This window comes from Mycolicibacterium neoaurum ATCC 25795, assembly GCF_000691525.1.
GTDB lineage: Bacteria > Actinomycetota > Actinomycetes > Mycobacteriales > Mycobacteriaceae > Mycobacterium > Mycobacterium neoaurum.
This window is the reverse complement of record NZ_JMDW01000002.1, coordinates 1-115,343: the sequence shown is the minus strand read 5'-3', so window position 1 is coordinate 115,343 and position 115,343 is coordinate 1. Positions and strand designations below refer to the sequence as shown.

Below are 115,343 nucleotides of genomic sequence, written 5' to 3'. Positions count from 1 at the left end.
CGCGGCGCTCATCGGGTCCGCTCCGGGCGCCCGGTGTCTTCGGCGGTGTGGGCCAACGCGGTGTCCAACGGGTCGGGTCTGCGCGGTTCCCTGGTTGGCGGCACCAAGTCCGCCCGGTCGGGCTCGCCCCGGAAACGGTGCCACAGGCGGCGACCGACCAGCAGTGCCAGGATCAGCCCTCCGGTCAGGGTGATGAAGAACAGCACCTTGCCGTAGGCGTTGGAATGCACCGACAACCGCACCGGGTCGCCGAGTGCCATACCGTCGGCGGTGGTCAGGGCGACGTCCACGGCGAAGCGCTGGGTGAAGTGCACCTCGATGGGCACCCGCACCGGCAGGAAACCCGGCGGCAGTTCTATCTCCCCGGGATCGGTCACCGTCATCCCCGGCGGCGCGTCGATGCGCAGCCGAACCCGGATCGGGACGGGCAGATCGTTGCGCAGCGCCAGCGGCAGCGGACTGCGCTCGGTGGCCAGCGTGTAGGAGCCACCGGGGTTGACCACGGTGACCGCGCCGAACAGGTCCGCCACGGTACGGCTGACCGTCGAAAGACGTTGCTGGGCGGCACCGTTGCGCGATTGCGCCGGTATCGACTGGCTCACGGCGCGCAACATGTCCTCACGTAGGGGAGCGGTGTACTGGTTTCCGGTCAGGCCGGTGCGTTCGTCGACGGTCAACGCCGCGGTCAGCCCCCACAGCCTGCCGGTAACCGCGCCGATCCCGGAGGTCACCCCATTGTCGAAGGTGCCCGCGGCATCCCCGGACCATGACGGGGGAGCGCTGGAATCGAATGGTGCCAGCGCGGGTGTCTCCTGGAGCACCACCGGTAGCGGTCGCGGGACGGCCAGACCGGCCCTGATGGCGGTGGCGACCGCGGTCAGCACGCTCTGGGCCTCCTCGGGGTTGAGGTCCCATGTCAACGGCGGAACGACGAGCTGGGATCGTCCCTGCGCCTCGGGTCGCAGGCCACGCCACTGCAGCGCGCCGAGCGCGTCCTGCAGGCGGGCCGCCCGTGAGTCGTGGTCCAGCGGGATGTCCAGTCCGGTGTCCAGATAGGTCGGTGTGCGGGGGGTGGCCCCGACTCCGGCCAGCGCGGCGCCCAGCGCGGGATCGAACGGTGCGACCACCACCTGCTGGGCGTAGCGCTGCGGTGAGATGTCGGTCGGGCCGCTGTCTTCCGGGGTCAGGGCACCGGCCGAGACCGCGACGGTCGGGTTCTGTCCGGCCAGCAATGACACCGCACCGTCGGTCAGCGGGCCGTCGCCGATCAGGGTCGCCCCGCGCACCGAACGCACGCCGAGGATCTGGTCGACGATATCGGCGGCCGCACCGGTGGCGACGGTGTTCAGTCCGCGATCGCCGACCCGATGCAGCGCGTCCAGGTCGGCCTGTGCGTAAACCGTCGGCGTGACGCACAGACGCTGGGCCAGCGCCTTGAGCCGGTTGAGCCAACCGACGGCCGCGTCCTGGCCGGTACCGGGACGTGTCGGGGCGTTGAGACCTCCGGCCGGATCGTCGCTGACGACGTAACCGGCCGTCATCGCGTTGACGGTGATCAGCAGGTCGGGATCGACGGCCAGACAGACCGCCGCGCGGACGGCACCGTCGGCGTCGACCGGTGCGCTGGTGGCGAAATCGGCCGCCGAGAGCAGGGTGTCCAGCCGTCCGCCCGGCGCAAGGGAGGTGGCCAGGTCGTCGTCGAGCAGCCGCACGGGTGTGGTGCCGCCGGGGATGCCTGCGGCCAGCCGGGGTCGGTCGGCCAGTGGCCACAGCACGGTCGTGGCCACCGGCCGTGAGGTATCCGGGGCGACCACCGCCGACAGACCCTGGCTTCCCGGGTCGTCACCGCTGACGGGGTCGGGCGGTACGCCCAGCACCGGCAGCAGCAGACGCGCATCGTCGAGGCGGGCCGGGGCGCCGTAGTCGGGGGTGCCGTTGACGTTGACCAGCAGGGGATAGACGCCGGGCTGGTCGATCTGCAAGGTCGGTTCCCCGGCTCCGCGGACCGGATAGGACAGCGTGAACGGGACCTGCTGTCCGCGTTGCAGCTCGCCGGAGACCGTGATGAACGGCCCGACCGGGGTGTACTGATCGAGATTGCCCGTCAGGTTCGTCCGCAGCCCCGCCGATCCGGTGACCGCGGCGGCGTGCTCGAGGCGGACGACGACATCACGGACCGGCCGATCGCCGGTGTTGCGGACGGTTCCGGCAACGGTGACCACCGAACCGCTGGTGGTGGTGACGGTGTCGGGGCTGACGCGGTCGATGTGCAACTGCAGGAACGTCGTCTCGCCGGGCTGGGCGGCCGCCGGAACAGGGCCGGCGAACAGCAGGACGAGGAGTGCGGCGACGAGGACGCGAAGGAGCACCCTCGCCTGTCTCATTGGCCGGGTCCGCAACCGTTCGCCCGCCGCGGTGGCGACTCCTCCGGGCGACGGTTGCGGGTGTGCGAATGGGTCTGGGGGCGGCGCCTAGGAGCGCTGGGTGGCAGCGGCGGCAGGGCGTCCTCACCGTCGCTGTGCAGCTTGTCGATGAGCTCGCCGGCGACCACCGCCAGACGTCGTTCGTCGGCGTAGGCCAGCCTGGCGGGCAGATCACGCAGCGGGACCCAGGCCACCTCGGTGACCTCCATGTCCTCGTCGGAGAGGTCGCCGCCGAGGAAACGCATCAGGTAATGGTGCACGGTCTTGTGGACGCGCCGGCCCTCGGTCACGAACCAGTAGTCGATGCTGCCCAGTGCGGCCAACACGCTGCCCTGGATCCCGGTCTCCTCGGCGACCTCACGGATTGCGGTCTGCTCGGCGGTCTCACCGACCTCGATATGCCCCTTCGGCAGTGACCACAACATCCGACCGCGTCGGTCGACCCGGCCGATCAACGCCGCCACCTGCGTCTCTTTGGGGCCGTCGATACCGTCGATGACCAGCCCGCCCGCCGAGGTCTCGTGCACGGTGCGCAGCCGGTCGGGGGCTCTGCGGTCGGGACGGGGCCTGCGATTCTGGCCGGGTTTGGCCTGTTTGGGTTCCCCGTTGGCGGTCGGTGCCGCCGCGCCGTTGCTCGTGGTCGAGCCCGGTTGCACATCACCAGCGGGCGGACCGGCAGCCCGGCGACCGCGGCGACGCCCTCGGCGCCGTCGCGGTTTGGCCTGCTCGCCGTCCGACACCCAAGCGATGATAGTTGCCGTCGGTTCACCTGATCGCCACACGCGCCTGTCGTGGCCGGGCTGTCGCCGGGTCGTTACCACCCCGGTGGCGTCACTAGACTCCCCGAACGTGCCGGACCACCAGACCCCAGAGACCACCGATGTCGAACTGTTGGCGGGGGCATCGGTGGCGCTGAGCCGGTACGGACCGGTGTTCACGGAGTTGGGTGCGCTGTTCGCCGAGGCCGGCCACCAGCTGTACCTGGTCGGCGGGAGCGTGCGCGATGCGCTGCTGGGCCGGTTGGGCAATGACCTCGATTTCACCACCGACGCGCAGCCCAAGCAGATGCAGAAGCTGCTGCGCGGTTGGGCCGACGCCCTCTGGGAGACCGGGATCGAATTCGGCACCCTCGGTGTCGGCAAGGCCGGATATCGGATGGAGATCACCACCTTCCGGGCCGACAGCTATGACCAGGTTTCGCGTAACCCTGAGGTGCGCTTCGGTGATCGTCTGGAAGATGACCTGGTTCGTCGCGATTTCACGGTCAACGCGATGGCGGTGCGCATCCACCCCGATGCCCCTGGCGGGCTCGCGGAGTTCTGCGATCCGCTCGGCGGGATCGCTGCACTGCGTGAGCGGATACTCGACACTCCCGCCGAGCCGCGAGTGTCCTTCGGTGATGATCCGCTGCGGATGCTGCGCGCCGCGCGTTTCGTGTCCCAGCTGCGCTTCGCGGTGGCGCCGCGGGTGCTCGAGGCGCTCATCGAGATGGCACCCCAGTTGGGCCGGATCACCGCCGAGCGAGTCGCCGCCGAGCTGGACAAGCTGATCACCGGCGCCGATCCGGTCGCCGGTATCGACCTGATGGTGCAGACCGGGTTGGGCGATGTGGTGTTACCCGAGGTCGGCGAGATGCGGATGGCCATCGATGAGCATCACCAGCACAAGGATGTTTACTGGCACTCGCTGACGGTGCTGCAGCAGGCCATCGATCTGGAAGCCGACGGGCCGGATCTGGTGTTGCGGTGGGCCGCGCTGCTGCACGACATCGGCAAGCCGGCGACCCGTAGGCACGAGTCCGATGGTGGGGTGAGCTTCCATCACCACGAGGTGGTCGGGGCAAAGATGACGCGCAAGCGGATGCGGGCGCTGAAGTACTCCAAGCAAATGGTCGACGACGTCTCGCAATTGGTTTACCTGCATCTGCGTTTCCACGGCTACGGCGACGGCAAGTGGACCGACTCCGCGGTGCGTCGCTATGTCACCGATGCCGGGCCCCTGTTGGACCGGTTGCACAAGTTGGTCCGCGCGGACTGCACCACCCGCAACAAACGCCGTGCCGCGCGGTTACGCGCCAATTACGACGATCTCGAAGCTCGGATCGCCGAGATCGCGGCCAAGGAGGATCTGGGTCGGGTGCGGCCCGATCTCGACGGCAACGAGATCATGGCGATCCTGGACATCCCGGCCGGTCCGCTGGTCGGCAAGGCGTGGAAGTACCTGAAGGACCTACGACTGGAACGTGGTCCGCTGGAGCATGACGAGGCGGTCGCCGAGCTCAAAAAATGGTGGAACGCCCAGCAGTCCTGATGCGTCTGAGGAGGTATGGACTACTGCCTCTCCGATGGCGCCGGCGGCGCGGACATCTGGTCGGCCGACCCGACGGTCGATCTCGACGGTGACGGGGTGCTCGACGCCTTCGGGCTCGATCTGGACGGGGACGGACACGTCGACGACGCATTGGCGGATCTGGACGGTCCGCCGGGCGACGGGCTGGCCGATCACGCCGTGCACAACCGGGACGGTCCGGCGCCGGCCTACTTCACCGACGACGGCTCGGGCACCTGGGCGGTCGCGGTCGACAGAGCGGGGCAGCTGCGCTGGTTCGGTCTGGACGGCGCGGAGACCTTCGGCGGGCCCGTGGTCGATTTCGACGGGGACGGTTCGCCGGGGGAGCGGTTGGTCGATGTCGACGCCGACGGGCTCGCCGACCGGGTGCTCGGTTCCGGGTTCGCCTATGCCGACCGCGACGGTGATGGCCGCTGGGACGTGCGGTTCACCGATACCGATGGGGACGGGACGGCCGATGCGGTCAGCGATCTGTCGTGAGGCCCAGTAGTTCGGCGGCTTCGGTCTCATACGCGTGTTCGGCCCATTCCCCGGGTGTGGCGTCGAATCGGGTGTCGCGCACCGTCGGATCCGCGCCGACGTCGAGGAGGCGCTGGATCAGCGTCAGGTCACCGGACCAGGCGGCGTGGTGCAGCGCGGTCGCCCCGTCGGCGTCCCGCTGATTCGGGTCGTCGGGCAGCTCGCGGGTGACGGGCTGCGCCCCGCTGGTGTCGATGCCGTTGCGGGCCAGCAGTGCCAGCCGGTCAGCGAACCCGTTGTCGGCGGCCCAGGAGATCTGGCGTTGCCACATCTGCTGCCGCGTCTCCATCGCCTCGCCGAGGCGGCGCTCCCACGGACTCGGACCGGCGTCGGCAAGCCCGTGCTCGAACAGCAGGTGCAGGTGTGCATCGTCGGGCCGGAACATCCGGTTGTAGAGCGTCTGTTGGTCCGCCGGGTGGGCGCCGCGGCGCAGCAGCAGGGCGGCCAGGTCGTCGGCGGCCGGGTGGCGTGGCTGGCGTCGCGGCCCCTGCTCACCCTCGCCGAATACGCCCGTCAACACCGTGAAGGGTGTCGACATCCCCCGCCACAGATACCCGGCATCGGGGTCGGCGCCGGCGTCGAGCAGCAATTCGGCGGCGGCGATGCTGTCCCCACCGGGAACCCGGGCGTAGGCCAGGTACATCAGCGGTGTCCAGCCGAAGGGCCCACCGGCGGTCGATGCCAGGGCAGGGTCGTGCCGAAGCTGGACGGACAGTGTGCGGACATCGTTTGCGGCTGCGGCAGCCCACGGGTGGTCGATGACCAGTTCCGGGCGGTCACCGAGCAGCTCGGCGGCCGCCTCGCGGCGCGGTGGCGCATCGGTTCCGTCGTAACGCAGGCAGGCCAGCGCGCAGAACCGGTCGCCGGGATCGGCGGTGGACTCGTCGAAGCGGGACGGGTCGGTGCCCAGCTCGGTGACCGCGTCGAGGTAGCGCACCAGCGCGGGCCACCCGCTGAACCCGTACCGCCGGGCGGTGGCGTCCTTACCGCCGTCGCCGGCCTCCGCGAGCAGTGCGTCGAGCGAGGGGTTGTCAGGCAGCGAGCTGGCCATATCGGATCCCTTTCCCGTTGACTCTGCGGGGTGGGCGGTGCCTCCTCGCACTTTTGCACCGTGAGTGCAGAGTCGGCGCCTGCCGGCTACCCGCGGCCCTTGCCCGGCGGCCCGGCGAAGGCTTGGGCGATGGTCAGCCATTTCTGGGCATCGGCTCCGGTCGCCACGATATCGAGATCGCTCGGCGCTCGGCGTTGGGTGACCAGCATGCAGAAGTCCTCGGCGCTGCCGGTCACGGTCTGGGCGGCGTCCTCGGGTCCCCAGGACCACAGCTGCCCGTCCGGAGCGCGTAGTTCCACGTGAAACATTTCGGCCGGCGGGGTCAGTCCGTGTACAGAGAACGCGAAATCTCTTGTGCGATAACCGATATGAGCAATCGAGCGGAGACGGTCGGTGCCGGGCCTGCGGATTCCCAACGCGTCGGCGACATCGAGGCCGTGGGCCCAGGTCTCCATCAGCCGCGCGGTGGCCATCGACGTCGGGCTCATCGGCGGGCCGAACCAGGGCAGCTTTCGGCCGTCGGGGACGCCCAGCAGCGCATCGTGCAACCGGGTACGGTCGGCCCGCCAATTGGCCAGCAACTCGGCCGGGGGAGTGGCCGCCAGTCGCTCGGCGCCGGCATCGACGAAACCGAGCGGGTCCTTACCGGCCTCGGCGAGCACGGCGCCGAACGCGACCTCGTCGGTCGCCGACGCCCAAGCCACCCGGTCGGTCCACCACAGGTGGGCGATCTGGTGGGCGATGGTCCACCCCGGGGCGGGGGTGGCGGTGCGCCACTGCTGGTCGGACAACTCGGCAACCATGCTGTCGAGTTCGGCGCTCTCGGCGCGCAGATCTGCCACCACCGGCCCGGCATCAGCCATGGCTGAACTCTAGACCGGCCGGGTCCGCCTGCCGAGGCGGGCGTGTGCGGCCAAACCCACCAGGTAGAGCGCGGACCCGAGGAGCACCAGGGGAACCGACCGGCCGTCGGTCGGGATGAGCGCCGCCGCCAATGCGATCGCCGCGACGAAGGTCACCCAGAACAGCGCGTCCTGCACCGTGAACACATGGCCGCGCAACGCATCGTCGACGTCGATCTGCATCGCGCTGTCCGCGCACAACTTCACCACCTGCCCGGCGGCGCCGAGGACGAACCCGCAGGCGATCATCACGGGCATGTACAGCCAGGCGGCCAGCAGCTGAATGAGCGTCGCGAGCACCAGGGCACCGTTGGCCGTGCGGTAACGACCCCACCGCCCGACCGCGGCGGGCGTCAGCACGGTGGCCAGAAACGATCCGGTACCCGTCGCGGCGACGAACAGTACCGCGGTGCCGAGGCCGAGACCGGCGACCTCCTGATCGCCGCTATGGCGCACCATCACCAACACCAGCAGGGTGTTGATCCCGAACACCATCCGGTGGGCGGCCAACCCGCTCAGGGTCGCCGCGACGGTGGGCACGGCGGCGACGGTCCTGGCGCCGTGCACCCACCCGGTGGACACCGCATAGGCCACCGAACCGTGCACCGCGCGGGCGCTGTCGTCCGGACCAAGGGCGCGCGGAGCGAACCGCACCGACAGCACCAGGGCCAACGCCACCGGGATGGCGGCCAAGAAGATCACCGCCGCGGCGCCACCATCATCGGCACCGAGCAACCAGCGCGGCAACAACATGAAGTTGGCGCCGAGGAAGGTCGCCAGCGCGCCCGTCGCGGTGGCCACCGAATTCATGGTCAACACGTGATCGCGGGGCACCACGTGCGGTAGCGCCGCGGAAAGCCCGGACGAGACGAACCGGGTGAACCCGTTGACGATCAGCGCACCGGCCAACAGCGTCAGATCACCCGAGCTGACGGCCAAGGCCGCGCCGACGGCGAGCATCAGCAGCAGCCGTCCGGCATTGGCGCCGATGAGCACGGTTCGGCGGTCCCAGCGGTCCAACAGTGCCCCGGCGAACGGCCCGAGTGCTGAGTAGGGCAGGAACAGCACCGCGAACGCTCCGGCGATGGCCCACGGATGTGCGGCGCGCTCCGGGTTGAACAGCAATGCGCCGGCCAGTCCGGCCTGGAACAACCCGTCCCCGAACTGGCTGACCGCCCGCAATTCGAGCAGCCGCCGGAATTCGGGCAGCCCGCGCACCGTGTGCCATGTGCCCCCGGGAGTGCCGGTGTCAGTCATCAGATCGGGTCCTGTCCGGGCCGGCGAGTTATGACCCCGATCCACCCTACAAATATCTCGGCGAGCCGGTGAGCATGGCGCCGTGCTGGTGACATGATTGACCGATGGCGCATCCCGACGAACCGGAGGATTACCCGACGCCGACGGCACCGCGGGTGCGGGCGGGGACGCTGCTGCTGGCCGAAACCGACCTGCTGGAACCGACATTCCGTCGCACCGTCATCTACATCGTCGAACACAACGAGGGCGGCACGCTGGGTGTGGTGCTTAACAGGCCGAGCGAGACCGCGGTCTACAACGTCCTGCCGCAGTGGGCCGGGCTGGCGATCAAACCCAAGACGATGTTCGTCGGTGGCCCGGTGAAGCGGGATTCGGCGTTGTGCCTGGCCACCGTCCGGGTCGGCGTCGACATCACCGGGGTGCCCGGACTGCGCCACGTCCAGGGTCGGGTCTGCATGGTCGATCTGGACTCCGATCCGGAGGACATCGCGGCGGTGGTCGAGGGTGTGCGGATCTTCGCCGGGTACTCGGGCTGGACCGTCGGGCAGCTCGAGGGTGAGATCGAGCGCGACGACTGGATCGTGCTTTCGGCGTTGCCCTCGGATGTGCTCGCCGAACCGCGGGTCGATCTCTGGTCCCGGGTGCTGCGTCGTCAACCGCTACCGCTGGCGATGCTCGCGACCCACCCGATCGACCTGAGCCGGAACTGAGCTGACGGCGCTCAGCACGAGAGCGTGCACGAGGCGCACGAACCGCCGCAACCCCCACCGGCGTCGCGGGCAGCGGCCTGGGCGGCCTCCTTGCGGGCCACCACTTTGGCGCCCTGCCAGCAACCCGCGGCGACCGTCCCGATCGCTCCGATGACACACACGGGCAGCAACAGCATGGCCATGGTCGGCGCGGCGAGCGCCACCGCACCACCGGCCGCGAGCATCGCCGCGGCGGCGAACTGTGTCGGCGCCACTGCACGCAACACCTGACGAACGGGATCGTCGGCGAAGGGTTGCTTCAAGGACCACACAGCCGCGCCGGCGGTGGCGACGGCCACGACCAGGCAGAGGACCGCGGCAACAAGCATGGCTTCAGGATACGAGGCGGAGACGCTTCGGTGTTAGTTGGGGACGACCGGCCCGGTCCCGAGGCTTACCGGGATGGCGGCGGGCGCGACCGCGACGGGCGCGGGGACAACCGGTGCCGCGGCCGCGGGTGCCGCGGCAGCACCGGGAGCGGGGGCTGCGGGTGCGGGTGCGGAGACCCGGAAGCCATTGATGATCGCGTCGGTGGCGTCCGCGGCGGCCACGGATTGCGATTCGGATGTGGTGACCGACAGCGATACCAGGTAGCGATCGGCTCCCGAGGTCGCGATGATGTGGCGTCGCGAGGTGTTCAGGGTCATGTTGTTCTCGCGGTAGGTGCCCTCGATGATCGACGTCGGCACACCGGCCACCTCGGCGATCGATCCACCGGTTGCCCGCCACGCCGTGAGCTGTTGGCTGTCGACGAAGCCGTGCCGGATCGCTTCGCGCTGGTCGAAGTTCCCGACGAGCTTGTACACGACCACCTGGGCGTTGTTGCTGTACAGCCCGTCGCCGCCGACCCGGTCGGCGATGACGGCGAAGGCATCGGGGACGTTGGGATCGGGCACCTGGGTCCAGCCGGTCGGCCGGGGCAGCACGATGTTCAGCGCGGTGAACCCGGCAGGGGTCTGGGGCTCCAGCGTCACGTTCTGGCTGGTCAGGTAGTCACGGATGGTGCCGGCCGGATTCGGCGTCAGCGGCACCGATACCGGTCGCGGGGTGGCCGCGGTGCTGGTCGCCGCGCCGAGCTGCGGGGCGGCACCAGGCACACCTGGGGCTGCCGGAACAGCGGGGACGGCGGCCGGGGCGACCGGGCTGCCCGCCGCGATCGGCTGGGCGGGAGCGGCAGCAGCCGGGATCAGCGGTGCGGCTTGCGGCGCGACGGTGACGGTCTGGGTGACGGTGACCGGGGCGGGCGGCACGGGATGAGGGGGCAGCGGCTCGGCGCTCGCGGGGGTGGCCAGGCTCACCGCGCCGGCGAGGCCGGCTGCGGTCCCGGCGATGACAATCCGCCAGCGGCGCGCGTGCTCGTTCATCCTGACGTCGGTCCTTCCGGGTCGTTCGGTGCGTGGCGGGAATTGGATTCCGGCGGGTCAGGGGCCGACTGTAACCATGTCGGCGGGGCATCCGACAGCGTCGGGACCGAGCTGCAACCGGGTTCTGACCACCCTGCAACGCAACCTTTATCAACCCGTGGCCGAAGGGCACGCGAGCGGCGCTTATACCCTGTTCGACGTGACAGATCCCTCCGTCGACCCTGCCGACGCACCGCAGCACCGCTACTCCGCCGCGCTGGCCGGTGATATCGAGCTGGCCTGGCAACAGCGCTGGCAGCGTCTGGGCACCTTCCACGTGCCCAACCCGGTGGGATCGCTGGCACCCACCGATGGGTCGGCCGTTCCGGCGGACAAGATGTTCGTCCAGGACATGTTTCCCTACCCATCCGGGGACGGCCTGCATGTCGGGCACCCGCTCGGCTATATCGCCACCGACGTCTACGCCCGCTACTTCCGGATGACCGGCCGAAATGTCCTGCACGCCTTAGGTTTTGATGCCTTCGGACTGCCCGCCGAGCAGTATGCGGTGCAGACCGGCACGCATCCGCGCACCCGTACCGAGGCCAATATCGTCAACTTCCGCCGCCAGCTGGGCCGCCTCGGCCTGGGCCACGACTCGCGGCGCAGCTTCTCCACCACCGATGTGGACTTCTACAAGTGGACGCAGTGGATCTTCCTGCAGATCTACAACGCCTGGTTCGACCCCGAGCTCAAGCGTGCGCGCCGCATCGAGGAGCTGGTCGACGAGTTCGCCGACGGCACCCGGGCGCTGCCCGATGGTCGGGCCTGGGCGGACCTGACCAAAGCCGAGCGCGCCGATGTCATCGACGGCTACCGACTGGTCTACCGCGCCGACTCGGTGGTCAACTGGTGCCCGGGGTTGGGCACGGTGCTGGCCAACGAAGAGGTCACCTCCGACGGACGCAGCGACCGCGGCAACTTCCCGGTGTTCCGGAAGCGGCTGCGGCAGTGGATGATGCGCATCACCGCCTACTCCGATCGGCTGCTCGACGACCTGGATGTGCTGGACTGGCCAGACAAGGTCAAGGCCATGCAGCGCAACTGGATCGGCCGCTCCGTCGGAGCCCAGGTCCGGTTCGGCACGGCCGCCGGTGCCATCGAGGTGTTCACCACCCGGCCCGACACCCTCTACGGCGCGACGTACATGGTGCTGGCTCCCGAACACGAGCTGGTCGACGCGCTGACCGCCGCCGCCTGGCCGGACGGCACCGACGAGCGTTGGACCTACGGCGGCGCAACCCCGGCCGAGGCCATCGCGGCCTACCGGTCCGATATCGCGGCCAAGTCCGACCTGGAGCGCCAGGAGAACAAGACCAAGACCGGTGTGTTCACCGGGTCGTATGCCACCAATCCGGTGAACGGTCAACAGGTTCCGGTCTTCATCGCCGATTACGTGCTGGCCGGCTACGGCACCGGTGCGATCATGGCGGTGCCCAGTGGTGATCAGCGCGACTGGGAGTTCGCGAACGCGTTCGGGCTGCCCATCATCGAGGTTGTCTCGGGTGGCGATATCGCCGAGGCGGCCTACAGCGGCGACGGTGTGATGGTGAACTCCGGTGAGTTGGACGGGTTGACGGTCGCGGCGGCAAAGGAGGCGATCATCGCCCGGCTCGAAGCCGACGGCACCGGCCGGGCGCGGGTCGAGTACAAGCTGCGGGATTGGCTGTTCGCGCGGCAGCGGTACTGGGGTGAACCGTTCCCCATCGTCTACGACGCCGATGGCCGGGCCCACCCGCTACCGGAATCGGCTCTGCCTGTTGAACTTCCGGATATCCAGGATTACGCGCCGGTGATGTTCGACCCCGACGATGCCGACAGTGAACCCTCGCCCCCGCTGGGCAAGGCCACCGAATGGGTGCACGTCGACCTCGATCTCGGCGACGGGTTGCAGGCCTATACTCGCGACACCAATGTCATGCCGCAGTGGGCGGGCAGCTCGTGGTACGAGCTGCGCTATGCCGACCCGCACAACTCGGAAGCGTTCTGCGCCAAGGAGAACGAGGCCTACTGGATGGGACCGCGGCCCGAGATCCACGGGCCACAGGATCCCGGCGGGGTGGACCTGTACGTCGGTGGTGTCGAGCATGCGGTGCTGCATCTGCTGTACTCCCGGTTCTGGCACAAGGTGCTGTTCGATCTCGGCCACGTCAGTTCGTCCGAGCCATACCGTCGCCTGGTCAACCAGGGCTATATCCAGGCGTTCGCCTATACCGATGCCCGCGGTTCCTATGTACCCGCGGCCGAGGTCGTCGAACGTGACGGCAAGTTCTTCTACCCGGCCCCCGAGGGGGAGATCGAGGTCAACCAGGAGTTCGGCAAGATCGGCAAATCGCTGAAGAACTCGGTGTCCCCGGACGAGATCTGCGACGAGTACGGCGCCGACACCTTGCGCGTCTACGAGATGTCGATGGGACCGCTGGAGGCCTCGCGGCCGTGGGCGACCAAGGATGTCGTCGGGGCGCACCGGTTCCTGCAGCGGGTGTGGCGGGCCGTCATCGACGAGACCACCGGTGCGGTGCGGGTCACTGACGAGCAGGTCGGCGATGAGACCCTGCGCGCGCTGCACAGGACCATCGCCGGTGTGGCCGATGACTATGCGGCACTGCGCAACAACACGGCGGCAGCCAAGCTGATCGAGTACACCAACCACATCACCAAGGCGGCGGTGACGGCGCGGGCGGCCATCGAGCCGCTGGTGTTGATGGTCGCCCCGTTGGCCCCGCACCTGGCCGAGGAATTGTGGCGGAGATTGGGCCACGACGCATCGCTGGCGCACGGACCGTTCCCCGAAGCCGACGAGCGTTATCTGGTCGACGACACCATCGAATTGCCGGTCCAGGTCAACGGCAAGGTGCGCGGCAAGATCACGGTTGCCGCCGATGCGGACAGGGCGGCCTTGGAAGCGGCCGCGCGCGCCGACGAGAAGGTGCTGGCCTTCCTCGACGGGGCCACGCCCAAGAAGGTCGTCGTGGTTCCCGGCAAGCTGGTCAACCTGGTCGTCTGAGCGACCCCGACCAACGGTGGGGTTCGGCCCCCACCGTTGGTCTAGTTTCCGGCCCAGCTGCCGACGTATGGCGCTTCGTGCATACCGGAGTGCGGATACTGGATGACAGGGCCGCAGCGTGGCGGCGGAGATCCCGTCTGTGAGAACGCTTTACCGAATTGGCGGCCCGGTTTGGAGCGCGCAATGTCGGACAACCGGATCGTCGTCTACAAGGGGCCCGGCCAGGTGGCCGTGGAAACCCTGCCCTATCCCAAGCTCGAGGTGCCCGCCGAGGTGGCGAGCGCGATGGGAATGAGCCGCAAGGCCGACCACGCGGTCATCCTCAAGTGCGTGTCGACCAACATCTGTGGTTCCGATCAGCACATGGTCCGTGGCCGGACCACCGCCCCCGTCGGCCAGACCCTCGGTCACGAGATCACCGGTGAGATCGTCGAGAAGGGTTCCGACGTACAGTTTCTCGAAGTCGGGGATATCTGCTCGGTGCCCTTCAACATCGCGTGCGGACGATGCCGGAACTGCCGCGAGGGACAGACCGGCATCTGTCTGAACGTCAACCCGGCACGGGCCGGATCGGCATATGGTTACGTCGACATGGGTGGCTGGCTCGGCGGCCAGGCCGATTACGTGATGGTGCCGTTCGCGGATTTCAACCTGCTGAAGTTCCCCGATCGCGATGCCGCGCTTGCCAAGATTCGCGATCTGACCATGCTCTCGGACATTTTTCCGACCGGTTATCACGGCGCCAAGACCGCCGGTGTCACCACCGGGTCGACGGTCTACGTCGCCGGTGCGGGCCCGGTCGGGCTGGCCGCCGCGTACTCGGCGCATCTGCTGGGTGCGGCGGTGGTGATCGTCGGTGACCTCAACGCGGACCGGCTGGCCCAGGCCCGGTCGTTCGGTTGCGAGACCGTCGACATCAGCGCCGATGCGACCCTCGAGGAGCAGATCGCCGAGATCCTGCACACCGACGAGGTCGACTGCGCGGTGGACGCGGTGGGGTTCGAGGCGAGCGGGCACGGCCATGATGCCGGTGAGCAGCCCGCCGCCGTGCTGAACTCCATCATGAACGTGACCAGGGCCGGTGGATCGCTGGGCATCCCCGGTCTGTACGTGACCGGTGATCCGGGCGGCACCGATGATGACGCCAAGCACGGCACGCTGAAGGTGCGGCTGGGCCTCGGCTGGGCCAAGAGCCACAGCTTCTACACCGGCCAGTGCCCGGTGCTTAAGTACAACCGCGGCCTGATGATGAGCATCCTGCACGACAAGGCGCATATCGCCGATGCGGTGAACGCGACGGTGATCGGTCTGGAGGACGCGCCCGATGGCTATGCCGCGTTCGATTCGGGGGTCGCGCAGAAGTTCGTGCTCGATCCGCACGGGATGGTGCCGGCCTAGCGGGTGTTGATTTCGGCGCGCTCACGCTCGCTCACCGAGCGCGGGCGCGCCGAAATCACGGGTTCGGGCGGACCGTGAGCTCGTGGATGTGCCCGTCCCGTGGCGCGTTGACCGCCTGGGCGACCAGCAGTCCCACCGTGGCGGGACGCAGGAAGCGGTCTGGGTCGTAGGTCTTGCCCTCGTAGGCCACCAGGTCGCGCTGCATCTCCGAATCGGTGCGCCCGGGGAACACCGAGGTGACCCGCAGCGCCGGCTCGTCGGTCCGCAACGAGTCGGCGAACGCGCGGAGCGCGAACTTGCTCGCCGAATAGGACGCCATGTTGGCCGAGACCTTCTGTCCGGCACCGGAGTTGATGAACACGACGTGCCCGCCCGCGGCCCGCAGCGCCGGAAGCAGAGCCAGGGTCAGGGCGACCGCACCGGTGACGTTGATCTCGAAGCTCGCCCGCCACTGCTCGGCGGTGGACTCGGCGACCGGTCCGGGGTAGAGCACGCCGGCGTTGTGCACCAGCACGTCGAGCTCGGCGAGCACCTCGGCGGCGGACTCGATGGACTCCTGATCGGTCAGGTCCAAGGGCCAGGTGGGAGCCCCGAGCCGCTCGGCGACGGCGTCCAGCCGGGTCGACGGCCGGCCGGCGAGCAGCAGGGTGTGCGTCGGAGCGAGGGCATCGGCGATGGCCGATCCGATCCCGCCGCCGGCGCCGGTGATCAGAGCTGTGGGCACAGGAGAAAACAGTACCGACCCTGCACGCCGGGCCGCGGCGTCGCATTATTGATGCGATGCCACCGGACCCAAGCTTCGCCCCCACTCAGCTCGCCGCGCGAGCGGCCTATCTGCTGCGCGGAAACGACCTCGGTGTGATGACCACCGCGGCCCCTCTGCTCTACCCGCACATGTGGAGCTGGGATGCGGCCTTCGTGGCCATCGGACTGGCCCCGCTGAGCGTCGAACGCGCCGTCGTGGAACTGGACACCCTGCTCTCGGCCCAGTGGGGCAACGGGATGATCCCGCATATCGTGTTCGCCAACGGCGTCGACGGGTACTTCCCGGGTCCGGCGCGCTGGGCGACCTCGGCGCTGGCCGTCCACGCCCCGCGTACCCGGCACACCTCAGGGATCACCCAGCCGCCGGTGCACGCCATCGCGGTGCAACGCATCCTGGACCGCGCCAAGGCACGCGGCCGCTCGACCCGGGCGGTGGCCGAGTCTTTCCTGGACCGGCGGTGGGGTGATCTGGTGCGGTGGCACCGGTGGCTGGCCGAGGCGCGCGACCCGGATCAGCGGGGCCGGATCACGCTCTATCACGGGTGGGAGTCCGGCATGGACAACTCACCGCGCTGGGACAGTTCGTATGCCAACGTGATTCCCGGGGACGTGCCGGAGTATCAGCGCGAGGACAACAAGATCAACACCGATGCCACCCAGCGTCCGTCCGATACCGAGTACGACCGTTACCTGTGGCTGCTGGAGGAGATGAAGGCCGTCCGCTACGACGACGATCTGCTGGCCAAGACGATGAGCTTCGCCGTGGAGGACGTCTTCGTCTCGGCGATCTTCTCGGTGGCCTGCCGGGTCCTGGCCGAGATCGGCGAGGACCATCGGCGTTCTCCGGCGGATATCCGCGACCTCTATTCCTGGGCCGATCGCTTCCGCGCCGGCGTCGTCGAAACCACCGAAGGAAGAACCGGTGCCGCAAGGGATTTCGACGTACGTGCCGGCTCCTGGGTAGCCACCGAGACGATTGCTCAGTTCGCCCCGCTGCTGTGCGGCGGACTTCCGCACGACAAGGAACGTGCGTTGCTGCGACTGCTGGACGGTCCGCGCTTCAGCAGCCACCCGGACCTGCGGTACTCGCTGATCCCGTCCACCTCACCGGTTTCCCGGGACTTCCGCGCGCGGGAGTATTGGCGCGGACCCGTCTGGCCGGTGACGACGTGGTTGTTCTCATGGTGTTTCGCCCGCCGCGGTTGGGCCGAGCGCGCGTTGACGCTTCGCCAGGAGGGACTTCGGCAGGCCAGCGACGGCACCTTCGCCGAGTATTACGAGCCGTTCACCGGTGAGCCGCTGGGCAGCATGCAGCAGTCCTGGACCGCCGCCGCAGTGCTGGACTGGCTGGGCTGAGTCAGGTCGGGGACTGGTCGGCCAGGCGGTCCAGTGAGCCCAACGCCGCTGTCAGCGTTGCCTTGTCCTCGGCGCTGAGCCCCGCGAGCAGGCCGCCCAGAAAGGCGCGCCGCGCCTCGAGGGCCTCTCGGTGCTGTACCAGTCCGCGCGGGGTCACCTCGACCAGGACGGCCCGCAGGTCGGACGGGTCACGCGAACGCTTGACCAGACCCAGCTTCTCCAGCCGCCGGATCGCCACGGTGGTGGTGGGTGTACGAACCCGTTCGTGGGCGGCCAGTTCCGTCATCCGGATCGGACCACTTTCCAGCAAGGTCAACAAGATCGAGAGCTGTGCGAGGGTCAGGTCGGCACCGGGCGCGTTCCCCGCGCCGCGATTATCGCCACGGCGCAGCACCGAGAACAGCTTGGAGAGCACACGTTGGAGCTCCCCTGCCAGTTCCTCGGTCTGCGGTTCGGTCTCGACCATAATTTCGCCAGTCTAACCTGTCCGCCTCGGACGGGCGGTAATGCGCGAGATTCGGTTTCGGGTCACAGCACCTGGTCAAGGAACCGGCGCAACCGGTCGGTTTCGGCGCTCGCGAAGATCTGCTCGGGCGGGCCGGACTCGACGACCTTGCCCTCGTCCATGAACACCACGGAGTCGGCTGCCGAACGCGCAAAACCCATCTCGTGGGTCACCACCACCATCGTCATGCCGGTGGACCCCAGATCGGCGATCAGCTCCAGTATCCCCTTCACCAGTTCGGGATCCAGCGCCGAGGTCGCCTCGTCGAAGAACATCACCTGGGGCGACATCGCCAACGCGCGGGCAATGGCGACTCGCTGCTGCTGACCACCGGACAGCGTGGACGGACGGACGTCGGCCTTGTGCCGCAACCCGACCCGGTCCAACTGGGTGAGTGCGAGCTCGCGCGCCTCGTCGGTGGACATCCCTTTGAGTCGGCGCGGTGCCATCGCGACGTTCTCGACCACGGTGCGGTGCGGGAACAGGTTGAACTGCTGGAAGACCATGCCGATGCGTTGGCGGAGCTTGTCGGGATTGTCGGTGAGCACCGATGTGCCGTCGAGCAGGATGTCACCGCGGTCGGGCTCGTAGAGCCGGTTCAGGGTGCGCAGCAACGTCGACTTGCCCGATCCGGAGGGGCCGATGACGGCGGTGGTGGTGCCGGCCGGTACCGCGAGGTCGATACCGCGCAACACCTGGTTCGGACCAAACGACAGGTGAATATCCCTGGCGGCCAGCGATACTGCCTGAAGCTGCGCGCTTGCCATCAGATCATCTCCTGCTGGATGGGGGCGGGCTGCTTACCGGTACGCAACCGGGCGTCGATCACGTTGACCAGGTGGGTCAGCGGAATCGTCAATGCGAGATAGAACAGCCCGGCCGCCACCAGCGGTGAGAGATTACCGGTCTGCGCGTTGAGGTCTCGGCCCACCTGGAACAGTTCGCGCTGGTTGGCGACCAGGCCCAGGAAGTACACCAGCGAAGAGGCCTTCAGCAGTGAGATGAACTGGTTGACCAGTGCAGGCAGCACCCGTCGGATGCCCTGCGGGATGATCACCAGCTTCATGGACTCCGAATAACTGAAACCCAGTGCGCGCGACGCTTCCATCTGTCCGGTCTCGACGCTCTGGATTCCCGAGCGGAAGATTTCACCGACATAGGCCGCCGACATCAGCCCGAGGGCGGCGATACCGAGGGGATAGGGGTTGTTGCCCGTCAGCTCCCCGACGATGGGCCCGATACCGAGACCGATGATGAGGATGATCACCACCTCGGGCAGCCCGCGGAAGATATCGGTGTACACCCGGGCGGGCCAGCGCAGCAGGCGAGACCGGGAGATGCCCGCCACCGCCAACAACAATCCGAGCACGACCCCGATCACGGCCGCGCCCGCGGTGAGCAACAGGGTGTTCGGCAGGCCGGTCTTGAACAGATCGGGGATGGCCTGGCGGTACAGATCCCAGTCCAGGAAGGTGTCGGCCAGTTGTCCGAGAACGGATTTCCGTGCCGTCGGCGTGGCCGGTTCGGCCGGTGCCCGCTCGGCGGCGATCTGTGCGAAGTCGGGTAGTTGCGGTTCGGGGGCGGCCTTGGATCCGGGTTTCCATCCCGGTGGTAGGGCGCGGGGCACCCAGTCGGTGTACAACCGGGCCCACGTCCCGTCGGCGATGACGGCGTCGAGTCCCGCGTTGAGGGCGTCGATCAGCGGCCGGTTCTCCTTGGCGACCGCATACGCGACGAAATTGTCCAGACTGAAGGTGTTCTCGATGATCGTCGCCGGATCGCCCGGCTGCACGGTCCCGACAGCCTGCTGCGAAGGTGCCACCCAAGCGTCGATCTGGCGGGTCTTGAGGCTGCCGTAGACGGTGTTGTAGTCGGGGAACTTCACCGGGTCCAGGCCGAGCGTGTCGACGACGTAGGCCTCCTGCACGGTGCCCTGGACCACGCCGATGCGCTGCCCGGGTCCGAGCTGGGAGAAGCTCGTGATCGACGAACCGGCCGGCACGACGAGGGAGAAATAGCCGAAGTCGTAGCCATTGGTGAATCCGACGGTGTTGCGTCGGGCGTCGGTGGTGGTGATCGATGACGAGCCCACGTCGAAGCGGCCGGAAGCCACCTGTGCCAACAGACCGGAGAAGTCGGTTCCGACGAAGTTCACCCGCAGGCCCAACTTCTCGGCGACGGCGCGCAACACCTCGTTGTCGAAACCGGTGAACTGTCCGGTCGCGTTGATACAGATGCTGGGCGGCGCGTCGGAGAGCGTCCCGACCGTCAACACGCCCGGTGTGCCGAGACCCAATGCATTGACGTCGATGCGATCGAGCGGTTCGACACCGGGGGTGGTGTATTTGTCGGCGCCGGGCCCCTGCGCGGCGGCGGCCAGATTGGTCGGCAGTGCGCTGGCACTGTCGACACCTGGTGGCGCGCATTGGTCGGCGCCCGCGGGAGCGGCCATCCCGACCGCGCACACCAGAAACGCGAGCACCAGCGCGAGCACCAGGTGCCCGGTCCGGCGGAGCATCGAGGTCATGGGAGCCCAACGTAGCCGCTGCGCCCGCGTGGGCGAAGTCTTCAACTCATTCCGACAGCAATCGAAGCGACCGGGACCGATCAGCCCTGTGCGCGCTGATCTCGCCACCGCACCAGCGCTTCGGCGAGGCCCAGGTCGTAATCGGGTCCGTTGACGCCGATGGTCAGCAGGGTGACGCCCAGCCCGACGAGCGCCTCGGCTCCGGCCAGCGCCGCCTCGACGCTCTTCTCCGGAACCCCGGAGGACCGCTCGATGGCGCCGGGATCACGGCCCACGTCGGCGCAGTGGGAGTCCAGCACCTCGGCCAGACCGGGGTAGGTGTCGGCATCGGTGAAGCCATGCCAGATGTGCGCGTGCTCGGCGACCAGACGCAGCGTCTTGCGCTTACCCTGACCGCCGATCAGGATCGGGATCTCGCGCACCGGTGCGGGGTTCAGCTTGGCCAGCCGGGACCGGATCCGGGGGAGGTCTGCGGCAAGGTCGTCCAGCCGGCTACCCGCGGTGCCGAACTCGTAGCCGTACTCGTCATAATCCTTCTGCTTCCAGCCGGATCCGATGCCCAGGATCAGCCTGCCGTCGGAGATGTTGTCGACGGTGCGCGCCATATCGGCCAGCAGCTCGGGGTTGCGATAGGAGTTGCAGGTGACCAAGGCGCCGATCTCGATGCGGGAGGTCTGTTCAGCCCAGGCGGCGAGCATCGTCCAGCACTCGTAATGCGCACCGTCGGGATCGCCGTACAGCGGGAAGAAGTGGTCCCAGTTGAAGGCGACGTCGACGCCCATGTCCTCGGCGCGCCGCACCGCGTCGCGGATATGGCCGTACCCGGGCGAGTGCTGGGGTTGTAGCTGCACGGCGATGCGCACGGGGCGCTCGGTGGAAGTCATGGTCAATCAATACCCCGTGCGCGGTGATTACACGCCGATACTGCCGCCGTCTCGCCAGACCGCCACCACCGAGGGCTTGGCGGTGCCGTTGCCGCCCTCGGGCCACCGCGACAGCGGGTCGTCGATGCTGTTGTCGTCGTTCTCGCCCGGGTGCTGCACACACACGGTGACCAGGTCGTCGGTGATGACCGGCCCGCAGGTCTCGGCCCCCAGCGGCACGGTCAGGAATTGCTTGGTCAGTCCGCGGCTCGGCCCGTCCAGGGAGACCGCGAAAAGTCCGTCGTTGGAGTCCAGTGCGTTGCCGTCGGTGGACACCCACAGGTTGCCGTGGCTGTCGAAGGCCAGGTTGTCCGGGCAGGAGATCGGGCTGACCTTGGTCTTGTCGAAGCCACCGAAGTAGCTGTCGGCCGCCTCCGGGTCACCGCAGACCAACAACAGCTCCCAGGTGAAGTCGGTCCCGGTGTGGTTGTCGGTGATCTCCAGCACCTGGCCGTTCTTGTTGTCGTTGCGCGGGTTGGCGGCGTCCGGTCCGGCCTTGCCGTCGGCGCCCCGGTTGCTGTTGTTGGTCAGTGCGACGTAGACCTTGCCGCTCCTGGGGTTGGCCTCGAAGTCTTCGGGCCGATCCATCTTGGTGGCCCCGGCCTTGTCCCCGGCGAAGCGGGTGAAGACTGCGACCTCCTCGGCCGACATGCCGTCGACCAGAGATTGGGCCGTCCCGCCCGGCCCGGACCGCAACAGCGGAATCCAGGAACCGGTGCCTGCGAACTTCCCGGCGGCCGGCAGGGCGCCGGAGCCGTCGATCTGGTCGGCCGGGATATCGCTGGACAGCTTCGCGACGTACAGCGTGCCCTCGTCCAGGATGGTCATGTTGTGCGCCATGTTGCCTGGCTGAATCTTCTTGGCGGAGACGAACTTGTACATGTAGTCGAACCGCTCGTCGTCGCCGGTGTACGCGACGACGGTGCCGTCGTCGGCGACGTGGATGGTGGCGGCCTCGTGCTTGAAGCGACCCAGCGCGGTGTGCTTGATCGGTGCCGACGCCGGATCCCACGGATTGAGTTCGACGACGTAGCCGAAGCGGTGCAATTCGTTGGGAGTCTTGGTGATGTCGAAGCGCGGGTCGAAGGTCTCCCACTTGCGTTCGGTCGGTTCGGATTCGACGCCGTAGCGCTTCAATCGGTCGGCGGTCACACCGGTCGGCGCCGGTGCCCCGGCGGGCGCGCCGAAGTAGGAGTTGAAGTTCTCCTCACCGGAAAGCACCGTGCCCCAGGGTGTCACACCGCCAGAGCAGTTGTTGACGGTGCCCAGCACCTCGCGGCCGCTGGCGTCCGCGGCGGTCTTGAGCAGGTCGGTGCCCGCGGCGGGCCCGACAATGGTGAACGGGGTGTCGGCCGTGATCCGGCGGTTGTAGCGACCGAGTACCGGACGCAGACCGTCGGCGGTGCGCTGCACCTCGACCACCGAAAGGCCGTGTGCGGCAATGCCTATCTCGAACTGTTCGCGGGTCGGGTTGTCGGCGTCATAGCCCGGGTGCATGAACTGCTCGGTGGTGTACTCGTGGTTGGTCACCAGCAGGAATCGGTCGTTGCTTCCCTCGATGGGCAGCAGGCCGGCGAAGTCGTTGTTGAATCCGAACTGCTGACGCTGCGCGGCCGCGCTCTGCCGGTTCACGTCGAAGACGGGTGCGCCGGGCAGCACCGGATCACCCCAGCTGATCACTACCGACTGACGGTAACCGTCGGGGATCACCACGGCGTCCTCGCTGTTGGGGGCCACCGGGGTGAAGTTCATCCCGGCCGGTACCGGCGGCTCCGCGGGTGCGGCCGATGACGATGTCGCCGCCGTGTCGGATCCGCTGCTCGAGCAGGCGGCCAGTGCCGAGCCTGCGCCGACCGCCAGTACGGCCATACCGGCGGTTTTGAGCGCCGACCTGCGCGATACCGCGGCCAGCACCTCGCCGAAATACTCGTTGTCGCTGGTGTTCGGCACCGGCTTGGAGCAGGCATCGCCGCAACGGTAGCGGCAGGTGACATGTTGACGCGACGACCGACCGTCATGTGCGACAAAAAGGTTCAGCGGTATGAGCGCCATGGCGTGCGAGGATCCTTCCACCCGAAAGACCGCTCGTGGGCTGGACGAACGGTTCGCGGCAGAAAGCTACGGCAGCCGGGCTAGCAATCGGCAAGCAGCAGGTTAACGGAAGTCAACAACTCTTACCGCGCCAGCACACCGCGCAGGATCTCGATCAGCTTGACCGGTTGGTCGCCCTGCACGGAGTGCCCGGCGTCGGCGACGATGTGGGTCTGCAAGAAGCCGGGGGCGTTGGCGGCGAACGCCTCGGCGTCCTCGTCATTGACGAAATGGGAGTTGGCTCCGCGCACCAGGGTGGTCGGCATGGTGATCGATGCGACATCGTCCCAGAGACCCTGGAAGGAGGCGGGCATGCCGGCACTGTCGTCCCCGGCGGGCCGGCGCATGGTGTCGTAACGCCATGTCCAGGTGCCATCCTCGAGACGCTTGGCATTGTGAAAGACGCCCCGGCGCAGGGATATCCGGTCGCGGTGTGGGGCGGCGGCGATGGTGACGTCGAGCATCGCCTGAAACGACGGGAAGGTGCGCTCACCCTGCACCAGTGCCACCGCGCCGAGCTGCGCCTTGGACATCTGCTCGTGGCGCTCGGGGGCCGAGGGCGTGACGTCGACCAGGACCAGTTCCTTGACCAACGCGGGCTCGGTGGCCGCGATGCGCAGCGCGGTCAGTCCGCCCAGCGACATTCCGACCACCAAGCGCGCATCGGGCGCGTGCTCACGCAGCACCGGCGCGATGATGTCGGCGTTGATCTTGGGTCCGTAGTCACCATCGGTGCGCCAGGCCGAGCGCCCGTGCCCGGGCAGGTCGATGGCCAGGGCGGGCAACCCGAGTCCGAGAACGACGGTGTCCCAGGTGTGGGCGTTCTGACCGCCTCCGTGCAGGAAGACCACCTGCGGGCTTTCGTGACCCCACTTGATGGCGCTGATATCACCGAGGTCCAGCCGGCCGGCGCTGGGCAGCGGCCCGGCGACCCCGGCCTGTTCGGCGTTCTCGGGCAGCAGGGCGAACTCGTCGAGTTCCAGGAGGTCATCGTCGGAGAACATGAACCGACTGTATAGAAGTGGGTGGACCACTCATCCGAAGACGTGTTGTGGGGGCGGCGGGTCGGCGAAGATCGCCGGGACGACGAAGGTGTGTAGATAGCGGCGAGCGGTGTCGGCCGTCTTCGATCCCGGGACGATGCCGAGTAGCAGTGTCAATGCGGTCGTCATCAGAAACGTGGCGATATCGCCGGGCGCCAGCCCGGGGCGGAACACGTCGTCGGAATGCTCGGTGACCGCGTCGACGAGTTGTTCGATCTGCTCGGGTAGTCCGCTGGCATGAGCCACCAGGTAGGCCATGGTGCCCTCATCGGTCTGCTCGGACATGGTGCTGAGCAACGGGTCGTTGATCAGCTCGGTGGACACGATGACCAGACTCTCCACCAGAAGCGTTGCGATATCGGCATTCTCGGGTAAGCGCGCCAGGATGGCCCGCTGGTGATACTCGGTGCGGCGATGCACGAGCGCCTCCAACAGCTTCTGCCGATTGGGGAAATGCTGATACATGGCGGCGCGCGAGTATCCGGCCCGGCGGGCGATGAGTTCCATCGTGGAGGCCTGGAAACCGCGATCGAGAATGAGCTCCTCCGCGGCGTCCATTAGTACCGTGCGCGCCTCGTCGGCGCTCATGCCGCCCCCTACGGGTCTGCCCCGGGGGCGGCGTGCGGGTGTGGCGGACACCCGCCGAGATTAGCGCGAGCAATATATAGACAGCTAAACCCTGGTGTCTATATATTACGCCTGGCTGGTGCGGATACCGGAGATGAGGGGGATGGGACGTGGGAGTTCATCGGGGTCTGTTCGGCGCGGCGGGCTGGTTGTCGGCGGCCGCGGTGGCGGTGATCATGCTCGTGCCGGCTCCGGACGCGGCGGCCTCACCGGACTCGGAAATCGGTCGATCGAACACGGTTGAGAGTTCCGCGCAACGTGGTGCCTCTGGTGAGACTGCCGAGGGCAGCGAGAACGCCGACCCCGCCGATCGCGGGCCGGTGGAAGGGCAACGCACGGATGACTCCGACTCCGAGTCCGCCGATGACGGCGACGTTCGCGTCGGTAGAGCCGGTGATGACCCGCTCGAGCCGGTGTCCGCGACGCGTGAGTCACCACGGCGAACGGTCATCACCGAGACCGCAGACCGAGATCTGATCGCGCAGGACCGCAGTGACAAGGGAGGCGATGCCGCCAAACACCGCGCCGACGATAAGGACGGCGACGTCCGCGAAATCGACGACCGGAAGAGCACAGCGGTCGTCACTTCCGCATCCGGCGATCTGACGGCACCGGCGGCCGTCGCAGACGCCGGGTCGGCGACCCCCGCGGACGCGGTGATAACAGCGCCCCCGACGGGTGCACCGCCGCTGGTCAACGTGATCGGTTCGATGGTGCTCAATCTGCTGATGGGTGCCATCCATCTGATCGACGGGCCACCGACACTGCCACCCGGATCCACCGTCACCGTCCGAACGTCCACACTCGACGTACCCGTCGCCGGCGGCCGAACCGTGCAAGCCGACTGGTACTTCCCCAAGGATGCCGACCAGTCCACGCGCCTGATCTACCTGCAGCACGGGTTCATGGCCAGCGGTCCCATGTACAGCTACACCGCCGCCCGGATCGCCGAACGGACCAACAGCATCGTGGTCGCGCCCTCGCTGTCGTCGAACTTCTTCGATCCGGCAGCTGCGTGGGTGGGTGGTGACCCGATGCACCGGGCTGTGGCCGAACTCTTCGTCGGCGATCGAGAAGCGTTGGTGCAGAGCGCACGTGCCGCAGCCGGGTATCAGATCGTGCTGCCGCAGACGTTCGCCTTCGTCGGTCATTCCGCGGGCGGCACCCTTGTCACCGCGGCTGCCGGTTACCTGGCCCGAAAGGACGAACTCGATGATCTGGTCGGTCTGGTGCTCTTGGACGGTGTGGAACCGGCGAGTTCCCGGGCGGTCTCTAATGCATTGAGCGCGTTGACCGGAGAGCACGAGCGACCGATCTATCTCGTCTCGTCGCCACGCTACTTCTGGAGCCGGGGTGGCGACATGGCCGACAAGCTGCAGGCGGCTCGCCCCGACCGATTCAATGGCGTCTCCCTGGTCGGTGGCCTGCACACCGACTACTCCCAGAGCGGAAATATGTTGCTGCAGTTCGCCCAGTACGTCATCACCGGCTTCTCGGCCGAACACAATGTCCAGGCGGCGGCCGATATCTCCATCGGCTGGCTCGACGACCTGTTCGACGGCACCCGCGACGGGCTCTATGGTGCCCCCGGCCAGAGCTTCGAGATCGCCACACGAGCCGGTACGGCCGAGGCGGTGGTGTTTCCACTGGGACCGGATCAGGGATCACCGCTGCAACGCCTTGTCGATGGATTCTTCGCGATCATCTTCGACTGGGCGGGACGAAATGTGTTCGTGTACGAGCCGATGCCGGTCTGAGTTGATCAATGCACTGCGCCCACCGCGCGGGATGTGGTCCCGGCGGTGGGCGCAGTTGTCAGAGCGGGAGGATCAGCCCTCGATGAAGGCTTCCAGCTGGGCGCGGGCGACGTCGTCGGCCAGCTGCTTGGGCGGGCTCTTCATCAGGTAGGCCGAGGCGGGCATGATCGGGCCACCGAGGCCGCGATCCTTGGCGATCTTGGCCGCGCGCACGGCGTCGATGATGATGCCCGCGGAGTTGGGGGAGTCCCAGACCTCGAGCTTGTACTCCAGGTTCAGCGGCACATCACCGAACGCGCGACCCTCGAGGCGGACGTAGGCCCACTTGCGGTCGTCGAGCCAGGCGACGTAATCCGACGGTCCGATGTGGACGTTCTTGTCGTAAACCTTATCCGCCAGCGAGCCGTTGAGGTTGCTGGTGACGGCCTGGGTCTTGGAGACCTTCTTGGACTCCAGGCGCTCACGCTCGAGCATGTTCTTGAAGTCCATGTTGCCGCCGACGTTGAGCTGGTAGGTGCGGTCCAGCGTGACACCGCGATCCTCGAACAGCTTGGCCATCACGCGGTGGGTGATGGTGGCACCGACCTGGCTCTTGATGTCGTCGCCGACGATCGGCACACCGGCGTCTTCGAATTTCTTGGCCCACACCGGGTCCGAGGCGATGAACACCGGAAGCGCGTTGACGAAGGCGACTTTCGCGTCGATGGCGCACTGGGCGTAGAACTTGTCGGCCTCTTCGGAACCGACGGGCAGGTAGGAGACCAGGACGTCTACCTTGTTGTCCTTGAGCACCTTGACGACGTCGACGGGCTCGGCATCGGAGACCTCGATGGTCTCGGAGTAGTACTTGCCGATGCCGTCGAGGGTCGGGCCGCGCTGGACGATGATGTCGGTCGGCGGAACGTCAGCGATCTTGATGGTGTTGTTCTCCGACGCCGAGATCGCCTCTGACAGATCGAAGCCCACCTTCTTGGCATCGACGTCGAATGCGGCGACGAACTTCACGTCGCGCACATGGTACGGGCCGAACTTGACGTGCATCAGGCCTGGTACGGAAGCGTTCTCATCGGCGTCGCGGTAGTACTGCACACCCTGGACCAGAGAGGATGCGCAGTTGCCGACTCCGACAATCGCGACCCTGACCTCGTTGGGCGCGGTGGTCTCGGACATGGGTGTTCTCCTTCTCCTGCTGAAATTCCGGTGCTGGTTACGGCTGCGGTTCGGGTGGGCTCTGTGCGACGCGTTCGGCCGCGATCAACTCGTTGAGCCATTTCACTTCGCGTTCACTGGACTCCAGGCCCAGCTGGTGAAGCTGCTTGGTGTAGCGGTCCAGTGAGGTGCTGGCCCGTGCGATCGCCTCGCGGAGACCTTCGCGGCGTTCTTCGACCTGTCGCCGCCGGCCCTCCAGGATGCGCATGCGTGCTTCGGCCGGAGTCCGGTTGAAGAACGCCAGGTGGACGCCGAACCCGTCGTCGGTGTAGTTCTGCGGTCCGGTGTCGGCGACCAATTCGGTGAAGCGCTTCTTTCCCGCATCGGTCAGCTGGTAAACGCGGCGAGCTCGCCGCATCTTCGGGGTGCCGTCGGGTGCCGCGTCCTCGACGATGAGGCCATCGGCCTGCATGCGCCGAAGTGCCGGATACAGCGACCCGTAGGAGAACGCCCGGAACGCGCCCAACAGACCCGTCAGGCGCTTGCGAAGTTCGTACCCGTGCATCGGCGACTCCAGCAGGAGGCCCAGAACGGCGAGCTCCAGCATCGAATCACCTCCCCAGACGGCCGACCGCTACGACGGATCGACACCTCGGCGAAGTGTATCGCGCCGATATAACCAACGCCACTGGGACATCACGACGACGCGATCACCGGGGATCGGCTGGGTGTCTTGCGGGTGAATTACCCGGCGCCGCGAGCCCTAGGAGCTCGGGTAGTTGATGCGCTTGACGGTGGCATCGCCGTTGAACTCGATATACCCGCTGTTACCGAAGTTCGGTGTGACGTAAATGCTGATTTCGATGCTCTCCGGCGGCGCCGTCATATCGGTGTTGGGACCGATGCTGACATGGAGGGACTTCACCTCGGCCGGATCGATGCCGAGGGTCTGCGGGGCGCCGCGGATGAGGCCGACGAACTTCGGTACGTCGAATGCCGCCAGGTCCACCACCCGCGCGTCGCTGCCGGTGCTGGTCTCGGACGGGTCATCCCACCCGCCGCGGTAGCTGTAGCTGAGCACCCTGCGTGGTTCGTTGGGATCGGGGCGTTCCAGCGACGCGTAGTCGTCGAAGATCGTCAGGTCGTAGCCCTTGGTGTCGCCGAACTTCTGACGCATCTGTTCGAACAGGCCGTTCAGCCCACCGAGCGACTGCAGCTGGCGCGGCGCGGTGAGCACTGTCGCCGGGATGCCGTCGGACTTCGCGCCGGGGTCGGTCTGGAAACTGAACGGTGACGAGGTGTTCCCGTACAGCCCCCAGCCCACCGCGATGCCGAAGATCACCAACACCGCCGCGGCCGCGGCGCGGATACCCCAGCCCGCTCCTGCACCCATCGCCCGAGCGGTTCGTTCGGGTTTCAGGTCGGGCAGTTTCACCGGTGAGCTACCGGTCTGCAGATCGCTCACCAGCGATTGCAGCTCGCCGAGGGTCGCGGCGGTGGTGGCGGTGGCCACCCGCTGACGGTGTTCCTCCATGGACAGCTGTCCCTCGGCCATCGCAGTGTCGAGCACCTTGCAGGTGTCGTCACGGTCGGAGTCCCTGGCCCGGGTTCCCGCAGTCTGTCGTGTTGCCACGAGAGGATCGTAGGACTCAGCTGGGCTTTTCGATACGGAGCACCGTGCCGGCCGGGTCGAGGTAGATATAGCCGTTGGTGCCGCCGTCGGTGGACACCCGGACCAGCAGCTCGAGCCCGCCGGGGCCACCGTCGGGACCGCTGACGTGGTCCACGTCGAGGTAGGTGTCCATCACATCGGTGGGAGCGATGCCCAGCGTCGCCGGGGCGGCGTTCCACGCGGCGACCGCCGCGGGGACGTCGAAGGCCGCCAGATCGGTCAGGTCGTCGCCATCGGAACGCGCTCTGCTCGACGGTTCGCCCCAGCCGCCCTGAAATGTGTAGAGCAGCCGCTTCTCGCCGGTGGGGTCGGGAACCGCCAGATACGCCCGACCCGGATTGAAGGCCAACTCGTAGCCCATGGTGCTACCGAACCGTGTGCGGATCTCCTCCAGCAGTCCGGTCATGCCCTCAACGGTGTTCATATACCGCGGCAGGTTCAGCACCAGCGGGGGCGGCTCGTCGACGGCAGGCACGGCACCGGTGGTCACCGGCGGCGGGATCAGCACCTCGGGGGTGGCGGCCAGAGGATGGTCCTCGGGCGGGGCGTCGTCGCGGGAACCGGAGAACACCAGCGTGCCGAGGACCCCCAGTCCGACGACGGCGGCAGCGCCGGCGATGACAAGGTTCCTGGTCCGGTGCGGTCGCCGGCGTTCCTGCTCGGCGCGGGGCCCGGCGTTGTGTTGCAGGTCGGCGGTCAGATCGTCCAGGTCGCCGAGCGTGGTGGCGGCCATGGCGGCTGCGATGCGCTCCTGGTGCTCGACCATGGAGAGCTGGCCTTCGCTGTGTGCTGCGTCGAGCAGCGCGCAAGTGGCATCGCGGTCGCTGTCCTTCGCGCGTGTTCGCCCTGTGAATCGTGCCGCCACGACAGGAGATAGTAGAAGTTCGGGCGCCGTTGCGCTGCCGTCACGCCTCGGTAGCTGGGGGGCCGACGTACTCTGGTGATCGTGCGATTGCAGCGACAGGTGGTGGATTACGCCCTCCGGCGTCGATCCCTGCTGGCCGAGGTGTACTCCGGGCGTACCGGTGTCACCGAGGTGTGCGACGCCAACCCCTATCTTCTGCGGGCCGCCAAGTACCACGGCAAGCAAAGCTCGGTGACGTGCCCGATCTGCCGGAAGGAACAGCTGACGCTGGTCTCATGGGTGTTCGGTGAGCACCTTGGTGCGGTATCGGGTTCGGCACGCACCGCCGAGGAATTGGTCCTGCTCGCGACACGCTACGACGAGTTCGCGGTTCACGTGGTGGAGGTTTGCCGCACTTGCAGTTGGAATCATCTGGTGAAGTCATACGTGCTCGGTTCGCCGCGGCCCAAGGACGGGACGCAGCGGCCGAAGGGCACTCGGACGGCGCGCTCCGGCGCGCGTACGGCCAGTGAATAGCGAAGGGCGCCACAGCAATCCGACGGGGGGTGCCGATTCTGGGCGGCCCGTCGGTGCCGGGCGACCCCCGAATCCGACTCCGCCCGACGCGCGCCGTCAGCCGCCCGAACCCCAGCACGCCCGCCCGCGCGCCGGCGGCGGCATCCCCGATGACCGCAAAACCGCGCTGATCCCCCCGGTGCGCGCGGACGTGGCACCGCATCTGCGGGATCCGATCGATGTGGTCAAGGCCGCACTCGACGGCGCCCCGCCGCGTAAACCACCCCCTCCGGTCGGTACGGGCGGGCCCGGCGGCCCAGGTGGGCCGTCCGGGCGCCGTCGCCCCGGGTCTCGCCGATTCGAGTGGAAATGGGTGCGCCGGGCGGTCTATGCCGCGCTGGTGGTCTTCCTGGTTCTTCCTGCGGTGACCTTCGGGATGGCCTACATGATCGTCGAGGTCCCCAAGCCCGGCGATATCCGGACAGCGCAGGTGTCGACCATCCTGGCCAGCGACGGCAGCGAGATCGCCAAGATCGTTCCACCGGAAGGCAACCGGGTGGACGTGAAGATCGACCAGATCCCGGTCCACGTTCGTGACGCGGTGATGGCAGCCGAGGATCGCGACTTCTACTCCAACCCGGGCTTCTCGTTCACCGGGTTCGCGCGTGCCTTCCTGAACAACCTGTTCGGCGGTGGCGGTGGTCTGCAGGGTGGTTCGACGATCACCCAGCAGTACGTCAAGAACGCGCTGGTCGGTGACGAGCGCTCGGGTGTCGGCGGCCTGGTTCGCAAGGCCAAGGAGCTCGTCATCTCCACCAAGATGGCGGGCGAGTGGTCCAAGGATCAGGTGCTCGAGTCCTACCTCAACATCATTTATTTCGGGCGTGGTGCCTACGGCGTCTCGGCGGCCGCTCAGGCCTATTTCGGCAAGCCCGTCGAACAGCTCAACGTCGCCGAGGGTGCGCTGCTAGCGGCGCTGATCCAGCGGCCTTCGACGCTGGATCCGGCCGTGGATCCCGAGGGTGCCGCCGCCCGCTGGAACTGGGTGCTCGACGGCATGGTCGAGATCGGCGCGCTGTCGCAGGCCGATCGCAATGCCCAGGTCTTCCCAGCTACGGTGCCACCGGATTTCGCCAGCCAGGCCAACCAGACCACCGGCCCCAATGGTCTTATCGAGCGGCAGGTCACCAAGGAACTGCTCGACCTGTTCGATATCAACGAGCAGACCCTCAACACCGAGGGTCTGAAGATCACCACCACGATCGACCCGCAGGCACAGAAGGCCGCCGAGGAGGCGGTCGCCAAGACACTCGACGGCCAGGACCCGGACATGCGGTCGGCGGTGGTGTCCATCGATCCCAAGACCGGTGGAGTGAAGGCCTACTACGGCGGTTCGGACGCCAACGGCTTCGACTTCGCCCAGGCCGGTCTGCCCACCGGCTCGTCCTTCAAGGTATTCGCCCTGGTGGCCGCGCTGGAGCAGGGCATCGGATTGGGCTACAACATCGACAGCTCACCGCTGGAGCTCAACGGCATCAAGATCACCAACGTCGAGGGTGGCGGTTGCGGTAACTGCAATATCGCCGAGGCACTCAAGCGCTCGCTGAACACCAGCTACTACCGTCTGATGCTCAAGTTGCAGAACGGTCCGCAGGATGTGGCCGATGCCGCCCACCAGGCCGGTATCGCCGAGAGCTTCCCCGGTGTCGACCACACCCTGAGCGAGGATGGCCAGGGCGGACCGCCCAACAACGGTGTCGTCCTGGGTCAGTACCAGAGCCGCGTCATCGACATGGCCTCGGCATACGCCACGCTGGCCGCCTCCGGGGTCTACCACCGGCCGCACTTCGTGCAGAAGGTCGAGGACTCCTCGGGCAATGTGCTCTTCGATGCGTCCCAGCAAGGCGACGACGGTGAGCAGCGCATCCCGGCCGACGTCGCCGACAATGTGACCGCCGCCATGCAGCCGATCGCCGCTTATTCCAACGGCCACAACCTCGCCGGTGGCCGCGCGTCGGCGGCCAAGACCGGGACCAACCAGCTCGGTGACACCGGTGCCAACCGGGACGCCTGGATGGTCGGTTACACCCCGTCGCTGTCCACCGCCGTCTGGGTCGGCACCACCGGCGGCGACAAACCGCTCGTGAACCAGTGGGGTGGGCCGGTTTACGGATCGGGTCTGCCGTCCGATATCTGGAAGGCGACCATGGACGGTGCGCTGGAGGGCACCGACAACGAGACCTTCCCGAAGCCCACCGAGATCGGCGGATATGCCGGACCGCCCGTGGCCGCGCCGGCCCCGCCGCCACCCCCGGACACCCCGGTCCCGCCGGTGCCATCGGAGACGGTGATTCAGCCGACGCTGGAGATCGCACCCGGTCTGACGATCCCGTGGGGACCGCCGACCACCGTGCCGATCGGCCCGCCGCCGCCCGGTGATCCCAACGCTCCCGCGCCGCCGCCCGGTCAGCCACTGCCCCCGGGACCGCCGGGCGCTCCGCCCCCGTGACGGCTGGGGACGTGACGCCGGAGCCGGAGGGGACGGTATCGCCGGCACCGCTGGCCGGGACTGTATCGCCAGCACCGCTGGCAGAAGACCTGCGCAGCGCCGACAACCGCGACCTGCCCAGCCGCAACGACGTCCTCGCCGGTGCGCTGGTCGGTCCCGTCGGCGGCCCGGTCGGCAGGCACGCGCTGATCGGGCGGACCCGGTTCCTCACCCCGCTGCGCGTGATGCTGCTGATCGCCCTGGTGTTTCTGGCGCTCGGTTATTCGACCAAGGCCGCCTGCCTGCAGTCCACCGATACCGGGACCGCCGCGCAGCGGGTCGCCAACTGGGAGAACCAGCGCGCCTACTACGAGCTGTGCTACTCCGACACCGTCCCGCTTTACACCGCAGAACTGTTGAACCAGGGCAAGTTTCCCTACAAGTCGAGCTGGATAGAAAAGGACGGCGACGGTAAGCCGCACGTCGTCTACGACGGCAGTGAGCCCGTCCGGTACATGGAGTATCCGGTGCTCACCGGGATCTATCAGTACCTGTCGATGACACTGGCCAAGACCTATTCGGCGTTGACGACGGTCGTCTCGGTACCACTGGTGGCCGAAGTGGTGATGTTCTTCAACATTTCGGCCTTCGGGCTGGCACTGGCCTGGCTGTTGACGGTGTGGGCGACCGCGATGTTGGCCGGGCGCCGTATCTGGGATGCGGCGCTGGTGGCCGCCTCTCCGCTGTTGATCTTCCAGATCTTCACCAACTTCGACGCCCTCGCGGTGGCGTGCGCGACGGCCGCGATGCTGGCGTGGGCACGGCGGAAACCGCTGTTGGCCGGCGTCCTGATCGGTACCGGTGTGGCGCTGAAGCTGTATCCGGCGTTGCTGCTCGGCCCGCTGCTGGTGCTGTGCCTGCGGACCGGGCGGATGCGCGAGTTCGCCAAGACCGCAGGCGCCGCGGCGCTGACCTGGGCTCTGGTCAATCTGCCTGTGCTGCTGCTCTTTCCGCGAGGATGGTCGGAGTTCTTCCGGCTCAACTCGCGCCGCGGTGACGATATGGACTCCATCTACAACGTGGTGAAGTCGTTCACCGGCTGGCAGGGCTTCGACCCGGGCCTCGGGTTCTGGGAGCCCCCGACGGTCACCAACACCGTCTCGGCAGTGCTGTTCCTGTTGTGCTGCGCCGCCATTGCCTACCTGGCGCTCACCGCGGCCCGCCGCCCACGGTTCGCCCAGCTGGCCTTCCTGGTGGTGGCGGCCTTCCTGTTGACCAACAAGGTCTGGAGTCCGCAGTTCTCGCTATGGCTGGTGCCGCTGGCGGTATTGGCCCTGCCGCATCGACGAATCCTGTTGGCATGGATGACCATCGACGCGCTGGTCTGGGTGCCGCGGATGCTCTATCTCTACGGCGAGCAGAACCGCGGCCTGCCCGAGCAGTGGTTCACCACCACGGTGCTGCTGCGCGATATCGCGGTGGTGGCACTGGTGGTTCTGGTGGTGCGTCAGATCCGCCGCCCGGAATCCGATCTCGTGCGTCGTCACGGTGTCGACGATCCATCCGGCGGCGTGTTCGACCGGGCGCCCGACGATCCGCCGCGCTGGCTGCCGTCGTGGCTGCGACCCGCGGTCGCCTCTGCGCCCACGGCGCCCGTTGACTCTGCGCCCACGGCGACAAAGGTCGAGTAACCCCCGCCCTCACCGCAGAGTCAACCTCTGCATGGCGCCGACGCGTGACTGGCTCGCGATTTCGCAGATCACGGCCCGTTCCTGTACCTTGGAGCGGTTGCCGACGCAGGCGACCCTCCTGCCACGGACACGCCGTGGCCGCAACGACCATAGGAGGTGATGGGTTCCTTATGCGTCCATACGAAATCATGGTCATCCTCGACCCCACTCTCGACGAGCGCACCGTAGCTCCCTCGCTGGAGACGTTCCTGAACGTCATCCGCAAGGACGGCGGCAGCGTCGACAAGGTTGATATCTGGGGCCGCCGCCGGCTGGCCTACGAGATCGCCAAGCATGCCGAGGGCATTTATGCGGTGGTCGATGTCAAGGCCGAGCCCGCGACCGTTTCCGAGCTGGACCGCCAGCTCAACCTGAACGAGTCCGTGCTGCGCACCAAGGTGATGCGGACCGACAAGCACTAGTCCGTGCGACACCGTGTGCACGTCGGTGCAGTTCCGTAGGCTCGCCTCCGACTGCTCTCGTACACATACTCCGCTTTGACTAGACGCCCAGGAGGACCTCGTGGCTGGTGACACTGTCATCACTGTTATCGGAAACCTGACTGCCGATCCGGAACTGCGTTTCACGCCGTCCGGTGCCGCCGTCGCGAACTTCACCGTGGCTTCCACGCCGCGGACGTTCGACCGCCAGACCAATGAGTGGAAGGACGGCGAAGCGCTGTTCCTTCGCTGCAACATCTGGCGCGAGGCTGCCGAGAACGTGGCCGAGAGCCTCACCCGCGGATCGCGGGTCATCGTGTCGGGTCGGCTCAAGCAGCGGTCCTTCGAAACCCGTGAGGGTGAGAAGCGCACCGTCGTCGAGCTCGAGGTCGACGAGATCGGTCCCTCGCTGCGCTACGCCACGGCCAAGGTCAACAAGGCCAGCCGTGGTGGTGGCGGCGGTGGATTCGGCGGCGGAAACAGCGGTGGTGCGCCACGCGGCGGCGGTTCCGATCAGCAGCCCAAGGACGACCCGTGGGGCAGTGCGCCCGCGGCCGGTTCCTACAGCGGCGCCGACGACGAACCGCCCTTCTGACAACGATTTACATCATTTGAGAAAGAGATAGATCCATGGCCAAGTCCAGCAACAAGCGGCGGCCGGCACCCGAGAAGCCGGTCAAGACCCGCAAGTGCGTGTTCTGCTCCAAGAAGGGCAAGAACCAGAACATCGATTACAAGGACACCGCGCTGCTGCGCACCTACATCAGCGAGCGCGGCAAGATCCGTGCCCGCCGGGTGACCGGCAACTGCGTGCAGCATCAGCGCGACGTCGCTGTTGCCGTCAAGAATGCCCGCGAGGTGGCTCTGCTGCCGTTCGGTTCGTCGACGCGGTAGGGGAGAGACACACCATGAAGCTCATTCTCACCGCTGAGGTCGAGCACCTCGGAATCGCCGGCGACGCCGTCGAGGTCAAGGACGGCTACGGCCGCAACTACCTGCTGCCGCGCGGCTTGGCCATCGTTGCCAGCCGCGGTGCCGAGCGCCAGGCGGAGGAAATCCGTCGCGCCCGCGAGATCAAGGAAGTTCGCGGCGTCGAACACGCGAACGAACTGAAGACCGCGCTCGAGGGTCTGGGTACCGTCACCCTGCCCGTGAAGGCCTCCGCCGACACCGGCAAGCTGTTCGGCTCGGTCACCCCGGCTTCGGTCGTCGCCGCCATCAAGAAGGCCGGCGGCCCGAACCTGGACAAGCGCACCGTCGAGCTGCCCAAGGCCCACATCAAGGCCACCGGCACCCACCAGATCGGTGTGAAGCTGCACCCCGGCGTCACCGCCGCGGTCCAGCTCGACGTCACCGCTGGATAGCTCAAGCAGTCACCCGATGCCCGGGTGGGAAGCCCTTGCTTCCCACCCGGGCATCGTCGTGCATGCCCAGCGAACACAATTCCGAGATTCTGAACACAGCAACATCGTTTGCTGTTAACCTCGCCGGCTTCCGGACGTTATCCAACACGCCCGAGCGGGCAACCCGATGAGACACGCCGGGGCAGTTGATGTCCACAGCTGTGAACACCTCCAAACCGGTCTGCAACTGCGGGTTTGGCCTGAGCGCTGCCGTTCATCCACAGGTTGTCCCCAGACCGTCAACATTGTCCACCTGAGCTGTGCACACGCCATCCACAGGGCTATCAACAGGGCCGAATTGCACCGGCCCGAGCAAAGCCATATGTTGGCCGTCGCAGGCTCGTCGGCGCATTGTCGGAGGGTCGCTGTAGCGTGTTGATCGAACACATTTGCGATAGATCTGCTAGTGGAGGTGGGGGCGCTTCGTGGCGGTCGTAGACGACTTCAGTCATTCCGGTGGACACTCTGATCTCGATGAGCCGCCCCGTGAGGACTTCGGACGCCAGCCGCCGCAGGACATGGCCGCCGAGCAGGCCGTCCTCGGCGGCATGCTGCTGTCCAAGGACGCCATTGCCGACGTCCTGGAGAAGATGAAGTCTGCGGACTTCTACCGTCCCGCGCACCAGGACATCGCCGATGTCATCCTCGATCTCTACGACCGCGGAGAGCCCGCCGACGCGGTGACCGTCGCCGCCGAACTGGACCGGCGCGGACAGTTGCGTCGCATCGGTGGCGCCCCGTATCTGCACACCCTGATCTCGACGGTGCCCACCGCCGCCAACGCCGGCTTCTACGCCACGATCGTGGCCGAGAAGGCGCTGCTGCGACGCCTGGTCGAGGCCGGTACCCGCGTGGTGCAGTACGGCTACGCGGGCGCAGACGGCGCCGATGTGGCCGATGTGGTGGACCGGGCCCAGGCCGAGATCTACGACGTCACCGAGAACCGGAATCAGTCCGAGGACTTCGTGGCGCTGGAGGATCTGCTCCAGCCGACGATGGACGAGATCGACGCCATCGCGTCTTCGGGCGGTATGTCGCGTGGTGTGCCCACCGGCTTCATCGATCTGGACGAGATCACCAACGGGCTGCACGGCGGGCAGATGATCATCATTGCGGCGAGGCCTGGCGTAGGGAAGGCGCTGGCGTTGGACACCCCGCTCCCGACGCCAACCGGCTGGACGACGATGGGCGAAGTCGCCGTCGGGGACTTCCTCATCGGGGACGACGGCTTGCCGACGCGGGTTGTCGCGGCGACGGAGGTGATGGTCGGCCGTCCCTGCTACGAGGTCGAGTTCTCCGACGGGACAGTCATCGTGGCCGATGAGCAGCATCAGTGGCTGACGGATACGCGTGCTTCACGCAAGTCCGCACAGGCGGCCGCGACCGGTTACGATCGGTACAAGAATCAGCGCACGTTCGCCCAAGTACGCACGACCGGAGAAATCTCCCGGACATTGCGTTGCGCGACGCAGGACCGGCGGCTCAATCACTCGGTGTCCAATGCCAAGCCGTTGGCGGCCGCTGATGCCGACCTGCTGGTTCCGCCGTACACGCTCGGGGCCTGGCTCGGCGACGGCACCAGCGCGGCCGCGCAGATCACCACGGCAGATCCCGAGATTCTCATGCGGATAGAGGGCGAAGGCATCATCACCCGTCCGTCAGTGTCGCCGATGCGGTACCAGCTGGTGCTGCCGGCGTCGCCGGTGATTCAGAGCAAGCCGTGCGTGGTCTGCGGTGAACTGTTCGTTCCCAGGACCAGCCAGGTCCGGACCTGTGGCAGGAACTGTGGTGGCCGTGCTCGCTCGACGCCTCCCGTTCCTGCCCCTACCTGCTCGCAGTGTGGGGGACCTTCCTGCGGCATGATCCTGTGCCAGGCCTGCCGCAACTCGGTTGGGTCCGTGCAGGCTCGCTTGCGGACCATCGGAGTGCTGGGTGACAAGCACATCCCGATGCACTACCTGCGGGCGTCGGAGGTCCAACGACGCGCCTTGCTGGCCGGGCTTCTCGACACCGACGGCACGGTGACGAACGGCGGCTCGGTTCAGTTCAGCGTCACCAGCCGCCGGCTGGCCGCTGATGTCGAAGAGCTGATCGTCAGTCTCGGCTACCGCTGCCAGCTGTCGACGAAGCGGGTGCATGGCCGCAGCGAGGAAACCTCGACCGCGTACACACTGACGTTCTCGACCGAGGACATTGTCTTCGGCCTTGAGCGTAAAGCCTTGCTGCACAAGGAACGTCGTGCAAACAGCGGATCGGCACGGCATTCGTCCCGGTTCGTCGTCGATGTTCGTCCGGTCGGCTCGGTGCCCGTTCGGTGTGTGGAGGTCGACAACGGCAGCCACATGTACCTCGCGAGCCGATCGATGGTGCCCACGCACAATTCCACACTCGGGTTGGACTTCATGCGGTCCTGCTCGATCAAGAACCAGCTCGCCAGCGTCATCTTCTCGCTGGAAATGAGCAAGTCCGAGATCGTCATGCGCCTGCTGTCGGCCGAAGCCAACATCAAGCTCGGCGATATGCGATCAGGCCGAATGAATGATGACGACTGGACGCGGTTGGCGCGGCGCATGAGTGAGATCAGCGAGGCACCGCTCTACATCGACGATTCGCCGAACCTGACCATGATGGAGATCCGCGCCAAGGCTCGTCGGCTGAAGAAGAAGGCCGACCTCCAGCTGATCGTCGTGGACTACCTACAGCTGATGAGCTCGGGCAAGAAATACGACTCACGCCAGCAAGAGGTTTCGGACTTCTCCCGAAGCCTCAAGCTGATGGCCAAGGAACTGCACGTGCCGGTGGTCGCGATCAGTCAGCTCAACCGTGGTCCCGAGCAGCGCACCGATAAGCGCCCGCAGGTGTCTGATCTGCGTGAGTCCGGCTCGCTGGAGCAGGACGCCGACATGGTCATGCTGTTGCACCGTCCCGACGCCTTCGACCGCGAAGACCCCCGTGGCGGCGAGGCCGACATCATCCTCGGCAAGCACCGTAACGGCCCGACCGCGAATATCACTGTGGCGCACCAGCTTCACCTGTCGCGGTTCACGAATATGGCGCGGTAACCAGCGCTTGCCTGGGCCGACGACAGCGCGGGAACTGCCGCAAAGCTCTCGCTGCAATGCGGTCGAGAGCCGCCCCCGCGTAACCTCGTTACATGCCGCGCAAACTCACCGACGACGAAATCACGGCGCTTCTCGACAGCCGTCCGGGCTGGGCGATCCTGACCACCATCGATGAGGACGGATTCCCACACACCGTGCCGCTGGGATATTTCCGGCTGGACGGCGATGTCGTCATGGGTGTGCGGGACGGCACGCGCAAAGTGGCCAACATAGAGCGCAATCCGAGGGTGAGCGTCATGCTCGAAGACGGCTCGACCATGGCCGATATCCGCGGGGTGATGTTCCAGGGTCACGCACGCATCGTTCGGGATCCCGCTGAAACGCTGGAACTCGCACGACACGGTGCCCGCTCGCGCGGCGTGCCGGAGTCCGAGTGGCCCACCGCGCCCCGACCCGGTGCCACCTATATCTACGTGACCCCCGTGCGAACCCGGTCTTGGCATTACGGCGACTCCGCATCGGACGAGGACTAGCCGCGACGAGCCTCAGCCACCCAAAAACCCCGCGCGGATTGCCCAACGGCAGGCCGATGAATTAGCCCACCAGCTCACTTGATGGCGCGTCGCAGGCGAAGGGCGGCGCTAGCGATCAGTGCGATGACTGCGCCGACGACTGCGGCGCCGAGCAGCCAGATGCCTAGGGGCAGATCGAAGTTCCAGCCAAGGAAGTTGACGGTGGCGTGAACCGTGTTCTGCAGCGCGAAAACAGCGAGGGTCACGACGAGTACTGCCGCGAGGATGAGCCCGAACTTGGTGACGATGCGCCCAGAACGGCGGCCGGGGGTGCGATCTGCGATGGGAGTGGTCATGATCATGCTCCTTCAAGTAGTCGGTTTAGCAGTTAAAGGATTGTTGCTAAGACACTTTCGTGCCGTCAGCGTTGGCGTTGCTGCCGCTGGGCGCGTCGTTCGCGCACCTTGTGCTTGACGACGCCCCAGGTAACACGCCCGAGTCCCTCGAAGAGACGGCTGACGATTCCGCGGTGTTCGCTCATGCGATGCGCCCTACTTCCTCGGTGTCGAGATTCTGTTCAGTTACCTGAATAGACGTCGGCAGCAGCCGAATCCGCACGCCGAATCGAGCGTGATGTGTCTCATACCGATGGTGGGTTTGGCTGTCCGCTGATCGTTCAGCGGTACGGGTTCAGACCTTCTCCGCCTCGATGAGATCGTGCGGCACGACCGAGAACGTGCGGCCGGTGGGCCGTAATCCTGCGGCGTTGAGCAGTGCCGACAATTCGTCGGACGAGCGCAGGCGTCCGCCGTCTCGTTGGGTCAAGGTGTGCAGGTCGAGAAGTGGTGAGAACGGATTCGGTCGATTCGGTGGCTGCAGATACTCGATCACCACCAGCTTGCTGCCGACGGGCATGCTCGCCGCCACGGCGCCGAGGATCTTCGCGCAGCGGGCGTCGTCCCAGTCGTGCAGGACATCTTTGAGCAGGTAGATGTCGGCGGTGACAGGAACGGCACGGAAGAAGTCACCCTCGACTCGGTCGATGCGGTCGGTGACACCGCGTTCGGCGAGCAGCAGTTCGGCCTCGGCGATCATGCCCGGACTGTCGACAAGGATCCCGCGCAGGTTCGCACGCGACCCGGCCACGATCTCCGACAGCAGCGTGCCGATCCCGCCGGCCACATCACACACCACGGCACCATCGGGCCACGGGTACACCCGAGCGATGGCACGGGCGCTGATGTCGGTGGCCTGGCGCATCGTCGCGGCGAATACCTCTCGCTCGTCCGGATGCGCGTCGAACCACTCCCACACCGACATGCCGTGCACGATCTCGAACGCGCCGCGACCGCTTCGCACGCTGGCGGCCAGTCCGCCCCAGGCGTCGACGGTCGACCGCATGCCCTTGTAGCGCATCCAGGCCTGCAAGGTTGCAGGGTGGTCGCTGCGCAGCACCGCGCCCATGCGGGTCAGCCTCACCGCACCGCTGCGACGGTCCATTGTGCACAGGTCGCACGCGACGGCGCCGCGCAGCAAGCGATGGGTCGCCTCTTCGTCGCAGCCGATCCGGGCGGCGATGGCCGCCGCTGTCATCGGCGCCTCCGCAAGCACATCGGCTATCCCGAGTTCGGCGATGGACGCGGCGATCTGGACACCGGCGACACCCTCGCCGAGGTCCAGCATGGCGATCTGCGGTGGCACCAGCTTGTCGGCGAACTGTTTGAGTCTGCGTCGCAATGCGAGCGTGGCCAGTACCACGGGGAGAGGCGTCGTTGCCATCCGTGCACGCTACTACCCGGCACGGTGGGATCAGGTGTAGCTGACCAAAGAAGCTCTGCCGGAAACCGTTTGGCCCGGATACCCGTTGGGCTGGTCGGTCCGCGTCGGGATATGCCACTCTCGTGGGTGGCACGCGGGGCGTTTCGGACCCACGCCGTTCCACGCGGCGGTCGAGAATGTTGTTCGGGCACTCCGGCCCAGCAGGCTGCGGCTACGCCTCACCCAAACTCGGCCGGTATGCGGTCACCTCGGCATCAGCCGCGAGCAACGCGCCCAGCTCGCCCTCCTGTTGGGCGACGAACACACCGATGACCTGTCGGCACACCTCCGGCACACTGACCCCGCGCATACCGGCAATACGTGTCAGCCCGACGAGCATCGACGTCGACACGTGAAACTGAATGGCGTACTGGCCGCACGAACCATCGTCTGGCGGTATCCCCGGACCAACGACCACGGGGTCATCTGATGCGAATTGGTCGACATCAGCGCTTCGTGCCCTCGCAACAGCCCCGCCGCCAGCGCTGCCGGTCACGCCCTCGTCCGGATCCCGGACCTCCTCGTGGCTGAACAATCCCATTTCGTCCACGCTAGACGTTGACGAGTGCCGAAGCCCGGCATGCTTGCCAGAACGCGCCCGAAATATTGCGAATCGCACGATCAACCGGTGTCCAAAGCCCCGGCGTTTCCTCGTGAACGCGTTGTGCAGCTGTGTTCGTGCATCGATATTCGACGTTCCCGGGCGAGCGATCCGGGCGGATCGTCCGACGTGCTACCGCAATTCAGTCCACGTGCCGGCATCCGGGTCGACCGGGGGATAGCTACCAGTCGACCTCAGAGATTCGGTGATCACCTTCACCCGTCGGTTCGCCGCGCGTAGTCCCTTCACGCGCTCGGTGGCTACTGTCTCGTCACCGCGCTCGATCACGATGACCCACGGCACCCCGAGCAGCTTGGCCAGAAACCAGAACGGCCAGCCGAGCCAGAAGGGCAGCAGCACGACGAACAACACGACGTCGAGGACATCGTTGAGGCCGAAGACGTTCGACGGGAACCACCACGTCTTGCGCCGGACCTTCCACATCCCGCCCGTTGGATCCTGGACGTCTGTCACCCGATTCCCGCCTTTCACCAGCGTGCGATACGCGGAAATTTTCGCGCATCGGTTCAGCCGAGAAGCGGGCAGGTCCGGTCGGGCTCGGTCATGACCGGGTGGACAGCCCAATGACGGGCTGAAATGGGGTGGGTGGAAACGCGTGAGTTTGCTGGAAAATTCACCGAGGCGAATTGCGGCAGCTTTACTGCGTCGGCGAGATTCCTCCCGAGATAGCCGTCAATAGGGTGGGCTGTCGATGTACGCGTGTATCGGTGTTCATCGACCGGGGGTTGAACCGTTGTGAGATGTGGCTCCCCAAGCTCTTTGGCGAGGAAGTCGATGCGACCGAAGCCCTCGCCTTCGTCTTTCGTGGAGCATCTGGTGGATCACTCGCGATCCGCGGCTTGAGTGGTTCGGCCCGTGAATCGATGTGTCTTCGACTTCCTGGCATTTGCTGTGCAAACGAGGGCTATGCCCTACAGTTCAGTGCGCCCGGCGATTGTCGCCGGCGTCAATATCGGCAGATGGCTGAGGAACTTATGGCGACGATGTACGAGCCGGGCAATGCAGGGCGTAGGCGCAACGGCAAGCACCGCCGTGCGGAGAACTTCGCCGTGCGCCGCTGGCTGATGCTCGGCGCTGCCTCGGCGGGCGTCGGCGCGGCGCTGGTTCTGGGTCCGCAAGCCGGTCTGGCCGTTGCCGATGATGGCGGCTCGTCAGCAAGCTCGGACACCGGCTCGTCGGCAAGCTCGGACACCGGTTCGTCAACGGGGCCAGAACATTCCGGGTCGACCGATTCCGGTTCGGTATCCACGGGACCCAAGAAGGCCGATGCCGCGAACGACAGTGTCACCGGCAGCGCCGACAACGCTGTGCGGAACGACAGGACGGGCGGTGTCACGTCCGGCACGGACAAGGACTCCGACTCGAAAGACTCCGATGCTATAGATCCGGCAAAGAGCGAGGATGCGTCGACGATCTCGACAGGCGCCGACTCTGGCGGAGCGAACACCGACACCTCGGGGTCGACCCGCTCAGAAACACCGTCGAGCAGGCCCGAGGTGGTCCTCGACACTCATGACGTGCGGGATTCCGACACCCCGACGATCAAAGCCACCGAGCGCATCGCGGCGGTCACGACCATGTCCGCGCCACAAGCGGCCGCGCAGACCGAAGACGCGACACTGACGGCGCAGAACGACGGGCTGACGCAACCCAATATCGTTGTTGCAGACACCGTTATCTCCCCCAGTGCTGCACTGGCAGTGATTCCGAACCTGCCCCCGTTCTACCCCCCGACTCTCGAAGACCTCATAGCCTTCTTCATCGGCAACGGAACCGCAGCCCGCCCGAACGGCGGCATCCTTTGGGGCTTCGGCTACTCCTGGACGGCCGAGACCTGTGCCACCACATGCACCGGCGGCAATGGGGGCTTGTTCGGTGGCGGTGGCGGCAACGGGTGGGGTGGCGGCAACGGCGGCAACGCCGGCCTCTTCGGTAATGGCGGTGACGGTGGAGCCGGGCTGGCGCTCTACAACGGCGGTGCCGGCGGCAACGGCGGTAGCGGCGGAATGCTGTTCGGCGACGGCGGATTCGGCGGCGCTGCGGCCGAAACCGTCACGGGTGCCCGCGGCGGTAGCGGCGGTGCGGCGGGCTTGCTCGGACACGGCGGTGGCGGCGGTGACGGCGGCGTCTCGACCGGCAACTATCGCGGCGGCCAGGGTGGCTCCGGCGGCGGTGGCGGCTTGCTGTGGGGCAACGCTGGCACGGGTGGTGCCGGCGGGGCAGCGATCTTCAATGGTCAGACCGGCGGTGTCGGCGGAGTCGGCGGTGACACCGGTCTGGTGTCGCTGTGGGGCAGCGCGGGCACGGGTGGTGTCGGTGGCGCGGGCAGCTTCGGTGGGCGCGGCGGTGACGGTGGCAACGGCGGACTGCTGGCGGTGTTCGCCTTTGGTGGCGACGGCGGTGTGGGCGGTGCGTCCCCGCGGACTGGCGTGAGCGATCACGGCGGCGACGGCGGCAACGGAGGTCGCGGCGGCCTATGGATGGGCAACGGCGGCGATGGCGGCGCGGGCGGCAGCGGCGGCGGTGACGGCGGCGCGGGTGGCAGCGTCGGAATGCTGGCGGTGTTCGGCGCCGGTGGCCGCGGCGGCAACGGTGGCCAAGGCCAAGCCGGAGTGCGCGGCCCGAACGGCTCGGCGCCCGGCGCCGACGGCGGCGACGGTGCCGCGGGCGGACCGGGTGGCAAGGGCGGTCGTGGCGGTAACGGCAGCATGATCTTCGGACTCGGTGGCGACGGCGGCACCGGCGGAACCGGTGGCGACGGCGGACTCGGCGGTAACGGCGTCAACGCGACCAGCACCGCCACCGGCCCCGGCCGCGACGGCGGCAATGGAGGCAACGGGGGCGACGCCGGCGTCGGTGGTCTGGGAGGAGAGGCGGGTCTCGGGGCCTTCTTCGGCGTCATCACGGCCAACGGCGTCAGCGGCACCAGCGGATGGGGCGGCGACGGCGGCAACGGCGGATCGGGCGGTAACGGTTCCTGGACCGACGAGACCGGTGCTCCCGGCGGTAACGGTGGCCGGGGCGGCAATGGCGGCAACGGTGCAGACAGCGGCCCCGGGCGGACCGGAGGTGCCGGCGGCAACGGTGGCGCCGGCGGCAACGGTGCGACCGGTGGCCTGAACACCGACCCGGGCGCAGGCGGCACCGGCGGGACGGGCGGATCCGGTGGCAACGCCGGCAACGGCGGTGCCGCTACCAGCACCATGCCGGCCGGTCAGGGTGGAACCGGTGGCAAGGGTGGCAGCGGCGGTACCGGTGGCAACGCCGAGATCAACCCCGGCGTCGGCGGCACCGGCGGGGCCGGTGGTGACGGTGGCAACGGTGGCACCGGCGCAGGGGACAACGGTTACGGTGGACAGGCCGGCGCTGGTGGATATGGCGGCGCCAGTAAGGATGGCCAGACCGTCGCAGACCCAGGCCAAGCAGGAAGCGGGGGCGTCAATGGCAACACCGGATCCGGTGTAGCCCCCACACCGCCGGCTCCCACTGCCGCTGACGACCTCAGCCGACAGCTGGCATACATCTTCTTCAATCGGCCGTTGACGGCCTCCAGCAGCACCAGTCTCCCGGTGGGTGCTGACAAGCAGGTCAGTGGTTGGATCCGCACCACCAACGTCAACGGTTATCCGGTCACCTATACCGTGACCACCCAACCCCGTTACGGCACGGTCGAACTCGACTCTGCCACTGGCTACTACACCTACAAACCCGACTCCACCTTGGTGCAACCCGGTGTGCGTGACTCCTTCACCGTCGAAGTAGACAACGGCGCTGCCGCAGAAGGGCCCGGGTTGTTCGGTGCGCTCGCCCGGTTCGTGCACGACTGGGCTCTCCACATCGGGATGGCTGACGCCGGCACCGCCGAGACCGAGGTCGACGTCAATGTCACCGGTGACGGACAGTTCGGTGATGCCGAGTACAACAAGCGCTTCTGGGTCAAGCAGAGCTTCTACAACTGCCAACTGATCGCCACGGCCATGGCCATCGGTCAGGCAACCAATTCCACCTCTCCCACCGAGCAGCAGATGTCCGGCCTCGCGGCTACCTCGGACAGTGTCTTCATCCCCGGACAGAAGATGTACCTCGGCGACTACTCCGAAGACGGCGTCTACCTCGTGGATGCTATTGCGCTGGCCAACAACAACTTCAATGTCACCGCTACGCTGACGACCTACGGTGGCGGCAACACTCAGACCGGCGCAGCCAAGACTGCCACGCAGGCCGACGGCCAACAGGCTCTCGCAGATCTGCAGGCCGCCTTGGCCAGGGGCGAGGCCGCCATGGTCTCCTACCCGGTTTCCGTCGTGTGGAGCACCTTCGGCTTCGTGCCCGGGCCCACCGACAGCTACACACAGACCGACCATGCGGCGGTCGTCACGCAGGTAGACCTGGCCAACGGGCGCATCTACGTCAACGACAGCTCGGCCACGGATCCGAACACCGACAAGCCCGTCGGTCAAGGACTGGCCGTGCCGATCGGCGCCTTCCTCAACGGCTGGCAGGCGGCCAACTACGCTCTCGTCACCTTCGCGGCGAAGTAACCCACTACGCCACAAAGGCCTTGGCCGCGGATGTCGGCGCAGCCCCGATCAGGTGCGCGGTGTTGTCGATGCAGTTCTGAACAGTCGGTGCGCGATCACGCCCACCACGAGCGCCCAGAACGCAGAACCGACACCTGCGACCGTCGTTCCCGAGGCTGCGACGACGAGCGTCACGGCGGCGGGCAGGCGGGCAGATTCGTCGGTCATGGCGCCCGCGCATGCACCGGCGAACGCACCGAGCAGTGCAACCCCGGCGACCGCTTGGACAAGGCCGGCCGGGGCCGCCAGTACGGCCCACGTCAGTCCCGTCGAGGCGAGACCGAGTACGCAGTAAACCGTCCCGGTGGTGAATGCAGCAATCCAGCGACGCCGAGGATTTGGGTCGGCGTCCGGTCCGGCTGCCAAAGCGGCACTGATCGCTGCCAGGTTGACGGCGTGACCGCCGAATGGCGCTGCCACCAGCGAGGCGACCCCTGTGACGGTAAGCGCAGGGCGCCAGCGGATTTGGTAGCCGAACCCGTTCATCACCGCGACACCCGGGATGTTCTGCGCCGCCATGGTGACGACGTACAGCGGTAGCGCGATACCGGTAACGGCGGCGACGGTGAGGCTGGGTGCGGTCGCCTGGAGATGCGGTATCTACGCTGATACGGGAGGCGCCGACCCTTCTCTGAAAAGGGTGACGGCAAGCACCAGCAGGGCAATGCCGAACGCCGCCGGTACCGCCCAGCGGGGTCGGATCACGGACACGACCAGCCATACCAACAGCACTGGGGCGATCACCACCGGGTCGCCGGCCAAGGCGGTCACCGGAGCAATACACAGTGGCAGCAGCACCCCCGCCAGCATCGCCTGCGCCACCGAGTTCGGGATGCGGGCGATCAGACGAGCAAGCACCGGCCAGAGCCCGGTCGCGAGGAGCAGGACTGCGGTGACGAGGAACGCGCCGACGGCAGCGGGCCAACCGCCGGCCGCGGTGCCGGTGCTGATGAGCAGTGCGGCGCCCGGCGTCGACCATGCACTGGTGATCGGCATCCGGAACTTCCATGCCAACAGAACGGATGAAAGCCCCATCGCGAGGCTCAACGCTGTCAGGCCCGACGCTGCCTGCTCTGAATTCGCCCCTGCGGCACGCACTCCCGCAAGGACCACGGCAAACGACGATGTGAACCCGACGAGCGCGCACACCACCCCGGCGGACACCGGCACTGCTTTCGAAACGTTCTGGTCCACCTACCCAACCTCGTTCTGTTTACGGAACGTTCTGTGCGTAGAACGTACCGTAATGGAATGACTGCGGGAGACATCGGCCGCCAACTGCGGGAGCTACGGGCTGAGCGTGGCTTCAGTCTCTCTGAACTGGCGCGACGTGCCGGAGTGGGGAAGGGTTCGCTGTCCGAGATCGAAGCCGGCAAGCGCAATCCCACGATCGAGACCCTCTACGCCCTGTGCGCACCTCTCGATATACCCCTGACTGCACTGGTAGGCGAGGTTCCTGGCGTCCATTCGGCCGCCGCCGGTGGAATGCGCGCGGTCCTGCTGTCCGTCCGGAACTTGGCCCAGGTCACCGTCGAGGTGTTTCGCCTCGAATTTCCTCCAGGCGCCGAGCACGTGTCTCCCTCGCACGGTGCGGGTGCCCGAGAGCACCTCACCGTGGTCGCCGGACGGGTACTCGTCGGCCCGATGGGTGAGGAAACTCTGATCGAGGAGGGACAAGCCCTCAGTTGGTCGAGCGATCGACGCCATCGGTATGCCGCCATCGACGGTGCGGCCGAGGCTATCGTCGTCATCACCACGCCGGTCGACGGTCGGTCGCGGGAGTAATTGGCGCTACCCGGTTGCGGTGATGGAGAGCCGAACAGGATGCACGCAAAAAGACTGTTGTTCAGTCACTTTCGCATTTCTGATACCCGGCTGTCCAACGTCAGCGCAGCGGCGCACATCAATCGGTTGGGTGAGCGGGTACGTCGGGATTCATGAGCGCAGGCCACTCGGCGGGTGAATCGCGCAGCAGTGAGATATCGGGAAGCTCTTTCTGACAGAGCGTTCGGGCCTGTTTGGGCGTCATGCCGAGCGTTCGCAGCAGACGTTCGGTCACGGCGTCGACGGTCTCCGCCGTATCGCGTTCGGGTCGCTCCCGCAGCAGCGTGGCCAAGCCGACGAACATGCCTCCGGCGATGGCTAGGCCCAACTCCGGATCGGCAATCGTGAACCGGCCCTGGTCGACGGCTGCGGTGATGTCGCGGAGCGCGCGAGGCGACAGTCCACGATTCGACAGGATCAACGAGTCGCCGTGCGCGAGCAGCAATGCTGCTTCTTGGGGCCGGTAGCGAAATAGTCGGCCGCTCAACCGATAGTTGGCAGCAAAAGCCTCGGCGGGGTCGGAGATGGAACCGGTGAAACCATCGAGTAAGGCACCCAAATCGTCTAGGGCATCGGCCAATGCCGCGTCGAAGAGCTCTTCCTTGGTGGCGAAGTGGTTGTAGAACGACCCCATGCCCACATCGGCCGCCTGGGTGATCTCCAGGATCGGCACGCTCGTCTTTCCTTGAGCGATGAAGCCCTGCGCCGCGCGTATCAAGGCGCGACGGGTGCGCAGCTTGCGCCGCTCCAGGCGGCTGACAGGCGTACCCGCAGCGGCGGTGATGCCGTGCTCGGGCAGGTCCATGGCGCGAGGATAGCAGCCTCGGCAATTGTGAGGATTTCGTCAACTCTCCTTGACTGAGGTTATGGGCGTATGTGACGATTTCATCAGAACTCAGATGGAGGAGGTGCACTGTGGCACGCGCAGTAGAGCAGCGTCACGACGGTCATAAAGACCTGCACAGCGAACACGGCGCGCTGCGCGGTGAGCATCCAGGGCGGGTTAAGGATCCGATCATTCGTGTTGCGGACATAGCCTGGCTGGAATTCGACAAACCCGATCTGGTCCGAGCCGAAGCTTTCGCGCGCGCCTTCGGTTTCGGTGTGGCGTTACGTGAGCCGCACCAGTTGCATCTACGCGGTATGCGACCCGGCTCCCCATGCGTGATCCTGCGTCGCGGCAAGCGAACCCGGTTCGCGGGACTGGCTCTGCAGGCCGCCGACGAGGTCGACGTGCTGCGGTTGGCCGACAAGACCGGCACCCCGGTGCGGGCGCTTCCGGAATCCATCGGTGGGACTGCGGTGCAGCTGACCGATCCGAGCGGGATGGCGGTCAAGGTCGTGGCGGGTACGCACGAGTTACCGGGCCAACCTGTCCAAGCACCGCAGATCCGCAATACCGGGCAGGCCCTGGCGCGCATCAACGACACCGTGCGTCCACAGCGGGTGCCGACTCGCGTCCAGCGATTGGGTCATGTGGTGTTGCAATCCACCACCTATCTGAAGACGCTCAACTGGTACCTGGACACGTTCGGGATGATCGTCAGCGACTTCCTGTTCTTCCCGGGGCAGCGGGCGCGCGGTCCGGCGATGAGTTTCATCCGGTGCGATCGCGGCACCACTCCGGCAGATCACCACACGCTGGCGCTGGCGTTGGGTCCGGCCAACCAGTACGTGCACTCGGCGTACGAGGTCAGTGATCTGGACGCGCTGGCCGCCGGCGGTGAATACCTACGAGAGCGCGGCTACTTCCGGTCGTGGGGCATCGGCCGCCACATCCAGGGCAGCCAGCTGTTCGACTACTGGCGTGATCCGGATGGGTTCCTGGTCGAGCACTTCGCCGATGGTGACATGTTCGACAACACGCTCGAGCCCGGCTGGGCCCCGTTCACCGCATCCGGCTTGGCCCAGTGGGGGCCACCGGCGACAAAAGACTTCCTCGACGCCAGCCCGCGTGCGGTACCGCATCAGGTGACCTCGATGGTCAACGCACTGCGCGAGGACAACGAATTCGATCTCAACCGCCTCGTCGGCCTACTGAAAGTAGCAATCTCATGACCACGACCGTGTTGCGGACCTCCGAGGGTTGGTGGGTGCAGACCCCCGCCGGTGCCGCCCGAATCACCACATCTGCGGTCACCACCGCCGAACTGCTGGCCGATCGCGCGGCCATCGACGCGGCTGCCGCCAGTGGCGACACCGTGTCCGTCGACGAGCTCACGTTGCTCTCCCCGGTGACCGCGCCATGCCGGGTGATCGCGCAGATGACAAACTTCGAGTCCCACGTCAAGGATTCCGGGATGGACCCGAAGACGGTGCCGCTGACATTCTTTCGCAAGTCATCGGCGTCGATCACCGGGCCGTTCGGGGAGATCGTGCGTCCAGCACACGTCGGGCTGCTGGACTACGAAGTCGAGATCGGTCTCGTCATCGGCCGCGACGTCCCGGCCGGCTCCACCGTGACGGAGCACGATCTCGCCGACGTCATCGCCGGACTCACGATCACCAACGACGTCTCCGCCCGTGACATCCAGCTTCCCCAAACCCAGTTCTACGAGGCGAAGTCGTACCCGACCTTCACCCCGGTCGGGCCTGCGCTGGTGCTGCTGGATGCCGCCGAACTGGCGCGCTTCGCCGATCTGCGGCTCAAGCTGTCGGTCAACGGAGAAGAACGCCAGAACGCGTTGGTCGAAGCCGACATGCTGTACCGCCCGCTTCAGGCACTGCAATCGCTCGCTCGTTTCCAAGACCTGGCCCCGGGCGATCTCGTGCTGACGGGGACCCCGGCGGGCACCGCACTGGTCGCCCCGCCCAAACCCATCGAGATCATCGGAAACCTGCTGCCGCCCGCGGTGAAATGGAAGGCCTTCTTCTCCCGCCAGGCCAGCAATCCGAAGTATCTGCAACACGGCGACATCATCGAAGCGTCGGTCGGCACCGATGACGGTGCGATCGATCTTGGTGTGCAGCGACTGACGGTGCGTCACGCATGAACGCCGATCTGTGGTGGCCTGCCGGCCAATCGCCGCAGGACCTTACTGCCATCGAACAGCTGCCGTTGGAGAGTCGTGGACTCCCGGCGTCCACTTACGACGTGGTCCTGCGGGCCGCACGGCTGTGGCCCGACCGCACCGCGGTCACCGTCTTGTCGGAGGGGGCCGATTATCAGAGGGGCGCACGCCGCACATTCCGCCAACTTGCCGACGATGTCACACGGACGGCGAAAGCACTACGGCACTGCGGGATCGACCGCGCGAGCGCGGTGCTGCTGATCAGTCCGAACTGCGACGAACTGATCACCGCCACACTGGCGGCGCAGGCCGCCGGCATCGCGGTACCCATCAACGGATCACTGTCGGACGAGCACGTCCTCGAGTTGGCCCGGCTCTCAGGCGCTCGCCTGCTGATCACCGCGGCACCTGACCTGGACCCCAGAGCTATCGAACGTGCCGCCGTTCTGGCTGATGCCGGTCTGCTCGACACCGTGCTCCTGGTGCGGCCGACACTGGCCGACGATGAGCCGCAAGCGCTTCCGGCATTGCCGGGTATCACCATCGGCTATCTGTCGGCACTTGCGGCCGAACAAGACCCGCAACCGCTCGAGAACGGTACCCCGGATTCAGCCCAGTTGGCCGCGCTGTTTCATACCGGCGGAACCACCGGAATGCCCAAACTGGCCGCGCACACCCATGGCAACGAAGTGGCCGACGCCTGGATGGTGGCGCTCAGCGCCGACCTCGCCGATGATGCGGTGGTGTTCGCGGCGCTGCCGCTGTTCCACGTCAACGCGCTGCTGGTGACCCTGCTGGCGCCTTTACTGCGCGGCCGGTCGGTGGTGTGGGCAGGGCCGCTCGGATACCGCGATATAGGCCTGTATCAACATTTTTGGAAGATCGTGGAGCACTACAGGCTGGCGGCGATGAGCGCCGTACCCACCGTGTACGCGGTGCTGGCCCAGATTCCGGTCGATGCCGATATCTCGACGCTGACCTCGGCGGTGTCGGGTGCCTCCGCGCTGCCCGATACCGTGCGCCAAAACTTCCTCAGTGCCACGGGTGTGAATCTGGTCGAGGGTTACGGGCTCACCGAGGCGACATGCGCCAGTGCACGCAGCTTCGCCGACCATCCTCGGCCGGGATCGGTCGGACAGCGCATGCCCTACCAGCAACTCCGCGTCGTCGAGATCGGCGAAGATGGTTCCTGGCAGGATGTTTCACCTGGTCACGTGGGCACACTGGCCATCAGTGGGCCAACGGTGTTTCCCGGCTATGTGACCGAACGCACAGAGGACGGTTACGTGCTCGACGGCCGCGGTGCGCTGCGCGACGGTTGGCTCGACACCGGAGACCTGGCACGTGTCGACGAGGATGGTTTCATCTACCTCGCGGGCCGGGCCAAAGACCTCATCATTCGTGGCGGCCACAACATCGATCCCGCAATCATCGAGGACGCGCTGCTGGCTCATCCCGATGTCGCCGCGGCCGCAGCCGTGGCGCGACCCGACGTCCACTCAGGTGAGGTACCGGTCGGTTTCGTCACCGTCCGACCCGGTGCCACCGTCACCGGCGATGAACTGGCGGCCTTCGCCGCTGAGCACATCGCCGAACGCGCTGCGGCGCCTAAGAGCGTCGCTGTCATCGACGCGATACCGGTCACCGACGTCGGCAAGCCTTACAAGGTACCGCTTCGCGCCATCGCCGCCGAACATGCTGTGGCCGAGGCGTTGACCGATCACGCAGGGGTGCTCAGCGTCCGCGGCGCGGTCGACGCAGGGGTGCCAGTGGTGATGATCGAGCTGGCAGCGACCGCGGACCGCGCCGCTGTGGAGCGGACGGTGAAATCGTTCGCGGTGAATCACGAGATCACCGCACCGTGAGCGGCTCCACGCAACAGGAGACCGTCGAGCACGTGCCGGTGGTGATAGTCGGTGGTGGTCCCACCGGAATCACGGTGGCGACACTGCTGGCTCAGTACGGTGTCGAGACGTTGGTGCTGGACCGGTGGTCGCAGGTCTACCCGCAACCCAGGGCGGTCCATCTCGACGATGAGGTCTACCGCATCCTGGGGCGCCTCGGCGTCGCGCAAGAGTTCGCCGGCATCGCGCGGCCGGCCCGTGGTCTGCAGCTGATCGACCGTGACATGACCGTGCTGGCACGATTCCGGCGCGACACCACGGTCACCCGGAATGGCTATCCAGCGGCGAACATGTTCGATCAGCCGCAACTCGAAGAAGTGTTGCGAACCAATCTGACTCGGTATCGGCAGGCGCAGCTTCGCGGTGACACAGAGGTTGTCGACGTGCTGACCACAGGCAGTCCGCTCCGCCTGCATGTGCGTAGCCGCGCGACCGGACAGGATTCGGTGATCAGCGCGGACTTCGTGCTGGGCTGCGACGGTGCGAACAGCATTGTCCGGACGGCGATCGGCGCCGAGATGCGGAGCATGGGGTTCGATCAACGCTGGCTGGTGGTCGATATCGCGACCGATGCCGACCTACAGCAGTGGGAGGGCGTGCATCAGCTCTGTGACGAGCATCGAGCCGGGACGTACATGCGGATCGGTCCTGATCGCTACCGCTGGGAATTCCGCCTGTTGGATCACGAGTCGGTCGACGATTACGCCACCGTGACCGAACTTCGTCCGTTGATCGCGCCCTGGATGCGAGGCGTCGACGAAGCCTCGCTACGCCTGATTCGCACCGCGGAGTACACATTCCGAGCGCAACTCGCTGACCGTTGGCGCCGCGGGAACACGTTCCTGCTCGGTGATGCCGCGCACCTGACACCGCCGTTCATCGGCCAGGGCATGGGAGCCGGTCTGCGTGACGCGATGAATCTGGCGTGGAAGATCGCCGGCGTGCACCACCGAGATCTTGCACCGAGCGTGCTCGACAGTTACGAGACCGAGCGTCGCCCACACGCACGGCACATGATCTCGCTGGCGCTCAACGTGGGCCGGGCCATGACCTCCGGGGGCCGGATCGGTGCCGCTGCGCGATCTGCGTTGCTGCCGTACCTGCATGTGGTACCGGGACTGAGAGCGAAGGTCGTCGACTCCCGCACTCCGTCGCTGCACTCCTCGTCGATGGTGCGGCGCTCGCTGCGACCAGGCGGCATTGCTGGGCAGTTGTGTCCGAATTCGCGGCTCGGCAACGGCATCCGCCTCGACGAACATCTCGGACCGTGCTTCGGCGTCATCACCAGTGCTGCCCTGAGCGCTGCGCAACAGGAGACCATCACTTTCCGGGGTGCGTGCGCTGTCTACGCTGCGCCAGGGTCGGACCTGGATCGATGGTTGCGCCGCCGTCATCTCGCGGGCGCAGTAGTGCGACCCGATGGCACGGTCATGATTGCCGGCCGCAATCTCGACACCATCTGTCGCGCAGTGCCGCTGTTTCGACGCGATCGCCAACACGCCCACCCGTAGGCATGAACGGGTCTGACCCGCAGCCACTCTTGACGAACAGGAATCGCCGACGTGTTTCGCCCGCCTACGGCCGTACCGGTATACCGCCCCGACATCTACACCCGCTCCGCGATTCTCGAGCCGTACCCGCACTACCGAGTGATGCGCCAGCTGGGTCCGGTGGTGTGGCTTCCTCGCCCACGCCTCTATGCGCTGCCGCGCTTCAGCGAATGCAAGGCGACGCTACGCGACGATAATCTCTTCCTTTCCGGACATGGTGTGGCGGCGAATCCGCTGACCAATCGTCTGTCGCGGGGGACCACACTCAACAGCGACGGAGCCGATCACAATAGGCGCCGCAAGCTCGTCGCGCACCGGCTGATGCCCCGGGCACTGCGCACCCTGAGCGACGACGTCGACGCCCTGGCACGTGCCATCGTCGATGCCGCCCTGGCCCGGCGGACCGTGGATGGGGTTGCCGACCTGGCCACCGCCCTGCCGCTGGCCGTCGTGCCCGATCTGGTTGGGTGGCCACGTGGTGAACGCAAGCACCTACTCGACTGGGGCGCAGCCACGTTCGACATTCTCGGGCCGGGCAATGTGCAGGCGTTACAAGCCGTTCCGCGTAGCCTGCAGATGCTGCGCTTCGCCCAGCGGGTGGTGCGCGAGCGCAACGTACTGCCCGACAGCATGGCTCACGAGCTGCTGACTGCCGTCGACGAGGGCACGCTGGCCGCCGAAGAGGTTCCACCGCTGCTCATCGACTACATCGCGCCGTCGCTGGACACGACGATCAGCGCAATCTCCAGTGCGTTGTATCTGTTCGCCACCCATCCCGAGCAGTGGCAACTGTTGAAGGATGATCCGGCCCGAATTCCCAATGCCATCAACGAAGTGGTCCGCTTCGAGTCGCCGCTGCGGGCCTTCACCCGCAAGACGGCACGGGAGTGCGTCGTGTCGGACGTCCGCCTACCGGCAGGTGCCCGAGTGCTGGTGATGTACGCCTCGGCCAACCGGGACGAACGGGAATGGGATGCCCCAGATGTGTTCGACATCGGTAACGATGCCGGGCGGCACGTCGGGTTCGGCAGCGGTGCACACGCCTGCGCCGGACAGGGCCTGGCCCGGTTGGAGACCACAGCGATGCTCAAGGCGATGATCGAGCGTGTCGACCGTATCGAGTTGACCGGCCAACCGATCTGGGGAGTCAACAACATCATCCGCAGTTACGCCCAACTTCCCCTCCGCCTCATCACCGCATAAGAAACGGCAAAAGGAACACGACTGATGCCGATGACGGCGGCCCGAGACGGAAAAGGTGCGGTGTACGCACTGACGACAATGGAACGGGCCGCATTCGGTGCCGGGTCGCTGGCGACGGCGACCTATGCCGTGGTTCCGGGGCTCGTCCTGCTCTACTACCTGACCAACGTGCTTGGCGTCGCAGCGGGCGTGGCCGGTTTGGTGGTCTTTCTGCCCAAGCTGTTGGATCTGGTCTACAACCCCATCGTCGGGCGCCTATCGGATGCAACGATGTCCCGTTGGGGTCCTCGCCGGCCGTGGTTGGCTGCCGGGGCGATCTCGTTCCCCGTCGCATTCATCGCGGTGTTCTGTTCTCCGTTCACCGGGGTCGCAGCGGCTTGGTGGGTGGGGATCACACTTGCGCTGGCGGGTGCCGGCTTCTCCGCATTCGCGGTTCCGTACGGCGTATTACCCGCTGAACTGGGGGCCGGCGCGCAGGAACGAAAGTCCATGACGGCGTGGCGGATGGGCTTTCTCGGCGTGGCCATACTGGCAGCGGGTGGCGTCGCGCCACTGCTGACCGCAGTGAGCGGCGGCGGTACGCATGGATATCACGTCATGGCGGTCGCCATGGGGTGTGTGATCTTTGTCGGCGCGTGTGCCGCGTTGTACAGCGCGCGCCGCCCCGCCCAGGCGACGGTGAATGCCACTGCCGACGGTGCCGGATCCTTGCGCGCAGCGCTGTCCGTAGCTCACCACAATCAGCGCTTCTCGATCCTGTTGGCCGTCTTTCTCCTCGTCGAGGTGGTGATCGCCGCGGCATTGGCGGGATTGCCGTACATGGCGGCCCAGTTCCTGGGATCGGAAGAGGCGATCGCACCGCTGTTCGTCAGTGTGCTGGCACCATTGCTGCTGACCATGCCGTTATGGACCCGGGCCGCAATCCGATTCGGAGACAGGCGTTGCCTTCAGGTTGCGTTGACAGTTTTCGGCGCGGGGACCTGCTCGGCAACCGCGCTGCCTCTGCTCGCTGAGTCGAGTAGATTGCCCGTGGCCTGTGCGGTATTCGCCATTGCCGGAACCGGTTTCGCTGGAGCACAATTGCTGGCCAACACCATGCTCGCCGATACCTTGGCTGAGGATGCCGGTGAGTCGTGCGAACGACGAGCCGGAGTCCTCGTCGGACTGTGGTCGGCCGGTGAGACCATCGCGGCCGCAGCCGGAGCCGGTGTCTATGGCGTGATCCTGGGGCTCACCGGTTTCGTGTCGTCGACAAGTAGTGAGGTCGTCAACCAACCCCACAGTGCGCAGTGGGGCATGGTGCTCGGCCTTACAGGCACGGCCGCTGTGTGCATCCTTACCGCGTTGGCTCTGACGACGCGTTCGGGCTGGGTGGGGGAGTCTCTGCGCGACACCTGAGGTCGGCGGTGTCAAAAGTCTTCCGCGGTCTTTCGCGTCGTACGTCGATCGCGTGATGGCACAGCTAGACGCAGGTGGTATGCGGCAACGCGTCCGAGAATCCGGGGCTCGAAGAGCCGCCGTGGCGAGTCGATCATGTTGACGACGCGGACGAGTTGTTCGGTGATCACGATGTCATCGCCGGCGGCAGCGAGTATCCGGTGCTGGGTCCAGTGCAGTGCCCGGCGCTGTGCTCGCTCGGTGATCCTGATTTGCCGGTGAGGGGTTGGCGGCCTGTTGGTCGCCCAGACCGGCGCAATCATCTCGGCGAGCGAACGGTAGAAAGCCTGGGGTGTCAACGGTTTCTCAAAATTGACCCCCTGCGGGTCTCGCGAGTTGACCCACCTTTGGGTTGACTAACGATTACGTGTCAATTTGGGTTGACAAGTAGGCATCGTCAATCTACGTTGACGGTGTGACTGATCTCGATGGGTTCGACGACGCGGCGTGCAGTGAGGACCCGGAGTTGGGTTTGCGTACAGTGCTCGCGCTGCAACGGCTGCAGGAGCGGCTGGAAGCGATCCACGTCCGCAGTGCGCGTGCGCAGGGGTGGAGTTGGCAGGCGATCGCCGATGCCCTCGGGGTGAGTCGCCAGGCGGTGCATCAGAAATACAACCGGAGGAGATAACACGATGTTCGAACGTTTTGGCCGGCATGCCCGCGTGGCTGTCGTTTTGGCTCAGGAAGAAGCAAAAGACCTCGGTGCCACAGTGATTGGGCCTGAACACTTGGTGGCCGGGATTGTGCAGAGCGCCAGCAGCGAGCTCTCGGGTGAGCTCGCTGCGGTGGGGATGACCGTCGATTCGGTGCGTGAGCAGCTTGGCGCCAACGCGAGCGGAGCATCATTTGAGTCAGACGCCGACGCCCTACAGTCGATCGGAATTGATCTGCACCGTGTGCGCGAGCGCATCAATCATACGTTCGGTGCAGGAACCTTCGACGATGCGGTCAGCGATGCAGGGCGCCGGCCTCAGCGCGGGAATCTTGCATTCAGCAAGCCCGCCAAAGAAGCGCTCAAACTCGCACTGCGCGAGGCGGTCGCCCATCATGAGTCAACCATCGATTCTGAGCATCTGTTGTTAGGTGTTCTGCGTGGCGGCGATCCGGTGGCGTGTGCACTGATCACCGCCCACGTCGAGGAAGATGTATTGCGCAGCAATATCATTGCTCTGCTGGACCGCGCCGCCTAAGTAAGGACCGGCAGACCGATTCTGGTCGACCCTCAGCCAATCAAGGGCAAAAGTCTAATTGCTGTTGGTGCGGCTTTTGCCGAGGAGTTCGCGGCGGGTGCGGGTCCGGTAAGAGTCGCCTGTGAGGGTCAGCACTTCGGCGTGGTGGACCAGGCGGTCGATCATGGCTGCGGCTACGACATCATCGGAGAAGGTCTCTCCCCAGCGCCCGAACGGCAAGTTTGAGGTCACCATGATCGAGCCGATCTCATATCTGGAGGCGATCAACTGGAAAAACAGGTTGGCCGCGTCCTGGTCGAACGGGATATAGCCGACCTCATCGATAATGATCAGCTTGTAGCGGCGGATCTTCTTCAGTTCGGCCTCCAGCCGGTTGCCGTGATGGGCGGCCCCGAGGCGGGCGATCCAGTTGCTCGCGGTGTCGAACAACACCGAGTAGCCGGCGTGCGCGGCCTTGACTCCGAGACCAATTGCCAAGTGCGTCTTGCCGATACCAGGAGGTCCAAGCAACACGACGTTCTCGGCTTTTGGCACGAACATACCGGTGGCCAGGTGCGCGAGAACATCACGGCGTAGCGACGGGAGGTGGTCGAGGTTGAAGTCCTCTAGGGTTTTGACCTGCGGGAAGTGCGCGGTTCGGATCCGCATGGTGGTGCCGGCCGATTCCCGGTCGGCTACCTGGCGTTGCAAGATGGCAGCCAGATACTCTTCGTGCGACCAGTTCTCGTCACGTGCCTGCTCAGCCAAGGGTTCCCAGCAGCGTCCGATCGTTGGGGTCTTCAATACCCGGGTGAGATAGGCCAGCTGTGCCGGCAGCCCATCTGCGGGCACCGAGGCCAGCGGTGGGGTGTCGGCTGGCAACGGCGTACTGGCTTCGGCTGGCCGCGCCTTGGCGGACTTGGTGGCTGGGGTCATGAACTGTTCCTCACTATCGTTGGGGCGGAATCGAAGTCGACGCCGAACAGGGCGTCGTAATCCGGCAGAGCGCGCAGCGCTACCCGATGGCCGTCGTGATGACGCCGCGTGGCGGCGGCCCGGCGGCTGCGTCGATCGGCCAACGCGTGACGCATCCCGGCAGCGATCCCGACGTGCGCCTCATCGGTGATCGTGGCGTGAGCCGCCCAGCACCGGGCGTGCCGGGCCACCAGCTGACCGTCGCAACGGACCGTCACCTCATCCAACGAGGCGCTGACGTCGACGAACCTACCGATCACCCGCGGATCAACTGAATAGTCCACGGCATCGACGCGCACGTAGTAGTCCCGCGAGAGCCGGATTCGATGAGTCAGCCCGATCGGCGGCACCACCGGTGGCAGCGCCAGCATCCCCTGGCAGTCCGTCTCGAACAGATCGACCGGGCGTGCCCCGATCGCACGGACCGTGCGAGTGTTGGCTCGCACCAGCCATGCCGCGAGCTGGGTGTTGAAATCCGCTGGCGAGGTGAAGATGCGGCCAGGGAGAAACGAAGTCTCCAAATAGCCGTTGGCCCGCTCGACCATGCCCTTGTACTCAGGGTCGCGCGGCGGCGCCAAATGAATCCGGGTAGCCAACGTACCGGCGAACGCGGACGCCGCCGTGCTGACCCGACCCGTGCCGCCGATCGCTGCTTCACGGTCCCACACCAGGGTTTTCGGTACCCGTCCCCACCCACAGATCAACGCCCACATACCCGAGAGGATGTCGCCACCCTGGCGCGACGGGATCATCACCGCACCGATCGTGCGCGAAAACCCCGACACCATCACCAACACCGGCAACATGCGGTCGTGCCCCGCGCCGACCGGTATCATCGGCGCGGGAAACCACAAGTCGCACTGCGCGATCGCCCCCGGCCGATACACAAACCGGTCCACCGGGTCGATCCCCACATACTCCGGCCGGATCTTCTGCAGCTTCTTCTTCAGCGGCGAACTCGAATATGGCCAACCGATCCGCTCGGCGATCACCGGGGCCGGCATCTTCGGCCACTCAGTCAGCAACACACGGATCTGCGGCTCATACGCATCGGCCACCGAGCCCCGAGATTCCCGTTCATACTGCGGCGGCCGCTCACGGGCCAGAGCCGCCCGGACCGTATTCCGTGAGATCCCCAACCGGCGAGCCACCTCCCGGATCGGTACCCCCTCAGCCCGATGCAACCGCCGAATCTCTGCCCAATCCTCCACCGCAATCATCCCTCCAAGACACCACCGGGCGGGTCAACATTGCGGGACCCTCAGCGGTCTACTTTTCAGGAAGCTGCAACATGGGGATTGCCGAGGCCGTGCACGCCTAGGTGCTCGCGTAGCGCATGAACGTGCCGCGCAGCCATGGTGATTCCTTGGCCGTGGATGGGATCCAGGCAACACAAGGCATCCCCGATGACAAGGAGTCCGTCAGGAAGCGTCTCGGCGTGGTCATAGCGGTGCCAGGTGCCGCCGGGGTAGCGATACACCGCGATGTCGGACACAGCTCTGGCTCGGCGCAGCGCTGGTGTGATGTGTGCCGGCATGAACGATTCGGCGCGGGACAACATGTCCGACAGCGTGTCTGGTGGGGGCTGGTCGTCGTTGTCGTGGGTGGCGATGGTCAATGTCCAGGTGTCCTGCTCGCCGGCGATGAGACCGCCGCGGCCGGTGCCGCCGGGCGGGATGACCAGGACGAGCCGTTCCGGGAAGGAATCCTGGTCGTCGATGGCCAGGTGTTGGCTGTAGTACACACCGCGCACCCGGAACGTGCGTTGGGGTGGGCGTGGGCAACCCAGTTGTTCGAGAAGCAGGGGTGTGCGGGTGGCACGTCCGCTGGCATCGACAATCAATTCGGCATCCAGCGTGCGTGTGGTGCCGGTCTGTCGGTCGGTGACAGTGACGCCGGTGATGCGCCCTGGCCGGGAGGCGACGAGTTCGCCGACGTCGTGGCCGTCGGCGACCATGACGGTGGACCGGTCGGCGACACGACGGCGCAACACATACTCCAACTGTGGTCGCGTCACCAGATAGTGGGCCAGCGCTGCCGGGTCAGCGAGTGCGTCGGCGCGGTTGAAACCGTAATGACCGTTCTGAAGGTGCATCCGTGCACCCAATTGAGCGTCGTCAAGGACCTGTGCGCCCGCGTCGACCAGATCGCCGAGTACACCGGGCACCAGGTCGTCTATCGTCTGCCATCCCTTGGACAGCACGCTGTGCAGGTGCGGGCCCTGGGGAATGCCACGTCGTGCAGATGGGCTGTCGGGTAGTTGGTCACGTTCGACAACGGTGACGTGGTGGCCTGAATCGGCGAGCGTCGCGGCAGCGAGTAGGCCCGCGATACCGGCGCCCAGGACTACAGCATGTGCGGCCATGACGTCTACGCCTCCCTTGCGTGTCGCGTGATACCGAACGCTAACCCCAAAATAAGAAAAATAAGGCTAGATTAAGTAAATTCTAAGGATGGTCATGGATGGGAGGCGATGGCTTTGACTCAACGCAAAGAAGAGGAGCCCACATGCGGTGCACAGTCGCGACGACGGGTTGCCTTGGTAACCGGTGCCTCCCGCGGTATCGGGGCTCAGGTGGCCCGACAGCTCGGCGCCCACGGTCTGCACGTGGTGATCAACTACCGCGAGAAAGCGAAACGGGCCCAGGCGGTGGTCGACGAGATTCGAGCCGCAGGCGGCCACGCCACCGCGATGGGCGCCGACGTCTGCGACGAAGAGCAGGTTCGGGCGCTGCTCGAGACGATCAACTACCGATTCGGGGCGCTCGATGTGTTGGTGCTCAACGCGTCCGGTGGGCTGGAGCGCGGCGCGGACCCGGGCTATGCGATGCGATTGAATCGCGATGCGCAATGCGAGTTGGTCACCCGAGCAGTGCCGCACATGCCCGAGGGCGCACGCGTCGTGTTTGTCACCAGCCACCAAGCGCATTTCTCTCCTGATCGACCGGTTCCCGAGGGATACGAACCGATCGCGGCGAGCAAGCGTGCGGGTGAAGACGCGCTGCTTGCCGCCAAACCCGCACTGGCAGAACGCGGAATCGTCTTGAAGGTGGTGTCGGGGGACATGATCGACGGAACCATCATTGTCCGGCTCTTGCACCGCAAAGACCCCGCCGCGGTGCAAGCCCGCCGCGATCACGGGCCATTGCCCACCGTCGAAGAGTTCGCCACTGCCATTACCGACGCAGCACTACAACCCGAGGTCGCCGAAACGACCTATGTAGGTGGCGCCGACTATCGAATGTGAAGTTTTCCCCTGCATCGCCACTGCAGCCGCTGAAGATCTCGACGCTGCAGCAGCCCGGTAATCGGGGTCGTGTTGGCGAAGCCAACCCATGCTGCGCACTACTTCCGAGCGACTGGGTCTGTCGGACAACCTGAGACACAGCGGCGAAAGGGGGTGATTGACTTTCAGTGGAACGGCCGATCGCTTGCGACAATAAGAACAGTCATTCCGTTCTCGGATCCGGACTCGTGCATCTCGCCCGGACTCCATAACGCAGCTTGACCAACGCTGACGGGGACACGCACGCCATCGGCTCCGGCTACCCACCCACTTCCACTGATGATTGCGAAGAGTTGGTGTCGTCCTGCGCGATGACACCCGAGCACACCGTGGGATTCACACCACGCAATATGCACGCGAGCCTCCAGGTCGGCGTCGAGTCCGGAGATGCTGCACATCGCGATGCCGCGGCTGCCGAAACCGTCGCCGTCCAAAGAGCTTCTCGGCAGGTTGATGATCTCCATATCAGCAGTGTGACAGGCGGCAGCAGACGGGGACCGCCAGCTGTGCCGGACTAATCGGTTGTGCAACAACGCGAGCTCACCTTAACGTCGATGCATGCCTGCCGATGCGCCGACGATCCTCGCTACCAGCGGGGGAATCGGTGCTGGGCTGCGCACTCGCTTCGAGTTCACGGCGTTGACCGATTTCTCGGTGGACTTGTCCGGGGTCGAAGGTCGTGCGCCGCGCGTCTGCTTTCTGGCCACCGCGATGGGTGACGACAAGGCCACGCTGCATTACCTGACCGAGGCGGCACAATCACGCGGGTTCATCCCGACGCACATCTCGCTGTTTCCGATGCCGACCGTCGCCGACACGACAGCGCACCTGGTGGAGCAGGACGTGGTCTGGGTGTTCGGGGGCAGTGTCGCCAACCTGCTCGCACTATGGCGTGTGCACGGACTCGACACAGCCCTGCACGCCGCCTGGCAGGCCGGGGTGGTGCTCACCGGGATCTCCGCAGGTTCGATCTGCTGGCACAGCGGAGGAATGACCGATTCCTTCGGCCCGACCCTGCAACCGATCGTCGACGGATTGCGATTCCTCCCATACGCCAATGGCGTGCATTACGACACCGAGGCACAGCGACGTCCGATGCTGCAGACGTTTGTCGGCAACGGAACGTTGCCGGCTGCCTACGCCACCGATGACGGCGCCGGGTTGCTCTACCGAGGTACCACGTTCGTGGAGGCGGTTGCGGAGAAGAACTCTGCTGGTGCCTACTTCGTTTCGGCGGGTGATGGTGGAGTGCTGGAGACGGCGCTGGACGTGCGGCACCTGTGATGACCACGATCACCTTCCGCGCTTCGACAGCCGACGATTTCGAGTTTGTCTTCGAATTGCACAAGGCCACTTTGGGCCCCTACGTGGATCAGGTCTGGGGCTGGGACGACGACGTTCAACGCGCATACTTGGGCCGCAATATTGACTTTGCGGTTACGCAGGTGATTGTTGTCGACGGGGCCGATGCTGGCAGGTTGGACCTTGCAGAGCGTGACGGTGACGTATATGTCGGCCTGCTCGAAGTGGCGTCGGTCTTTCAGCGCCGCGGGATCGGCACACGCGTCCTTCGAGAGGTGCTCGATGATGCGTTCGCCGCTGGGCGAGGGGTGTGCCTGAATGTGTTGAAGGTCAATACGGATGCTCACAGACTCTATCGACGCCTGGGATTCGTGGTGGTCGCGGAGACCGAGATCCGTTGGCGGATGCGGGCTCATCCACCGGGCATTCACGAGAGTAACGCTGCGACTGAGGACTTGGTGTTCAGCCAATCCGATCCAGAGGTCCGGCTGCGTGCTGCCACTCCAGACGATCTGGGGTTCCTCGTGGAGATGGCACGGTACGCCTCTGTGATCGAGGACCGGCCGCTGCCTGACCCAGCTGACGACGATGTTGTGGAGATGTTGCCCGCGCCAGGAACCGTGACGATCATTGCCGAGGATCGATACGGATCACCTGTCGGAGCCGCGTGGACGTACCACAGCAGTCCGCCGCTGCGAACCGATGCTGATGGTGCTCCGCTACCCGAACTGTGCATGGCGGTCGCCCCGCCGCAGCGGGGAGGCGGCATCGGTGCGATGCTGCTGGAAGCATTGTTCGCCGATCTCGCGCCGAGGTTCGACTCGATGTGCGCCAACGTCCATGTGCGCAATCCCGCACGACGACTCTACGAACGTAAAGGTTTTCGCGATGACGGCATAGGTCACGGACCGTTGGGCATCGCGCTGATCAAAGATCTAGGTAGGTAGGACGCGAGTGCCAACGGCACGATGTCGCAAAGGGGCCGGCGGGTTCAGTTCACCGGTGTCTCTACGATCGCGTCGAACACCGCCTCCAGCAGCGTCGCGAGTTGGTCAGGGGCGGTGCGGCGATTCATCGCGCCGGCACCCACCACGCGACGCATCAAGAGCACTCCGCTGATGACGGAGAGCATGACGTCGCTGCGAAGCCGGGCGCCCGGTTCGGGCAACCTGGAAGACAATCGCCGCCCGACATGACGCTCGATCGCCTCCCGCACAATCTCGGTTGCGCGCGGGTTCGACGCCGACCGCAGCATGATGAGGAACGGTGCAACCTCGTTGGCATCGGAGGCTGAACGCGACACCAGGATCGTCGCCGCGTCACGGGTGAGCGACTGTGAATCCTCGGTGATGAACACCCCCGGCGCGAACGACACGTCGACGGCCTCGATGAACAACTGCTCCTTCGAGCCGAAGTATCGGTTCACCAACATCGCGGTGACGCCCGCGTCGCCGGCGATCTCTCGGACGCCCACACCGTCATAGCCGGCACGCGCGAAGTGACGGATCGCCGAGGCGAGAATCGCCTCGCGGGTGGCAGCAGCATCGCGCCGTCGAGGCGAGGTAGTGGACATGGAATCCACGCTAGGGAATAGCCGGCAGCAAGTCTACGTCTGTATAAATGTGGTTAGTCTACAACTGTAGATAAGGAGAGAACGCATGGACATGGGCCTGACCGCCAAACGTGCGTTGATCACCGGGTCGAGCACCGGCCTGGGGCGGGCGATCGCCGAGATGCTCGCGACCGAGGGCTCGTCGGTGATCGTCCACGGGCGCGATAGGGATCGCACCGAGAAGGTGGCAGCGGGAATACGCGACGCGGGAGGTGATGCACGAGCAGTGTGCGGTGACCTGGCTACCGCAGACGGTGCTCGCGCCGTCGCGGAGAGCGCCGGGCAGGTCGACATCCTGGTCAACAATGCCGGCACCTACGACGGACTGGGCTGGGCGGACCTCACCGACACCCGGTGGATGCAGATCTTCGAGACCAACGTGATCTCGGGGACGCGGATGATCGGATACCTCGTCCCGGGAATGCGCACCCGTGGGTGGGGTCGTGTCGTCACCATCGGCGGCGGACTGGCGTTGCAACCGGTCGCCGTTCAACCGCACTACAGTGCGACGCTGGCGGTCAGGCACAACCTCACCGTCTCGCTGGCCAGAGAACTTGCCGGGACCGGAGTCACCGCGAACATCGTGGCTCCCGGGGCGATCCTCACCGAACCGGTACGCGAAATGACACTCCGGGTCGCCGCCGAGCAGTGCTGGGGTACGGACTGGAGCGATATCGAACGGTCGGCTTCCGCCGCGTGGTTTCCCAACGACATCGGCCGATTCGGACGACCCGATGAGATCGCGGCTGCAGTGACATTCCTCTGCAGTCGTCACGCCGACTACATCAGCGGCGCCGACCTGCGCGTCGACGGCGGCATCGTCCGCACTGTCTCCTGACGCCGATCCATGAACACAATCCCTGAAAGGAACTCTCATGAGGCAACATTCGCGGGTATTCGTCGTTTCCGGTGCATCCCGAGGCCTCGGACGCGCCATCACCGAAGCAGCACTCGAAGCCGGCCACCGTGTCGTGGCCGGCGCACGTAAGGTCTCGGCGCTCGACGACTTGGCGGCCAGATACGCTGATCGTCTCGCGGTTGTGGCGCTCGACGTCACCGACGATGGTCAGGTACGCGCAGCGGTCGCCGCCGCCGTCGACCGCTTCGGCGGAGTCGATGTTCTGGTCAACAACGCCGGCTACGCCAACATGGCTGCCATCGAAGACGTCGATTTCGACGACTTCCGCACGCAAGTCGACACGAACTTCTTCGGTGTCGTCCGTCTCACCCGCGAAGTACTCCCGATCATGCGGGAACAACGTCACGGCAACATCATTCAGATCTCGTCGGTAGGCGGGCGCATCGTACGACCCGGTTTGTCGGCCTACCAATCGTCGAAGTGGGCCGTCACCGGTTTCTCCGAAGTGCTCTCCCAAGAGGTCACGCCGCTGGGCATCAAGGTCACCGTCCTGGAACCTGGTGGCATGCGGACGGACTGGGCTGGATCCTCCATGCGCATCGATCCCGTTCGAGAGGAGTACGCCGAGACGGTCGGTGTGGCGGCATCCGGGACCAGCCCCGAAAGCATCGGCGCCAGCGACCCGGTCAAGGTGGCGGAACTGGTACTGCACATCGTCGACATGGACGAACCGCCCCTGCGATTGCTCGTCGGCCCCGACGCCTATCGATATGCCACCGAGGCCGGACGCCGGCTACTGGCATCCGACGAGAAATGGCGTGAGCTCAGCGTCTCGACCGCCGCTGACGACGCCACGCCCGATCAGCTCGATCCCTTGGCGGCACTGGGCAAGACCGAACGCAGGTAGCGGACTGATGGAACTGCGATGCTTCAGATGCCGATGTCCCGCACCAAGCCGTCGCCGTTCAGTGACCCACCGATAACGCACTCGGCCACAGCTTCCTCGGGAGATTCACACACCTCGTTCCGTCGCGATCCGGCGCACGAACTCCTCATAGCTGGTGGGTTTGCGCGGTAGGACCTTCGCCATGTCTTCGAACTTTCCGGCCGGCAGTCCGTGCACGTCGTAGTACTTCATCATCTGCACATAGGTGTCTTGTGCGTCCGCCGGCCACGTGCGGAAGCCTCGTGTGTTCGGCGCTGACAGCAGACCGCGAGCGATATTGGGGATCGCACGGAATCGGGTCGAGAGCAGCGATCGTCCGATTGCAGCGCCGAACGGTCCAATTGCGCGCAGCGGATTCATCAGCGACTCTGGTGGTATTCGAACGGCCGCCATGCGGTGCCCAAGGATTCCGCTCCATGTCCGCGCCATGTCATGACGATCGAGTTCCACGGTGGACAAGTCGTACGTCCGCCCGATGTGCCCCTCAGGGTGGAGCAACACGTTGGCCGCTGCGGCGGCTATGTCCTCGACGTCGACCACGCCCATCCGGCTCTTCGGCGATGTGGGGTAGGGCATTAGGCCCGCGCCGAAGAACTCCCAGAAATCCAGGACGTTCTGCATGTAGTGCGAGGGGCGAAGGATCGTCACGGGTAGGCCAGACTCGCTCAACTTGCCCTCCGCCAGCATTTTTTGGCGGTGATGAGGCAGCTCGGGGATGTCGGGATGGATCACCGAGTGGAAAACGATGTGGTCGAGCCGCTCGGCTTCGGCTCCCGCGATGAGTCGTTCGACCACAGGCATTTCGTCGATGAGCTGGGTCGGAGCGGCGTGGTAGACCTGGCGCACTCCACGTAGCGCCGACTCCAGGTCACCGGGTCGTCGAAGGTCTCCGATCACGACTTCGGTTGCGCCGTCGGCCTTCGATCGTTGAGCCTGGTCGGCATTCTTGACGAATGCGCGTACCCGGCGATCACTGGTGACGAGGTTCCGAACCAGCGGACGTCCGACACCGCCAGCTGCGCTGGTAACCAGAATCATGGCCTGCTCCTATCGTCGGTGAGTGAATGCTGTTTCCCTGTTTATGTTTTGCTGGTCAGCATGTGGATTCCTCTGATCTCTGGAGCGGCCGCAGTGACCGGGCCAGTGCGGGCATCAGTATCCGGCGGGGAACCAGACGTGCCAGCGCTGCGGACACCGCATTACCTTTTCCCGAGACCGTGGAGGGTGGAGTTCTGCGCCGATCGAGTGCACGCAGTCCCGCGGCGGCGACCTGGTCCGGGGTCTGTAACCGTCCCACCACCGTCGCGGTCTCACCGATCACGTCGAAGAACTCGGTGCTGGTGGGACCCGGAGCGAAAGAAAATACTCTGACCCCGTGCTGTTTGGCCTCGTACCACAAGGATTGGCTGAAGCTGAGGACGAAGGATTTCGATGCCGCGTACACCGCCAGGGAGGGCACCGGCTGATAGGCAGTGGTGCTGCTGATGTTCATGATGGCGCCGTGGCCGCGCTGCACCATCTCGGGAAGAAATGCGTGACAGATATCCACTACCGCCGCGACATCGACCGCCAGCACCTGTGCATACGTGCTCGCTTCGCCGTCGAGGAAACTTCCTTGGGTCGCGAACCCGGCATTGTTGATCACGAGGTCGATGTCGCCGACGACGCGCTGGCGCAACTGGCTGCCCGCTGCCTCGACGAATAGGTCGAAAGCCAATGGTGTGCATTTGATCCCGTAGGCCGCTTCGAGTTCGACCGCGAGAGTGTCGAGCCGATCCTGTCGCCGGGCAACCAGCACGAGGTCGCAACCGCGCTTCGCGAGAGCCCGAGCAAAGGCCTGACCGATCCCCGAGCTGGCACCCGTCACGAGCGCCCGCGATGCACGGAATGGCCTGTTCATCGCTACCCCTCCATCGAGCCGGATTGATCCTCGAGGTGTGCCCTATGTCTGCAGCTGCACAATGCGACTATTGCACGACAAATGCAATTAATGCAACACCCCGTACGATCAGCGGATGGTGTCCAAGGCGCGCCGGAGCGAGCAAGAGCGTCGCGCCGCCGTGGAACGGGTCCTCGGTGGCCAGCGCGCATCGGTGGTCGCTCGGGATTTGGGGGTACACCCGGCCACGCTGTACCGCTGGGTCCAGGAGGCGTCAGGCGGCGACGCCGAGTCCACCGCCACGGATGTCCGCTTGATGCACGCCACGCAATCGTTGTTGCGAGACCACGACTACAGCCAGATCACCGTCGAAGAAGTGGCTCGGCATTCAGGTGTCGCGCTGCGCACGGCTTTTCACCACTTCGAGAGCAAACGTGAACTCTTCCGGGCCGCGATCGACGATGCGGCCGGAGTTCTCATCGATGCGATGGACCAGCGATACCGAGGCACCCACTGGCCACCTGAGCCGCTGTTGCAGTTGAGTCTGTTCCTCCGGCTTTCCGCCGAAGCCATCTACGCCACTCCCTCGGCACACGTCTTATTTCGTGACCTCGGCGTTCCCAGATCGGACAGCTTCGCCCTACGCTGGCACGACACGTTCGAGCAGGCGGTGGCGCAACTGCTGAGCACGTCGGCAGACGCCACGGCGATCGACCCCGAAACCGATATCGCCGCGGCTGCACAGGCGATCACCGGGGCCATGCGTGGGATACATGCTGCGGTGTTCGACGGCGCCGACCCGGCTCAGGCATTGCGGATCGTCGCCCGCCTCCACCTCACGGTGTTGCCTCGCCAGGAGCTGGAGGCGTGACGGATGCAGTGGACATGACGAGCGTGACGATGATCCATGCTGGGCGGTAACCACTGTGATCGCGCCCGACGACTCAACCGGCGTCGGCGGTCACGTCGCCTCTCGAATGGGCCGCCCTTCGCTGCTCAGTTGGTGAATGCCCGCGAGTAACGGCAGCCGTCGCGGTCGGCCCAGGCCGCGACACCGTTGATCAGGGGACCGAAGGTGATGCGTTCGGGCAGAGCAACATCGCGGCCGATGCGAAATGTGGAGTGAGCCACCTGCACGAGCTCGACGTCCTCAGCCGGTGCTTCGACACCGCCGGGGGCTATCAACACCAGCGCGCCTCGGCGTTGCACCACGCGGAAGTTGGTGAACCAGGGCGAGTACGAGCGATAGTGCCCGCAGAATTCGTTCCCCGCTGTCGGTGTCCCGTTCGGCGAATCCCGTTGTGCGTAGACGGGGAGGAATTCTTCTGGGCCCCAGGCCCAGTGATCCGCATCGAAGACCAGTGCATAGCGTCGTAGTGCCGGTAGCCGCGTCACGACACGGCGGCCCCACGTTCGAAGCAGAGACGCTTGCTCGCCGCCCGATGACACGCTGAGTCCAACGACGCCGTTTCTCTTTTCGGTGGCTGCGACGTGTATGGACTGGCTTGTGGCCGAGATGAATTCGCCTGTATAGCCGAGCCGTTGCACCTCGTCAGCATCCCATGCGCCCGGGTCGAGCCGATCGACCGCAACTGCACCCGGTGTGCTCAACTCGGTGGCTACGCAGCGCGCGATCGCTTCGGCTACCGGGGTGTCGCCATTGGCATTGGTCACCACGCACACCGCGGTACCACCATCGAGGTCGACAAGCAGGAAGGACGCGTAACCGACCATCCCGCCACCGTGGGTGAGCACGGTACTGTCGTCGACCCGTTCGACGTTGATGCCCAGTCCGTACTGGCTGGATTGGCCAGGAGCCACCCCCGGCAGATCGAGGACGTCCTCCCCGTTGGGAGCGAGTGAGGACACCATCGCCTCGAAGGTGGAATCCTGCAGGACGCGCGTTCCGTCCAGCACGCCGCGGCCGAGCAGCGTGCGCGCGAACCGGCCGAGATCCGAAACCGTGCAGGCAAGATTTCCGTCGGCCCCGGCGACCTCCATCCACGGTGCGGTGATCAGCGGATCGCCGGGCACCCAAGGCCGATCATCGTGCAGAGGTTGATAACCGCGGGCCAACACCGGATAGTCCTCATGCGTGACGCAGGCAATGGTGTCCAACATGCCGAGAGGTTGCAGGATGCGTTGCGCGACGAGCTCGGTTAGCGACGTCCCCGAGAGTTGGGCCGCCACCAGTCCGAGCAGGATGTAACCGAAGTTCGAGTAGTGGAACATCTTTCCGACCCCCGCGGGTGAGGGGGATCCGCCGTGCAGGGTGGCCTGACCGATCTCGTCCGGCACCGCGTCCACGCTCGCTACCAACCCGGAGGTGTGGGTGAGCAACCGTCTGATCGTGACGTCCGGGGTGCGCATCGCGGCCGGAAGCCAGCCCAGAACGTCGCCTACCGGCGTGTCCAGTGTGATCAAGTCGTGCTCGACGAGCTGCAGCACCGCCATCGAGGTGACTATTTTGCTGATCGAGCCGATCTGGAAGAGATGTTGTGGCTCAACGGGTTTACCGCGCTCCATATCGGCGAACCCGAACCGGTGGACGAAGGTCTCGCCCTCGCGGTCGACGGCCACCAAGGCTCCGCCGGGTACTGACCACTTCTCGGCGATGGCGTTGATGACAGCGCGAGCTGACTCGGTCATCCACCCGCCTCCACAGGAGAACCGATGAGTTGTTCGCGACGAAGCAGGTCAGCGAACGTCTCCCGGCGCACAGCCAGCCGTGCCGAACCTTGGTCGCAGAATACGACCGGTGGCCGCAGCGCGGTGTTGTAGTTGTTCGACATCGTGTAGCAGTAGGCCCCGGTCACCGGCACCGTCACCAGATCGCCGACCGCAGGGGCCACCACCTGCACCTGTTCGGCGATCCGGTCACCGGACTCACAGTGCCGACCGACGATGTCGACCGTCTCGGCAGGGCCGCTGCGATCGATGACCGATGGCTGGAATGGCTGCCCGTAGAGCGAGACCTCCAGGTTGTCGCCCATGCCGCCGTCCACTGCGGCGTGGGATCGCACGCCGCGCTTGACCGTCACCACTCGATAGGCGGTGATGCCGTTGCGGGCCACCATGGATCGACCCGGTTCCACGAGAAGTTCCACGTCGGTGCCGAGCTTGCGGTGCACCGCGGAGACGAGTGCCTCGGCGTAGTCCTCGACCGAGGGCGCCTCGTCTTCTCTGACGTAGCGGACCCCGAGGCCACCGCCGAAGTCGTAGACACCGAAGCGCTCGAACTCGGCCAGTGCCGTCACCGCCGCCTCGAATTGGGCGAGGTCGAGAAGCTGTGACCCCACATGGGCATGCAGGCCGCGCAGATCCACCATGGGCTGGCGCCGGATCTCGGTGATGACGTCCTCGACCTGATCGGCCGGGATGCCGAACTTGGAGCTGTCATGCCCCGTCATCATGGCCGCATGTGTCTTGGCATCCAGCGACGGGCTGACTCGCAGTAGTACCGGGACGGGTGATTGTGCCAGGCGCGCAAGCCGTTCCACGTCATCGAGATTGTCGATCACGATGTAACGAACTCGGGCCCGAACCGCGGCGCTGATGTCCTCGTCGGTTTTCGCATTGCCATGGAAGACCGCGCGGCCGGCGTCCGCACACCCGGCCAGCGCCAGCCCCAATTCGCCGGCCGACGCCACATCGGTACCGCAACCTTCCTGGGCGAGCACCCCGATCACGGACGCCGAGGGAAAACTCTTCGATGCGAACAGGACCAGTGACCGCGGGTGGCGGCTGGTGAAGGCGCGGATGTAGTCGCGCGCGGTGCGGCGGAGCGCGCCCTCGTCGATCAGATACGCCGGTGTGCCGTACTCGGCCGCCAGTTGCGCTACCGGGCAACCGCCTATCAGCAGACGGTTTTCGGAATCCAGTTCGGTGCCCTCCGGGTACAGCGAGAGGTCGATATCGGCGGGTGTCAGCGTGTCAGCCATCGGCTCACCTTCGAGTAGTGCGACGTGTTCACCGGGAGTTCCGCGCTTGTTGGGCACGACATGCCGCGTCATGCCGTGCGAAGCGTTCGGCCCACAGGCCGGTCCGCCGCGGGTCCGGTTCGATGACTTCGCGGGTAGATCGGTCCGGTGCGATATCGGGCCAGTCCAGCACGGTCCGGCCAGCCAAAAGCGCCGCACCCACGGCGGAATGGTCTGGCTCATCGGTGTCGGCGTGGACTGCGCGACCCGTCGCATCGGCGAGGTCGCGTCGGAACACGGGGGACAAGGCCCCGGCGCCGCTCATCATGATGGGGCCGGGTGATTCACCTGTCGCGGTGTCGGCGAGGACTTCCAGACAGCGGCGGGATTCCAGCACGATGCCCGCCGTCAAACCACGGGCGAGATCGGCGGCGGTGGTCCGTAACGTCACGCCCTCGATACCGCCGACCAGACCCGGATCCCACAGGGCGCCCTGCTCGCCGGGCGAGAGGTACGGCAGCACCAGCGGCGCATCGGTCAGATCGGCGCCGGCCGCGAGGTCGGCCACCGCTGACGCTCCTCCGGAAATGCCGAGCAACCCGGCCAGCCACTCCAGCGCGGACCCGGTCGCCAGGAGATCCATCTCCCGCCCGTACCCGCCGTCTGCCATCGGGGTGACCAGATAGCGTCCGTGCTCGTCGACATCCGCGGTGGCAGCACTGCCCAAGATGACGTTGCTGGTGCCGGCGATGTATGCCACCATTCCCGGATCTCGCACCCCGAGTCCGTAGGCGCCCAGGACCGAGTCGGCCGCGCCCACGAGCACCGGAATTCCGGCTGGGCATCCCCACCGGGCCGCGAGCTCCGGACGCAATGGCCGATGGTCGCGTGATTCGATGACCGCGGGAACCACGCGTGCGCCGGCTGTCGCCAGTATGGCGGTGTCCCACGCCCGGCGGTGTAGGTCGTAGGCTCCGAAACCCGATGCGGTACTGGGATCGGTCAGCAAATGCCCGGTGAGCATCTGGAACAGGTAGTCCTTGGCGCCGGCCACCGTCGCGTCGGCGGCCAGCCCCAGCCGGCACCGTCGGGCATGCATCGCCAGCAGATAGCGGCCGTCGAATTGTTGCCCGGTACGCCGATACAGGTGGCCGGGACCGACGGCCGAGGCGATGCTCTCGCCGTCGGCCTCGGCCCGTCCGTCCCGCCAGGTGATCGCCGGCCCGATCGGACGTCCACCGATATCCAGGCTGACCAAGGTGGGCAACATCGCCGAGAGGCCGAGTACCCCCCACTTCGCCGGGTCGGTCTGTCGAGCGAGTTCGTCCAGCGCGGCATGGCATGCCGCCACCCAGTCGGCTGGATCCTGCTCGGCGGCATACGGTTCCGGCTGCTCGGTCGGGTAGCCGACTCGGGCGCGCGCCACGCACCGGCCGTCGGCGCCGACCGCGACGGCCTTCAGGCTGCTTGTCCCGAGATCGACACCGACGGCCAGCACACCATTACCGGTCAACGGGCCCTCCCTGGCAGACGCTCACGACCGGCCCGCAGGCTGGTCAGAACTCACGAGCCACCACGCTCAGCGCGGCATCGGCGGCGTTGAGCGTCTCATCGATATCGGCGTCGGTATGGACAAGCGAGACGAAGAGGTTCTCGAACTGCAGCGGATGAAACAGTACGCCGCGCACCACCATTTCCTGATACCAACGGGTGAAGACGTCCTCGTGGGCGTGGGCGGCCGCATCACGCCAGTTTTTGATCGGCCGGTCGGTGAACCACAACTGGAATACCGTACCGATGCCCTCTACATAGGCTTCGATGCCCTTGTCCTGTGCCAGGGTCTTCAGGCCCTGGCCGAGCCGATCACCCAGCGCGCGCTGGCGTTCATAGAGCCCTGGCGTTGCCAGAATATCCATGGTGGCCGAAACTGCGGCGCACGCTACGACATTGGCGTTGTATGTTCCCGAATGTGAGTAGGTGCCATCGGCGATCAGGCGCATCGCCTCGGTGGTCCCGCCGACCGCGGCCACCGGGAAGCCGCCGCCGATGCCCTTGGCATAGGTCGTCAGATCGGGCCGGATGCCGAACCACTCCTGGGCGCCGCCTCGAGCAAACCGGAAACCGGTGATGACCTCGTCGAAGATGAGCATGGCGCCGTACTTGGTCGTTTGCTCACGCAAGAGTTCCAGGTAGCCCGGTTCGGGCAGGATGCAGCCGGTGTTGAAAACCGCCGGTTCGGTCAATACGGCGGCGACTTCTTCGCCGCGCTCCTCCATCAGCTTGATGAAGCTTTCCGGATCGTTCCAGGTGAGTACGACCAGGGTGCTTTCCAGCTCGGCCGGCACGCCGCCGCCCATGGCGACAGGACGGGGCCGGTCGGCGGGGCCGGCGAGGGTCGGATCGACGTGGTTGGACCAGTACACGGTGTCCTGCCAGCCGTGGTAGTGGCCTTCGAAGCGCACGATCAGCCGTCGTCCGGTTGTCGCCCGAGCAAGTCGGACGGCCGTACCCACGGCTTCGGAGCCGGAATTGGTGAAGCGCACCTGCTCCACACCGGGAACCGCGGCCGCGACCTTCTCGGCCGCCTCGATCTCCAGTTCATAGGGCAGCCCGAAGCAGGTGCCGTACTCGGCGACGGCATCGGTGACGGCCTTGGTCACCCCGGGATGGCGGTGCCCCAGGATCATCGGTCCCAGTCCGAGAAGGTAATCGATGTACTCGTTGCCGTCGACGTCCCTCAGCCGTGAACCCTGTCCCTCGGATATGAAGAGCGGGTAGGGCTTCCAGCCGTTGCGGGGGAGCCGGGCGGTACTGCCGGCGCCACCGGGGATGGTCTTGCGGGCGCGGTCATAGAGGTTCTTGGTCATCGCGGTCCGCTCGGCGTACGCGGTGTCAAACGTCGTCATGGACATGCTCTTCCTGTGAACGAACTGGCCAACCCAGTACTACTTCTTATACTAAGTATGTTGTCAAGCGGGTTACGCCGACGGGGCCAACAGCTCGATGAGCGCGCGTACCGGAGTGCCGGTCGGCCCTGCCGGCCAGGGGTAGGCAGGCTCGACCAACCACGCCGCGGAGCCGTTGTCGATGTGAACCCAGGGCACCGAGCCGACGAAGGAGTGCAGATAGGTGGCTGCCAGCTGACCCGAATCAGTCACCGAAACAGGAGCATTGGCAATATCGGCGACTCTGGACGTTAGCTGGGCGGCATAGGTGTGATGCAGCGGTAAGGCCCAGCCGCGGTCGAATCCACGCCTGCCCGCCTCGATCACCTCGGTCGTCAGATCGGCCGAGGTTCCCCAACATCCCCAGAACGCCGTCCCCACGCCACCGGAGTCCGTCAGCGTTCCGACATCGACGATCCGTGCCGGATTCTGAGCGGCGAGCCATTCCAGCGCATCGGCAAGCACCAGGCGCCCTTCGCAGTCGGTGTCGACCACCTCGGTGGTCCGCCCGCGGGGGTGGGTGAGCACGTCACCGGGGCGCAGCGCCCCGCCGCCGGGCATGTTCTCCGCCACGGGTAAGACCGCGGTGATGGGGCCTGTGGCTCCGAGCGCGGCGGCCGCGATCACCGCGGCCGCAACCGAAGCGGCCCCGGCCATATCGGTTTTCATCCAGCTGAGCTCGTGCGCATCGCGCTTGAGGTTGACACCACCCGAATCGAAGGTGATCCCCTTGCCGGCCAGAGCCGTCAGCGGACCATCCCCGGGGACCTGCAGGGCCAGAACCAGCGATGGTTCGGCACTACCCGCTCCGACACCGAGCGTGCCACCGAAACCGTGTTTGGTGAGCACGTCCTCGTCCCAGGTCTCGACAAGGACCGCGCCGGGGGCCAGTTCGGCGGCGAAGTCCGCGACGGCCTGCGCAAAAGCCAGTGGGCGCAGGGCATTCGGCGGTGTTTCGACCAGTTGACGCACCCAGGACGTCGCACGTGCCACGGTGCTCGCGCGGAGAAGCACCTCGTCGGCAGCGTGCGGGTCGTCGCAGACCACCGTGACCGACTGCGCTGGGGCATCCGACCCGCTGTCGCGCTGATACCGCCACGACCCGATTGCATGTCCCTGCGCGACGGCGCCCAGGGCCTCGGGCATCTCGGGCAGTTCCAGTGCCAGCAGCGAGACGACATTGCCTCGCGCCCCCGCGCCGAGCGCGGCCTCGAAGAGCTCCCCGGCACCGATCTCACCGGCGCCGAGGCCGACCAGTGTCACCCGCACCGGCGCGCCGGATACCGGGAGCGACACCGCCATGTGTGAACCCGCGTGCGCATCGAAATCCTGATCGGCGGAGGCCACGTCGGCGCAGTCGAATCCGGCGATGTCACTCAGTAGCTGCACACCGCGACCGCGGCGGCTCGCGGGGATCCCGACCACCACCTCGGTGTGCTGCCGTGCCGTCAGCGCGTCGACGAGATCGCGGGAGTAGACGCGCCTGAGCGCGGCATTGCTCATTCGGCGGGCTTGACCTGGAGCAGCGTCTGGGTCGAGAGGTTGTTGACCGAACCGACCAGCGGCGACATCTGGAATCCGGTCCATTTCGGCGAGTGGGCCTCGATCACGTTCTGGTAGAGCAACACGATGTAGGGCCGGTCATCGAAGGCGATGCGCTGCATCTGGTTGATGATGTCCTGGCGTTCCGCCCGATCGCGTGCGATGCCCTGCGCCTCGTACAGTTTGTCGTAGGCGGGGTTGCAGTAGCCGCTGTCGTTGTTGTTTCCCCATTGCTCGCAGGTCAGCACGCTGAGCTGAAAGTCCGGATCGACCGGGGGGATCCATGTCCACATCGCCAGGTCGAACTCGTCATATCCGTTGTCGGGGCCCAGAATTGCCGTGGTTGCGGCGTCGGTGTCCATCTTGCGCATCTCCAGATTCACTCCCGCCGCGCGGAAGCCGTTCTGGATGATCTGGAACATCCGGTCTCCGGCACCGTTGATATCGGTGGGGAAGATGACCTCGTAGGACATCCGGCTACCCTCGGCAACCCGGATACCGTCCGGTCCCTTGGCGTAGCCGAGACCGTCGAGAATGGTGTTCGCCTGTGCGACGTCGAACGGTAGACCCTTGATCGCGTCGTCATGCCACCCCGTCGCGGGAGCGACGATCGTCGATCCCGTGGTCGCCATTCCCAGCCACGCGGTGCCGATCATCTCGTCGCGGTTCATGGCCAGTTCGAAGGCCTTCCGGACATCCGGGTTCAGGAGTTCGGGATGGTTCTTCTTCTTCGGATTGGTGTTGATGATGAAGTTGTAGAAGCCGGAGCCGGGCGCCGTGCCGACCTCCATCCCGGCCTCCTTGATCGACGGGACCGCCGTGGCAGGTGTGCTGGCACCGATCATGTCGACCTGGTCGGTGCGTAACGCCGTGACCATGGCATCGGAATTGGCGAAGAACTGCAGACCGAAACCGGAGATGTGCGGCTTGTTCTCGCCCCACCACTTCGGGTTCTGCGAGAACATCGCGACCTGATCCTTCTTGTACTCATCCAGCACGAACGGCCCGCCGGACACCGCGGGTGCGTCATTCTGGAACGTCGTGATGGCCTTCCCGTCCCCGGTCGCGTACTGCGACCAGACGTGCTCGGGAAGTACGGGCAGCTGCTGCATCTGTGCCAGCACATTGGACACCGGCTGCGAATAGGTGAGCGTCAGGGTGTCTCCCTCGGCCGATGCCGATGTCAGACTGCGGATGAAGCCGGCCAGCTTTCCGGTCGGCCCTTCCTCGAACTGGCGAATCATGTTGAGTGTGAACGCCGCATCCTTGGCCGTGAGCGGTTCTCCGTCCGACCACTGGGCGTCCTTGACGATCTCGAAGGTCCAGACCAGACCGTCCGGTGAGGTCTTCCAGCTGGTCGCGAAGGACGGCTTCAACGACATGTCCGTCGTGTCGTACTCGGTGAGGTGCGGATATACGTACTGGTAGACGACATTGCTGTAATCCGATGTCGAGACGAACGGGTTGAGCGAGTCGATCGCCACACTGACCCCGATCCGCAGGACGCTGCGTGACGTCGCGGAACTGCAGCCCGCAATCATCGAAAGGGCCACCAGCACGCCGCTGATGAGTGCCAGGATTCGCAGAGCGGGTTTCATGGAGAACCTTCCCTAGAGCATCGAGGTGGCAACGTTCACGTGCTGGCGATCCGGACGGAATTTCAACCGAAATTGCAACGTGGTATTACATTCCCGTCACTTTGTGTGCTTAGTATGAGGACCATCACCTAGGCCGTCAAGACGAAAGGGGCCCGAGTGCGCGGGTACCTCTGGAAGCGAACCCTGTTCGCCGCTGTCACGATCTTCGTCGCGCTCACGGTCAACTTCATCCTCTTCCGTGTCCTCCCGGGGGATGCGGTCAGCCAGATATCGCGAATACCCAACGCCTCGCCGGCCATGAAGGAGGCGCTGCGCGCCGAGTTCGGACTCGACAAGCCCGTGTTCGAGCAGTATGTCCGCTACCTGCAACAGCTGTGCCAAGGCAACCTCGGCGTCTCGTACACCAACCGCCAGCCGGTTCTGGACAATCTGGTCGAGGCGTTCGGCAACACGGTGCCGATGGTCGCCACCGGCACGCTGATCGCCATCGTCCTCGGGATCGCGGTGGGCATGTTCGCCGCGCTGCACCGGGGATCGGTCGGCGACCACGCGGCCACCGGCATCGCCGTGGTGTTCTACGCGTTACCCACGCAGTTCCTCGGAATGATGCTGCTGATCCTGTTCGCCGGCACATTGCCGTCGGTCGGGATGTCCGACCCCTTCGCCGTGGGACTGTCGCCAGGGGAGCAACTGCTCGACCTCACTCGGCACATGATCCTGCCGGTCGCGACACTGGTGCTGACGCTGTACGCGGAGAGCGCCCTGATCGTGCGGTCCGCGATGCTGGAAACCCTTGGTGAGAACTACATCCTGACTGCACGGGCCAAGGGCCTGACCCGTCGGCGCATCGTGTGGTCCTATGCACTGCGTAACGCCGCGCTGCCGACGATCACCCAAATTGCTCTCTCGTTGGGGACCATCGTGGGCGGATCGATCCTCGTCGAGGTGATTTTCTCCTGGCCAGGGGTCGGCCGCGCGCTCTATGACGCGGTCCTGCAACGTGATTACCCGATGCTGCAAGGCGGCTTTCTGGCCATCACCGTCACCGTCGTGGTGTTGAACTATCTCGCCGACATCCTGTACTTCCGGCTCGACCCGAGGATTTCACAGTGAACCACGAGGATCATCCCGCCGGCGTCAGTGATTCGTCCGTAGGCGAGCCAATACACAGACGTGGGGCCTGGGGGGCACTGCGTACCGCCATGGCCACCCCGCCGGCCATCATCGGGCTGAGCATCATCGGACTGTTCCTCGTGGTCTCGGCACTATCGCATTACCTGAAGCCCTACAGCACGTCTGTGCCCAGTTGCGCGGTGTTCGAGCCGCCCTCACCACAACACTGGCTGGGTTGCGACGACGGCGGTATCGACATGGTGAGCCTGGTGTTGCAGGGCGGACAGATATCGATGTTCGTGGGATTCACCGCCGCGGTCATCGCGATCGCCATCGGCGCGACGGTGGGTGTGCTGTCCGGATACTTCGGCGGTTGGGTCGATTCGGTACTGATGCGGGTGACCGACTATTTCATGGTCATACCGCAGATCGTGCTGATGATCGTGGTGGCGGCGGTGTGGGGTCCGAAGCTGAGCCACGTCATCGTCGTCATCGGATTCCTCATGTGGACCAGCACCGCCCGGGTGGTGCGAGCTCAGGTCAAGACCCTGCGTGAACGTGTCTATGTGCAGCGCGCGGTATCGATAGGCGCCGGACATCCGCGAATCATCGCCCACCACATCCTTCCTCAACTGGGACCCTTGCTCATCGCCAACGCGGTGCTGGCCATCACCCTGGCGATCTTCAACGAAACCGCCCTGGCCTTCCTCGGCCTGTCGGACCCGACGGCGGTCACCTGGGGAACGATCATGGAACACGCCTTCGTCCGTGGGGCCATCAGCACCGGGGCATGGTGGGCCATCGTGCCCGCAGGATTATGTGTCGCAATCCTGATCATGGGGTGCTACCTGCTGGGTAACTCGATCGAGGACACCCTCAATCCCCGGCTGCGCTCATCTCATCTGTCCAGGAAGTCGTGGACGATGCGCCCGCTGGTGGGCCGCGGAAAGGACGCACTGTGAGTGCGCAGAACGCCTTGGAGATCGTCGATCTCAACGTGTGGTTCGAACCGCGCGACACTCGTGCGGCCGATCCCGTCCACACCGTGAAGAACCTCTCGTTGCGCGTGGCGCCCGGGGAGCGGGTGGGCCTGGTCGGCGAGTCGGGCTGCGGCAAGACCACCACCATTCTGGCCGCCATGGGGTTGTTGCCATCCACGGCCACCGTCAGTGGTGAAGTGCGCGTCAACGGTACGAACATCATCGGTGCCGGCGAGGCCGGTATCAACGGCCACCGGTGGACCGATATCGCCATGGTCTTCCAGGGTGCGATGAGCGCCTTCAACCCCGTGAAGACCATCGGATGGCAGATCCGGGAAGCCCTGAGATTTCATGACGTCGCCCACGGGAAGCAGGCGGTGGCCCGGTGCCGCGAGCTGCTCGACCTCGTCGGTCTGCCGCCGGATAGCGATGAGCGGTTCCCGCATCAGCTTTCCGGCGGCATGAAGCAACGTGCCGTCATCGCGATGGCACTCGCCTGCGACCCGAAGGTGCTGCTGGCCGACGAGCCCACCACTGCTCTGGATGTCGTCGTCCAGGATCAGGTGCTTCGATTGCTCGTTCGGCTGTGCAGGGAGCTCGGCTTGGCGCTGGTACTGGTCACCCACGACTTGGGCGTGGTGGCCCAGGCCTGCACACGGGCGGCGGTGATGTACAACGGTGAGATCGTGGAAGAGGGGACCGTCGATGATCTCTATCATCGCCCGGCCCATCCCTACACCCGCACCCTTTTCGAGGCGACTCCGAACCTCAACGACGTAGCCGCCGCAGCGGTGCCTGTCGGCTCGCAAACGCCGACACTCGTCGTGCAAGACCTGCACGTCACCTACAGTGAAGGGGTCAAAAGGCCGTCACGACAGTGGCTTACGCGTGCCGTGCGGCGACAGTCGATGCCCGGCACTGCACCGGCGGATGCTGTCGACGGTGTCAGCCTCCAGGTTGCCGAGGGCGAACTCGTCGCCTTGGTCGGACAGTCGGGGTGCGGTAAAACGACGACACTGCAGGCAGTCCTGGGCATGCAGCCTGTGCGATCCGGGTCCATCCAGATCGACGGGGTGGAGGTCGCCGGCCTGAGCGCACGCGCGTGGCGACCACTACGCCGCCATGTCCAGATGATCTATCAAGATCCCTACGAGGCGCTCGACGGTCGGTTGCGCATCGAGGACACGATGGCCGAACCGCTGCTGGTGCACGGTATCGGCGACAGCAGGGAGCAACGTCGAACCCTGGTTGCCCAGGCGCTGCGTGACGTGGGGCTGGATCCCTCGCGACTGGCCCAACGCTATCCGCACGAACTGTCCGGCGGCCAGCGTCAACGCGTCGCGATCGCTGCCAGCCTCGTGCTGCGGCCCCGTTTGTTGCTGGCCGACGAACCGGTGTCGATGCTGGACGTGTCGGTGCGTACCGGCGTGCTGGAACTGCTCGACCGACTGCGGCGTGAACACCGGATGGGCATCCTGATGATCACCCACGATCTGTCGACGGCGACGGCTTACGCCGACCGGGTCATCGTCATGCGCGAGGGGCGCATCGTAGAAACGGGCACGCCCTGGCAGATCGTCCACGAGCCCGCCGATTCCTACACCCGAAAGCTGCTGGACAGTGTGCCCAGTCCCGACCCGACACGCCACCGCGCCTCCTGAGCCACGGCGCCGGTCATTCTCCGGTGGTGGGCCCAGATCCGAAGGGGCGCACCGACCACGGCCCGGTACGTGCCGGCTCCACCAGGCGGCGTCCAGAGGTTCCCGAGACATAGAACAGAAACTCGCGCGCCGGGTAGGTCTGCTGGAAGCTGTCGAAAGCGGTCCCCTCGGCATTGACGCTCACACCGCGGATCCGCACCACGTTGTCCTTCGCCGTCAGTTTCAGATGCTCCCGCTCCAGCGAGTTGGGATGGTCGACCTCGAAGACCTGTTCCACGAAATCATCGGTGAATCCGTAACGTTCGGCGAGAAATCCGTACAGGGATCCGCCGGTGGCGAGTCGTTCCTCGTCCAGGGACGGCACCAGGCTCAGCGGCAGCACCGCCTTCTCCAACAGTTTGGGCACGTTGCCCAGCCGGCGCAGCCTGCAGATTTCCCACACCGGCTGTCCGGCGTCGATCCGCAACGCGGCGGCGTGGTTGTCACTGGGCTGCCCGACCATCAGGCTGACGAGCTCGGTGGCGAGTTCGACGCCATCGTCGTGGCCCTTGAGCGTCTCCAACAAGGCACCGGGACGCGAGGGTTCACTGACGATCCGCTGCGGGGCCACGAAGGTGCCGACACCCTGATGCCGCACGATCTTTCCGCTGTGGGTGAGTTCGTCGAGCGCACGACGCACCGTGATCACGCTGACATCGGCCATCTCGGCGAGTTCGGCCGTGCTCGGCAACTGATCACCCTCGCGCAGATTCTGCTCCTCGATGAGCGATACGACGAGGTCGTACACCTGCTGATATCGCAGCGGGCGCGCGGTCTTGCCGGTGCCGTCGTCGTTCACAAACCCTCCCCGGTGAGCTGCCGGCCGGTCCTGCAGGGACACCGATGCGTGCGCCCTGCGCGGCCATCTAACTACCTACATTGTCATACAAGGAATGAGGTTTGATATGAGAGTCGTCATCTGCCCCGACCTGGCAGCGGTCGCCACCACCGCCGCCGATATCGTGACCGAGCTGGCCCTCCGTAAACCACAAGGGACGCTGGGGCTTGCCACCGGGTCCAGTCCGCTGGGGCTCTACGCCGAATTGGCCGAGCGGGTGGCCGCGGGTTTGGACATGAGTGGATTCTCCTGTTTTGCTCTCGACGAGTACGTCGGCCTCGCCCCGGACGATCCGCGCAGCTACGCTCACGTCATTCGGACGCAGGTCACCGAGCCACTCCGATTGAAGCCCGAAAATGTCCACGTACCAACGGGAATCGGCGACGATCTGGACGCCGAATGCCTCGCCTACGAGGACGCCATCCGCGCGGCCGGTGGTATCGACATCCAGATACTCGGGATCGGACGAAACGGGCACCTGGGTTTCAACGAGCCCACCTCGTCGTTCGCCTCCCGCACGCGGGTGGCGTCGCTGGCAAGTTGGACCCGGCAGGACAACGCGCGCTACTTCAGCTCACCCGACGACGTTCCACGCGAATGTGTCACCCAGGGGCTGGGCACCATCATGGCTGCCCGGATGACCCTGCTGATCGCCACCGGTACGGCCAAGGCCGGTGCAGTCGCCCGCGCGGTGGAGGGCCCGGTTTCGGCACTGTGCCCGGCATCCATCCTGCAGCATCACGAAAACGCCGTTGTGATCATCGACGAGGAGGCCGCCGCCGAACTCGCGTTGGTGGACTACTACCGCGACACTCAGCGCCGGAGCGTCCGCGATGCCGTCGCCGGGTGAGTCATGATGTCAGCTCGTCGGTGATCGACACCGGCTGCATGCCACCGGCTTTCACCTGATCGGTCGTACTCCGGCATTCGCCGAGCACCTGGACTCGTCCACCACCCTGATGTTCTGTCAGGATCGCCATGATCTTGCCCTGGTGGACCACCCGGCCGTGCGGCATCGCGCCCGGCGGTGGCCCGGGAGTCCAGCCCTGGTCGATCATCGTCGTCTCGACCTGAGCCAGATAGGTATCCGGCGGCGTGCCGGCGGGAACGGCGAACCGGAAACCGGCGATACCGCGGAACGGTGGCTCGTTCTGATCGTTACACGAGCCAAATTTGAAGGATCCGCTGACGCTCTGCAGCCGCGCGGCACGCACGATCTCACGGGCGGGGTCGACCACCTGCGCGCGTATCTGGTCATCGCTCAGTGCGGGGCCGTCCAGCTCACCGGAGGCATCCGAAGGTGAACTCATGTCAGCACATCCTCCCAACAGCAATACAGACAAGGCAACGACGCCGGCAGCCGCCATCCGTCGAACGGGACCGGCGATCTCAGTAGCCATGGTCATTGGTGATCGATCCTCGTGGACGGTCCCCTTCGGGATCATTGAGTGCGGGTAGGCCGGGTACTCGAGTGTCCCAGTCCGGCAGGTCGATCGGGGGCAATCCCGGGAGATCGATCTTGTCGGGCAGTCCGATATGCGGTTGACGTCGCCCCTCGGCCAGCAGTCCGTTGTCGCCGAGCGTGTCTGCGTCACCCGTGGCGATATCGGTCATCGCGCGCAGGGATTCGCTGCCGATCTGGTAGTACTTCGAGTGATCGTCGAAGGTCAAACCGTCGCGTCCCACCGCCTCGGCATCGAAGCGCACCGAACCGTAGCCGTCGCCGGCAGGGTCTCGGCCCAAGCCGGCCTCCAAACCCAGCGGGTAGTTCAATTCGCGGTTGATGATGTCGGGGATCGGGCCGGCCTGGCCGATCCAGCTGACCGGATCGGTGGAGGCGGCGCCGACGTATACCTTGCCGCCCTCGGGCAGATGGAAATCTGACGCGCTGTTGGCCAGGTCGGTTCCTGGGCTGCCGATCAGCACCGCGTTGTCGGCCTTCATGCCACTACCGGCGAACGCATCGGCCACCGTGGTGGACCCGTAGGAGTGCCCGATGACGGTGAGATTGGCGGGCACGCCCTCATGGGTGGTGGCCAGGCCATTGACATCGGCGGCCAGCAGATCGCCCCCGGCGCGGGCCAGTGTCGGGGTGGCGATGGCCGGGTCGGTGGGACTGTCGGGTGTGTCATAGCCCATCCAGGCGATGACGGAGGTGGGCTCGTCGGGCTCGGCGGCGATCATCTGGTCGTACAGGTTGGTGGCGTTGTCACCCTCCAACCAACCTGCTTTCACGCTGCTGCCGGTGCCGGGGACGACCACCGCGGTGTTCTGGGCCTTGTCCGGGTTACCGATGGCGATGGCGGCCTTGCCCTCGCCATTGAACGCCAGCGGATCGTAAGCCCAGAGCATCGTCGGCCGGTTGGCGTCCTCGGGGTCGGCGGTCTTGTTCAGGCCCTTCTGGGTCTGCACGGCATTGCTGTAGCGGGTGGCGTCGGCTGAGGTCAACCCGTAGGCGCCGGGATTGGCCAGCACGTCGTCGGTGGACACGCCATGTTGGTCGGCCGCGTCGGTCACCCGAGCCACATCGTCTGCGAGGACAGCCCGGTTCACCTGATCGCGCACCTCGGCCGGGATTCCGTTGAGATTGCCGAGCTCGGCAGGGTGGTCGGCGATCAGCTGGCTCTTCTCGAACTGGCTCAGCGAATCCCACCACTTCTTGACGTCCTCTGGGCTGGTCCCCGGTGCCGGCAGCCGGCGTGGATCGCCGAGGGTTCCCGGCGGAGTCTGGGGCACCGGGCCACCGATGGCGGCCTGGATGGCGGCGGCCGTCTGAGCGTCGATCTGGGCGAACACCGCGAGCATCTTCTGCAGGACGGCGGTCCACGCCGGCGCCATCAGCCGCAGGATCGGGGGTAGCGGAGGCGCGGTGGCGGTACCGTCATCGGCGACCTGCCAGCCCGCTGCACGCAGCATCGTGACGGCGGCGAGCAGCCCGGTGCGGGTGAAGCCCAACTGCGTGCCGCCGGTGTGGAGTGCTTGCTGCAGCGCGCAGAGCCGGGCGCGCAGTTCTTCTTGGCGATTGAGGTTCTGCTCGGCTTTGATGATCGCCGCCGAAGCCGCCTGGCCCTGCCACGAGGACCTCAGCTGCGCCAGTGCCTGGCGTTGCGCGGTCATCGTCGTATCGAGAGCCGCGATCTTGGTGCCGAGGTCGGCGGCGGAAGCGACCAACTGCTCAGGCCGCGACGCCTGCACCGTCGACACCGTCACCGACAACTTCTGCCCCCTCGTCTCCCTCCCATCGTCGCACGTGCAAAAGCGGCACCCGGGCACCAGTTTCGTGGGATGAGGGTTGTCGAAGTGTGGTGTTCTAACGATTCACATCGACGTTCCGCATGGCAGGCAGCCTTGCGGGCGCCGACGCGCAGGAGGTGTGGGACATGGCGGATTCGGGCGGATTGAGGTTGAAGACTGCCGCGGGCCGGTGGGTGCTACTTGCGACCGTGCTCGGATCTGCCATCGTGATGATCGATGGCACTGTGGTCAACGTGGCGCTGCCACATATCGGTGCAGACCTGAACGCGGGCTTCGGCGGTCTGCAATGGGTTGTCAACGCTTACACGCTGACCTTGGCTTCCTTCATCCTGTTGGGCGGTTCACTCGGCGACCACTTCGGGCGTAAGCGTGTGTTCCTGATAGGGGTGGTGTGGTTTGCGGTGGCCTCGACCGCTTGTGGCTTGGCACCGAACATCGAAACACTGGTCGCCGCGCGTGCCCTCCAAGGGATCGGCGGCGCCCTGCTCACGCCCGGCAGTTTGGCGCTGATCTCGGCATCGTTCCGCGCCGGCGACCGTTCGGCGGCGATCGGGGCTTGGTCGGGCCTGGGCGGGTTGGCAGGCGCGGTGGGGCCGTTCCTCGGGGGCTTCCTCGTCGAGTGGAGTTGGCGGGCAGTGTTTCTCATCAATCTGCCGCTGGCCGCCGCGCTGGTCATACTGACGATGCTGCGGGTTCCCGAGAGTCGCGACGCAGACGCGCCACCGGGCCTGGACATCGCCGGCACGGTCCTGGCCGTCCTTGGTCTGGGAGCGTTGACTTTCGGACTGACCAGCCTCGGCGGCGCCGAGGTCACTGGTCCCGGCCTGGTCGCGGTCGGTATCGGGATGCTGGCTCTGCTCGCATTCGTTGTGATCGAGCGTCGTTCCCCGCATCCGTTGGTTCCGCCAGAGTTGTTCAGCAACAGCATCTTTCGGGTGGCTAATGTCATAACGCTGCTGATCTACGGTGCGTTGGGCGTGGTGTTCCTGATTCTGGTACTGCAGCTGCAGACGGTTGCCGGTTTCAGCCCGATCGAAGCCGGAGCCGCATTGCTCCCGGTCACCGCAGTTCTCTTGATTTTCTCGGCACACGCCGGTGCGCTTGCGGGCCGGATCGGTCCACGTATACCGATGACCTTGGGCCCCGTGCTGTCGGCGGCGGGACTATTGCTGATGTTGCGCATCGGTCCACAAGCATCATGGGTCGCCGACGTCCTTCCCGCGGCGCTGGTCTTCGGCGCTGGCCTGGCCCTGGTGGTGGCACCGCTGACAGCCGCAGTGCTCGACGCCGCCCCGGACCGACTGGCCGGGGCGGCGTCGGGAGTCAACAACGCGGTGGCTCGTGCCGGAGGACTTCTGGCTGTGGCCGTGATACCGGCTTTCGCCGGTATCGGAGGCGCGGATTACGCCGATCCCGCCGCATTCGGAGCCGGGTTTCGCACCACCATGGTGATCGCCGCATCCCTGCTGTTGGGGGCGTCAGCTCTCGCCGCCACCGGGATCAGGCCGAGGCGCACCGGATGGGGTGCGGGTGAACGCATCCACGTCGAACAGGACGTGCACTGCCCTATCAATGGCCCTACGCCGTTCCCGCGTGCACCGCAGTCCGAGACCTGATCGGGCGCTTGTTCAGATCGTGGCGGAGATTCTGTTGATGGTGATCTGGAAGGGGCCCTGCTGCTTGTCCAGGATGTAGACCGCGACCTGGTCGATGGTCGACGGATCGAGGGTCTGGGGTGCATCGGGCGCGGGATCCAGGCGCATGCCGACTGGTTCGAATTGGTCGACAGGCAACTCGTAGTTTCGTACGGCGCCCGCTTCGGTAGCGAAGCGCTGAACATACGACCACGGCTGGTCGTTGTCACGCACCTTCAACAAGTAGGTCTTTCCGTCCCCCTCGGCGTGCACCCCGAACGACCGAGCGCCCGCGGCCTTGCCGCCGATGTCGGGGTCCAGTGGTCCACGCGCCGAGGCGAACCCGCCGTTGTTGTCCAATGAGATGTTTCCCGAGAACCTCAGGCCACCATCGTCGAACGCGACCTCGGAAGTCGATCTGCCACCCATGACCGGATCGTTCATGGTCGTCCAGTCAGCGGCCTCGTCGGCGACACCGAGATCGGCGATAACGACGTCCGTTGTTTCGGGAGCCTTCGAGAGCACCGTTTCCTCTGCCTGCACCGCCCCGCTACATGCGACGAGCGAAAGCGTCGTGCAGGTAATCAACAAGGCGAAAGCTCGGCGGATCTCCCAGCTGGATGATTGGTACCCGATGTCAGCACTCACTGTTGTTCCCACTCATCTCCTGACCGCGCATGGGCATCCCGTCGATCACTGCATACACCGTCTGCAGGTTCGGCACGTCGTTGACACGGAACTTCTGGGAGCCGTCCTTACCGATCAGCACCACGGCGAACGTACTGCCGCCGACGGTGTATCGGTCGGCCAACTGACGGGCGCTATCGGCGTCGAGCACTCGACCGTCGAGCGTGCTGGTGCCATCGGCAAGCACCTGTCCGAGCACCATGTCACGACTGGTGAACTCACATCGGCTGGACTGGATGCGAGCCAGTGTCTCGATGAGTCGAGGGTCGTCAGCACTGGGTGCGAACACCAGCAGTGGGCGGTGGTTCCAGAGGTACCCGTCCAGCTCGCCGGCCCTGGCCGTGCCCGACCCGAGTAGAACGGCGAAACCCACCACGGTGAGAACGAGTAATGAACGCACGGCAGCTGCCATGACAACCTCCTCCGCACGTCGGCATCGCCATGGACAAGTACCCCGCGTCGCCTGCTCGCTAACCAACGCGCACGGGCTAAGGATCCAGCAGTTTGTCGATAATTGCGACTGCTACGCCGGCGCCGTCCTCCCCGCTGATGTGGGCCGCCAGCGCGTGCGCCTTTTGACTCGCCGCGGCGTCATCGAGGGTGGCGGTGATGGTGGCCGCGAGATGGCCGGCCGTCAGTGCGCGTTGCGGGAGGATTCCTGTTGCAGCGTCGAGATGTTGACGGCATCCAGTCGAGGACGAAACTCCACAGTTTCGAACTGATGATCTGAAAACAGATCGTCTGATCTATGTGCCCGAAGAGTGGCGAACGGCTGGTCTGGCACCTTGACATCAACAAGAGTTGAGGTTTTAGCGTCGGCTCATGACAAGAGAAATGCAACCCGCTGCGCTTCAGCCCATTGGTTTCTGGTCAGTTCGTGCAGGAGAAGCCATCCAGGCGCGTACCCGCGGCCGACTGTCCGAACTGGGTGTCAGCCAGCCGGAGTGGTGGGTACTGCACCAGTTGTCGATGCATTCGCGCGGTATGAGCGAGGCCGAACTCGTCTCGGTCGTCGGCCCCAACGAGTCCGACGACAGCATCGTGCGTGCGATCGCATCCGGTGTCGACAAGGGGTGGCTCGGTCGCGTGGGTGACCACGTCCGCCTGACGGAGCTGGGCGGGCAGAAGTTTGACGCCGCCGCCGAGATGCAGAGAGAACTCAATGACGAGCGACGCCGGGGGGTATCCGACGACGACTACGCCACCACCATCGAGGTATTGCAGCGCACGATCACCAACGTGGGTGGCAGCGCCTGGCATTGGTGACGGCTGTGGGGTGGCACCCGACCCTGCCGTAGAAAATGCTTTGGCTCAACCTCGTTCGGCTGAGACGATGTCACCGTTCACTATCGGGGGAGGCAGCGGTGGTCGAGATCAGGCCCGCGACGGCACACGATGCGATGGGTGTGGCCGAGGCCCACGTTCGCGCATGGCAGGTGGGCTACCGAGGCTTGATCTCCCAGGATCATCTCGACGCGCTTCGCGCCGAGGACAGGGCCAGACGCTACGGCTTCGAGCGGATGGATCTCGCAGGCCCATTCACTCAGGTGGCCGCCGACGGGGGGACCGTCTGCGGCCATGTCACCACCGGGCTGAGCAGGGACGCCGATCTCGCAGGGGCCGGCGAAATCTGGGCGCTCTATGTCGACCCGCTCCGATGGGGGCAGGGAGTCGGCCGCCGGTTACTGACCGCAGGCTGCGTCCGACTGGCTCTGCAGGGGTGCGGAAAGGCAGGTCTGTGGGTCCTTTCGGGCAATGTACGGGCTCGCCGCTTCTATGAACGTGCGGGCTGGCGCTTCAACGGTACGGAGCGAACCGATGCCATCGGCGCCGACCTGGTCCACGAGGTGCGCTACGAGCGCATCTTGGATGGGAGTGTGCCTGCGGAACGCTGAGTGCGAGGTCGCAAATCCGCCAGCGGCTCCTGGGTGGCGGACATAGCGTCGTCGGCGGTTGCACTCAGAAAGGGCATCATGACCGACATCGTTCTGATCACCGGCGGTACCCGAGGCATCGGGTTCGAAACCGCCTCCGCGCTCGGCCTTCTCGGCGCCACCGTCATCATCACCGGTCGCACGACAGCGACGCTGGCGGCGGCCGCCGAGGAACTGGCGCAACGCGGTGTTCTGGTCGAGGCGGAACTCCTCGACGTGACATCACCGGAGAGTGTGGGCCACCTGCTGGAGCGGGTGCGGAACCGACACGACCGTATCGACGTCTTGGTCAACAACGCCGGCGTCGCGGGAGAGTGGTCGCATCCCTCGGCGACGGACTTCGTCCACCCGGACGCCGTGCGCATCACGTTCGACACCAATGTCCTGGGTGTCCTCTACATGATCGAGACGTTCCTTCCGCTGCTGCGTGCGAGCTCGGATGCCCGCATCGTCAACGTCTCGTCCTTCATGGGGTCGCTCACGCTACAGTCGGCAGCCGCACCCGCCACTCTCGTCGTCCCGGCCTATCAGGCGTCCAAGGCTGCGCTCAACAGCATCACCATCACGTTGGAGAAGGCGCTGGGCGCATCAGGCATCCGTACGGTGTCGGTCGACCCCGGCTTCGTGCAGACCGATTTCTCACCCATCAATCGTGATCAGGCCGCGTTGACCGCTGCCCAAGGAGCCGAACCGATCGTGCGCGCCGCCTGCGGGCAGTACATCGCGGGCACCTTTATCGGCCGAGAGGGCGCGCTGCCCTGGTAGCCGCCTCGCCGATAACAAATGTGCCACTGATAAAAGGCGACATTGACAAATGGCACATTTGGTGATGGTCTTTGGAGTGTGACGGACCCTGAGGTGACGACCCGTCGTCCGGTCAGGGCCCGATTCGATGAGCAACTCCAGGAGACCTCTTGATAGGCAACCTCTTCGGTGGACCGCGGCGTACCGCCGATGCCAAGGCCGTGGTGACCGGTGCCGGCAGCGGCATCGGCCGTGCATTCGCCCTCGAGCTCGCCCGGCGCGGTGGTGAGATCGTCTGCGCCGACATCGACGCCGACCGGGCCGCGGAGACGGTCACCCTGATCGAGGATCTGGGCACCGGAACTGCGCATGCCGTGCAGTGCGATGTGTCTGACCGCAACGCCATCGAACTGTTGGCCAAGCAGGCTGAAGACATCTTCGGCGGCGCGCCTACCTGCGTCATCAATAACGCGGGCGTGGGAATCGGCGGGAAGCCGGTCGGCGACATCGGTTTCGACGACTGGGATTGGGCCTTGGGGATCAACCTTTGGGGCGTGATCTACGGCTGTGAGGTGTTCACCCCGATCCTTCGTCGTGCCGGCCGAGGCGGCATCATCAACGTCGCATCGGCCGCAGGCTTCGCCGCGGCGCCCTCGATGGCGGCCTACAACGTGTCCAAGGCCGGCGTCTTGTCACTGTCGGAGACGCTGGCTGCCGAACTCAGTGGCACCGGTATCGCGGTCACGGTGCTCTGCCCCACCTTCGTCAAAACCAATGTGTTCACGGACGGACGCATCACGCCCGGGTCGATGAACCTCAGTCAGCAGCTGGCGCGCTGGACCGGCGTCTCTGCCGAGGGTGTGGCCACTCGCACCCTCGACGCGCACGATCGCGGCAACCTCTACGTGGTGCCCCAGCTGGACGCGAAGGTCGTATGGCACCTGAAGCGTCATGTCCCCGCCCTCTACGCGCACGGTGCCGGATGGCTCGGCCGGCTGCTCCCGTCCAACTGAAAGGAACGACCATGGCAATGGATCTGGACAAGATGCTGCAGATGATCAAGGACAAGCAGTGGTCCTTGGTCGATATCGACTGGGAAGCGCCGGGAGCCGAGCTCATCGACGAAGAGCTCTGGGTCAAGCTCAAACCCTTTCTGACAGATCTGATGTGGATCGAGAACGTCGGGGCACGCGGTTTCGCTGCGCTGGCCAAGAAGGCGCCCACCCCGACGTTGAAGAGCATCTATGAGCATTTCCACGCCGAGGAGCAGAAGCATGCCAACGCCGAGCTGGCGCTCATGCGCCGCTGGGGCATGCTCGACAACGACGAGATCCCGCCTCCGAGTGTGAACGTGCAGCTGGTGATCACCTGGCTGGACAAGTTCTCCGACGGAATGTCGCTGTCCATCCTGGGCACTGTCATCCCCATGCTCGAAGTGGCCCTCGACGGCGCGCTGATCAAGTTCATCACCGACGAGGTCAAGGACCCGGTGGCCCAGGAGGTGTTCAAGCGCATCAACTCCGACGAGTCTCGCCACCTGGCAGTCGATTTCGAGGTCATGGACATCCTCGGCCATGCGAACGTGCGTAAGCTGGCGGTCGAGTTCGTCGGTAGCTGGATGAACCCGGCCCTGGTCATCGGCACGTTGAGCTACTTCCCACTGTTGAACAAGATGCGCGACAACATCGTCGCGATGGGGGTCAACGAGGAGCGGCTGTACCAGGCGATGCGGCGGTTCCGCAGTGTCGGTGAGCGTAGCGAGTACGTGAACCGCGTTCCGATGTACCGATTCATCAGTTGGCACAGCAAAAAGGTGATCGACCGCAGCTCGAAGTATCACTGGCTGGCGGACTCGTTGGTGAAGGTGACCGGCGTCATCCCGATGCCGCTGGTGCGCTACACCCCGACCTGGTCGGAAGAGCTGACCTACGAGCCCGTCGCATGAGCGAGGACATCCGCGGCGTCGCGATCATCGGAGCAGGATTCGCCGGCATCGGTGCGGCCATCCGACTCCAAGACGAGGGCATCACCGATTTCGTCATCTACGAACGCGGCACGGATATCGGCGGAACATGGCGGGACAACACGTATCCCGGCGCTGCCTGCGATATTCCCTCGCGGCTGTACTCCTACAGCTTCGCCCCCAATCCCGACTGGTCGCACACCTATTCCGGCAGCGCCGAGATCCTGCAGTACATCAACCGTATGGTCGACACCTGTGATCTGCGGCCCCGTATCGAGTTCGGTCACGAGGTCACAGCACTGGAATACGACGACGCCGATGGCACCTGGACGATCCGATTCCGCGACCAGGAACCCACGCGAGCGCGCTCGATCGTGATGGCACCCGGCCCGCTGGCCAACGCCAGTCTGCCGGACATACCTGGCATCGAGACCTATGAGGGCAAGAAGATCCACAGTGCCCGTTGGGATCACGACTACGACTTCGCCGGCAAGAAGGTCGCCGTCATCGGTACCGGGGCCAGCGCGGTGCAGATCATCCCCGAACTGGTCAAGGTGGCGGACTCGGTCAAGGTTTTCCAGCGCACACCCGGCTGGGTGCTGCCGCGGATCAACACCGAGACCGGTGACTGGGCCAGACGCCTCTACCGCTCGGTACCGCTGACCGAGAAACTGGCGCGTTCGGCCTGGTTCTGGGGACATGAGTCGGTCGCGCTCGGCGTCGTGTGGGACACCCCGCTGACCCGCGTCGTGGAAGCGCTCAGCTTGGCCAATCTGCGCCTGCAGGTGAAAGATTCGTGGCTGCGTCGGCAACTCAAGCCCGACTTCTCCGCAGGCTGCAAACGGTTACTGATGTCCAGCGATTACTACCCTGCGTTGCAGGCCGACAACTGCAAGCTGGTCACCTGGCCGATCGCGAGGCTGTCACCTCGTGGGATCCGGACCGTGGAAGGTATCGAGCACCAGTTCGACGCCATCGTCTTCGCCACCGGTTTCGATGTCTCCAAGGCCGGGACGCCGTTCCCGGTGATCGGATCAGGCGGGCGTGAACTGGCCGCGGAATGGAGTTCGGGGGCATACGCGTACCGCAGCGTGGCGGTGTCCGGCTACCCCAACCTGTACTTCACCTTCGGGCCGAATTCCGGTCCGGGGCACAGTTCGGCGCTGGTGTACATGGAGGCGCAGATCGACTACATCACCAAAGCCATCGGCACCCTGACACGCTTCGGCTGGAAGTCACTGGACGTACGCCCCGACGCTCAAGAGCGCTACAACGCAGACATCCAGCGTCGGCTGCAATCGACCACCTGGAATTCCGGATGCCAGAGTTGGTATCTGACCGAGGACGGCTTCAACGCGACGATGTATCCCGGCTTCGCCACCCAGTACGTCAACCAACTCAAGACCCTCGATCTGCAGGACTACCGCATCACGGTCGACGAACTGGTCGGCGCCTAAGATTTGCCGGTGACCGAATACCGGATAGACGATCTGGCTCGCCGCGCCGGGACGACCGCTCGCAACGTCCGGGTGTACCAGGAGAGCGGTCTGCTCCCCCGCCCGCATCGTCGCGGGCGGGTGGCCATCTACACCGACAGGCATCTCCGTCAGCTAGAGGCGATCATTCGTTTGCTCGGTGAGGGTTTCACGGTCAAACACATCCTGAGATTCCTCACCGGCCTGCAACGCGGTCAGGATCTGGCGCAGGTGCTCGACCTGGCAGATCTCGGCGAGCTGGTCACCGAGCCGTGGTCGCGTCCGGTGACCGCCACCGTGAGCCGCGCCGAGCTGGAGAACCGCCTCGGCACGCTCGATGTGGCCACGCTGGCACGATTGTTGGCCGACCGGATCATCGAGGAGACCGAGGAAACCGATCGCTTTCGCGTCCGGGATCAGCGCGTCATCGAGGATTTCGCGACACTGATCGCGCGGGGAATGCCGCTGGCGACCATCCTGCAGACCACCGCCGCCGTCGATGCCCACCTCGACGAGGCGGCCCGCGAGCTGGCAGGAGCGGGTCACAGCGAGGTGGTTCGGCAGCGCGGGGCCGGTTGGTACCCGTCCAACGACACCGAATTGGCCTGGGCGGCAGATCTTGTCGATGCCATGCGACGGGTGGCCCGGCGATCGGCACACGCCAGTCTTGACCGGGCGCTCGACGAGGCGGTGCGCACCGAGTTGCGCCGATACCAGCAATACGAGGCCGCCGACGCCGACGGGAAGTGACCTGTTCGCCGGCTACCGGAAATCCCTGCCCGCATCGTCGTTCGTAGCGGTTACGCTACCCAGGACAGAGCACTGTGGGGGGATCTGTGTCGATGGATGTGCTGGCGGATGGGCTGTGGTCCTACCGCCTCGGGCAGGCGGCTTATGCGCTGATACTGCCGACGGTCGGGACGTTGTTGCTGGTCGTCGGGTTGGTTCGACGGCGTGCCTTCAACCGATGGAGCAGCAGCGACGACGATCGTCTGCTGGCACCGGATACGCGTGCCGGTGACGATGACACGGTTACCGATCCCTACGACGAGTTCGACGGACTACCAGAGGACCTACCGCCGGTTCCGTCGCGACCGTCGGGGAAGGGAACCGTCCCCATCGTCGTCGGTGTCGTGCTGCTGGTGCTCGGTGCCGCGCATGTCTTCTCGGCCCTGGTGTCCTCCGGCCGTGTCCAGTCGACGGGCAATGTCGCTGTAGGCCAATGCATCACGGCACAGGCCTACGACCAGGGCCGGATGAACTCCGAACCCGTCGACTGCCGACGGTCGGATGCGACGATGGAGCTGGTGTCCAAGGGCGACGGCACGGCCACCTGCCCGGATGGTCTGCGGCGCAGCCCCATCTATCCGGCGCTCACCAATGAGGTGCGCACCCATTGCTTCATGCTGAATCTGCGGGAAAACCAGTGCTACGCAGTCAGTGGAACCGTCGCACCCACCAATTGCACAGAACCGGCAGCCAGCATTCGGGTGGTGCGCCGTGTGGACGGTGCCAGTGAAGCCGTCGGGTGTCCGGCCGATGCCCGGGTGGTCTCCTACACCGACCCGGCGCGGGTCTACTGTTTCGTCGCGCCGTGAGAGTTGTTCTCGTGATCCTCATCTCAACGGGCCCGGATATCGATTGACTTTTCCCACGACCGGGGTCCTAATGGTCCGGGCACGGCAGGTGCCTGTCGAGACCGAAAGCGAGGTGTGTGGCCTGATGCCCGTTGGCAGTATTCGTTCCGGCGCGGACGCCGCCCTCGCGGTTTCCCTCCGGTTCACCCACCGCTGATCTGATTCCCGCCCCCGTGGCCGGAACCATCCCGCGGCGTTCCACAACAAACACCAAGGATCGCCGCGTTCAATCGCGCGTGAAACGCGCCATCTGACCCCGTCGCCGCCAGGCCACTGCCATGGCGGGCGACACCATGCGAAAGGAGTCCGGCGATGACGACCGTGGAGATGCTGCTGCGGCTGGGTGCCGGTGTGGGACTGGGCACGTTGATCGGCCTGGAACGTCAATACCGAGCCCGGATGGCGGGCCTACGGACCAACGCCCTGGTGGCGGTGGGATCTACGCTGTTCGTGCTGCTGTCCGCGCACGGCTTCGTCGGCGATTCGGGGACGCCCGACCCGACCCGGGTGGCGGCCCAGATCGTTTCGGGCATCGGGTTTCTGGGAGCCGGTGTCATCCTCCGGGACGGGTTGACCGTTCGCGGCCTGAACACGGCGGCCACGCTGTGGTGTTCGGCGGCTGTGGGAGCGCTGTGTGGCGCCGGTCTGTTCACTGTCGCAGCGGCGGGCACCGGCGTCGTCGTCACCGTGAACGTTGCGCTGCGCTACCTGGGCCGCGCCGTGGACCGGCGGCCGGATACCGGTGATGAGCATCCCATCAACTATCTCTTCGTGGCGACCACACGCGACGAGCACGAGGCACATATCCGGGCGCTGATCGTGCAGGCGCTGACGCGCACCGATTTCCGACTGCAGTCCATCGCCAGCACCAACATCGACGGTGGCGGCGTCGAGGTCCGTGCGGAGTTGGCCAGCGATCAGCGCGACGATCGGCAGATGGAATCGGCCGTGAGCAGGCTGAGCATGGAGCCGTCGGTGACCAGCGTGCGCTGGCAGGCCGACAGCGAGGAGCGGCGGGACACGGTCGACCGCTGAGCACCGGCTGTCCCGGACCGATTTTGCGAAAGCGCATGCGCAAGCGCTTGCGCGAATCTACGCTGCCAGTCACGCCCGACGCGACCTGCGTCACACAGGACAAAGGAGTCCACATGATCGGTAAGCGCAGCACACACGCCGTCGGGATGATCCTGATGGCCGGATCGCTGGTCCTCGGCATGACAGCCTGCGGGGGATCGGACTCGGACAGCATCAAGGTCGGCCTGATCACCAAGACCGACTCCAACCCGTTCTTCGTGAAGCTGCGCGAGGCGGCGCAGGCACAGGCCGAGAAGGACGGAGCCCAGTTGGTGGCGCTCGCGGGTGCCTTCGACGGTGATAACGAAGGCCAGGTCGCAGCCATCGAGAACATGGTCGGCCAGGGCGTCAAGGGCATCCTGATCACCCCCAACTCGTCCACCGGTGTCCTCGACGCCATCAAGAAGGCGCGCGACGCCGGTGTCGTCGTCATCGCCCTGGACACGGCAACCGACCCCGAGGACGCGGTGGACGCCACCTTCGCCACCGACAACCTCGCGGCCGGGGTCAGCCAGGGCAAATGGGTGCGGGCCGCCCTCGGCGACGCACCGCCCCAGGTCGTGATGCTCGACGGCACACCCGGTGGCACGGTCGACACCTTCCGTCACGACGGATTCCTGGAGGGCTTCGGCATCACCGAGGGATCCCCGGAGATCGTCGGCCAGGAAAACACCAACGGCGATCAGACCAAGGCGCAGACCGCGATGGAGAACATCCTGCAGCGCGCCCCCGGAATCAACGCGCTCTACACCATCAACGAGCCGGCCGCCGCCGGTGCCTACCAGGCCATCCAGTCCGCCGGTCGCGCCGACCAGATCACCATCGGCTCGATCGACGGCAGCTGCACGGGCGTCGCCGACGTGAAATCCGGCAAGATCGGCGCGACGGTCATGCAGTTCCCGGCCAAGATGGCCGAACAAGGTGTGCAGGCCGTGGTGAAGTTCGCCAAGGACGGCACCAAGCCGAGTGGATTCAACGACACCGGATCCGAGCTGATCACCGACAAGCCGGTTCCCGGCCTGGACTCCAAGGACACCGCCTGGGGCGAACAGAACTGCTGGGGCTGACGTAGCCCATGAGCACCGACGCTCCGGCAACCGACACCTCATCACCTGTGAGACGGTTGAGCTCCGATCAGATTCTGCGTGAGCCACTGCTCGGCCCCTTGGTGGCGCTCGTCCTGGCCATCGTCATCTTCAGCTCGATCACCGACTCGTTCCTCAACCCGCAGAACGTTTCCCTGATCCTGCAGCAGTCGGTGGTCGTGGGAATCCTCGCGGTCGGGCAGACGCTGATCATCCTGACCTCGGGAATCGACCTGTCCATCGGGGCGATCGCCGTCTTCGGCAGCATCGTGCTTGCCCAGAGTGCCGGTGCCAACGGGCCTTTCATGGCCCTGGGATCGACGCTGCTGGTCTGCGTCCTCTTCGGCGCGATCAACGGTGGACTGGTCACGATGCTGCGGCTACCACCGTTCATCGTGACCTTGGGGACCTTCACCGCGATCCAGGCGGCGACGCGGCTGCTGGCCGGGTCGGAAACCTACCGCGTCGAACAGGGACCGCTGACTTTTCTGGGTACCTCGTTCCGGCTCGGGTCGTTCTCGACCACCTACGGCGTGGTGGCCATGCTGCTGGTCTACCTGGTGGTCTGGTACGCCTTGAGTCAAACCGCCTGGGGTAAGCATGTTTACGCCGTCGGAGGCAACCGCCAGGCCGCCGATCTGTCCGGGATCAAGTCCGGGCGCGTGCTGGTTTCGGTCTACATCACCACCGGCGTGATCGCGGCCATCGCCGCCTGGGCCGCCCTCGGTCGGATCCCCAACGCCGATCCCAACGCGTATCAGAACGCCAATCTGGAATCGATCACCGCGGTGGTGATCGGCGGCACCAGCCTGTTCGGTGGGCGTGGCGGGGTGGGCGGGACGTTGGTCGGCACGCTCATCGTCGGTGTGCTGCGCAACGGGCTGACCCAGGCCGGTGTGGACAATCTCTATCAGAACATCGCCACCGGCATCCTGGTGATCGTCGCGGTGGCGGTGGATCAGTTCGCGCGCAGGAGATCACAATGAGCGACACACCCGTGCTCGAGGCGCGCGGCCTGGTCAAGAAGTACGGCAGCGTGACCGCGATCAACGGCGCCGACTTCGCGTTGCACGCCGGCGAGGTCCTGGCCGTCATCGGTGACAACGGGGCGGGCAAATCCAGCTTGATCAAAGCCCTTGCCGGTGCGGTCATCCCGGACTCGGGGCAGATCCTGATGAACGGCACGCCCGTGTCGTTCAAGAACACCAGGGACGCCAGGGCCGCCGGCATCGAAACCGTCTATCAGGACCTTGCGGTGGTCTCAGCCCTCGATATCGCCTCGAACCTGTACCTGGGTCGCGAGGTGCGCCGGAAGGGCCTTGCCGGCAAGGTGTTCCGCCGACTCGACATGCCAGGGATGCGGCGCGACGCCGCACAACATCTGGCGGACCTGAAGATCGGGATCAAGTCGGTGAACCAGGCGGTCGAAACGCTCTCCGGTGGTCAGCGTCAGGGCGTCGCGGTGGCCCGTGCGGCCGCCTTCGGTCGCGGCGTGATCATCATGGATGAGCCGACCGCCGCGCTCGGTGTCCGGGAATCCGGGCAGGTGATCGATCTGATCCGGTCGATCCGCGACCGCGGTATCCCGGTGGTGCTCATCAGTCACGACATGCCGCACGTATTCGAGGTGGCCGACCGGATCCACATCCACCGCCTCGGAAAGCGTGCCGGGGTGGTGGATCCGAAAAAGCGATCCATGTCCGAGGTGGTCGCGCTGATGACCGGTGCGGAGGAGCCGACCGATGAGGAACGCGCCGCTCGCTGAGAGGACCCCGACCGGGGTCTTCGTCGGATTGGCCACCTTGGACGTGATCCATCGCATCACCGCGCCACCCGCGGTCAACGAAAAGATCACCGCGCGTCAACAGTTCGTGGCCGCGGGCGGACCGGCGACCAATGCCGCCGTCACGTTCGCCGCCCTCGGCGGACGTGCCGTCCTGGTGACCGCGTTGGGTGTCGACCCCGTCGCCGACCTGGTGCGCGCGGATCTGGTGGCCCACGGTATCCGTATCGTCGACAGTGCCGAAGGTGAGCACCGGCCGGTACCGATATCGGCCGTCTCGGTGCTGGAGTCCACCGGTGAGCGCTCGGTCGTTTCCCTCGATGCCGTACGTTCCGATGTTCCGGCCCCCGACGGTCTCGGCGATCTGATCGCCGACGCCGATGTGGTCCTGGTCGACGGGCATCACCCACGCATGGCAATGGCCGCCGCCGCGCAAGCAACAGCACACGGAACGGCACTGGTCGCCGATGCCGGCAGGTGGAAGCCGGTGATGGCCGATCTCATCCCGCACGTCACGGATATGGTCTGCTCCAACGACTTCCGTGTGCCCGATACCGACACATCGGAATCCAGCGCGTCGGCGCTGCTCGAATGCGGGGTGCACACTGTGGTGACCACACACGGCGGTGACCCGATCCGGTGGTGGTCGGCGGGGCGGTCGGGTTCTGTGCCGGTTCCGGCGGTGACCGCCGTCGACACCCTCGGCGCCGGCGACGCTTTCCACGGCGCGTACTCGTACTACCGGGTCGGATCCGGTGACCTCGAACAACACCTCGACAACGCGGCGCGCGTGGCCGCACTACGGTGTTCGATAGTCGGACCACGGGAGTGGTTGGACCGATTGCCAGAAGATCTCATCCGGAAGCAGGAGCGGTGAACCCCCAGCAGGACATCCAGGACGCGACGCTGGATCAATTGGTCGATGCGGCCGCGGCGCTTGTCGTCGCCGGTGAACGCCGCATCCTCGGTCTGACGGGCGCGCCCGGTGCCGGAAAGTCCACGCTCGCCGAGCAGCTCGTCACCGCGCTCGGACCCGAGGTTGCGGTGCTGGTGCCCATGGACGGTTTCCATCTGGCCAACGAGGTCCTCATCGAGCTGGGACGGCTGGATCGCAAGGGTGCCCACGACACCTTCGACGACGGTGGTTACTCGCGGCTGATGGCCGCGTTGCGGACCCAGCGCGTCGACGACCCCGTCGTCTATGCGCCTCGGTTCCGGCGGGAGATCGAGGAATCGATAGGCTCCTCCATCCCCGTGGCACCGAGCGTTCCGCTGGTCGTCACCGAGGGCAACTATCTACTGCTGGAATGCGATACCTGGCCGACGGCGCGGTCCTTCATCGACCAGGTGTGGTTCCTGGCCCCCGACACCGATATTCGACACGAACGACTGGTGCGACGACACCAGGTGTACGGGAAATCGCTGCAGGAGGCCCAGTTCTGGGCGCTGGGTTCCGACGAGCGCAATGCCCAACTCATCGAATCGACGGCCAGCCGCGCCGACCGTATCGTTCGGGTCCGATGACCACTATGGGCGATGTCGCCCGACTCGCGGGCGTATCCGCATCCACCGTGTCCCATGTGCTCAACGGCACGCGCAATGTCAACGCCGCCACCCGACTGCGCGTCGAGGCAGCCATCGAGGAGGTCGGGTACCGCCGCAACGGCGTCGCTCGATCGTTGGCGGCCGGCCGCACGCACACGGTCGGACTGTCGATCTCGGCACTGACCAACCCGTACTTCGGCAGCCTCGTCCATGCCGTGGAGCGCGCCCTCTCCGATGCCGGCTATGTGCTGATCGTCGGTGATTCGCACGATGACGTGTCCTCCGAGCAGCGCGTCACGGGTTCGCTGCTGGACCGCCAGGTCGACGGGATGATCGTCGCTCCGGCGGCGGGTTCGGAGCGGACCACCCTGCCCGAGATCACTCGCTCCCGGACGCCCATGGTGCTCATCGACCGCGGCGAGGACGTCGGGTTCGACCGCATCGTCCCGGAGAACTTCGCCTCGGCGAAGGGATTGACCGATCATCTGCTCGACCTCGGGCATCACCGGATCGCCGTCGTGCGCGGGCTGGCCGGGATCTCGTCGACCATCGAACGATTCGACGGCCACTGTGCGGCACTGACCGCCCGCGGCATCACCGTCGACCCCACGCTGGTTGTCGACGGGGAATCCAGCACCGACGTCGCCGAACGGGAAGTCCGGGCACTGATGTCCCGCGCCGAGCGGCCGACGGCGCTGGTGTCGCTCAACAATGCGATGACCATCGGCACCTTGAAGGCGATCCGGGGGCTCGGCCTGTCCATACCCCGGGATGTGGCGTTCGTCTGTTACGACGACTTCGAGTGGTCGGACCTCTTCGAACCCCGGCTGACCGCCGCCGCCCAGGACGTCGAGACGATCGGTGTCACCGCGGTCGAACTGCTGCTGGCCCGTATCCGCGGCTCCGAGGAACCCCCGCGACACATCCGGGTGCCGACCACGTTCCACCACCGGAATTCGTGCGGTTGCACCTCCGCTCCGAGTGAGTAGATAACGGTTTGTCACCGTCGCGGTTGCAGTGTGGTTCTGCGCTGGCCGCACTCGGCCGCGGCACCCTAGATTCTTGAGGTGCACCGCCGAACCCTGCTGCAATTGTCCGCGGTGGCGGCGGCTGGCACGTTGATCGGTCGGGCACCCGTGGCAGCGGCCGAGGCCACCCGGTGGACCCCGGAGCGCGCGAATGCCTGGTATCGCCAGCAGGGGTGGCTGGTGGGCGCGAACTACATCCCCGCCACGGCGACCAACCAGATCGAGATGTGGCAGGCCGGGACCTACGACCCGCGCCGCATCAGCGGTGAACTACAGGTCGCTCGCACCATCGGGTTCAACACCGTCCGGGTGTTCCTGCACGACCAGCTGTGGGCGCAGGACCGCGCCGGGTTCCTACGCCGGGTCTCCCAGTTCGTCGATATCGCGGCCGGGCAGGGCATCAAGCCCCTGTTCGTGTTGTTCGACTCCTGCTGGGATCCCCACCCCAAGCTCGGCCCACAACCCGCACCGAGGCCCGGCGTGCACAACTCCCGGTGGGTGCAGGGGCCTGGCGCCGACTTGATCGACAACCCGCGGTACCGGCCGGTACTGCGTGACTATGTCACCGGTGTCATCGGCGCGTTCGGTGCCGACAACCGGGTGCTCGGCTGGGATCTGTGGAACGAACCGGACAGCCCGGCAAGCCAGTACAAGGCGGTGGAACGCAGCGACAAGCTCAAGGTGGTAGGCGAGCTGCTCCCGCAGGTGTTCGAGTGGGCGCGGGCGGTTAACCCGAGCCAACCTCTGACCAGCGGCGTCTGGCGGGGGTCATGGCGTAAACCTTCCGGCATCGTGGCCACCCAGCTGGACAACTCCGACATCATCTCGTTTCACAGCTACGCCGAGCCGTCGACATTCGAGGAAAAGATCGACGAGCTCGAACCGTTGGGCCGACCGATCCTGTGCACCGAGTACCTGGCCCGTGAGGACGACAGCACCGTCGAGGGCATCCTTCCGGTTGCCAAGCGACGCGGCGTCGGCGCCTACAACTGGGGTTTGGTCGCCGGCCGCACGCAGACCTACTACCCGTGGGACTCGTGGGACAAGCCCTACGACAAGGTGCCGGAGAAATGGATGCATGATCTGGTGCACCCCGACGGACGCGCCTTCCGTACCAGCGAGATTCAGACCATCCAGCAGCTCGTCGCGAAGACCTGAACCCGGCGGCCGGGTGGACATCGGCAACGGCAGTTCGTAGCCTGTCGGAGGACGTGCAAGCTGGGCCAGGGTCGGTCCGCGCAATCGAAGGACCGTGACAATCCGTATCACCCGGGTGCGTAGAACACTGTGGCGAACCGTGTCCATGTCGGTGGCCGCGGCTCTGGTCACGGGCGTCTCGGTCCTCTCGGTGAGCTCGGTCAGTGTCGTGAATGCCGATCCCGCCGCCGACGCACTGGCCAAGCTCGAGGAACTCTCCAGCCAGGCCCTCAAGACCCGCGAAGCCGTGACCGCCGCCCAGCGCGATGCCGACACCAAGCTCGCCGAGCAGCTTGCCGCCGACGCCCGTCAACGCGCGGACGCCGAGATTCTCGCCGCCGCCCACGCCCGCCTCGCACCGGTGCAGGCCGCCGCCGACCGTGTCGCGGTGATGACGTACACCAGCGGGCGTACCGGGCAGCTCCAGTCGCTGATGACCGCGTCATCGCCACAGCAGCTGATCGACAACATGTCCCTGCAGCAGGCGGTCGCCACCCATTCGGCGGATCGGATGGCCGATCTGCGGGCGGTCCGGGAGCAGGCCGCTGTGGCAGCCCGGACGTCGGAGACATCCGCCGCGGCGGCACGCGCGGCCGCCGAGCGGTCCGCCGCGGTTCGGGCCGACCTGCAGACCGCACTGAGCGAGTTGTTGCGCCAGCTTGCCGCCGCCGAAGCCCAGTACGCGGCGTTGACGCCGCAGCAGCAGGCGATCGTCGACAGCGCACCCCCGCCTGCCGCGCCGCCCGCCGCTCCGGCGCCCAACGACCCGGCGATCGTGGCGATGCCCGGTCAGCCCTCGCTGGCCGCCGCCCGCGTCGACATCCCGGAGGCCGCCGCACTTCCGGTCGGTGTCGCCAACGAAGCAGGTCTGCAGCCGAATGCGATCCTGGCCGCGCGAGCTGTCAGCCAGCAGTTCCCGCAGATATCCGAGATCGGCGGGGTGCGCCCGGACTCCAAGCCCTGGCATCCCAGCGGGCTGGCCATCGACATCATGATCCCCAACGCCGGCAGCCCCGAGGGCATCGCGCTCGGCGACCAGATCATGGCCTACGCGCTGGCCAACGCCGGGCGTTTCGGGCTGCAAGATGTGATCTGGAGAGGTACGTACTACACGCCCGCAGGTCCGCAGGCGTCCGGATACGGCCATTTCGACCACGTGCACCTCACGGTGACACGGCGCTGACCGGGCGCCGGACCGCCGAGCCGACCAGGTGCCCGCGTAATCGCGGGTTGGCGATCCGGAACAGGTGGCCCATCGCCACGGCGGTACCCAGGACGTCATCGCGAGATGTCAGATACGTCCAGCGGTGTGCCGGGGCCAGCGAGAAGAAGGTGTCGAAGAAATCGGGCACCTCGTCGGCGGGCATGCGCAGGAGCGCCTCCAGGCCGATCCGCCGGAAGCGGTGGATGGCCCGCGCCGACCGCGACCAGACGATTCCACGCGCCGCCGCCAGTGCGGCCTGCTGACCCTGTGGGAGGTTCGCCGCCAGTGCGTCCGCCACGCGTGGGGCGAGCCGCAACGCGGATGCCACACTGAAACCCGTCGCCGGGTGGATCAGCGGCGCCGCCGCCCCGAACCCGAGGACGCCCGGGACGCGGTGCCGCGGTTGATCGAGCGGAAAGGACACCTTTTCGGTCGGTGCATCGTCGGGCACCACGATGCCGTGCCGGGCCAGCCGGGTATGCAACCGGCGCCGCAGCGCGGTCAGGGGTAGACCGGGCCGCCGCGCCAGCGAGGTCTCCTCCAGCAGGATCCGCCCGCCGCCCAGGGGCACCGCGTAGAGAAAAGTGGGCCAGCCGCGCTCACCGTGGTCGGCGCGCCAGTCCATGAACAGGGCCTCACCGGGGGCCGCCAGCGTCGTCGCCGCATCCACGTCGACGATCACCCCGTAAGCCGTTTGGGCGGCGGCCGTCGACGGTGGCGTCGCCGGGTCGAGCGGACGCCGTTGGCCACCGGCATCGACGACCACCGCGGCATGCAACCGGGAGCCATCGGCCAAGGCGACCACTCCGGGGGTGGGGCTGCCGACCGCGCGCCCCCGGTGCAACCGCACCCCGCCGAGCCCGTCGATCAGATGTGCCTGCAGCGCAGGCACATCCAGTACCGCGTACTCCCAGCCCAACCGGTGTTCGGTACGAGCGATGGCACGGCCGGCGGCGCTGGCCGCGACCACGGATGCCGGTAGGTCGGCGGGCAGTTCCCTGCTCCACATCCCGTAGGTGGCCGTCCACGGCCGGTCCGGCGCCGGATCCAGCAGGCCGGTGTCCAGGCCTTGGCGGGCGCACGCGCCCGCCAAGGCGATCCCCGCGGGACCCGCGCCCACGATCAGAACGTCCATCCGCATCAGTTCGGTGGAAATGATTCGGGTGCGCGTCCGCTGGTCATAGGTCGAACCCTACGCATCGCGGCGCGGATGTCAGATGGCGATCGGCCGGATGGTCGTCGGGTCCGCGGTCGGCAGGCTCAGCCGCATGCCGGTCACCTGCAACGAACCGAAGGATGTGAGGGTGGCATAGGTCGTCGACGACGCGACCAACTGCAGTGTCACCGTCTGACCCGGCCGTAGGGTGTGGGCAACCGGTTCCAGCGCGATGGTGATCTCGTGAGGCTGCCCGTCCAGGGTGACCGGAATCGGTGTGATCTGGTGGCCCAGCACGTGTCCGGTGGAGTCGTCGACGAGTTGGGCGTAGACGTGCCGGGCGATACCCGTCCCGCTGTAACTCATCGTGAGCTGCGGTGCGCCAACGACATGGGTGGTCGTCCCGGCCGGCGCGGTGGTGAGGTTGAGCGCGTTGTAGGCCCTCGACGCGGCGAAGGGCAGCACCCCCAACAGCGGTCCCGAGCCCCAGAGGAAGGGGATCAGCGGCAACTGGCCGCCCGATCCGGTGGCCACGACCGGGCTGTCGGTGGTGATCGGGTAGCGGTCCGATGCGTAGTACTGCCAACGCTGGTCGACGAATTCGAACTGCGGACCGGTCACCGTGGCGGTATTGCCGTTGACATAGCGATCCAGCCACGCCAGCGTGGCGCGTTGGATCAGGACACCGTCGGTGGGGTCGAAGAGGTTGCCGCACAGGCCGTGGCCGCCGCAGAACCAGATCACCTTCGCGGGAACACCATTGGCGATGAGGGTCGCCGCCGTGGTGTCGGCTTCCTGTAGCGAGAACAGCGTGTCGACGGTGCCCTGGATCAACAGTGTCGGTGCGGTGATCTTGCCGACGAGATCTCGTGGGCCGCCCGGGCCGAGCTGTGCCAAGCGTTCCTGCTCGGCGGCGGTCTGGCGGCCGGTCAGGAGACCGTAGATCGTGGCAGGCAGGATCGCGGGATTCGGCCGCGTGAACAGGGTGATACCGGCGGTGAGGATCGCCGCCCAGCTGCTCTTGAACGCATCGTTCTTGTACTGCGCGGTGTTCAGGGTGTTCCAGGCGATCGCCGGCACGATGGCATCGATGCGGGGATCGGTTGCGGCACTGACCAATTGGATGCCACCTCCATAGGAGGCGCCGGTCATCCCGATGCGTGGGTCGAGCACTCCCGGATCGAGCCGGGCCTCCGGTTGGGTGGCGATCCAGCTGATGATCGCCGAGACGTCCTTGGCGTCGAAGTCCGGTGAATCCTGTTCGAGCCGGCCACCGGAGTTGTGCTCACCGCGTGGATCCCAGGTGACCACGTTGTAGCCGGTGGTGCGCAGTGTTCCGGTGTACACCAACCCTGACGTGTCGGCGATGACGCCGTCGAGCAGGGTGGGCGTGAGATTGGTGGCTCCGGGCAGCAGCAGACCGGGACCCTGCAGGATCGTTGCGGCCTTCTCGCCGCTCTTCAGGCCGGCCGCGGGCATGAAGTGGACATAGATCTGCGTGCCGTCGAACGAAGTGACCATGACATCGCGCGGTCGCGGGGTACCCGGTGGCGAACTCCATTGCAGGGGATAGCCGAGGAGCGGATGCAACAGGTCGCCGACCACCGGTATCTGGTTGACGAACGCGACGATCGGGGTGACGAACAGCGGGCCGATGATCGGTAGATACTGCAGCGGTTCGAGCAGCGGGGTTCGCGGCGTCGCGATCACCGGTGCATGTGTGACCGGGTCGATCACCGGCGTTGCCAGAGGTGTCGCCGCCGCGGGCGGGGGCGTGGGTGCGAGGGTGTTTCTGCTGGCCGCGGCCGCCATCGTCCACGACACCGGTGTATCGACGGGCGTCGTAGGCGCGTCCTGGTCTTCGAGGTCGGGTGCGACGTGCTCGTCGGCCGCCGTCGCGGCGAGGTCGATGGCCGGTGTCGAGATCACGGGGTCGGGTTCGCGTTCGTCCCGGTCCTGGAGGTTCAGAGGTTCAGGGGGTTCCAGCGTTACCAGGTCGATCGCGGACTCGTCTGTTTCTGCTTCTTCTGTCGCGCTGGTCGTACTCGTTGTTGCCGAACGGGACTTCTGGGGCGCAAACGGCTCCGAGGTCACCGCAGTTGGGGTGGCCTGCTCGGCAGGCGAGGGGGCGTCCTTTGCTGACGATGGCGCCGGATCGGTGGGCGTTGCTGCGTCGGCGGAACTGCTCGAGGATTCGGCCGGCGCGGCCGCGGCTGTTCCGGCGCCGCAGAACACCGCCGCGCCGATTCCGAGCGCCGCAGCCAAGACGCCGATACGACCGATATGCGCTGCTGCGCCGACATGGTTCATGACACGGCGCTCCAGTCATCGGGGGAGTTTGCTGAGGGCGTGGCGTCCATCACACCATGCGGTCAGCGGCCGGACAAGGCCAGCAAACGCAACGCGCACACTTGGTCAAGTCGTGCGGGCGCTCCATTCGGCGGTCCGCTCGGGCTTGGCCTCCGCGAGTGCCGTGCGGGTGGCAGCTGCATCGAAGTCCTTGCCGTATACCGGCGTGCCAGGCTGCTGACGCCATGACTCTGAGATCGGGCCCGCGTCGACCGGGTCGAATCCGAGCTCGTCGACGATCCGGTGGACCAGCTCGCGGCCCGCACCGTCCTCACCCGCGACCGGCAGCGCGATGCGGTTGGGGGTCCCGCTCGGGGTTCCTCGTTCGAGCAGATGCTTCCAGAAGATGCCGTTGAACACTTTGTAGACCGGCGCCCCGATCTGCTCGGCGACCCAGGCGCTCTCGACCTGGCCGTCCTCGATTGCGGTTATCTCCCCATCGCGTTGTTGCGGGTAGTAGTTGTTTGTCTCGATCACCGGGGCGCCCCGTTTGCGGGCGTCGACGATACCGTCGGTCAGATCGGGAACGTTCTTCTGCGGGATGCTCACGATGACCAGATCCGCATCGGTTGCCGCGTCAGGTGCCCATACCGGGATCGCACCCGTTTCGGCGGCCAGCGCGGCCAAGGTCTCGGGTGCACGTGAATTCGAAACCCGCACCTCGTGCCCGAGTTCTCGCAGCCGACGGGCCAGGGTGCCCCCGATGTGTCCCGCCCCGATGATGCCGATGTGCATGTGGCCTCCAAGTGTCGGTGGATCTCTTGGCGGTCCAACAGCCCCAGTCGCGGGCTTGTTCCGGCTGTTCATCGGCGTGGTGGCAACCCCGGCAATCGGGAGTGAACATTATGTGCTTAATGTGGGAGATACGGTGCGGGGGCGAGACGATGGATGTACACCCCGAGCGGAAGGTCAATGCGTGACAGCTTCAGCGCAGACAACCGAACGACACCGGAAGCCGCACTGGTCGCTGGCCCGGACCTGGCTGCTGCAGCCGGGACTGCCCGACGGCGGCGCTGCCTTCGACGCTGCGGTCGCCGGGCTGTCGGATGTAGTCGTGCTCGACATCGAAGACGGCCTCCCGGATCAGCAGAAGGCGGCCGGGAGAGCCGCAGTCGCCGATTGGTTGAGCGGCGGGCAGGCATGGGTCCGGATCAACAGTGTGTCGACGTCGGCGTGGGCGACCGACCTGGATGCGGTCGCGGACGCTCCAGGGCTGCGCGGTGTGATGCTGGCCAAAGTGGAGTCCGGAGACGATATCGCCGCTACCGCTGCGCGGCTCCCGGCCGGTACGCCGGTGGTGGCCCTGGTGGAGTCGGCACTCGGTATCGAGGCGGCATCGGAGATCGCGCGGACACCGGGGTGCTATCGGATGGCGTTCGGGCTCGGTGACTTTCGTCGCGACACCGGGATGAGTGCCGATCCGTCGGTGCTGGCATATCCGCGGGCCCGATTGGTGATCGCCAGTCGTGCCGCCCGGTTGCCCGCACCCATCGACGGCCCGACCTTGCGCGACCAGTCGCGTCACCTGGCCCGCGAAACCGAGATCGCCAAGGCTGCGGGCATGACCGCACGGTTGTGCCTGGATCCCGGGCATGCCGAGACGATCAACGGTCTGCTCAGTCCGTCGACGCTGGACATCGATGAGGCGCGCCGGACCCTGGCCAGGTTGGACTCACCCACCGGGCCGTATGACGGCAGCGTCGGCCCCACCCGTGCGCGCGCCGAGGCGGTGCTGGAGCTTGCCGGCAAGCTCGGGTTGGTCTGAGCCCCTCAGGGGTGCAGGTTCCACTGCCCGACGTCTGACGCCAGCACATCGTTGACGTCGACGCGGATACCCCCGACCACCGGTCCCGGATTGGATGCCGTGTCGATGATCCGTTGGTACAGCACGGCCGCGGGGTGGATTTGTCCGCCCGACCAGGATCGGGTCTGCCAAACCCAGGCCTTACCGGATGTGCTCGAGCGCCCGACGACACCGCTGGTGATGGCCCACTCGCAGGGTCGGATACCGGCATAGATGCCGGTGCGCATGGGCCCGATGACGGAGTTGATACCTCGGAACCACTGCAGTGCCACCGTGTCCCAGGTCTCACGATCGATATCGTCGTCGACGCTGAAGTACACCGGCGCGGTCTGCCCTCCGCCTGCGGCGGTGTGGAGTTGCCATGCGGTACGGGCGTCCGCGACCCCGCCGGCGAACCCACGCGTGAAGTCCGACGGAGCGGTCCCGCCGGGCTTCCCGTACTGGAAGTTGCTGACGATCACCAGGCCGGCCGCGGTGAGTGACTGGGCGTAGGGCAGCGTGATCGGCTTGGCCCCGAATGAGGAGCCGGGCCGCGAGGTCGACACGTAGTTGATGACGCCGGCATGACCCGCCGCGCGGATGTCAGCAGCGGGGATCTGGCGCATGGCGTAGTCGATGAGGGTGGGTGCTGCGGCGGCCGCCGTGGGTGCACCAGTGGTTGCGGCGCCAAGCCCGGCCAGGGCCGTTGTCGCCGCGGCGTAGCGCAGCGCGTCCCGCCGCGAGAATTGCACGGCGCGATGTTAACAAAGTGACTGTTGATGATCCGGCAGCCTCGCCGACGATTCGCGGTGTCACATATGGCCCGTTCATTTCGTCTGCCTGAGGACGATCCCGAACGACCGGAAAGAGGACACATGCTCCCGCACGTGAACATCAGCAAGCAGTTCGCCGAACCTTACAAGACCTTTGCGGCGCTGGACGCTCAGGTTGAGGCTGCCATTGGGCAGGCAGAACTTCCCGTGCAGCTGGCCGAGCTGGTCAAGATACGGGTGTCGCAAATCAATGGCTGTGCCTTCTGCCTGCGGATGCATACGCGACGCGCTGGCTGCCGGCGAGAGCACCGATCGACTCGCCGTCTTGCCCGCGTGGTGGGAGTCGCAGTACTTCACCGAACGGGAGCAGGCGGCGTTGTTGCTTGCCGAGCGTGTCACCCGAATAGGGGACGAGCACACCGCCGCGCCCACTCAGGTGGATATCGAAGCGACCCTCACCGATCAGCAGATCGCCGCGGTCACCTGGCTGGTGGTGGTCATGAACGGGTGGAACCGCATCGCGATCGCCAGCCATTACCCGGTTGGTCCCTGAACACCGAGGCTCAGGCGCATCGAGCCGGCCGGGACGGCTCGATGCGCACGATGTAGGCGGGTACGGCTCCGTATGGCTTGCGAAGGCCTGTTGCAGGGAAGCGCTCCTCGGAGCCGGTTTTCTCTGTGTAGTTGTCGAGGTGCGCTGCAGCTTTGGGACGCCTTGGGTTATGCGGCGGTCGGTAGGTCGGTCATGGTGCGGCGGGCGTGTGAGCGCAGGTGTGCCGGTTCGGGTTCACCCAGCTCGTGGGGTGGGATGAACCAGGGGTGGCGGTCGCGGCCGAGGTACACCTGCCAACCACCGTGATGGATGAGGGTGTGGTGCAGCCGACACAGCAGCACCCCGTTGTCGAGGCTGGTCTCGCCGCCTTCGCTCCAGGGTTGGATGTGGTGGGCATCGCACCAGGACACCGGCCGCCCGCACCCCGGATGGGCGCACCCACCATCCCGTACGGCCAGCGCTTTACGGATGGCCGGGGTGAACAACCGCTGGGCATGCCCGACATCCAACGGCACACCACTGTGGTCGATGACCACCGAGGTCAGCGTGGCATCGCAGGCGATCAGCTCCGCGGTCACCGTGGAGACCGGGCCGGCGAACCCCAACCGATCCACCGCCTCGTCACCGCCCGCTGCCGCGACGCCCGGCCGGATCAGGGTGACGTGCGGCAGCACCCCACCAGACATCGGACGCCTCGACTGCGACAAATAGGTACGCAGCACCTGCCCGATCGCCTCCGCCCGACGCGCGTTGATCGGCCGCGGGTCCGGCGACCCATCGGGGAGCGGTACCGGTCGGCACAACGGATCCAACGCCGCACACAGCTCTTCCCCAGTCGCTATGTCCAGATCGAGGGTGGCCTCGAACCGGCCCTCAGCGTTCTGCACCACGGTCATCTCATTCAACGTGGTGTCCTCGGCGACCGGCACCGCACGCTGCTCGACCGGTAGCACCGCGGTCCGGTCGAGGGCGATCGCCCTAGCCTTCGCGGCCACCTCGGCCGGGGTGGTCTGCACCATCAGTTTGGTCACCACCGTGGCCCGATCGTCGTCGGACAACGGCGTCCGCGAATCGATATGCGTGACGCCTTTGCCGACGGCGTCGGCGAACTCGATACCGATCCCACCCACCCGCTGCGCGGTCGTCAGCGCCGGCAACGCCGGTGCCATCCGGCCCACCCGCACCGCCCGCGCCGCCGCACCCGGTGCCATCCCCACCAGGCGCAGCAGATCGGTGCCCGTGCGTAAGTGCCGCCGACCCGGCACACCGACCCGCTCGGCCGCGGTCACCGCCGAGGCGATCACGACATCCAGCAGATTGCGGGCCGACACCGCCGCGGCCAACACACCCAACAACGCTTCGTCATCGACCACCGGGCGCGGACAATCCACCAACCGCCCCAG

At 66.1% G+C, this 115,343-nt stretch carries 103 protein-coding genes and 2 pseudogenes (1 of these 105 running past the window's edge); 56 read left to right on the top strand and 49 right to left on the bottom strand.

Features of this window, described 5'->3' with window-relative positions; genetic code table 11:
* The 3 genes in view from murJ to IC40_RS0101260 are tightly spaced (each overlapping or abutting the next) and all read right to left on the bottom strand, a layout consistent with a single transcriptional unit that may run on beyond the window.
* Nucleotides 1–12 carry the start of a murein biosynthesis integral membrane protein MurJ gene (gene murJ, locus IC40_RS0101270; protein ID WP_030132967.1) on the bottom strand. The gene continues 3,501 nt to the left of window position 1, outside the view, so only the first 12 of its 3,513 coding nucleotides appear in the window; it begins with the start codon at nt 10–12; its stop codon lies beyond the left edge, outside the window.
* On the bottom strand, nt 9–2,384 hold the full coding sequence (locus IC40_RS0101265; protein ID WP_030132966.1) for a hypothetical protein: 2,376 nt from the start codon (nt 2,382–2,384) through the stop codon (nt 9–11). Before IC40_RS0101265 ends, murJ begins: the two co-directional genes overlap by 4 nt.
* Nucleotides 2,381–3,163 (bottom strand): NUDIX hydrolase, encoded by a 783-nt coding sequence (locus IC40_RS0101260; RefSeq protein WP_030132965.1) that lies wholly within the window; start codon nt 3,161–3,163, stop codon nt 2,381–2,383. Before IC40_RS0101260 ends, IC40_RS0101265 begins: the two co-directional genes overlap by 4 nt.
* Nucleotides 3,164–3,272: 109 nt before the next feature.
* On the opposite strand from IC40_RS0101260, the gene IC40_RS0101255 reads away from it, so the two are divergent.
* Nucleotides 3,273–4,733, top strand: coding sequence for a CCA tRNA nucleotidyltransferase (locus IC40_RS0101255; RefSeq protein WP_030132964.1), 1,461 nt, complete (start codon nt 3,273–3,275; stop codon nt 4,731–4,733).
* Nucleotides 4,734–4,748: 15 nt separating this feature from the next.
* Nucleotides 4,749–5,252: a hypothetical protein gene (locus IC40_RS0101250; protein ID WP_030132963.1), complete on the top strand. Its 504-nt coding sequence runs from the start codon at nt 4,749–4,751 to the stop codon at nt 5,250–5,252.
* Here the strand turns inward: IC40_RS0101250 and IC40_RS0101245 are convergent.
* The 3 genes from IC40_RS0101245 to IC40_RS0101235 form a co-directional block, all read right to left on the bottom strand.
* On the bottom strand, nt 5,236–6,342 hold the full coding sequence (locus tag IC40_RS0101245) for an ankyrin repeat domain-containing protein (RefSeq protein WP_036469154.1): 1,107 nt from the start codon (nt 6,340–6,342) through the stop codon (nt 5,236–5,238). The genes IC40_RS0101250 and IC40_RS0101245 overlap by 17 nt on opposite strands.
* Nucleotides 6,343–6,428: 86 nt before the next feature.
* Entirely contained in the window at nt 6,429–7,205 is a 777-nt protein-coding gene (locus IC40_RS0101240; RefSeq protein WP_030132961.1) for a TIGR03084 family metal-binding protein, read from the bottom strand.
* Between the two features lie 9 nt (nt 7,206–7,214).
* Complete coding sequence (locus IC40_RS0101235) at nt 7,215–8,501, bottom strand: MFS transporter (protein WP_030132960.1); 1,287 nt, start codon at nt 8,499–8,501, stop codon at nt 7,215–7,217.
* A gap of 104 nt (nt 8,502–8,605) precedes the next feature.
* On the opposite strand from IC40_RS0101235, the gene IC40_RS0101230 reads away from it, so the two are divergent.
* Complete coding sequence (locus IC40_RS0101230) at nt 8,606–9,211, top strand: YqgE/AlgH family protein (protein WP_030132959.1); 606 nt, start codon at nt 8,606–8,608, stop codon at nt 9,209–9,211.
* An 11-nt stretch (nt 9,212–9,222) separates the two neighbouring features.
* Here the strand turns inward: IC40_RS0101230 and IC40_RS0101225 are convergent, their stop codons facing one another.
* Nucleotides 9,223–9,579, bottom strand: a complete 357-nt coding sequence (locus IC40_RS0101225; RefSeq protein ID WP_030132958.1) for a hypothetical protein — start codon at nt 9,577–9,579, stop codon at nt 9,223–9,225.
* 33 nt (nt 9,580–9,612) lie between these two features.
* The gene (locus IC40_RS0101220; RefSeq protein WP_030132957.1) at nt 9,613–10,614 is read right to left on the bottom strand and encodes an LpqN/LpqT family lipoprotein; all 1,002 of its coding nucleotides are present in this window, start codon (nt 10,612–10,614) and stop codon (nt 9,613–9,615) included.
* Between the two features lie 199 nt (nt 10,615–10,813).
* On the opposite strand from IC40_RS0101220, the gene leuS reads away from it, so the two are divergent.
* Together leuS and fdhA are read left to right on the top strand one after the other, a co-directional pair.
* A complete protein-coding gene (gene leuS / locus IC40_RS0101215; RefSeq protein WP_030132956.1) occupies nt 10,814–13,660 on the top strand; it encodes a leucine--tRNA ligase in 2,847 nt (948 codons plus the stop codon).
* A gap of 183 nt (nt 13,661–13,843) precedes the next feature.
* Nucleotides 13,844–15,058, top strand: coding sequence for a formaldehyde dehydrogenase, glutathione-independent (gene fdhA / locus IC40_RS0101210; protein WP_030132955.1), 1,215 nt, complete (start codon nt 13,844–13,846; stop codon nt 15,056–15,058).
* 55 nt (nt 15,059–15,113) lie between these two features.
* Here the strand turns inward: fdhA and IC40_RS0101205 are convergent, their stop codons facing one another.
* On the bottom strand, nt 15,114–15,782 hold the full coding sequence (locus IC40_RS0101205; protein ID WP_030132954.1) for an SDR family oxidoreductase: 669 nt from the start codon (nt 15,780–15,782) through the stop codon (nt 15,114–15,116).
* Between the two features lie 56 nt (nt 15,783–15,838).
* On the opposite strand from IC40_RS0101205, the gene ggh reads away from it, so the two are divergent.
* Nucleotides 15,839–17,179, top strand: coding sequence for a glucosylglycerate hydrolase (gene ggh, locus IC40_RS0101200; RefSeq protein ID WP_030132953.1), 1,341 nt, complete (start codon nt 15,839–15,841; stop codon nt 17,177–17,179).
* Between the two features lies 1 nt (nt 17,180).
* Here ggh and IC40_RS0101195 read toward each other — a convergent pair whose 3' ends face one another.
* From IC40_RS0101195 to IC40_RS0101165, 7 genes are all read right to left on the bottom strand, one after another.
* A complete protein-coding gene (locus tag IC40_RS0101195; RefSeq protein WP_030132952.1) occupies nt 17,181–17,645 on the bottom strand; it encodes a MarR family winged helix-turn-helix transcriptional regulator in 465 nt (154 codons plus the stop codon).
* 62 nt (nt 17,646–17,707) lie between these two features.
* Nucleotides 17,708–18,451, bottom strand: coding sequence for an amino acid ABC transporter ATP-binding protein (locus IC40_RS0101190; RefSeq protein ID WP_030132951.1), 744 nt, complete (start codon nt 18,449–18,451; stop codon nt 17,708–17,710).
* Nucleotides 18,451–20,211, bottom strand: coding sequence for an ABC transporter substrate-binding protein/permease (locus IC40_RS0101185; protein WP_030132950.1), 1,761 nt, complete (start codon nt 20,209–20,211; stop codon nt 18,451–18,453). The genes IC40_RS0101190 and IC40_RS0101185 overlap by 1 nt, the downstream gene beginning before the upstream one ends.
* Before the next feature lie 80 nt (nt 20,212–20,291).
* The gene (locus tag IC40_RS0101180) at nt 20,292–21,095 is read right to left on the bottom strand and encodes an LLM class F420-dependent oxidoreductase (RefSeq protein ID WP_030132949.1); all 804 of its coding nucleotides are present in this window, start codon (nt 21,093–21,095) and stop codon (nt 20,292–20,294) included.
* Nucleotides 21,096–21,122: 27 nt separating this feature from the next.
* Nucleotides 21,123–23,186: a PhoX family protein gene (locus tag IC40_RS0101175; RefSeq protein ID WP_030132948.1), complete on the bottom strand. Its 2,064-nt coding sequence runs from the start codon at nt 23,184–23,186 to the stop codon at nt 21,123–21,125.
* A gap of 122 nt (nt 23,187–23,308) precedes the next feature.
* Nucleotides 23,309–24,229, bottom strand: coding sequence for an Rv0045c family esterase (locus IC40_RS0101170; protein ID WP_030132947.1), 921 nt, complete (start codon nt 24,227–24,229; stop codon nt 23,309–23,311).
* A 30-nt stretch (nt 24,230–24,259) separates the two neighbouring features.
* Entirely contained in the window at nt 24,260–24,856 is a 597-nt protein-coding gene (locus tag IC40_RS0101165) for a helix-turn-helix domain-containing protein (RefSeq protein WP_234411506.1), read from the bottom strand.
* 149 nt (nt 24,857–25,005) lie between these two features.
* Here IC40_RS0101165 and IC40_RS0101160 point away from each other — a divergent pair, with 149 nt between their 5' ends.
* A complete protein-coding gene (locus tag IC40_RS0101160) occupies nt 25,006–26,652 on the top strand; it encodes an alpha/beta hydrolase (RefSeq protein ID WP_234411507.1) in 1,647 nt (548 codons plus the stop codon).
* Between the two features lie 72 nt (nt 26,653–26,724).
* On the opposite strand, the gene IC40_RS0101155 is transcribed toward IC40_RS0101160, so the two are convergent.
* The 4 genes from IC40_RS0101155 to IC40_RS0101140 all read right to left on the bottom strand — a co-directional run bounded on the left by IC40_RS0101155 (nt 26,725) and on the right by IC40_RS0101140 (nt 30,338).
* Nucleotides 26,725–27,822 carry an inositol-3-phosphate synthase gene (locus tag IC40_RS0101155; RefSeq protein ID WP_030132944.1) on the bottom strand — a complete coding sequence of 366 codons (1,098 nt, stop codon included), beginning with the start codon at nt 27,820–27,822 and terminating at the stop codon, nt 26,725–26,727.
* A gap of 37 nt (nt 27,823–27,859) precedes the next feature.
* A complete protein-coding gene (locus tag IC40_RS0101150; RefSeq protein ID WP_019512173.1) occupies nt 27,860–28,408 on the bottom strand; it encodes a PadR family transcriptional regulator in 549 nt (182 codons plus the stop codon).
* 156 nt (nt 28,409–28,564) lie between these two features.
* A complete protein-coding gene (locus IC40_RS0101145) occupies nt 28,565–29,434 on the bottom strand; it encodes a DUF1707 SHOCT-like domain-containing protein (protein WP_030132943.1) in 870 nt (289 codons plus the stop codon).
* A gap of 16 nt (nt 29,435–29,450) precedes the next feature.
* Nucleotides 29,451–30,338, bottom strand: a complete 888-nt coding sequence (locus tag IC40_RS0101140; RefSeq protein ID WP_030132942.1) for a DUF1707 domain-containing protein — start codon at nt 30,336–30,338, stop codon at nt 29,451–29,453.
* Nucleotides 30,339–30,419: 81 nt separating this feature from the next.
* On the opposite strand from IC40_RS0101140, the gene IC40_RS0101135 reads away from it, so the two are divergent.
* The 9 genes from IC40_RS0101135 to IC40_RS26725 all read left to right on the top strand — a co-directional run bounded on the left by IC40_RS0101135 (nt 30,420) and on the right by IC40_RS26725 (nt 40,489).
* Nucleotides 30,420–30,854: a DUF5318 family protein gene (locus IC40_RS0101135; protein WP_030132941.1), complete on the top strand. Its 435-nt coding sequence runs from the start codon at nt 30,420–30,422 to the stop codon at nt 30,852–30,854.
* Complete coding sequence (locus IC40_RS0101130) at nt 30,847–33,342, top strand: transglycosylase domain-containing protein (RefSeq protein ID WP_420866102.1); 2,496 nt, start codon at nt 30,847–30,849, stop codon at nt 33,340–33,342. Before IC40_RS0101135 ends, IC40_RS0101130 begins: the two co-directional genes overlap by 8 nt.
* Nucleotides 33,343–33,353: 11 nt before the next feature.
* Complete coding sequence (locus IC40_RS0101125) at nt 33,354–35,012, top strand: glycosyltransferase family 87 protein (protein ID WP_191293456.1); 1,659 nt, start codon at nt 33,354–33,356, stop codon at nt 35,010–35,012.
* A gap of 170 nt (nt 35,013–35,182) precedes the next feature.
* Nucleotides 35,183–35,473: a 30S ribosomal protein S6 gene (gene rpsF, locus IC40_RS0101120; protein ID WP_018603055.1), complete on the top strand. Its 291-nt coding sequence runs from the start codon at nt 35,183–35,185 to the stop codon at nt 35,471–35,473.
* 100 nt (nt 35,474–35,573) lie between these two features.
* Entirely contained in the window at nt 35,574–36,086 is a 513-nt protein-coding gene (locus IC40_RS0101115) for a single-stranded DNA-binding protein (RefSeq protein ID WP_030132938.1), read from the top strand.
* 35 nt (nt 36,087–36,121) lie between these two features.
* Nucleotides 36,122–36,385, top strand: coding sequence for a 30S ribosomal protein S18 (rpsR, locus tag IC40_RS0101110; protein ID WP_019512180.1), 264 nt, complete (start codon nt 36,122–36,124; stop codon nt 36,383–36,385).
* Between the two features lie 14 nt (nt 36,386–36,399).
* A complete protein-coding gene (gene rplI / locus IC40_RS0101105) occupies nt 36,400–36,855 on the top strand; it encodes a 50S ribosomal protein L9 (protein WP_030132937.1) in 456 nt (151 codons plus the stop codon).
* Between the two features lie 464 nt (nt 36,856–37,319).
* Nucleotides 37,320–39,956 carry a replicative DNA helicase gene (gene dnaB / locus IC40_RS0101100; RefSeq protein WP_030132936.1) on the top strand — a complete coding sequence of 879 codons (2,637 nt, stop codon included), beginning with the start codon at nt 37,320–37,322 and terminating at the stop codon, nt 39,954–39,956.
* 92 nt (nt 39,957–40,048) lie between these two features.
* The gene (locus IC40_RS26725) at nt 40,049–40,489 is read left to right on the top strand and encodes a pyridoxamine 5'-phosphate oxidase family protein (RefSeq protein WP_051644242.1); all 441 of its coding nucleotides are present in this window, start codon (nt 40,049–40,051) and stop codon (nt 40,487–40,489) included.
* 74 nt (nt 40,490–40,563) lie between these two features.
* Here the strand turns inward: IC40_RS26725 and IC40_RS0101090 are convergent, their stop codons facing one another.
* The 4 genes from IC40_RS0101090 to IC40_RS0101075 all read right to left on the bottom strand — a co-directional run bounded on the left by IC40_RS0101090 (nt 40,564) and on the right by IC40_RS0101075 (nt 43,361).
* Nucleotides 40,564–40,824 (bottom strand): LapA family protein, encoded by a 261-nt coding sequence (locus IC40_RS0101090; protein WP_234411508.1) that lies wholly within the window; start codon nt 40,822–40,824, stop codon nt 40,564–40,566.
* A 334-nt stretch (nt 40,825–41,158) separates the two neighbouring features.
* Entirely contained in the window at nt 41,159–42,247 is a 1,089-nt protein-coding gene (locus tag IC40_RS0101085) for a methyltransferase (RefSeq protein WP_081843280.1), read from the bottom strand.
* A 211-nt stretch (nt 42,248–42,458) separates the two neighbouring features.
* Complete coding sequence (locus tag IC40_RS28160; RefSeq protein WP_234411509.1) at nt 42,459–42,638, bottom strand: hypothetical protein; 180 nt, start codon at nt 42,636–42,638, stop codon at nt 42,459–42,461.
* Between the two features lie 381 nt (nt 42,639–43,019).
* The gene (locus IC40_RS0101075) at nt 43,020–43,361 is read right to left on the bottom strand and encodes a hypothetical protein (protein ID WP_138158135.1); all 342 of its coding nucleotides are present in this window, start codon (nt 43,359–43,361) and stop codon (nt 43,020–43,022) included.
* A gap of 506 nt (nt 43,362–43,867) precedes the next feature.
* On the opposite strand from IC40_RS0101075, the gene IC40_RS28410 reads away from it, so the two are divergent.
* Nucleotides 43,868–47,449: a hypothetical protein gene (locus tag IC40_RS28410; protein WP_157837292.1), complete on the top strand. Its 3,582-nt coding sequence runs from the start codon at nt 43,868–43,870 to the stop codon at nt 47,447–47,449.
* 48 nt (nt 47,450–47,497) lie between these two features.
* On the opposite strand, the pseudogene IC40_RS26355 reads toward IC40_RS28410, so the two are convergent.
* Nucleotides 47,498–48,682: pseudogene (locus IC40_RS26355) on the bottom strand (benzoate/H(+) symporter BenE family transporter).
* Between the two features lie 57 nt (nt 48,683–48,739).
* On the opposite strand from IC40_RS26355, the gene IC40_RS0101060 reads away from it, so the two are divergent.
* Nucleotides 48,740–49,273, top strand: coding sequence for a helix-turn-helix domain-containing protein (locus tag IC40_RS0101060; protein ID WP_030132929.1), 534 nt, complete (start codon nt 48,740–48,742; stop codon nt 49,271–49,273).
* A 118-nt stretch (nt 49,274–49,391) separates the two neighbouring features.
* Here IC40_RS0101060 and IC40_RS0101055 read toward each other — a convergent pair whose 3' ends face one another.
* Nucleotides 49,392–50,117 (bottom strand): TetR/AcrR family transcriptional regulator, encoded by a 726-nt coding sequence (locus IC40_RS0101055; RefSeq protein ID WP_030132928.1) that lies wholly within the window; start codon nt 50,115–50,117, stop codon nt 49,392–49,394.
* 110 nt (nt 50,118–50,227) lie between these two features.
* Here IC40_RS0101055 and IC40_RS0101050 point away from each other — a divergent pair, with 110 nt between their 5' ends.
* The 8 genes from IC40_RS0101050 (at nt 50,228) to IC40_RS0101010 (ending at nt 59,607) form a co-directional block, all read left to right on the top strand.
* Entirely contained in the window at nt 50,228–51,370 is a 1,143-nt protein-coding gene (locus IC40_RS0101050; protein ID WP_030132927.1) for a VOC family protein, read from the top strand.
* Nucleotides 51,367–52,305: a fumarylacetoacetate hydrolase family protein gene (locus IC40_RS0101045; RefSeq protein WP_030132926.1), complete on the top strand. Its 939-nt coding sequence runs from the start codon at nt 51,367–51,369 to the stop codon at nt 52,303–52,305. Before IC40_RS0101050 ends, IC40_RS0101045 begins: the two co-directional genes overlap by 4 nt.
* Complete coding sequence (locus IC40_RS0101040; RefSeq protein ID WP_030132925.1) at nt 52,302–54,188, top strand: acyl-CoA synthetase; 1,887 nt, start codon at nt 52,302–52,304, stop codon at nt 54,186–54,188. Before IC40_RS0101045 ends, IC40_RS0101040 begins: the two co-directional genes overlap by 4 nt.
* On the top strand, nt 54,185–55,738 hold the full coding sequence (mhpA, locus tag IC40_RS0101035; RefSeq protein ID WP_030132924.1) for a bifunctional 3-(3-hydroxy-phenyl)propionate/3-hydroxycinnamic acid hydroxylase MhpA: 1,554 nt from the start codon (nt 54,185–54,187) through the stop codon (nt 55,736–55,738). Before IC40_RS0101040 ends, mhpA begins: the two co-directional genes overlap by 4 nt.
* 141 nt (nt 55,739–55,879) lie before the next feature.
* The gene (locus tag IC40_RS0101030) at nt 55,880–56,980 is read left to right on the top strand and encodes a cytochrome P450 (protein WP_234411557.1); all 1,101 of its coding nucleotides are present in this window, start codon (nt 55,880–55,882) and stop codon (nt 56,978–56,980) included.
* Between the two features lie 24 nt (nt 56,981–57,004).
* Nucleotides 57,005–58,378 carry an MFS transporter gene (locus tag IC40_RS0101025; protein ID WP_081843278.1) on the top strand — a complete coding sequence of 458 codons (1,374 nt, stop codon included), beginning with the start codon at nt 57,005–57,007 and terminating at the stop codon, nt 58,376–58,378.
* Nucleotides 58,379–58,832: 454 nt separating this feature from the next.
* Nucleotides 58,833–59,045 carry a helix-turn-helix domain-containing protein gene (locus tag IC40_RS0101015; protein WP_030132920.1) on the top strand — a complete coding sequence of 71 codons (213 nt, stop codon included), beginning with the start codon at nt 58,833–58,835 and terminating at the stop codon, nt 59,043–59,045.
* 4 nt (nt 59,046–59,049) lie between these two features.
* On the top strand, nt 59,050–59,607 hold the full coding sequence (locus IC40_RS0101010; protein ID WP_030132919.1) for a Clp protease N-terminal domain-containing protein: 558 nt from the start codon (nt 59,050–59,052) through the stop codon (nt 59,605–59,607).
* A 54-nt stretch (nt 59,608–59,661) separates the two neighbouring features.
* Here IC40_RS0101010 and istB read toward each other — a convergent pair whose 3' ends face one another.
* The 3 genes and pseudogenes from istB to IC40_RS0100995 form a co-directional block, all read right to left on the bottom strand.
* The gene (istB, locus tag IC40_RS0101005) at nt 59,662–60,522 is read right to left on the bottom strand and encodes an IS21-like element helper ATPase IstB (RefSeq protein WP_234411510.1); all 861 of its coding nucleotides are present in this window, start codon (nt 60,520–60,522) and stop codon (nt 59,662–59,664) included.
* Complete coding sequence (gene istA / locus IC40_RS0101000) at nt 60,519–61,781, bottom strand: IS21 family transposase (protein WP_030132917.1); 1,263 nt, start codon at nt 61,779–61,781, stop codon at nt 60,519–60,521. The genes istB and istA overlap by 4 nt, the downstream gene beginning before the upstream one ends.
* Before the next feature lie 56 nt (nt 61,782–61,837).
* Nucleotides 61,838–62,941 (bottom strand): annotated as a pseudogene (locus IC40_RS0100995) (NAD(P)/FAD-dependent oxidoreductase); the annotation flags it as partial.
* Between the two features lie 93 nt (nt 62,942–63,034).
* Between IC40_RS0100995 and IC40_RS0100990 the strand changes: the two are divergent.
* Nucleotides 63,035–63,808: an SDR family oxidoreductase gene (locus IC40_RS0100990; protein ID WP_042509507.1), complete on the top strand. Its 774-nt coding sequence runs from the start codon at nt 63,035–63,037 to the stop codon at nt 63,806–63,808.
* A gap of 164 nt (nt 63,809–63,972) precedes the next feature.
* Here IC40_RS0100990 and IC40_RS27020 read toward each other — a convergent pair whose 3' ends face one another.
* Nucleotides 63,973–64,311 (bottom strand): cupin domain-containing protein, encoded by a 339-nt coding sequence (locus tag IC40_RS27020; protein WP_081843277.1) that lies wholly within the window; start codon nt 64,309–64,311, stop codon nt 63,973–63,975.
* Between the two features lie 94 nt (nt 64,312–64,405).
* On the opposite strand from IC40_RS27020, the gene IC40_RS0100985 reads away from it, so the two are divergent.
* Both IC40_RS0100985 and IC40_RS26720 read left to right on the top strand, forming a co-directional pair.
* A complete protein-coding gene (locus tag IC40_RS0100985; protein WP_030132914.1) occupies nt 64,406–65,131 on the top strand; it encodes a Type 1 glutamine amidotransferase-like domain-containing protein in 726 nt (241 codons plus the stop codon).
* A complete protein-coding gene (locus IC40_RS26720) occupies nt 65,131–66,096 on the top strand; it encodes a GNAT family N-acetyltransferase (protein WP_051644239.1) in 966 nt (321 codons plus the stop codon). The genes IC40_RS0100985 and IC40_RS26720 overlap by 1 nt, the downstream gene beginning before the upstream one ends.
* Before the next feature lie 44 nt (nt 66,097–66,140).
* On the opposite strand, the gene IC40_RS0100975 is transcribed toward IC40_RS26720, so the two are convergent.
* Entirely contained in the window at nt 66,141–66,722 is a 582-nt protein-coding gene (locus IC40_RS0100975; RefSeq protein WP_030132912.1) for a TetR/AcrR family transcriptional regulator, read from the bottom strand.
* An 85-nt stretch (nt 66,723–66,807) separates the two neighbouring features.
* Here IC40_RS0100975 and IC40_RS0100970 point away from each other — a divergent pair, with 85 nt between their 5' ends.
* Nucleotides 66,808–67,599 (top strand): SDR family NAD(P)-dependent oxidoreductase, encoded by a 792-nt coding sequence (locus IC40_RS0100970; protein ID WP_030132911.1) that lies wholly within the window; start codon nt 66,808–66,810, stop codon nt 67,597–67,599.
* A gap of 37 nt (nt 67,600–67,636) precedes the next feature.
* On the top strand, nt 67,637–68,527 hold the full coding sequence (locus IC40_RS0100965) for an SDR family NAD(P)-dependent oxidoreductase (protein WP_030132910.1): 891 nt from the start codon (nt 67,637–67,639) through the stop codon (nt 68,525–68,527).
* Nucleotides 68,528–68,632: 105 nt separating this feature from the next.
* On the opposite strand, the gene IC40_RS0100960 is transcribed toward IC40_RS0100965, so the two are convergent.
* Entirely contained in the window at nt 68,633–69,604 is a 972-nt protein-coding gene (locus IC40_RS0100960; protein ID WP_030132909.1) for an SDR family oxidoreductase, read from the bottom strand.
* A gap of 55 nt (nt 69,605–69,659) precedes the next feature.
* The gene (locus IC40_RS0100955) at nt 69,660–70,466 is read right to left on the bottom strand and encodes an SDR family NAD(P)-dependent oxidoreductase (protein ID WP_030132908.1); all 807 of its coding nucleotides are present in this window, start codon (nt 70,464–70,466) and stop codon (nt 69,660–69,662) included.
* Between the two features lie 115 nt (nt 70,467–70,581).
* Between IC40_RS0100955 and IC40_RS0100950 the strand changes: the two genes are divergently transcribed.
* A complete protein-coding gene (locus tag IC40_RS0100950) occupies nt 70,582–71,316 on the top strand; it encodes a transposase (RefSeq protein WP_030132907.1) in 735 nt (244 codons plus the stop codon).
* A gap of 125 nt (nt 71,317–71,441) precedes the next feature.
* Here the strand turns inward: IC40_RS0100950 and IC40_RS0100945 are convergent, their stop codons facing one another.
* The 6 genes from IC40_RS0100945 to IC40_RS0100920 all read right to left on the bottom strand — a co-directional run bounded on the left by IC40_RS0100945 (nt 71,442) and on the right by IC40_RS0100920 (nt 80,450).
* Entirely contained in the window at nt 71,442–73,094 is a 1,653-nt protein-coding gene (locus IC40_RS0100945) for a serine hydrolase domain-containing protein (RefSeq protein ID WP_030132906.1), read from the bottom strand.
* Entirely contained in the window at nt 73,091–74,386 is a 1,296-nt protein-coding gene (lysA, locus tag IC40_RS0100940; RefSeq protein WP_036469166.1) for a diaminopimelate decarboxylase, read from the bottom strand. Before lysA ends, IC40_RS0100945 begins: the two co-directional genes overlap by 4 nt.
* A 28-nt stretch (nt 74,387–74,414) precedes the next feature.
* Nucleotides 74,415–75,878 carry a xylulokinase gene (locus IC40_RS0100935; RefSeq protein WP_081843276.1) on the bottom strand — a complete coding sequence of 488 codons (1,464 nt, stop codon included), beginning with the start codon at nt 75,876–75,878 and terminating at the stop codon, nt 74,415–74,417.
* Nucleotides 75,879–75,921: 43 nt separating this feature from the next.
* Entirely contained in the window at nt 75,922–77,271 is a 1,350-nt protein-coding gene (locus IC40_RS0100930; protein ID WP_030132903.1) for an aspartate aminotransferase family protein, read from the bottom strand.
* Nucleotides 77,272–77,343: 72 nt separating this feature from the next.
* Entirely contained in the window at nt 77,344–78,813 is a 1,470-nt protein-coding gene (locus IC40_RS0100925) for a leucyl aminopeptidase family protein (RefSeq protein WP_051644238.1), read from the bottom strand.
* Entirely contained in the window at nt 78,810–80,450 is a 1,641-nt protein-coding gene (locus tag IC40_RS0100920; protein ID WP_030132901.1) for an ABC transporter substrate-binding protein, read from the bottom strand. The genes IC40_RS0100925 and IC40_RS0100920 overlap by 4 nt, the downstream gene beginning before the upstream one ends.
* A 156-nt stretch (nt 80,451–80,606) precedes the next feature.
* On the opposite strand from IC40_RS0100920, the gene IC40_RS0100915 reads away from it, so the two are divergent.
* The 3 genes from IC40_RS0100915 to IC40_RS0100905 all read left to right on the top strand — a co-directional run bounded on the left by IC40_RS0100915 (nt 80,607) and on the right by IC40_RS0100905 (nt 84,204).
* On the top strand, nt 80,607–81,563 hold the full coding sequence (locus tag IC40_RS0100915) for an ABC transporter permease (protein WP_030132900.1): 957 nt from the start codon (nt 80,607–80,609) through the stop codon (nt 81,561–81,563).
* Between the two features lie 89 nt (nt 81,564–81,652).
* Nucleotides 81,653–82,525, top strand: a complete 873-nt coding sequence (locus IC40_RS0100910; protein WP_234411511.1) for an ABC transporter permease — start codon at nt 81,653–81,655, stop codon at nt 82,523–82,525.
* A complete protein-coding gene (locus tag IC40_RS0100905) occupies nt 82,522–84,204 on the top strand; it encodes a dipeptide ABC transporter ATP-binding protein (protein WP_030132898.1) in 1,683 nt (560 codons plus the stop codon). The genes IC40_RS0100910 and IC40_RS0100905 overlap by 4 nt, the downstream gene beginning before the upstream one ends.
* A gap of 13 nt (nt 84,205–84,217) precedes the next feature.
* Here the strand turns inward: IC40_RS0100905 and IC40_RS0100900 are convergent, their stop codons facing one another.
* A complete protein-coding gene (locus tag IC40_RS0100900; protein ID WP_030132897.1) occupies nt 84,218–85,042 on the bottom strand; it encodes a GntR family transcriptional regulator in 825 nt (274 codons plus the stop codon).
* Between the two features lie 106 nt (nt 85,043–85,148).
* Between IC40_RS0100900 and nagB the strand changes: the two genes are divergently transcribed.
* Nucleotides 85,149–85,931 carry a glucosamine-6-phosphate deaminase gene (gene nagB, locus IC40_RS0100895; protein WP_030132896.1) on the top strand — a complete coding sequence of 261 codons (783 nt, stop codon included), beginning with the start codon at nt 85,149–85,151 and terminating at the stop codon, nt 85,929–85,931.
* Between the two features lies 1 nt (nt 85,932).
* Here the strand turns inward: nagB and IC40_RS0100890 are convergent, their stop codons facing one another.
* Both IC40_RS0100890 and IC40_RS0100885 read right to left on the bottom strand, forming a co-directional pair.
* Nucleotides 85,933–86,391, bottom strand: coding sequence for a lipoprotein LppJ family protein (locus IC40_RS0100890; RefSeq protein WP_051644237.1), 459 nt, complete (start codon nt 86,389–86,391; stop codon nt 85,933–85,935).
* Between the two features lie 79 nt (nt 86,392–86,470).
* A complete protein-coding gene (locus IC40_RS0100885; RefSeq protein WP_030132894.1) occupies nt 86,471–88,297 on the bottom strand; it encodes an alpha/beta hydrolase in 1,827 nt (608 codons plus the stop codon).
* Between the two features lie 164 nt (nt 88,298–88,461).
* Here IC40_RS0100885 and IC40_RS0100880 point away from each other — a divergent pair, with 164 nt between their 5' ends.
* Complete coding sequence (locus IC40_RS0100880) at nt 88,462–89,952, top strand: MFS transporter (protein WP_030132893.1); 1,491 nt, start codon at nt 88,462–88,464, stop codon at nt 89,950–89,952.
* A gap of 12 nt (nt 89,953–89,964) precedes the next feature.
* Here IC40_RS0100880 and IC40_RS0100875 read toward each other — a convergent pair whose 3' ends face one another.
* Both IC40_RS0100875 and IC40_RS0100870 read right to left on the bottom strand, forming a co-directional pair.
* Complete coding sequence (locus IC40_RS0100875; RefSeq protein WP_030132892.1) at nt 89,965–90,513, bottom strand: CIA30 family protein; 549 nt, start codon at nt 90,511–90,513, stop codon at nt 89,965–89,967.
* Nucleotides 90,514–90,607: 94 nt separating this feature from the next.
* A complete protein-coding gene (locus IC40_RS0100870) occupies nt 90,608–91,069 on the bottom strand; it encodes a DUF4174 domain-containing protein (RefSeq protein ID WP_030132891.1) in 462 nt (153 codons plus the stop codon).
* 410 nt (nt 91,070–91,479) lie between these two features.
* On the opposite strand from IC40_RS0100870, the gene IC40_RS0100865 reads away from it, so the two are divergent.
* From IC40_RS0100865 to IC40_RS0100780, 17 genes are all read left to right on the top strand, one after another.
* On the top strand, nt 91,480–91,923 hold the full coding sequence (locus IC40_RS0100865) for a MarR family winged helix-turn-helix transcriptional regulator (RefSeq protein ID WP_036469139.1): 444 nt from the start codon (nt 91,480–91,482) through the stop codon (nt 91,921–91,923).
* A 98-nt stretch (nt 91,924–92,021) separates the two neighbouring features.
* Entirely contained in the window at nt 92,022–92,552 is a 531-nt protein-coding gene (locus IC40_RS0100860) for a GNAT family N-acetyltransferase (protein WP_036469138.1), read from the top strand.
* A 78-nt stretch (nt 92,553–92,630) separates the two neighbouring features.
* Nucleotides 92,631–93,356, top strand: coding sequence for an SDR family NAD(P)-dependent oxidoreductase (locus tag IC40_RS0100855; protein WP_030132888.1), 726 nt, complete (start codon nt 92,631–92,633; stop codon nt 93,354–93,356).
* Nucleotides 93,357–93,505: 149 nt separating this feature from the next.
* A complete protein-coding gene (locus tag IC40_RS0100850; protein WP_030132887.1) occupies nt 93,506–94,348 on the top strand; it encodes an SDR family NAD(P)-dependent oxidoreductase in 843 nt (280 codons plus the stop codon).
* Between the two features lie 11 nt (nt 94,349–94,359).
* Nucleotides 94,360–95,280 carry a reductase gene (locus IC40_RS0100845; protein WP_030132886.1) on the top strand — a complete coding sequence of 307 codons (921 nt, stop codon included), beginning with the start codon at nt 94,360–94,362 and terminating at the stop codon, nt 95,278–95,280.
* Nucleotides 95,277–96,755, top strand: a complete 1,479-nt coding sequence (locus IC40_RS0100840; RefSeq protein WP_030132885.1) for a flavin-containing monooxygenase — start codon at nt 95,277–95,279, stop codon at nt 96,753–96,755. Before IC40_RS0100845 ends, IC40_RS0100840 begins: the two co-directional genes overlap by 4 nt.
* 9 nt (nt 96,756–96,764) lie before the next feature.
* Nucleotides 96,765–97,523: a MerR family transcriptional regulator gene (locus IC40_RS0100835; protein ID WP_030132884.1), complete on the top strand. Its 759-nt coding sequence runs from the start codon at nt 96,765–96,767 to the stop codon at nt 97,521–97,523.
* Between the two features lie 92 nt (nt 97,524–97,615).
* Nucleotides 97,616–98,371 carry a hypothetical protein gene (locus IC40_RS0100830; RefSeq protein WP_030132883.1) on the top strand — a complete coding sequence of 252 codons (756 nt, stop codon included), beginning with the start codon at nt 97,616–97,618 and terminating at the stop codon, nt 98,369–98,371.
* 351 nt (nt 98,372–98,722) lie between these two features.
* Nucleotides 98,723–99,445 carry an MgtC/SapB family protein gene (locus tag IC40_RS0100820; protein ID WP_030132882.1) on the top strand — a complete coding sequence of 241 codons (723 nt, stop codon included), beginning with the start codon at nt 98,723–98,725 and terminating at the stop codon, nt 99,443–99,445.
* 113 nt (nt 99,446–99,558) lie between these two features.
* A complete protein-coding gene (locus tag IC40_RS0100815) occupies nt 99,559–100,551 on the top strand; it encodes a substrate-binding domain-containing protein (RefSeq protein ID WP_030132881.1) in 993 nt (330 codons plus the stop codon).
* Between the two features lie 8 nt (nt 100,552–100,559).
* Nucleotides 100,560–101,555, top strand: coding sequence for an ABC transporter permease (locus IC40_RS0100810; RefSeq protein ID WP_030132880.1), 996 nt, complete (start codon nt 100,560–100,562; stop codon nt 101,553–101,555).
* Nucleotides 101,552–102,334, top strand: a complete 783-nt coding sequence (locus tag IC40_RS0100805; RefSeq protein WP_030132879.1) for an ATP-binding cassette domain-containing protein — start codon at nt 101,552–101,554, stop codon at nt 102,332–102,334. The genes IC40_RS0100810 and IC40_RS0100805 overlap by 4 nt, the downstream gene beginning before the upstream one ends.
* Nucleotides 102,312–103,229: a PfkB family carbohydrate kinase gene (locus IC40_RS0100800; protein WP_030132878.1), complete on the top strand. Its 918-nt coding sequence runs from the start codon at nt 102,312–102,314 to the stop codon at nt 103,227–103,229. The genes IC40_RS0100805 and IC40_RS0100800 overlap by 23 nt, the downstream gene beginning before the upstream one ends.
* Nucleotides 103,226–103,876 (top strand): nucleoside/nucleotide kinase family protein, encoded by a 651-nt coding sequence (locus IC40_RS0100795; RefSeq protein WP_030132877.1) that lies wholly within the window; start codon nt 103,226–103,228, stop codon nt 103,874–103,876. The genes IC40_RS0100800 and IC40_RS0100795 overlap by 4 nt, the downstream gene beginning before the upstream one ends.
* A complete protein-coding gene (locus tag IC40_RS0100790) occupies nt 103,873–104,886 on the top strand; it encodes a LacI family DNA-binding transcriptional regulator (protein ID WP_030132876.1) in 1,014 nt (337 codons plus the stop codon). Before IC40_RS0100795 ends, IC40_RS0100790 begins: the two co-directional genes overlap by 4 nt.
* A 78-nt stretch (nt 104,887–104,964) precedes the next feature.
* Nucleotides 104,965–106,083, top strand: coding sequence for a cellulase family glycosylhydrolase (locus IC40_RS0100785; protein WP_030132875.1), 1,119 nt, complete (start codon nt 104,965–104,967; stop codon nt 106,081–106,083).
* 106 nt (nt 106,084–106,189) lie between these two features.
* Nucleotides 106,190–107,305, top strand: coding sequence for a coiled-coil domain-containing protein (locus IC40_RS0100780; protein WP_030132874.1), 1,116 nt, complete (start codon nt 106,190–106,192; stop codon nt 107,303–107,305).
* On the opposite strand, the gene IC40_RS0100775 is transcribed toward IC40_RS0100780, so the two are convergent.
* From IC40_RS0100775 to IC40_RS0100765, 3 genes are all read right to left on the bottom strand, one after another.
* Nucleotides 107,286–108,461 carry a lycopene cyclase family protein gene (locus IC40_RS0100775; protein ID WP_030132873.1) on the bottom strand — a complete coding sequence of 392 codons (1,176 nt, stop codon included), beginning with the start codon at nt 108,459–108,461 and terminating at the stop codon, nt 107,286–107,288. The two genes, IC40_RS0100780 and IC40_RS0100775, sit on opposite strands and share 20 nt — an antisense overlap.
* Nucleotides 108,462–108,539: 78 nt before the next feature.
* A complete protein-coding gene (locus tag IC40_RS0100770) occupies nt 108,540–110,792 on the bottom strand; it encodes a S15 peptidase family protein (RefSeq protein WP_036469131.1) in 2,253 nt (750 codons plus the stop codon).
* Between the two features lie 105 nt (nt 110,793–110,897).
* The gene (locus IC40_RS0100765; RefSeq protein WP_030132871.1) at nt 110,898–111,566 is read right to left on the bottom strand and encodes an NADPH-dependent F420 reductase; all 669 of its coding nucleotides are present in this window, start codon (nt 111,564–111,566) and stop codon (nt 110,898–110,900) included.
* Between the two features lie 181 nt (nt 111,567–111,747).
* Between IC40_RS0100765 and IC40_RS0100755 the strand changes: the two genes are divergently transcribed.
* Nucleotides 111,748–112,596, top strand: coding sequence for an HpcH/HpaI aldolase/citrate lyase family protein (locus IC40_RS0100755; RefSeq protein WP_030132870.1), 849 nt, complete (start codon nt 111,748–111,750; stop codon nt 112,594–112,596).
* A gap of 5 nt (nt 112,597–112,601) precedes the next feature.
* Here IC40_RS0100755 and IC40_RS0100750 read toward each other — a convergent pair whose 3' ends face one another.
* Nucleotides 112,602–113,366, bottom strand: a complete 765-nt coding sequence (locus IC40_RS0100750; RefSeq protein ID WP_030132869.1) for a DUF1906 domain-containing protein — start codon at nt 113,364–113,366, stop codon at nt 112,602–112,604.
* 27 nt (nt 113,367–113,393) lie between these two features.
* Between IC40_RS0100750 and IC40_RS26350 the strand changes: the two genes are divergently transcribed.
* Nucleotides 113,394–113,996: a carboxymuconolactone decarboxylase family protein gene (locus IC40_RS26350; RefSeq protein ID WP_478354254.1), complete on the top strand. Its 603-nt coding sequence runs from the start codon at nt 113,394–113,396 to the stop codon at nt 113,994–113,996.
* A gap of 111 nt (nt 113,997–114,107) precedes the next feature.
* Here the strand turns inward: IC40_RS26350 and IC40_RS0100740 are convergent.
* The coding region (locus IC40_RS0100740; RefSeq protein WP_051644235.1) for an HNH endonuclease signature motif containing protein at nt 114,108–115,343 on the bottom strand (1,236 nt) is incomplete at its 5' end.

What these genes read in the sequence shown, in the direction of transcription:
- IC40_RS0100985 (WP_030132914.1), top strand. Translation starts at nt 64,406, where the DNA reads ATGCCTGCCGATGCGCCGACGATCCTCGCTACCAGCGGGGGAATCGGT.
- rpsF (WP_018603055.1), top strand. Translation starts at nt 35,183, where the DNA reads ATGCGTCCATACGAAATCATGGTCATCCTCGACCCCACTCTCGACGAG.
- IC40_RS0101040 (WP_030132925.1), top strand. Translation starts at nt 52,302, where the DNA reads ATGAACGCCGATCTGTGGTGGCCTGCCGGCCAATCGCCGCAGGACCTT.
- IC40_RS0100845 (WP_030132886.1), top strand. Translation starts at nt 94,360, where the DNA reads ATGGCAATGGATCTGGACAAGATGCTGCAGATGATCAAGGACAAGCAG.
- IC40_RS0101030 (WP_234411557.1), top strand. Translation starts at nt 55,880, where the DNA reads ATGCGCCAGCTGGGTCCGGTGGTGTGGCTTCCTCGCCCACGCCTCTAT.
- IC40_RS0101155 (WP_030132944.1), bottom strand. Translation starts at nt 27,822, where the DNA reads ATGTCCGAGACCACCGCGCCCAACGAGGTCAGGGTCGCGATTGTCGGA.
- IC40_RS26720 (WP_051644239.1), top strand. Translation starts at nt 65,131, where the DNA reads ATGACCACGATCACCTTCCGCGCTTCGACAGCCGACGATTTCGAGTTT.
- IC40_RS0101265 (WP_030132966.1), bottom strand. Translation starts at nt 2,384, where the DNA reads ATGAGACAGGCGAGGGTGCTCCTTCGCGTCCTCGTCGCCGCACTCCTC.
- IC40_RS0101230 (WP_030132959.1), top strand. Translation starts at nt 8,606, where the DNA reads ATGGCGCATCCCGACGAACCGGAGGATTACCCGACGCCGACGGCACCG.
- IC40_RS0100805 (WP_030132879.1), top strand. Translation starts at nt 101,552, where the DNA reads ATGAGCGACACACCCGTGCTCGAGGCGCGCGGCCTGGTCAAGAAGTAC.
- IC40_RS0100975 (WP_030132912.1), bottom strand. Translation starts at nt 66,722, where the DNA reads ATGTCCACTACCTCGCCTCGACGGCGCGATGCTGCTGCCACCCGCGAG.
- IC40_RS0100840 (WP_030132885.1), top strand. Translation starts at nt 95,277, where the DNA reads ATGAGCGAGGACATCCGCGGCGTCGCGATCATCGGAGCAGGATTCGCC.
- IC40_RS0100955 (WP_030132908.1), bottom strand. Translation starts at nt 70,466, where the DNA reads ATGAACAGGCCATTCCGTGCATCGCGGGCGCTCGTGACGGGTGCCAGC.
- nagB (WP_030132896.1), top strand. Translation starts at nt 85,149, where the DNA reads ATGAGAGTCGTCATCTGCCCCGACCTGGCAGCGGTCGCCACCACCGCC.
- IC40_RS0100910 (WP_234411511.1), top strand. Translation starts at nt 81,653, where the DNA reads ATGGCCACCCCGCCGGCCATCATCGGGCTGAGCATCATCGGACTGTTC.
- ggh (WP_030132953.1), top strand. Translation starts at nt 15,839, where the DNA reads ATGCCACCGGACCCAAGCTTCGCCCCCACTCAGCTCGCCGCGCGAGCG.
- IC40_RS0101185 (WP_030132950.1), bottom strand. Translation starts at nt 20,211, where the DNA reads ATGACCTCGATGCTCCGCCGGACCGGGCACCTGGTGCTCGCGCTGGTG.
- IC40_RS0100855 (WP_030132888.1), top strand. Translation starts at nt 92,631, where the DNA reads ATGACCGACATCGTTCTGATCACCGGCGGTACCCGAGGCATCGGGTTC.
- IC40_RS0101250 (WP_030132963.1), top strand. Translation starts at nt 4,749, where the DNA reads ATGGACTACTGCCTCTCCGATGGCGCCGGCGGCGCGGACATCTGGTCG.
- IC40_RS0100920 (WP_030132901.1), bottom strand. Translation starts at nt 80,450, where the DNA reads ATGAAACCCGCTCTGCGAATCCTGGCACTCATCAGCGGCGTGCTGGTG.
- IC40_RS0101195 (WP_030132952.1), bottom strand. Translation starts at nt 17,645, where the DNA reads ATGGTCGAGACCGAACCGCAGACCGAGGAACTGGCAGGGGAGCTCCAA.
- IC40_RS0101025 (WP_081843278.1), top strand. Translation starts at nt 57,005, where the DNA reads ATGCCGATGACGGCGGCCCGAGACGGAAAAGGTGCGGTGTACGCACTG.
- IC40_RS0100765 (WP_030132871.1), bottom strand. Translation starts at nt 111,566, where the DNA reads ATGCACATCGGCATCATCGGGGCGGGACACATCGGGGGCACCCTGGCC.
- IC40_RS0101165 (WP_234411506.1), bottom strand. Translation starts at nt 24,856, where the DNA reads ATGAGCGCCGACGAGGCGCGCACGGTACTAATGGACGCCGCGGAGGAG.
- IC40_RS0100870 (WP_030132891.1), bottom strand. Translation starts at nt 91,069, where the DNA reads ATGGCAGCTGCCGTGCGTTCATTACTCGTTCTCACCGTGGTGGGTTTC.
- IC40_RS0101010 (WP_030132919.1), top strand. Translation starts at nt 59,050, where the DNA reads ATGTTCGAACGTTTTGGCCGGCATGCCCGCGTGGCTGTCGTTTTGGCT.
- IC40_RS0100880 (WP_030132893.1), top strand. Translation starts at nt 88,462, where the DNA reads ATGGCGGATTCGGGCGGATTGAGGTTGAAGACTGCCGCGGGCCGGTGG.
- IC40_RS0101245 (WP_036469154.1), bottom strand. Translation starts at nt 6,342, where the DNA reads ATGGCCAGCTCGCTGCCTGACAACCCCTCGCTCGACGCACTGCTCGCG.
- IC40_RS0100810 (WP_030132880.1), top strand. Translation starts at nt 100,560, where the DNA reads ATGAGCACCGACGCTCCGGCAACCGACACCTCATCACCTGTGAGACGG.
- IC40_RS0100865 (WP_036469139.1), top strand. Translation starts at nt 91,480, where the DNA reads ATGACAAGAGAAATGCAACCCGCTGCGCTTCAGCCCATTGGTTTCTGG.
- IC40_RS0101055 (WP_030132928.1), bottom strand. Translation starts at nt 50,117, where the DNA reads ATGGACCTGCCCGAGCACGGCATCACCGCCGCTGCGGGTACGCCTGTC.
- IC40_RS0101180 (WP_030132949.1), bottom strand. Translation starts at nt 21,095, where the DNA reads ATGACTTCCACCGAGCGCCCCGTGCGCATCGCCGTGCAGCTACAACCC.
- IC40_RS0100815 (WP_030132881.1), top strand. Translation starts at nt 99,559, where the DNA reads ATGATCGGTAAGCGCAGCACACACGCCGTCGGGATGATCCTGATGGCC.
- rpsR (WP_019512180.1), top strand. Translation starts at nt 36,122, where the DNA reads ATGGCCAAGTCCAGCAACAAGCGGCGGCCGGCACCCGAGAAGCCGGTC.
- IC40_RS0100890 (WP_051644237.1), bottom strand. Translation starts at nt 86,391, where the DNA reads ATGAGTTCACCTTCGGATGCCTCCGGTGAGCTGGACGGCCCCGCACTG.
- IC40_RS26725 (WP_051644242.1), top strand. Translation starts at nt 40,049, where the DNA reads ATGCCGCGCAAACTCACCGACGACGAAATCACGGCGCTTCTCGACAGC.
- IC40_RS0101175 (WP_030132948.1), bottom strand. Translation starts at nt 23,186, where the DNA reads ATGGCGCTCATACCGCTGAACCTTTTTGTCGCACATGACGGTCGGTCG.
- IC40_RS27020 (WP_081843277.1), bottom strand. Translation starts at nt 64,311, where the DNA reads ATGGAGATCATCAACCTGCCGAGAAGCTCTTTGGACGGCGACGGTTTC.
- istA (WP_030132917.1), bottom strand. Translation starts at nt 61,781, where the DNA reads ATGATTGCGGTGGAGGATTGGGCAGAGATTCGGCGGTTGCATCGGGCT.
- IC40_RS0100770 (WP_036469131.1), bottom strand. Translation starts at nt 110,792, where the DNA reads ATGAACCATGTCGGCGCAGCAGCGCATATCGGTCGTATCGGCGTCTTG.
- IC40_RS0100945 (WP_030132906.1), bottom strand. Translation starts at nt 73,094, where the DNA reads ATGACCGAGTCAGCTCGCGCTGTCATCAACGCCATCGCCGAGAAGTGG.
- rplI (WP_030132937.1), top strand. Translation starts at nt 36,400, where the DNA reads ATGAAGCTCATTCTCACCGCTGAGGTCGAGCACCTCGGAATCGCCGGC.
- fdhA (WP_030132955.1), top strand. Translation starts at nt 13,844, where the DNA reads ATGTCGGACAACCGGATCGTCGTCTACAAGGGGCCCGGCCAGGTGGCC.
- IC40_RS0101220 (WP_030132957.1), bottom strand. Translation starts at nt 10,614, where the DNA reads ATGAACGAGCACGCGCGCCGCTGGCGGATTGTCATCGCCGGGACCGCA.
- IC40_RS28410 (WP_157837292.1), top strand. Translation starts at nt 43,868, where the DNA reads ATGGCTGAGGAACTTATGGCGACGATGTACGAGCCGGGCAATGCAGGG.
- IC40_RS0100990 (WP_042509507.1), top strand. Translation starts at nt 63,035, where the DNA reads ATGGCTTTGACTCAACGCAAAGAAGAGGAGCCCACATGCGGTGCACAG.
- IC40_RS0100830 (WP_030132883.1), top strand. Translation starts at nt 97,616, where the DNA reads ATGGATGTGCTGGCGGATGGGCTGTGGTCCTACCGCCTCGGGCAGGCG.
- IC40_RS0101085 (WP_081843280.1), bottom strand. Translation starts at nt 42,247, where the DNA reads ATGGCAACGACGCCTCTCCCCGTGGTACTGGCCACGCTCGCATTGCGA.
- IC40_RS0100970 (WP_030132911.1), top strand. Translation starts at nt 66,808, where the DNA reads ATGGACATGGGCCTGACCGCCAAACGTGCGTTGATCACCGGGTCGAGC.
- IC40_RS0100965 (WP_030132910.1), top strand. Translation starts at nt 67,637, where the DNA reads ATGAGGCAACATTCGCGGGTATTCGTCGTTTCCGGTGCATCCCGAGGC.
- IC40_RS0101190 (WP_030132951.1), bottom strand. Translation starts at nt 18,451, where the DNA reads ATGGCAAGCGCGCAGCTTCAGGCAGTATCGCTGGCCGCCAGGGATATT.
- IC40_RS0100775 (WP_030132873.1), bottom strand. Translation starts at nt 108,461, where the DNA reads ATGGACGTTCTGATCGTGGGCGCGGGTCCCGCGGGGATCGCCTTGGCG.
- lysA (WP_036469166.1), bottom strand. Translation starts at nt 74,386, where the DNA reads ATGGCTGACACGCTGACACCCGCCGATATCGACCTCTCGCTGTACCCG.
- IC40_RS0100960 (WP_030132909.1), bottom strand. Translation starts at nt 69,604, where the DNA reads ATGATTCTGGTTACCAGCGCAGCTGGCGGTGTCGGACGTCCGCTGGTT.
- IC40_RS0101225 (WP_030132958.1), bottom strand. Translation starts at nt 9,579, where the DNA reads ATGCTTGTTGCCGCGGTCCTCTGCCTGGTCGTGGCCGTCGCCACCGCC.
- IC40_RS0100950 (WP_030132907.1), top strand. Translation starts at nt 70,582, where the DNA reads ATGGTGTCCAAGGCGCGCCGGAGCGAGCAAGAGCGTCGCGCCGCCGTG.
- IC40_RS0100800 (WP_030132878.1), top strand. Translation starts at nt 102,312, where the DNA reads ATGAGGAACGCGCCGCTCGCTGAGAGGACCCCGACCGGGGTCTTCGTC.
- IC40_RS0101150 (WP_019512173.1), bottom strand. Translation starts at nt 28,408, where the DNA reads ATGCTGGAGCTCGCCGTTCTGGGCCTCCTGCTGGAGTCGCCGATGCAC.
- IC40_RS0101170 (WP_030132947.1), bottom strand. Translation starts at nt 24,229, where the DNA reads ATGTTCTCCGACGATGACCTCCTGGAACTCGACGAGTTCGCCCTGCTG.
- IC40_RS0101045 (WP_030132926.1), top strand. Translation starts at nt 51,367, where the DNA reads ATGACCACGACCGTGTTGCGGACCTCCGAGGGTTGGTGGGTGCAGACC.
- IC40_RS0100930 (WP_030132903.1), bottom strand. Translation starts at nt 77,271, where the DNA reads ATGACGACGTTTGACACCGCGTACGCCGAGCGGACCGCGATGACCAAG.
- IC40_RS26350 (WP_478354254.1), top strand. Translation starts at nt 113,394, where the DNA reads ATGATCCGGCAGCCTCGCCGACGATTCGCGGTGTCACATATGGCCCGT.
- IC40_RS0100790 (WP_030132876.1), top strand. Translation starts at nt 103,873, where the DNA reads ATGACCACTATGGGCGATGTCGCCCGACTCGCGGGCGTATCCGCATCC.
- IC40_RS0100925 (WP_051644238.1), bottom strand. Translation starts at nt 78,813, where the DNA reads ATGAGCAATGCCGCGCTCAGGCGCGTCTACTCCCGCGATCTCGTCGAC.
- IC40_RS0101235 (WP_030132960.1), bottom strand. Translation starts at nt 8,501, where the DNA reads ATGACTGACACCGGCACTCCCGGGGGCACATGGCACACGGTGCGCGGG.
- IC40_RS0101240 (WP_030132961.1), bottom strand. Translation starts at nt 7,205, where the DNA reads ATGGCTGATGCCGGGCCGGTGGTGGCAGATCTGCGCGCCGAGAGCGCC.
- IC40_RS0100820 (WP_030132882.1), top strand. Translation starts at nt 98,723, where the DNA reads ATGACGACCGTGGAGATGCTGCTGCGGCTGGGTGCCGGTGTGGGACTG.
- IC40_RS0101060 (WP_030132929.1), top strand. Translation starts at nt 48,740, where the DNA reads ATGACTGCGGGAGACATCGGCCGCCAACTGCGGGAGCTACGGGCTGAG.
- istB (WP_234411510.1), bottom strand. Translation starts at nt 60,522, where the DNA reads ATGACCCCAGCCACCAAGTCCGCCAAGGCGCGGCCAGCCGAAGCCAGT.
- IC40_RS0101090 (WP_234411508.1), bottom strand. Translation starts at nt 40,824, where the DNA reads ATGACCACTCCCATCGCAGATCGCACCCCCGGCCGCCGTTCTGGGCGC.